Origin of the sequence: Neoroseomonas marina (assembly GCF_012927745.1) — a bacterium.
Lineage (GTDB): Bacteria > Pseudomonadota > Alphaproteobacteria > Acetobacterales > Acetobacteraceae > Neoroseomonas > Neoroseomonas marina.
The window spans coordinates 933,787-1,045,638 of sequence record NZ_JABBKX010000001.1 but is presented as its reverse complement, the minus strand read 5'-3'; the positions used below and the strand labels follow the sequence as shown (position 1 = coordinate 1,045,638).

The following is a 111,852-nucleotide window of genomic DNA, read 5'->3' as shown; positions in this document are numbered from 1 at the left end:
CATCGTCCGCGGCACCCGCAACCTTGAAGCGGCGCGGCGCATCGCCGACTGGGTCGCGACGCGCCAGGCGAACGAGCTCTACAGCCGCTTCTACGCCGTGGTTGCCTATCCGGGCGTCACCAATACGCCGGCCAACTATCCGGCGAATGCCGAGGCGCGGATGTTCCCGAACAACTTCACCTGGATGGCGGATAACCGGGAACGCATCCTCGCGGAGTGGTCGCGCCGCTACGAGTCCAAGGCGGCGCCACGCAACTGAACGGCTCGCGGCGCGGGCCATCCGGCCCGCGTCGCATCGGCGGCGAATGAGGGTCCGGCACCATGACAAGCCTGCGCTTCGAGACGGTGGATGCAGCCGCGCCCCGGCCCGCCGGCGCATCGACGGCCGGAGCCTCGGCGTCGCCGCGCGCCTATCTGGTGGTGCGTGGTCTGACGCGCCGCTTCGGCGCCTTCACCGCGCTGGACCGCATCGACCTCGAGGTCCGGCGCGGCGAGTTCGTCTGCTTCCTTGGTCCATCGGGCTGCGGCAAGACGACCCTGCTACGCGCCATCGCCGGTCTCGACCGGCAGGATGAGGGGCGGATCGAGATCGGTGGGCGCGACGTGTCCCATGCGCCCCCGGCCGACCGCGACTTCGGCATCGTCTTCCAGTCCTATGCGCTGTTCCCGAACCTCACCGTCGACGACAACGTCGCCTATGGCCTGGTGAACCGCCGCCGCCCACGCGCGGAGATCGCCGCAAGGGTCAAGGAACTGCTCGCGCTGGTCGGGTTGCCCGACCAAGGTGCCAAGTTCCCGGTGCAGTTGTCAGGCGGTCAGCAGCAACGGGTCGCGTTGGCGCGGGCGCTTGCGACATCGCCCGGGCTTCTGCTTCTGGACGAGCCGCTCTCGGCGCTGGATGCGCGTGTTCGCCTGCATCTGCGGGAAGAGATCCGGGCCCTGCAGAACCGGCTCGGCGTGACCACGATCATGGTGACGCACGACCAGGAGGAAGCGCTCGCCATGGCCGACCGCATCGTGGTGATGAACCACGGCGTGATCGAGCAGGTCGGGACGCCCGAGGAGATCTACCGCACGCCGGCCAGTGCCTTCGTCGCCGATTTCGTGGGCACCATGAGCTTCCTGGACGCGACGGTCGCGGCACCGGGCGAGATACGGGTCGGCGCCCGCAGCCTGCGTGTCGCAGACGGGCGTGCATTGGTACCCGGCTGCGCGGCACGGGTCGGCCTACGGCCCGAGGATGTGCGCGTTCGTGGCGTTCATCCGGATGACGAGAACGCGTTCGAGGCGACCATCGAGGATGTCGAGTTCCTTGGCGCCTTCTGCCGGGCCCGGCTCGTCGCGCGGGACGCTCCGGGATTGGCGCTGCTGGCGGATTTCTCCGCCAACCTGATGCGGGATGTCGGCGTCGAAGTCGGCAAGACGCTGCTGGTCGCCCTGCCGCCGGACGCCCTGCGCGTCTTCGTGCGGTCGTCGCCGATGGCCGACGAGGCGTCGGCGTCGTGAGTGCGGTCCTCCAATCGTCGGAGGACGTCCTTCCGACGGCCAGGCGGTTCATCACCGAACAGCGGGTCGTCGCCGCCCTGGTGGGGCTGCTCTGCCTGGCATTGCTGGTGGCGATCGCATTGCCGCTCTGGGCACTCCTGTCCAAGAGCTTCCTGAACGCGGATGGCGGGTTCGTGGGCCTCGCGAATTTCGCACGGTATTTCGCGACGCCGGCGCTGGTGCAATCGCTGATCAACAGCGTGATGGTGGCGTCGCTCGCGACCTGCATCGTGGTCCCGCTGGCCTTCACCTACGCCTATGCGCTGACGCGCAGTTGCATCCCGGCGAAAGGGCTGTTCTACGCGCTTGCCTTGCTGCCGATCTTCGCGCCGTCGCTCCTGCCGGCCCTCTCCTTCATCTACATCTTCGGCAACCAGGGATTCCTGAAGGACCTGCTGTTCGGCGCTACCATCTACGGGCCGATTGGCATCGTGATGGCGCAGGTCTTCTATTGCCTCCCGCATGCGACGATGATCCTGGTCGCCGCGCTCGCCCTGTCGGATGGCCGCCTTTACGAGGCGGCCGCGGCGCTCGGCACCACGCGCTGGCGGGTCTTCGTCACGGTCACCCTGCCGGGCGCGCGCTATGGTGTCGTCTCAGCCGCGGTCGTGGTCTTCACTCTCGTTGTGACCGATTTCGGCATTCCAAAGGTGATCGGCGGGCAGTTCGCCGTGCTCGCCACGGATGCCTACAAGCAGGTCGTCGGGCAGCAGAACTTCAGCATGGGGGCTGTCGTCGGCATGGTCCTGTTGGTGCCGGCCGTGCTCGCCTTCCTCGTCGAACAGATCCTGAAACGCCGGCAGGTTGCGCTCCTCTCCGCACGCGCTGTGCCCTACGCGCCGCGGCCGGAGCGCCGGCGCGATGCGGCGCTGCTGCTGTTCTGCATCCTCGTGGGTGGGCTCGTGGCGAGCATCCTCGGGGTCGCGGTCTGGGCCTCCTTCATCAAGTACTGGCCGTACAACCTCTCGCTCACGCTCTCGAACTACGACTTCGCCGAGTTCGAACCCGACGGGTGGCAGCCCTATTTCAACTCCCTGAAGATGGCCGGGCTGACGGCCCTGATCGGGACGCCGGTCATCTTCCTCGGCGCCTACCTGATCGAGAAGGCGCAGGCCGCGGCGCTCGGGCGGTTCTTCGCGCATTTCCTCGCAATGCTGCCGATGGCGGTGCCCGGGCTCGTGCTCGGCCTCGGCTACGTGTTCTTCTTCAACGCACCATGGAACCCGCTCGGCGCCCTGTACGGCACGATCGCCGTTCTGGCGCTGAACAGCCTGGCGCATTTCTACACCGTCGCGCACATCACGGCGGTCACGGCGCTGAAGCAGATCGATGGAGAATTCGAGTCGGTGTCGGCCTCGCTCAAGGTGCCGTTCTGGACGACGCTGCGGCGCGTGACCGTGCCGATCTGCATGCCCTCGCTGCTCGACATCGCCGTCTACCTCTTCGTCAATGCGATGACCACGGTCTCGGCGGTGATCTTCCTCTACGGACCAGGCACCAAGCTCGCCTCGATCGCCGTGGTGCACATGGACGAGGCTGGCGCGATCGCCGCGGCCGCCGCCATGGCGACCTGCATTGTGGTCACGGCGATCGCAGTGAAGCTGTTGCACCTGCTGCTCGACGCGGTCTTGCTGAGCAGGTTGCAGCGTTGGCGGGTCCGGACAGGCTGACGGTTCAGTCCTGGACGGGCGTAGGCCGTCGGGGCGGAGCATCGGGGTTGCCCTCCCGTTCGTCGCGGTAGAGGGCGGCGCGCGCCAGAAGCATCAGCGTCACAGGCGTCGTGACGACCATGAAGGCGGCAATCAGGATCTCGTGCAGTACGAAGCGCGTCTGAAGGATGCTGAAATACAGCATCGAGGCGACCAGGATGCTGCCGATGCCGAGCGTCGTCCCCAGCGTCGGGGCGTGCATCCGGTCGTAGAAGCTGCGCAGCGTCACCAGGCCGATCGAGCCAGCCAGCGCGAGGCCCGCGCCGATCAGGAGCAGGAATGCGACGGGAACGGCAGCCCAGAGAGGGACGTCGGCGGCATGGGTCATTCGATCACCTCGCCGCGCATGAGGAACTTCGACAGCGCCGCCGTGGCGACAAAGCCGAGAAGCGAGATGAGCAGCGCTGCCTCGAAGTAGTGCGTGGTTCCGGTGCGGATGCCGAAGACGAGCAGCAGCATCGCACCGTTCACATACAGCGTATCCAATGCGAGGACCCTGTCCTGCGCCCGCGGCCCACGGAGCACGCGCAACGCGGCGCAGCCCATCGCGGCGACCAGCAGGATCTGTGCCGCCAGAATGGCGGAGGAGAGGATCATCGCGCTCATTCGAAGATGTCCATCAGCCGGCGCTCCCAGCGGTCCTTCACGATCCGGACCCAGGCGTCTTCGTCGATCAGGTCGAGCACATGCAGCAACATGGTGCCGTCGCTCGAATCATAATCCACCCAGACCGTGCCCGGCGTGGCCGTCAGGATGCAGGTCAACGCGGCCAGACCGTGCGGGCTGCGCATGTCGAGCGGTATGCGAACGAAGCCCGATCGGCGCGCCTGCGCGCGCGAAGGACGCAGGATGATGCGGGCGACGGCGTTGTTCGAGCGAAAGACCTCGACCACCACATCCCGCAACAGGCCGGGCACGCTTGCCAGGCGCCGAAGGCGGGTTCTCGGGAACCGCACCAGCGCCAGAGCGCCGCAACCGGCACATGCGAGGGCCGTGCCGAGCAGGACCGCGGCGACGGAGGTGCTCTCGGTCAGCAGCAGCCACAACAGGATCAGTGTCAGGCCGATCGCGGGGTAGGGAAGCCATCGCTTCACGGGCCGGCACTCTCGCCTGGGGCCGCGATGACGCCCTGGAGGTAGCTGGCCGGGAGGTGGAGCCCCTCGGCCGCGGATTGCAGGTAGGCGCTCGCCGGGCCGGCACCGACGGTCAGGACAGCGCAGAGCAGCAGCAACATCGCGACAGGCACGATCTCGATAAGGCCGATGCGCGGCGCGCGGGCTGCCGGCGATGTCCAGAACACGTCGATCCCGCTGCGCAGCATCGCGACGACGGTCGCGAAGCCGGACAGGATGAGGGCCGCCATCAGAGCCCAGGTCGTCGGGGACACGGATGGCCCGCTGCTGGCGAGCAGGGTCGAGAGGATGGCGAACTTCGCGAGGAAGCCTGACAGCGGCGGCAGGCCGGCCAGCAGCACGGCGCAGGCCATGAAGGCGAAGCCGAGGACGGCGATGGTACCGGGGATGGCAACGCCGACGGTGTCCTGCTCGTCCATCTCCTCCTCGTCCTCACCGGCACCGAAGGCCTCGCGGCTGACCGCAAGCACGTCCGCGCCCACTTCCCTCCCGCGTTCGACAAGTTCGATCAGAAGGAAGAACGCCCCGATCGAGAGGACGGAACTCACGAGGTAGAGCAGGGCTCCGCCGGTGACCGTCACCTGACCGGCTCCGATGGCGGCCAGCAGCGTGCCGGAGGAAATCATCACGCTGGCGCCCGCGAGGCGTGGCAGGTTCTGCGTCGCCAGCATCGCGATCGATCCGAAGGCGATGGTCAGCAACCCGCCCACCAGGAGCCACGCCTCGCCGAACCCCGCGGACGGTCCGGCGGTGCCACCGAACAGCAGCAGCCACACACGCAGGACGGCGTAGATACCCACCTTGCTGAGGATCGACAGGATGGCCGCCGCCGGCGTCGTCGCAGCCGCGTAGGTCGGTGGAAGCCAGAAGCCGAGCGGCCACATCGCCGCCTTGACCAGGAAGGCGATGCCGAGCACGGCGAGGCCGGTCTCCAGCAATCCGCGATCCTCGGCCGCCACCTCACGCATCCGGTGGGCGAGTTCGGCCATGTTGAGCGTGCCTGCGACCCCATAGACAACGCTGACGCCGACGAGAAAGAGCAGCGAGGCGACCAGGTTGACGACGATGTAGTGCAGGCCGGCACGAACGCGCGCCACACCGGACCCATGCAACGCCATTCCGTAGGATGCGGCGAGCATCACCTCGAAGAAGACGAAGAGGTTGAACAGATCGCCGGTCAGGAAGGCGCCATTCAGTCCCATGAGCTGGAACTGGAACAGCGGCTGAAAATACACCCCGGCCCGTTGCCAGCGGCCGAGCGAGAAGAGAAAGGCCGCAAGCCCGAGGAGCGCCGCCAGCGCCAACATGACCGCCGACAGCCGATCGAGCACGAGCACGATGCCGAACAGCGTCGGCCAGTTGCCCAGGCGGTAGACATGCACCGTCGGGCTGTCGGCGAGCCCAAGCAGGATGGCCGCGAGGACCACGAGAAGAACGGTCGACATCAAGCCGATCGCTGCGGTCAGCCGGCGCCGGCGATCCCCCGCGAGGATGATCGCCGCGCCGGCCACCATGGGCACGACGATGGGCGCGACGACCAGATGCTCCATCCAACCGGTCACCGCTCGCGCTCCCGTCCGTCGACATGGTCGGTGCCCGTCAGGCCGCGTGCGGCGAGCAGCACGACCAGCAGAAGGGCGGTGGTGGCGAAGCCGATGACGATGGCGGTCAGGACGAGCGCCTGGGGCAGCGGATCCACGTAGAGACCGAGGGTGCCAGCCTCCCCCGGCGACAGGACGGCCGCCGCACCGCTGCGCAGCCCTCCGGTCGAGAAGATGAAGAGGTTGACCGCATAGGACAGCAGCGCCAGGCCGACGATGACCTGGAAGGTTCGCGGCCGCAGCAGCAGCCACACGCCCGACCCGGTGAGCACCCCGATGGCGAGGGAAACGACGATCTCCATCATGCCTCTCCGGCTCGGCTGCCGACGCGGCGCGGTGCGGCTCGGTGGCCGCGGACCGATTGGTGCGCGAGTGCGACGAGCATGAGCAGCGTTGCGCCGACGACCAAGGCGAAGACGCCGATGTCGAAGATCAGCGCGCTGGCCGTCGGCACCTTGCCGATCAGCGGCAGTTCCGCATAGGCGAAGTAGGTGGTCAGGAACGGGCGACCGAAGAACCAGGCGACGATACCGGTGCCGGAGGCGATCAGGAGCCCCGCGCCGAGCCAGATCTGGGGCCGCAGACGCAGATGGGCTTCGGTCCAGGCCGCGCCGCCGATGATGTACTGCAGCAGGATGGCGATCGCGACCACCATGCCGGCGGAGAAGCCGCCGCCCGGAAGATCGTGGCCGCGCAGCATCAGGAACACCGCGACGACCAGCATGACGGGGAACAGCAGTCGCGTGAGCGTGAAGGGAACCAACAGCCAGTCGGCCGTCGGTCGCACGGCGTCGTCATGCTGCGTGGCTCCATCCTGGTCGCGCTGCTGCTCCGGAATCTCGACGCTGTCCGCGGCGGGGCGGAAGCGACGGAGCAGGGCGTAGGTGGTCAGGGCCACGGCCGCCACCACGAAGATCTCGCCGAGTGTGTCGAAGCCGCGGAAATCCACCAGAATGACGTTGACCACATTGGTGCCGCCGCCTTCGGTGTATGCACGCTCGAGGAAGTGGCTCGCCAGGAGCTCCGGGGGAACCCGGGTCATCACGGCATAGGACAGGGCCGCGAGACCGCAACCGGCGCCGACGGCGATGGCGAGGTCACGGGCCCGGCGCGTGCGGGTCAGCACCTCCGGTCCCCTGTCGCCGGCAACCTGGAAGCGCTTGGGGAGCCACCGGAGCCCCAGCACCAGCAGGACCGTGGTCACCACCTCGACCGTCAACTGCGTCAGGGCCAGGTCCGGTGCCGAGAACCAGACGAAGGTGATGCAAACCACCAGACCCACGCCCCCAAGGAGCATCACCGCCGCCAGCCGGTGGAACTTCGCCTGCCATGCGGTCCCGAGCGCAAAGGCGGCGCCCACCATCCAGACCAGCGCCAGCACCGGATCGACCGGAGTGGAAGGCAGGTTGCCGGGGCCGAAGCCACGGAGCCAGACCGCCCCGGCGCCGGCGAGGAGACCGATCCCGACAATCAGCCGGAGTTGTGGCTGCAGGCGGCGCGTGCCCAACAGGGTCTCGAGCCGCCGCGCCAGGCGCCACGACAGGAAGACCATCACCTGCTCGAAGATGCGTTGCGCATCCAGTCGACGGATGAGGGGCGGCCCTTCGACGTCACCCCGCAGCCGCTGCTGCAACAATGCATAGAGCATGACGCCGCCGGCCAGGGCGATGAGGCTCATCACCAGGGGCAGGTTGAAGCCATGCCAGACGGCAAGGCTGTAGTAGGGAACGTCGTCCCCCAGGACCCCGTGCACCGCGATGGCCAGGTAGGGCCCGACGGTCGCCGCGGGGAGCAGCCCGACCACGATGCAGGTCAGGACCAGGATTTCGACCGGCAGGCGCATCCAGCTTGCGGGCTCGTGCGGCGTGCGCGGCAGGTCGGTTGCCACGGGGCCGAAGAACGCCCCGTGAATGAAGCGCAGCGAATAGGCGACGGAGAAGGCGCTCGCCAGCATCGCGGCAAGGGGCAGGATGTTCAGCAGCGGCGAGAGGGGGGCCTCCGCGGTCAGCGCTTCGGCGAAGAACATCTCCTTCGACAGGAAGCCGTTCAGCAGAGGCACGCCCGCCATCGCCGCCGCCGCCACCATCGCGAGCCTCGCGGTGAAGGGCATCGACTGGTTGAGGCCCGACAGGCGCCGGATGTCGCGCGTGCCCGTTTCATGGTCGATGATGCCGGCCGCCATGAACAGAGAGCACTTGAAGGCCGCGTGGTTGATGATGTGGAAGATGGCGGCGACCAGCGCGAGTTCGCTCTTCAGCCCGAGCAGCAGCGTGATGAGCCCGAGATGGCTGATTGTGGAGTAGGCCAGCAGCCCCTTCAGGTCATTCTGGAATATGGCGATGTAGGCGCCGAGCAGCAGCGTCGTCAGCCCTGCCAGGCCGACCGTCCATGCCCATGCGTCGGTGCCCGCCATGACCGGCCACAGCCGGGCGAGCAGGAAGACGCCGGCCTTCACCAGCGTCGCCGAATGCAGATAGGCCGAGACCGGCGTGGGCGCCGCCATCGCGTGCGGCAGCCAGAAGTGGAAGGGGAACTGTGCGCTTTTCGTCAGGGCGCCGAGCACGATCAGGATGAGCGCCGGCAGGTAGAGCGGATGCTCCCGGATGCGGTCGCCGGCCGACAGCACGGCGTCGAGGTCGTAGCTGCCGACGATGTGCCCGATCAGCAGCACGCCGCCGAACAGCGCCAGCCCGCCCGCACCGGTGACGGTCAGCGCCATGCGCGCGCCGTCGCGCGCGGCCGCCGTGTGATGCCAGTAGCCGATGAGCAGGAAGGAGAAGAGGCTCGTCAGTTCCCAGAAGAAGACCAGCTGCACCAGGTTGCCCGACACGACCACGCCCGTCATCGCGCCCATGAAGGCGAGCAGGAAGGCGAAGAAGCGCGGCACCGGGTCGTCCGAGGACATGTAGTAGCGTGCATAGAGGACCACGAGCGCGCCGATGCCGCTGATCAGCCCGGCGAATAGCCAGGCGAAGCCGTCGAGGCGCAGCGTCAGGTTCAGCCCCAGCGTCGGCATCCAGGCGAATTCCGCCCTCAGAACCCCCCCGCTCGACACCGTCGGATAGGCAGCCCAGACCAGCCCCAGGCATGCCAGGGCGACGGTCCCCGCGATGCCCGAGGCCGCATCGCGCGCGCGCGTCGGCAGAAGGCCCGCGGCGAGGGCGCCCAGGAAGGGCAGGCAGACAAGAGCAAGAAGCAGCAGGCTGTCAGGCATCACGCGTTCCGCGATACCGGGGGTGGGGCGACGCCGCTCGTCGTCCGTCTCAAGCGTCGTCCCCTTCGTCGGCCGTCGTGTCCGCCGCGCGGTTCAGCACCGAGGCCACCTCAGCCTCGGACGCCGCGGCCCGAAGCTGGCGCAGGGCATGCGGTTCGCGCAGGGCCCGGCATGTCTCGGAGAGCGCCGGAAGGAAGCCATCCGCCTCCGCTTCCGGCCAGAGGACGAGCACGACGAGATCGACCGGCTCATCGTCCCGGGCCTCATAGTCGACCGCCCGCCGAAGCCGCGCGAACAGGACGATCGGCTGGCCATTGCCGGGAAGCCTCGCATGCGGCAGCGCGACGCCCCGGCCGAGCGCGGTCGATCCCAGCGCCTCGCGATCCTGCAGTGCGGCCAGGATTTCCGATTCGGAACGGCCAAGGCGTTCCGCCGCCTCCGCGGCGAGGGCCTGCAGGAGGGTCCGCTTGCTGCTCGCCTGCAGGTCCAGGACGATGTTCGCGGTCGGGATCCGATCCGAGATGCTCATGCACTCCTCCGGGAGAGCCGCCTCCGCCGTTGGGTGCGGCATGTCCTCGCTCAGGTTCTGGCGGGCCGGCCACCAAAGGTGACGATGCCCTGCGGACTGCTGGCCCCGCGCCGCGGCTCAGGGGCGATGTCGATGCCAGGGCGACTAGCAACCGGATTAATCATTTGCAATCCTGGGGAACGGGGCCGCGCAGCGATATGAAGGGGCGCTTCGACCAGGCGACGTCGGCGTATGGCGCAATGCATGGTTTCGCTTCGTCACTGGCGCTTCCGTCTCCATCACGCGAAAAGAGAAGCCTGATGTGGCTCGCTCGCGGTTAGATCGCCCCGGAATGCCGGCTTTTCCAGGACCTCGACCCGAGCGGCGGCGGATGCCCGTGCCGTCCGGGACCATGCTGATGGCCTTCGCGCTGGTCGGGTGCGCCTTGCCGATCGAACCGGTCGAATCCGGTCTTCGCGCGCCCGAGCGCTTCGTGAGCGCCGCGCAGGCGCTCGGGCCTGCCGCGGCGCCCGATCCCGCCTGGTGGAATGGCTTCCGGACCCCTGACCTGGACCGGTTGATGGCTGGCGCGATGGGCGGAAACTTCGACCTTGCCGCCGCGGTGGCACGCCTGCAGCAGGCTGACGCCGCGCTGCGCATCGCCGGGGCGCAGTTGCTGCCGTTCGTCGATGTCAGCGGCTCCGTGGCGCGGACACGAGGGACATCCTCCACGCCAGGCACGCCGGCCAATGCGGGGCGGCAGTACGGCGGATCCCTCCGCGCCAGCTATCAGGTCGACTTCTGGGGCGGTCTGCGGGCCCAGGAACAGGCGGCACGCGACAGCGTTGTCGCCGCGGAGTTCGGCGTCGGCACCGTCACCCTCGCAACCCAGTCCGCCGTCGCCACGGCGCTGTTCGACCTGCTCGGCGCACAGGAACAGCTGGCAATCCAGCAGGATAACCTGCGCATCGCCGAACGGACGCTGACCATTCTGCGCCAGCGCCTCGTCGTCGGCACGGCGACCGGCCTTGACGTTGCGCAGCAGGAGACCGTCGTCGCCCAGCAGCGCGCCCAGGTGCCGCCGCTGCGCCAGGCGATCGAGGCCAATACCTTCGCATTGGCGGCGCTGGCAGGGTTGACGCCCGCCGAGGTCACGATCGCGGGACAGCGCCTCGCCTCCGTCCACGTGCCGGAGGTCGCGCCCGGCCTGCCGTCCGAAGTCCTCGCCCGCCGCCCGGACGTCAGGCTGGCCGAAGCGAATCTCGCGGCGGCGAGCGCGGACGTCACCGCCGCTCGCGCCGCTCTGTTTCCGACCATCGCCCTGACGGCCGAAGGCGGGCTGCAAAGCATCGCGCTCCAGACTCTGCTGCGCCCCGGCGCGACCATCTACGGCATCGCGGCCAGCCTGACGCAGACCCTGTTCGACGGTGGTGCCCTGCGCGCGCAGCTCGAACAGACCAGGGCCCGGCGCCTGGAGCTTCTCGCGAACTACCGCCAGGCCATCGTTGCCGCCTTGCAGGATACGGAGACCAGCCTGTCCGCGCTGCAGCGCAGCACGGAACTTGTGACCCTTCAGACAGCACGGGCGGAAGCGGCCCAACGCGCCTATGATGTGTCGGAAGCGCAGTTCCGTGCCGGAACCATCGACCTGCTCACCGTGCTGATCACCCAGACGACTCTCTTCAACGCCCGCCTGGCGCTGGTCCAGGCGCAGACGGCGCGGCTGCAGGCCGCTGCCGCGCTGTTCACCGCGCTGGGCGGCGGCTGGACGGCCGGCAGCGTGCGCCAGGCCCTGGCCGGGACGACGCCATGAACGACCTGCCCCGCCCGCCACGTCCGCAATCGCCCATGGCGGTGGAGACGGAGAGCCCGCCGCGACGTCGCCGGGTCTCGCCCTGGGTGTTCCTGCTGGCGCTGATGGCCGGCGGCGGCTGGTATGCGTGGCGCCAAGGCTGGCTCCCGTTCCTGCCGCAGCCGCAACCCGCGGCGAGCACAACGCCGCCGGCCGGCTTTGGCCCCAGCGGCGGACCCCGGGGGCGGATCGCCATCCCGGTCAGCGCTGCGGAGGCGCTGGTCGCCGACGTGCCGATCGTCCTCGACGCCTTGGGCACCGTACAGGCCTTCAACACCATCACGGTCGTGCCGCAGGTCACAGGGCGCATCACCGAAATTGCCTTCACCGAGGGCCAGGAGGTGCGGGCCGGGGACGTGCTGGTGCGCCTCGATCCCCGCGCCTTCCAGGCGACGCTCGACCAGGCGATCGCGACCAAGGCGCAGCGGGAGGCGCAGCTCGCGAATGCGCGGCTTGATCTGCAGCGCTACCAGCAGCTGATGCGGATCAGCGGCACCTCGCAACAGACGCTCGACACGCAACGCGCCGCGGTCGCGCAGCTCGAGGCGCAGGTGCAGTTCGATCAGGCGACGATCGACAATGCGCAGGTGCAGCTCGACTACACGGTCATCCGGTCGCCGATCGACGGCCGCGTCGGCCTGCGCCAGGTCGATAATGGCAACCTGGTGCAGAGCAGTTCCAGCGGCATTGTCACCATCACCCAGATCCGCCCGATCAGCGTGACCTTCACCCTGCCGCAGCAGGCATTGCCGCAGGTGATGCAGGCGATCGCGGCCGGCGCCGTGCCCGTGGAAGCCCGTTTGCCTGACCCCGCGATTCCGCGCCCCGAAGGGACCCCGGCGCCGGCCAATCCGGTCGGCACGCTGGTCACGGTCGACAACCAGGTGGATGCCGCGACCGGCACGATCCGGCTCAAGGCGACCTTCCCGAACGAGGACCAGCGGCTCTGGCCCGGCGCCTTCGTGAATATCCGCCTGCAGGTCGCGATGCTGCGCGACGTGACCGCGATCCCGCTGGTGGCCGTCCAGCGAGGCCCGGACGGCGCCTACGCCTTCGTCGTCACGGCGGAGAACACGGTGGAGCAGCGGCCGGTGACGGTCGGCATCATCTCGGGTGCCCAGGCGGTCGTGCAGCGCGGGTTGCGGCCGGGGGAACGCGTCGTGACCTCGGGCGCGCTTCGCCTGACGCCGGGGGCCGTGGTGCAGGTCGCCGAGCCGGTCCGCCCGCCGACCGGCGCGACGCAGCAGCGCCGCCGCCAGGCGCCGCAGGGTGGCCCACCCCAGGGGGCACCGCCCGGCCCGCCGCGGTGATGGCGCACGGATGAACATCTCCGGTCCCTTCATCGCGCGGCCCATCGCGACCTCGCTGCTCGCGGTGGCAATGCTGCTGGCCGGGCTCTACGGCTATCTGCGTTTGCCGGTTTCCTCTCTGCCGGAGGTCGACTTTCCGACGATCCAGGTCACGACGCAGTTGCCCGGTGCGTCGCCGGACACCGTCGCGGTGCTGGTCACGGCGTCGCTGGAACGGCAATTGGCGCAGATCTCCGGATTGAGCGAGGTCGTCTCCGTCAGTGGCCCGGGTGTCAGCCGCATCACGCTGCAGTTCAACCTCGGCCGCGACATCGACGACGCGGCGCAGGACGTCCAGGCAGCGATCAACGCCGCGCGGGGCACGCTGCCGTCCAATCTCCCGTACCCGCCGATCTATGCGAAGGTGAATCCGGCGGATCCGCCGATCCTGACGCTGGCGCTCACCTCCGAGACGCTGCCGGTTGCGCGGCTTTCGGATGCGGTGGACACGCTTCTGGCGCAGCGGCTGGCGCAAGTGGGCGGCGTCGGGCGCGTCGCAGTCCAGGGGAACATGCGCCCGGCGGTGCGGCTGCAGGTCGATCCGCGCCGTCTCGCGGCCTACAACATCGGCCTGGACGACGTCCGCACGGCGATCGCCGCCGCCAACGTCGCCGGACCGAAGGGTTCGGTCGACGGGCCCCAGCAGGCCTCCGCGGTGATGGCGAACGACCAGATCAGCACGCCGGCGGCCTTCGAGAACGTGATCATCGCCTGGCGCGGCGACGCGCCGGTCCGGCTGCGCGATGTCGGCGTGGCGGTGGAGGATCTCGAGAACACACTGACTGCCGCCTGGTACAATGGCCGCCCGGCGATCCTGGTCGATGTGCAGCGTCAGCCAGGGGCGAACATCGTCGCGACGGTGGCGGCGCTTCGGGCCCAGTTGCAATCGCTGGAGCGCGCCCTGCCGGCAGGCACGCAACTGTCGGTGGTCGCCGATCGGACCGAGATGATCCGCGCCTCGGTTGCCGAGGTGCAGCTGACGCTCGTCATTGCCGTCGTACTTGTGGTGCTGGTGATCTTCCTGTTCCTGCGCACGCTGCGGGCGACCATCGTGCCGGGCATCGCGCTGCCGCTGTCGATCCTCGGCACCTTCGGTGTGATGGCGCTGTGTGGCTTCACCATCGACAACCTGTCGCTGATGGCGTTGGTCATTGCGACCGGCTTCATCGTCGACGACGCCATCGTGATGATCGAGAACGTCGTCCGTCTGGTCGAGAAGGGCATGGCGCCGCTTGAAGCGGCCTTCGAGGGCGCGCGTCAGATCGGCTTCACCATCGTCTCCCTGACCGTCTCCCTGATCGCGGTGTTCATCCCGCTGCTGTTCATGGAAGGCGTGGTCGGGCGTCTGTTCCGCGAATTCGCCATCGTGCTGTCAGTGTCCGTGCTGGTGTCGATGGTGATATCCCTGACGCTGACGCCGATGATGTGCGGCTACCTGCTGCGGCCGGCCGAGGAGGAGCGCCCCGGTGCCATCAACCGTGCCATCAACCGTGCCTTCGAGGCCGGCTTCGATGCCATGCGCCGCGGCTACGGGCGGACGCTCGCCTGGGCACTGCGGCGGGAAGGTCTGATGCTCCTGCTGGCGCTCGCGACCCTCGGTGGCACCGTTTGGCTCTACGTCGTGATGCCCAAGGGCTTCCTGCCGCTGCAGGACACCGGAATCATCACCATCACGACCGAGGCGCCGCAGGATGTCTCCTTCCGCCGCATGAGCGCCTTGCAGCGCGAGGTCTCCGAGATCATCGCGCGCGACCCGGAGGTCATCTCGGTCGCCTCGGTTGCCGGCGCCGGCACGATCAATCCTGCGGCGAACACCGGGCGGCTGACGGTCGTGCTGCGGCCGCGGGCGCAACGGCGCGACGATACGCAGGCCGTGATCGACCGCCTGACGCCGCAGCTGGCGGCGGTGCCCGGCATCGTCGCCTATCCGCAACTGGTGCAGGACATCCAGATCGGCACCCGTCCATCGAGCACGCAGTATCAGTACACGCTGATGGACTCCTCGGCCGCCGAGCTGACGACCTGGGCGCCGCGGCTGCTCGATGCGCTGCGTGCCCTGCCGGAACTGCGCGACGTGGCGACCGACCGGCGCGAGGACGGGCTTCGCCTGTCCGTCGAGGTCGACCGAGCCCGCGCGGCGCGGCTGGGCGTGACCATGCAGGCGATCGACGACGCGCTCTACAACGCCTTCGGCCAGCGGCAGATCAGCACCATCTACGGACAGGCGAACCAGTACCGCGTGGTGCTGGAAGTCGATCCCGCGCTCGCCAGCGACCCGGCCATCATCGGCCAGATCCGGGTGACGGGCAGTACCAGCACGACGACGAACGGCACCACCTCGACCACCACGGCGCAGGTGCCGCTGGCCGAGTTGGCGGCGATCAGCCGGGTGTCGGGGCCGCTGACGGTCACCCGGCAGGACCAGTTTCCGGCGGTGACGCTCAGCTTCAACCTGGCGCCCGGCGTATCGCTGAGCGAGGCGGTGGCTGCCATTGCCCGGGCCGAGCGCGGCCTCGGCATGCCGGACACCATCGTCGGCAGCTATGGCGGCGACGCGGCGGAGTTCAATCGCTCCCTGGCCGGCCAGGGCTGGCTGATCCTCGCCGCGGTGGTGGTGATCTACATTGTTCTCGGCGTGCTCTACGAGAGCGTGATCCATCCGATCACCATCCTCTCGACGCTGCCCTCGGCCGGGATCGGTGCCCTGCTGGCGCTGCAGCTGTTCGGGCTCGACCTCAACGTCGTCGGGCTGATCGGCATCGTGCTGCTGATGGGCATCGTCAAGAAGAACGCGATCATGATGATCGACTTCGCCATCGAGGCGCAGCGCGAACACGACATGACCCCGCGTGAGGCGATCACCGAGGCCTGCCTGCTGCGTTTCCGGCCCATCATGATGACGACCATGGCGGCGATCCTCGGCGCCGTCCCGCTGGTTCTGGGGCACGGCGCGGGCAGCGAGCTGCGTCTGCCGCTCGGTATCTCCGTGATCGGCGGGTTGCTGCTGAGCCAAGTGATCACGCTCTACACCACGCCGGTGATCTACCTGGCGCTGGAGGAGCTGCGCGCGCGCATCGTCGCCTTGGTCCACCCCGCGCGGGCGCAGCCGGCGGAATAGGCGATGGCGATCTCCGCCCCCTTCATCGCGCGGCCGATCGGCACCTCGCTGCTGGCGATCGGGCTCGCCCTCGCGGGGATCGTCGCCTATTTCGATCTGCCGGTGGCGCCGCTGCCGAAGGTGGATTTCCCCACCATCGCCGTGACGGCGAGCCAGCCGGGGGCCGATCCGACCATCATGGCGTCATCCGTCGCCGCGCCGCTCGAACGGCGGCTCGGGGAGATTCCCGGCGTCACCGAGATCACCTCGACCTCGAGCCTCGGCACCACCAACGTCATCGTGCAGTTCGACCTGTCGCGCTCGATCGCCTCCGCCGCGCGGGACGTGCAGGCGGCGATCAACGCCGCCGGGCCTGACCTGCCATCGGGGCTGACGGCGCCGCCCTCCTTCCGGAAGCTGAACCCGGCCGATGCGCCGGTGCTGATCCTGGCGCTGACGTCGCACACCGTGGCACCTGGCGTGATCTACGACGCGGCGGACAGCATCCTCGCGCCGCGCATCGCGCAAGTGCCGGGCACGGCGCAGGTTAGCCTGGCCGGTGCCGAGCAGCCCGCGATCCGCGTCGCGGTCGACCCGGCAGCAGCCGCGTCGGCGGGCGTGTCGCTCGATCAGATCCGCAGCGCCATCACCGCCGCCAACGTGACCCAGGCGACCGGCCTGATCGACGGACCGGACCAAGCGGCGACGATCTCGGTCAACGACCGGCTGACCACGCCCGGCGAATTCGGCGCCGTCATCGTCCGCCGCGCCGGCGACGCCCTGGTGCGCCTGGACGGCATCGCGCGCGTCGAACAGGGCGCGCGCGACCGGCGGCAGGCGGGTCTCTACAACGGGCGCCCGGCGGTCATCGTCACCATCTACAAGCAGGCCGACGCCAACGTGCTGGAGGTGGTGGACGGCATCCGCGCCCTGCTGCCGGAGCTCCAGCGCTGGATGCCGGCCGGCATCGATGTCGCGATCATGCGCGACCGGTCGCAGACCATCCGTGCCAGCGTGAAGGAGGTCGAGCACACGCTGCTGATTTCCATCGCGCTGGTCGTGATGGTCGTCGCGGCCTTCCTGCGCAGCAAGTCGGCGATCTTCGCCGCCAGCATCGCGGTGCCGCTGTCGTTGCTCGGCACCATCGGCTGCATGTGGCTGGCCGGCTTCTCGCTCAACAACTTCACGCTCATGGCCTTGACCATTTCGGTTGGCTTCGTGGTCGACGACGCCATCGTCATGATCGAGAACATGGCGCGCTACACCGAACGCGGCCTGAAACCCATGCAGGCGGCGCTCGAGGGTGCGAAGCAGATCGGCTTCACCGTCGTCTCGATCAGCCTGTCGCTGGTGGCCGTGTTCATCCCCCTGCTGTTCATGGGCGGATTGGTCGGGCGGATGCTGCGGGAATTCGCTGCGACACTGTCGATCGCGGTGGCCATCTCGGCGCTGATATCCCTGACCGTCACGCCGATGGCGGCCGCCCATCTCGCGAGCCGCGAACCGCGCAAGCCGGGCCGCTTCGGCCGTGTCTTCGAGGCCGGGATGAGCCGCCTGATCGACGCGTACATCCGCAGCCTGACGGTCGCGCTGCGCTGGCGACGGACCATGCTGGCGCTGACGCTCGGGCTCGTCGGGCTGACGGTCTGGCTCTACACGGCGGTGCCCAAGGGGTTCTTCCCGGACCAGGACAGCGGGTTGATCTTCGGGGCGGCCCAGGCCCAGCCAGATACCTCCTTCCAGCAGATGACCGCCTACCAGCAGCGGGTGATGGAGGTGATCCGCGCCGACCCCGCCGTGGAAAACGTGTCGGCCGCCGTCGGCGGCGGGGGCTTCTTCGGTTCCTCTGCTTCGGTGCGGCTGCAGCTGACGCTGATACCGCAGGCCCGACGCCCCGGGATCACCGCCAATGACGTCATCAACCGCCTTCGCCGGCCGCTTGCCGCGGTGACGGGCGTGCAGGTCTTCATGCGTCCCGTCTCGGATATCGTCGTCGGCGGACGGCAGGGCAACGCGTCCTACCAGTATGTGCTGCTGACACCGGATCTCGACGACCTTTTCACCTGGAGTGAGCGCCTCGTGCAGCAACTCCGCACGGTGCCGCAGGTCGAGGACGTCTCGAGCGACCAGCAGCGCACGGGGCTTGTCTCGCGCCTCGTCATCGATCGGGATGCGGCGGCCAGGCTCGGCATCTCCGTCCAGGCGCTGGATGCGGCGCTGAACAACGCTTTCGCGCAACGACAGGTCTCGACCATCTACCGCCTGCGGAACCAGTACCGCGTGGTGATGGAGATCGATCCGCAACTGACGGAGCGGCCCGAGGATCTCGACCGGATCTTCCTCGCCGGCCGAGACGGGCCTGTCCCGCTCGGCGCCGTCGCGCGGCTCGAGCGGACGATCTCTCCGCGCCAGATCACCCATCAGGGGATGTTCCCGGCGGCCACCATCACCTTCAATCTAGCGCCCGGTGTTTCGCTGGGGGAGGCCGCCGCGGCGATCGAACGCGCGGCGCTCGACATCCAGATGCCGGCGACGATCCGCGGCGAGTTCGCCGGCAACGCCCGCGCCTTCCAGAACTTCCAGTCAGGCCTGCCGCTGCTGATCCTGGCCGCGGTGGTGGCGATCTACATCGTGCTCGGCGTGCTCTACGAAAGCCTGATCCATCCGCTGACGATCATCTCCACCCTGCCGACGGCCGGGATCGGGGCGCTGCTGGCGTTGCTCGCGACTGGGCTGTCCTTCACGCTCATCGCGCTGATCGGCGTGATCCTCCTGATGGGCATCGTGAAGAAGAACGCGATCATGATGGTGGACTTCGCCCTGGAGCATGAGCGCGAAGGCGGGCAGGGTGGCATGACCGCGATCCTCGAGGCCTGCCGGGAGCGCTTCCGGCCAATCCTGATGACGACCCTCGCCGCGTTGTTCGGCGCTGTGCCGCTGGCCTTCGCAACCGGCGCCGGCGCGGAGCTTCGTACGCCGCTCGGCATCACGATCATCGGCGGCATGATCGTGTCGCAGGTCATGACGCTGTACACGACGCCGGTCGTCTACCTGGCGCTGGAGCGCCTCGCGACGACACGGCGCCGGCCGCTGCGGCGCTTCTCGGGTCCGGCGGAAGGCGTCCCGCACGTCTAGGCGACTTGGGCGTAGCGCCGCTGCGCCGCCTTCCCCCGGGCGCGACCACCTTCCCGATGATGGCCTGCGCCGGCGCACCCGACGCCAGCCGGCTGGCGTCGTCGCCTCCCGCGCCCCGCCGGCTGCCCGATCCGACGGTGCCAGCCACCGGAGGACATCAGGGCGGACAGCCAAGCGAGCGGTGGTGGGCAGGCCTCCGGCGCGAGGGGGGGCGTGCCTGCCAGCGTCCCGCCCGCCAGATCCGCGGCGCGGAAGCTGCCGGCGGCTGGATCCTCGAGCCACAGCGACGCCTCGATGACCGCTGCCGTCGGGACGGCGGCCCGGGCGCGCTGGGCGGCAAGACGGCGCGGATCGCGCGGCCGGCCGAACGGACCGACCGCGGCGCCGAATGCTGGGGAGATGACGAAGGTGTTACCACTGCGCGCCACACGCGGCGGCGCAGCGCGACGAAGCGGAATCGCACATAAGGAGCAGGCCACATGTCGGCGTGGGACGGAAGGTGCTGCTCTGCGAGGCGGCGTGCCTACGTTTCCGACGGCACTTGCTCCGCGATGGCCGCGATCTTCAGTCCGGGATCCATCGCCCATCGCCGCATCAGGCCTCCGGCTCGGACAGCCGGCGCCGCGGCGTCAGTGCGCCTCTCGCGCGCTCCGTCACCGTCCGCTCGGCGAGGGAATCGCCCGCCGCGTCACGTTCGGCCCGTAGGGCCTGGAAGGCACCGAAGCGGCTGATCGCGACCTCGAGTGCCGGGCCGACGCGAGTGGGGCCAGGTTATCGACGACATCGGCCGCGAACGCCGCCGAGATCCGGTCGGCATCGCCGTGCCGCAGACGATCACGTCCGCCTCAGAATTCCCGCAGGAGGCGCGTCAGATCCGTGGTGTCGGACCGGCACGGCGGCCACATGGATGCCAGCGCCTTCCAGCCCCGACTTTGCCTGGTGGGCATGAGCGGCATCGGTATCGACGCGCAGGGTGCGCAGGTGGGCCACGCCGTTGTGCCGGAGATCACACCGTGCCGCCGCGTTCCTTATGCCCCCCGATGCCTTCAGTCCTGGCACCGAGGGAACTCCCTGGCTGAAACGCTTCAGCGTGGACGGCGCCCGCACGGGCAAGCGGCTTGCCTGCGCCCTTGCTGCCGGACAATTATCCGCCACCGACCCATCAACGCGCGGCGAATCCTGTCAGGATGGACCCGCAGATGCCGTGGATGTCAGCACAATGGCCTTTGATCAAACGCGGCGCATCCTCGCCATCACGACCGAACTGGGTCGGGACAAGGTCCTGCTGACCGAACTCGAAGGGCGCGATGAGATCTCGCAGCCCTTCCTCTTCAAGATCCGCATGGCGACCGAGGAGCCGGTGGCATCCGTGCAGGCACTGCTCGGCACCGAGGTGACCCTGGAATTCGGCATGCCGCCTGACGCGGATGCGCCGACGGTTGGCGTCGAGCGCCGCAAGTTCCGGGGCTACATCCGGCGGCTTTCGCGGGGATTCTTCAACGTCGGCGGCATGACCGAATGGCAGGCCGAGGTCGTGCCGAAGATCTGGTTCCTGTCGCGCTCCGCGAACGTCAAGATCTTCCAGAGCAAGACGACGCTCGACATCATCCAGGAAGTCGCCAACCAGTTCGGCATGTCGCCCCAGGTGAATGCCAATTCCCGCGGCATGACCAACCTGGACCTGTGCGTCCAGTACCGCGAGAACGCGCTCGACTTCCTGTCGCGGCTCATGGAGAAGGAGGGCCTCTTCTACTTCCATGAGCACACGGACGGCGCGACGAACCTGAAGGTCGTGGACCTGAATGCGTCCTGCCCTGCCTGGTCGCTGGACCCCGTGCCGCTGCATGGGCATCGCAGCCGTGGTAGCGTCTGGCGCTTCGACGAGGACTTCTCCGTGCAGACGGGGCAATGGGTGACCCGGGACTTCGACTACCTCGGCGTCGCAAGCCAGACCAACACCCAGCCGACCAAACTGTCCTCGGCCGGGATGTCCACGGAATACGAGGTCTACGACTACCCCGGCGCCTATGGCGAAAAGTGGAAGTCGCCGGATGACATCGGCCTCCTGACGACCGGGTCCGGGCTGACGACCGTCGCCATCGAACGCGAGGAGGCGAAGTACCACCGGCGGCGTGGCGCCAGCGACATCTCGCTCCTCGATCCCGGCCGGCGCCTCAAGCTCTCGGCCGAGGGGCTGACGGAACCCGAGGTGCTGATCACCTCGGTCCACCACCGCGCCGCGGACTACAGCCATTGGACCGACAAGATGTGGGGGGATCGCCAGCCGCAGGAGCCGTACTACGAGAACGAGTTCACCTGCATTCCCCAGACCGTCCAGTTCCGCCCGGAGGTCCGCGCGCCCCGGCCTTATGTGCACGGCCCGCAGACCGCGCTCGTCGTCGGATCGGGCGACATCGATACCGACAAGTACGCCCGCGTGAAGGTCCAGTTCCATTGGGATCGGGACGCGAGCGCGTCGGTGTGGGTGCGTGTCTCCCAGGGATGGGCTGGCGCGGGCTTCGGCCAGATCCACATCCCCCGCGTGGGGGAGGAGGTGGTGGTCGATTTCCTCGAGGGCGACCCGGACCGGCCGCTGATCACCGGGCGGCTCTACAACTCCAACAACATGCCGCCCTATACGCTGCCGGCGAACAAGACGCAGTACGGCATCAAGACCAACTCGGTCGGCGCAAGCGGGTCGAACGAACTGCGCTTCGAGGACAAGGGCGGCAGCGAGCAGATCTTTGTTCACGCCCAGAAGGATCTCGATTCCGTCGTCGAGAACAACGAGACGCGACACGTCAAGGTCAACCGCACGACGAACATCGATGTCAACGAGACGACCAAGATTGGTGGGAACAAGAAGACCGAGGTCACCGGCAGCTTCGACGAGAAGATCATGGGGACCGAGACGCGGCAGGTCATGGGCGCCGTCACCGAAAAGATGATGGCCGGCGAAACGCGCACCATCATGTCCCAGATGAGCGAGACGATCACCGGCACCGTCTCCCAGACGGTGACGGGGAGTTATACCCAGACTGTCACCGGACCGATGTCGATCACCTGTGCCGGTCCCGTCACCTTCACCGCCGCCGGCGGCTGGACCCTCGTGGCGCCGGCGGGCACGAAGACAGTCGACAGCTTCTTCGACAAGACCGGCGGCTTCACGGCGGATGCCTTCGGCGCGAAGCTTTCGATCGTGGCCAACAAGACCGATATGGTGGGCATCCTCGCGATGTCGGTGATCAACAACAAGGTGGACTTCGTGAAGTCGAAGGTGGACATGTCCGCCACGGTCTTCAAGAACAGCCCCACGGAGATCAAGACGGCAGGCAACGCCATCCGGCAGGCGGCCCTGAACTGTCACTTCATCGGCGTCTTCCTTGTCAATTGATGCCGGCACGGCCGAACCGGATGAGCGACAACGCCATCGTCATAGCGTTCTTCGGGGCGATCGCCCTGGCGACCGTCGCATTCGCCTATGGGGGCGGCATCATCCGCGATTTCCGGGATCGCCAGGTGCTGTCCGACGGCTTGCCGGCCGAGGCCCGCGTGCTCGGGCTCGAGCAGACGGGCAACTTCTTCAACAACATGCCGGAGATGCGAATCCGTCTCGACGTCACGCCGGGATCGGGGCTGTCCTTCACGGCGGAGGTCGTTCGCGTCGTGGGCACTGCCGATCTGCCCCGCTTCATGCCGGGGCAGTCGCTGTCCGTGCGCTACCAGCCGGGCCCGCCGCCGCGTGTGGCGCTCATGCCATGACGACCGCGCGGGACCTGCCCTGATGCGCGTCATGAAGCCCATGGCCCTGGGATTCCTCACGCGGCCTTTCGAGTTCATGCGCCAGTTCCGGCTCGGCGCGGCGGTGCTCAGTTTCGTGCCCCTCGGGACCGAGCGCGCGCTCTTCGCGGATCCGGCGATGTGGAAGATGGTGGCCGAGGAACTGCCACCCGATCAGCCGCTCGACATCGCGATGGCGAAGCGTCGTGCCGAGTTCCTTGTCGCAGGTCATGCCTTCGCCCCCGGCGGCACGCCCGTCCGCGCGCTGCGGGTATCGGCGCGCCTGGGGCAGCGGAGCAAGTCGCTGCTTGTCGTCGGCGATCGCTTCCGCGATGCCGACGGGTCTCGTGAGCCCGAGCCTTTCACCCGGATGCCGCTCGACTGGACCCGCGCGGCCGGCGGTCCCGGCGTGGCGGAGAATCCGCTCGGGCGTGGGCGCTCGCCCGTTGCCACGCCTGCAGGGCCGCGGATTCCCTTCGCCAATATCGAGGATCCATCCGTCGCGCCTGAGTATCGCCAGCAACGCCCGGCCGGCTTTGGTGCGATGGACATCGCCTGGCCGCAACGCGCACGTTTTGCCGGCACGCATGACGATCGCTGGTTGCGGGACGATTTCCCCGGCTTCGCGCGCGACATGGACTGGCGGATCTTCAACGCCGCCCCGGAGGACCAGCAGTTTCCGGCGTTCCTGTCTGGCGACGAGGAGTATGCGCTGGAGAACATGCATCCGGAGCAGCCGGTCCTGACAGGCCGCCTTCCGGGCATCCGTCCCCGCCTGCTGTTGCGGCGACGGGGTCGCGACGCGCTCGAGGACATCCCGCTCGCGCTGACCACCGTCTGGTTCTTCCCCCATCGGATGCGCCTCGTGCTCGTGCATCACGCTGAGACGCCCATCGAGGAGGAGGATGGCCGCGACATCGAGGTCGCGATGATCGGGGCCGAGACGAACGGCACGAGCCGCCCGGTGTCGCATTTCGAGGACGTGATGCGCCGGCGCCTCGATCCCAATACCGGCGCGGTTGCCGCGCTGCGCGATGCCGATCTGGTGCCGCAGGAACTCCTCGTTCCCGACCCGACCATGGAAGCCGAAATGGCACTCCATGCGACGGAAGGCCTGGCTTACGCGAACGGCCGTCGCCGCCTCGAGAAGGAAACGGCCGAGAGGCGGGCGATGGTCGCTTCCTATGGCCTCGATCCGGATGAGCATGGCCCCAAGCGTCTCGAGCCCGAGGAGCGGACCCCGACGCTGGACGAGTTGCCCGCCCACATCGACCGCATCCTGGCCGAAGGCGAACGCCAGAAGGCGGAGCATACGGCGTGGCGTGCCGAGCGCGACCGCGAGCTCGAGGATCTCCTGACCGGGCCCGAGATGACGTATGAGAAGCTCCAGGAGGAGCGGGCCCAGAAGCCCGCGGGACCGCCGACCTTCACCGCCGCGGGCAAGCGCATGGAGTTGGAGCTGCTCGCCGCGCAGATGCGTGCGGCGGGCGCAGACGACGCCGATGTGCAGAACATCCTGAACGATCGCGCGATGCAGTCGCTGTGGCAGGATGCCGAGCAGCAATTGCGCGACGCGTACCAGCAGACGGCGCAGGAGCAGGATCCGGCGCCACGCGTGGCCGCATTCCGGCAACAGGAGATCGCGGCCAACCTAGCCTCGCAGAGAGATTGGCCGCGGGGCAACTTCTGCGGCGTGGATCTTCGTGGTGTCGACCTGTCGGGCCGCGATCTGTCGGAGGCCTGGTTCGACGGTGCCGATCTGACGGGGGCCAACCTTACGGGCGCGCGGCTGGGCCGCGCGGTCCTCGCCCATGCCCGCCTCGCTCAGGCGCGGCTCGACGGCGCGGACCTCGCGGGGGCGAACCTGGGGCGCGCGGATCTCTCGGGCGCTTCGCTGCGGCGCGCGGTGCTCGGCGGCGCGATTCTCGATCATGCGAACCTGTCCGGCGCTTCGCTCCGCGGTGCGACCCTCGAAGGGGCGCGCCTGACCGAGACGATGCTGACGGACACCGACCTCGCCGGCGCCGTCCTGAATGATGTGCAGTTCATCAATACGAACTTGACCGGTCTCAGCGCCTCCGGTGCGGAGATCCAGCGAACGCTCTTCCTCGAAACACCGTTGGACGGTGCGAATTTCGCGTCGGCGCGTCTCGTGGAATCGGTGTTCCTGAAGTGCGAGGCGGCGAGCATGGATTGCACGGGCGCGGACATGCGCAAGGTCCGCTTCGTGGAAGGATGCCGTCTCGATGGGTGTCGTTTCGTGCGGACGAACCTGGCGGAGGCCAACCTCCGCGAGGTCGCGGCGCAGGGATGCGATTTCACGGATGCGATCCTCGACGACGCGGATCTGTCCGATGCGAAGCTCGCTGGCTCCAGACTCCTGCATGTCCGTGCGCGTCGCGCTCGGTTCGTTGTCACGGATCTTCGCGATGCGATCCTCGCCCGCAGCGACTTCATGCAGGCGCTGATGGCGCGGGCCGACCTGCGCGGTGCGGATCTCACGGAGGCGAGCTTCTACGAGGCGGACCTCGCTCGCGTCCGGACCGACGGCACGACGAAGCATCAAGGCATGTTCCAGGTGCGCATGCGGCTGCGCCCGCGGCGGATCACATGAACAAGGCGGAACTCGAGCGTCGGATCCACGAGGGCGAGACCCTTGTGCATGTCTCGCTCGCCGGCGGAGCCTACCGCGGGGCGAACCTCGGCGGTGCCGTCATGGAGGGCGTGGATTTCACCGGGGCCAACTTCACCGGTGCATCCTTCAATGAGGGCGTGTTCTTCGGATGCACCTTCGACGGCGCCATGTTCGAAGGGGCGGAGTTCCACAAGACGATCTTCGACGGATGTTCGCTGAAGGGTGTTCGGGCCCGTGGTGCGCGGATGGCGACCATTCAGACGAACAAGGCCGATCTGACTCAGGCGGACCTGGAGGGTGTGGACCTCAACCTCGGGATCCTGACCGAACCGAAGCTGGACGGCGCGAATCTCCGCTCGGCCAACCTGGAACGATGCCTGCTGCTCAAGGCCTCGATGATGGGGACGGACCTGCGCGGCGCGAATCTGGAATCCGCCGTCATGATGGAAACCGACCTGCGCCAGACGGCATTGGAAGGCGCCAGGTTTCTCCGGACCGTGATGAGCAAGTCGATCTTTGCCGGGCGGAGCTTCGCGCGGCAGGCCTTCCCGATGTGCCAGTTTGCCGAGGCCGATCTGACCGGATGCGACCTGCAGGGGGCGGACGTGTCGGGGGCGGGGTTCGGGGGGGCCGTCCTGGACCGGGCACGGCTCGACGGCGCCAACTTCACCCAGACGGTTTGCCAGGGCGCGCGCTTCGCAGGGGCCAGCGCGCGCGGCACCAACTTCTCGAACGCGATCATGATCGGGGCGGACCTCACCCGCGCGGATTTCACCGGCGCACGCTTGTATCAAGCCATCGGGACCGAGCTGAAGGCGCAGGAAGCCCGCCTGGTGAATAGCGATCTCACCTATGCGGACCTCAGTCACGCGATCCTGGACGGCGCAGACCTGTCCGGCGCGACGGTGTTCCGGACGAATTTCCACAGGGCTGCCGAGGAAGGGGCCCAGGTGCCGAGCCGCCGCGCAGCGCTTCGACCGGACGCGGACCGCGCCACGGCCGAGGACTGGCATGCTCGCTGGCCGGTCCAGCCGGAGGCGCCTCGGTGACGGCCGCCACAGACAGGACCACGTTCGGCAGGCGCCGGGCGCAGGAGATGGAGTACCGCGCGTGAACGCAATCCCTGAACATCCGACACGGCTCGGTTTCGGCGAGATCGCAGAGGTCGTGAGCCACGAAGGCGGATCGATGATGGTGCAGGCTGGCGCCCGGCGCATCATGGCGCGGCGGGCCGCCAGTTGCCTCCTGGAACCGGCGCCAGGCGACACGGTCCTGATCGGCGGTGACCTCGCGCGCTGCTATGTCCTTGCGGTTCTTGACCGCGCGGGTGAGGGCCCGGCACGCCTCAGCATCGAGGGCGATGTCGAGATCCGCGCCCGCGATGGCCAGCTTCGCCTTGCTGCCGGCAAGGGGGTCGACATCGCAGCTCGGGAGGAGATCGTCATCGAGGCGGATGCCGTCTCGGTCAAGGCAGGCAGTGGCCGCTTCCTGCTCGATGACCTCGTCCTCATCGGGCGCAGCGCCATGTCCCATATCGGCCGCGTCCGGACGATCGGCCGGACCGTCGAGACCGTCGTCGACCGGATCCTGACGCGGACGAAGCGCAGCCTTCGGATTTCCGAAGAGAGCGATCATGTGCGGGCGGGTCAGATTGACCTGCGGGCGAACGGCACCTTCCACGCGAATGGTGAAACCACAATCGTGACCGCGGCGACGCTCGTGAAGGTGGATGGCGGGCAGATCCACCTCGGCTAGTCGAGGCCAACGCGGCGGAGGACCGACGCATGTTCATGAATACGCAGATGATGGGCATGGACATGGGTTTTCCCGATGTCTGCCTCACGCCCGCCGCGCCGGCGCCGGTGCCCATTCCCTATCCGAACATCGCCATGGGCCCGACCGCGGTTCCGAGCCAGGTGAAGGTGCTGGTCATGGCGATGCCGGCGCATAACCTCGCGACCACGACGCCGCTGACCAATGGCGACAACGCCGGCCTCGCGACGGGCGTGGCGTCCGGCACCGTCATGGGGCCGTCTCGCCATCTCACGGCGTCCTTCAAGACGCTGATTGTCGGCGCGCCGGCGACGCGGCTGACGTCCAGCACGATCCAGAACAGCACGAACGTGCCCGGCGTGCGGATCGTGCCGAGCCAGCCCAAGGTGATTGTGCTCGCGCCGTAAGCGGCGCCGGTTCCGTTAGGACGTGCCGACGCGCCGCAGTTCCCGCAGCATGCGTCGCGCACGATCCGCGAAGGTGTGGAAGCGCAGCGCATACCCGTGCCGGCGGATCATCCCGTCGCGACCTTCCCGATCGAAGCGTTCGATCGCAACGGCGTAGGCGCGTCGCACGGACGCGATGTCGAAATCGCCGTAGCGGATGATCGGCAGGTGCGCTTGCATCTCCGCTGGGATCACGGCTTCGAGTTGTGACAGGCCAAAGGGCACCAGCGGAATCTGGCCTGCCGCCAGGGCATCGAAGATCCGGTTCGGGATGCAGAAGTCGGTGTTCACCACCACGGACACCTTGTGCCCGAGCCAGTCTCGGAAGCGCGCTTCGCGATCCAAGGCCTGGTACGAACCTTCCATGCCAGGCCGCCACTGGATGACGCGGCTGCCGGGGATCTCCTCGCCGAGCCGATCGATGAACTCGGTCCGGGCGCGGTAGCGGGGGTAGAAGCCGTAGCCGCCGTACAGCGCATCGGAGCGCGGCGCATCGACAGTGTCCTGGAACATCCGCGCCATCAGCGGCTCCGGCCACTGCCCGCAACACATCGGAATCACCGCGAGCACGTTCATGTTCGCGGCGCGCAGGTACTCGTGCTTGTACTGATGGCCGGGAAAGATGAAGTCGGCGACGGCGGCGAGTTCGAGGTTGCGGCGATACAGATGATGATGGTCGCGGAGCTGTATCGCGGACACGAAGTCCGGGTCCGCGGCCAGGCGCGCCAGCGCCGCCCTGTTGGCATCGCTTTGAAAGAAGGGGTGGTGGTTCGCGAGCAGGAGATCGCAGCGTGCCCTGCCGGCGACGACCTGCTCGAAGCCGACGACGGACACCTTCTCGACGCCGAGCTCACGGGCGATGTCCGGCGCCGGCAGCAGCCCACCGCAGATCGTGAGCTCACCGCGACCGATCAGCCGTGCCAGCCGGGCACGCGAAGCCTCGGCCCGGGCGAGGACGGAGCCGGCATGCGCCTCGTTGCCCACCCCCAGAAGGATATCCGCCAGGCGTGTCTGATTGGCCTCGACTTCAGCAAAGATGTCGGCGGAAGAGGGCGGCGGCGCGGTCATGCCGGACGGTCCCAAGATGGCGCCGCAAGGCCGGTGCGGCTCGCGGGGCGGGGCGTGATGGACATCGTTAGCGTGAGCCCGCCGGCGCCGAAGGCGCGACGAAGGAGGCAGGGTCCTCCGCAACGAAAACGGCCGTCGCGGCCCACATGCCGGTGAGCTGTTGCCGCTCCGCCGGGAGCCGATGATTCCGCCGCAACTCGTCGAAGAGGTTCAGCAGCAGGTAACCGTGCCGGCCGAAATGCGACAGAAGCCCGGACAGCGGGAGGTGCCGGTCGTTGTCCGGGCTCAGCCCGGCCCGGATCTGGACGACCCGGATGGCCCGCCGGGCCAGCATCTCCTCGAAGCCGGCCAGGACCTCGCGGTCGTCCTGGACCGTGTCGATGTTCAGGAAGTCGATCGTCTCGATGCCGCGCTCGCGACAGAAGGCGGTGCCGGTGGTCACCGGCACTTCGATCGCCTGAGCGATCGGCTCGCCCTTGCGGAGAAAGCGATTCATCGGATGGCCGGGCCGCGCCTGGATCAGGGCCGTGCCGGTCTGCCGGCCAAGGGCCATCGGCAGCAGCTCGGTCCGCTTCAGGCTGCCCGCCGTCTCGCGGAGCGTCTCGAAGGAACCCGGCACAGGCTCGAAGGCGAGGATGTCGGCGTCGCGGAAATGCATCCGCAACTGCTGCGTCGAAACGCCGGCATTGGCGCCGACGTCCAGGATCGTCCTCGGCTTCAGATCGCGCATCCGTCGCGAGATGACATCGAGCGATGGCATCGGTGCGACCTGTGGCTGCGCCGTGCCGCCGATCTCCGGTGGCGGCAGCGCGAAACGCTGCGTCGCCGGCTCCCGCGTCCCGACCGTCAGCCAGAACGACGCGCCGGGACAATTGGTGCCATTGGGATAGACGAAGGGAATGTCCTTGCCGCCCGGCGGCGCCCGGAACAGGGCCCGCACGCGGGGTCCCAGTTCCTCGTCCCGGCTGACGAAATAGGCCGGCATGGTGACCTCGAAGAGGTCATGCGTCGTCATGAGGAGCGGCGCCAGCATGTACTGCTCGGAGTACAGCCGCTTTCCCCAGCTCGGCGGATAGTCGTCCGGCAGGAAGATGTCGTGGATGTGCACCAGCACGCCGGGTTTGAGGCGCGGCAGGATCTCGAGGAAGAAGACCGTGACGTCGCTGTTGGTGAAGACCCGGTGCGAACCATCGTAGAAGAGGATGTCGCCCGCCTCGAGTTCGTCGAAGACGGACTGGTCGCAATCCTCGAGCGGCTTGCGGACGATATGCTTGCACAGCGCGTCGATCTCGGCGCGCGGGCGCGGGTCGATCGACATGATCTCGGTGTCGAGACCGCCCGCCACCTTCGCGTAGTTGGCGAATTTGGTGGAAAAGCCCGATCCGATCTCGAGATACCGGCGCGGCGCGCGCGCGAGCAAGAGGCCCACCAGGGCGGCGGCATCGAGGGCCGTGAACCAGACGTTCTTCCAGTAGGGGCGCGTCGGGTCTGTCGGATCCGCCTCGTGCGGCAGGGCGTGCAGGACGGTCCGTGCCGCCTCGATCTCGTGCAGAACCTTCGCGAAGACGGGCCGCTGGGCCGTCAGCCGCTCCGCCATCGCGCGGTGCGTCGGCAGGCCGTGGCCGTATCGGGACCGCGGGTTCACCGGATAATAGTCGACGACCGTCTCGCTCCACTTCATCGCGGGGCGTCTCTCCTCAAGGCCGGTATCGGGCGCATCCGCGCCGGCGACGGGTTAGCGGACATCGCGCAGCCACCGTTGCAGCAGGAAGCCGGCGTGGGAGCCGTCATCGCCCGGTCTTATGGGTCGCGGCGCGAGCAGCGCGTAGCTGCCGGCACGTTCGACCACCTCGAAATAGCCCGACAGCTCATCCGCGAAGTCGAAGCTCGGTCCCGTGGCGTTGCGCAATACGATGCGGCCTCCGCTCACCCCGAGCGAATGCCAATGCATGTACGCCAGGAGACAACAGGCCTTGCGGAACTGCCCGGCCGCGATGAGGAGGTCCGGCGCCTCGCCGACGAGCCGCCAGGTCGCCCACGGCGCTTCGGGATAGGCCCGCCACCGCGCCATTCCAGCCTGGCCGGTCGGCAGGCCCGTCGAGCTCAACGGCCCGACATCCGCATGCAGCATGGTCAGGCAGGACGGCGAGAGGCGGTCCTGCAACGACGCATCCTGGACCAGCGCCTCGCAGGCGCCCCGGTCCGCCTCGACCACGACGATCCGCCGTGGCTGCACCTCGGCGGCGAGGGGCAGGATCCAGGACGCACCGAAGAGGCTGAGGTTCCGCGCCGTGCTCATGGCGCGGCGGACGAGATCGATCTCCTCCGGCAGCGGAGAAGGAAAGCGCCTGGCAGGCTGCTCGCCGCCGCCGTCGGCAGGCGCCGGATCGGCTGCCGGCGCGACCAGGGTGATCGCCGGGGCAGGGCCAGGGCGATCACCGAAGGCGGCGAGGCGCACATCCCATTCCAGCGACATCCGCGCCAAGGTCCGTGCCCGGACGCCCGAGAATCCGTGCTTCTCGCGAGCAATCCGATAGGCGTCGGCCAGCGACTGGTCCGAGATGAGACGGCCGATCTCGCGCTGGCCGCCCTTGTCCGCATCAGGCGTGTTGATCGCGGATATGCAGTCGAAGATCGCGAAGCGGAAGTTGCGCTCGCTGTCCAGGACGCGGGCAAACCAATGATCGACGCCCCAGCAGGTCAGCGAGCCGTCGAAGACCTCGAAGAAGGCTTCGAGCCGGTCGGCCCGGAACAACGGCCAGGTTACCTCGATGTAGCTGACGATCCGGATGTCATGGGCGCCGTCCTCGCGCACCATGAACGGGTTCGAGATCTTGCCGGCAGGATCGTGCGACGGGCTCGCGACCCAGAATCCATGACGTTCGGCCAGGAGGAAGGACCTGTCGATGTCCGACGGGTCGATGCGCATGTCATCGTCCGCGAGCCAGACATGGTCGTAGCGGGAGAGATCGAGTTCGCCGCGCCGCCACAGATTCCAGGCATTCGGGTACTTGCCGCCCTTGATCCGCACGCAGCGGTCCGCGATCTGCCCGAGGTCCGCGAAGATCGCGTCGTCGTCGCCGTAGTAGGCGACGATCAGGTCGAACGAGCGCGGCCGCCGTGGATCGATCCAGCTCGCGACGATGTTGCGATCGCCCGCGCTCGTGAACAGGCACCGCCGCCTGCTGGCGTCCTGCCTGGTGACGGGCGTCATTGCGGCGTCGGGGCGTTCTGCATCGAGAGGGGCGTCGGGCGACGCCGGTGTCCTGCCGTTTGTGTCACGAACGCCCCGTATACGTCGATGGCCGGAATTATGCACCCTCGAGGGCCCGGACCGCGGCATCGCCGGGGTTCAAGGGCGGCGGCACGCCGCTGGTGCAGCCCTCGGTCGCCCTCCTGCGGCAACGCCGAGTCGCGGAATAGGGACATCGATTTCGCCTCCCGCGCCCTGCACGTCGCGATAGGCTCCGAGCGCATCCCTGGGACAGGACATGGCCATGCGCATCCCCGGAACGGCCCTTCTCGCCCTTGCCCTCGCCCTCGCCACCGCCGCCCAGGCGCAGACCCCACAGGGTCCGATGACGGCGGAGGGCCTCGACCGTGGGCTGTCGAACCTTGGCCTGATGGCCGGGCATGCCGTGCAGTGCCTGCCGGAGGGCGAGCAGCCGCGCGCCCAGCGCGCAGTCCTGCTGTTCAACGGCATGCTGGTCGCCGAACTCGGCTCCAACGCCGCGTTCCGCTTCGCCTCGGCCTTCGGCGCCGGGTCGTCCCATGCGGTCGACCGCAGCTTCTGCGAACGGAGCCTCGCGGACTGGCGGAAGCTCGTCCAGGATCACGGGCTCGACCGCTGAGACGGGAGATCGGATGATGCGCACGCTCCTCACGCTCGTCGCCATTGGCGGCATCATCCTACCGGCCGTCGCGGCGCCGCCGGAGACGAGCCAGTCGACGCGGCTGGCCCTGCGGGCCAACGCACCGGGCGCACAACTCGTCTGGTGGCATGCCGGCGGCACGACCGCCTGGGGCAATCACTGGCACGCGGGCGGTACGGGCTACGGCGCATACCACGGCGCCTATGCCTATCACGGCTATGGCGGCGCCTATCACTACGGCGACATGTACCGGCCGCCGGTCCCGGTGGCGACGCCATGGTATCACCCGGGTGGCGCCTTCGCCGCGGGCGCCGTCATGGGCGGCATGGCAGGCGCCGCGGCCGCATCCCGGCCGGCCACGACGACAGTCTACAATTACGGCCAGCCGCCGACGGTGGTGAACAACTACTACGGCAACTGATACGCCCGGCGGGCCGGGATCACTGCTCGCGCCCCGGCCACGCCCGCTGGATCATCCCGTAGAGGAAGGCGGTCGTCAGACCGAACAGGATCAGGCCGGTCAGGGATTCGAGCGCGCCGAGCATCTGCCAATGATCCTCGAGGTAGACCTGGGCGTGCCCATAGGCCGTCATGGCGCTGATCGAATAGAGCATGGCCAGGTGCGGGTTCGGCATGGCGCCGATCAGCATGAAGGCCGCGGCCCAGATCGTGGCTTCGACGACATGCAGCCCGGTCACCAGCGTCACGGTGAAGCACATCACCAGCGCGAAGTGATAGAGCGGAAAGCGGTGATAGCGCTCGCGGTCCCGGAAGGCCCGTGCGAAGGCCGCGCGGATCAGGCCGAGGCCGAGCACATGGACCACCACCGTCAGGGCGATCAGCGGTACGCCGACGAGCCACGACTGGCCCCAGAAACCGACATCCTGGATCTGCGTGCCCATCGCAGATCGCCGGTCCTCAGCGCCGCGGTCGCGCGCCGGGGCCGGTGACGACCGCCTGACCCGGCGGGTTGAGCCCGGCGGCGGCGGCCACGGCGCGGATCGCCGGATGGTCCCGGACCAGCTGCTCGCCGTACTGGACCAGCGCGTCGACATCCGCGTCGGGAATGGTCAGGCCGGTCGGGATGCTCTCGAGCCGCTGCCGCCAGGTCGGATCGTCGATGCCACCCAGCGAGACATGGACCACCTGCCCTTGGACGTCGTCGCAGGGGCGGCCATTGACGGTCCGGCCCGCCTCGCAGCGGATGCGGCGGAACTGCTGCACCAGGTTCGCGACCATGTCGGTCGTCACGGCCAGCGTCTCGAAGTTGTAGGAATCGATCTGCGTCCCGCTGACGGCGGAGAAGATCTGCCCGAGCCCGCTGACCATCCGCTGGCGGCCGAGGCTGCGGTCGGGCGCGGCTTCGCCGTCCACGCTCAGCACCAGGACGCGCCGCGTGCGCATGGCGGCGGCCCGGTAGAAGGCATCGTCCGGCGTGAGCGAGATGAAAACGTTGAGCAGCCCGCGCAGCGCGAGGTTGTCTGCGATGCCACCGTCCATGAGGTGGACGTACCGCGTCATCTCGGGGTTCTCGTAGACGTTGACGATGCGCGCGAGTTCGGCGCGACGGGCGGTGGAACTGGCCGGCTCGGCTGCGGAGGCGGGCGGCGTGCCTGGAGGCCGTCGGCCGCGGCATCGCGCGGCGTAGCTTTGCAGCGTGATGGGGCTGAACAGGACGGGGAAGCCGTTGCTTGCCGCGACCGCGCGCGCGATGGGGAAGCTGTTCAGGTCAGAGCACAGCGCCCCAAAGGGGCCGCCGAGGAACGGGAAGGACACCTCGTTGGTGATGTCCGTCGCGTTGACCGACACGACCGGCGGGCCCATGCGGCGAAGGTCGGCGAAGGTCGCGCCGCGGAACATGAGCCGGTCATAGACCTGCGCCATGAAGTCGTTGGTGCCCACCGTCGGGTTGGCCAGCCAGTCCCAGTTCCAGGGCAGGAGGTAGATGCCGTAGATGTAGGCGTTGATGTCGCGCTTGAGGAAATCCTCGGCGAAGGTCTCGAAATGCCGCTGCCGGTAGAGACCGTAATGGGCGGCAGGAAAGCTGCCGCCGGACACGCCGGCGATGTAGTCGATGTCGTCCAGCATCGTCCAACCGGCGCTTCCGGGCGGATTGACCGGCATGGCGCGCAGGCCGCGCAGCGCGCCGTGCCCGAAGGAGGACGAACGCTTCCCCCCGCCGGAAAAGGCCACGAAGACCAGCAAATCGCTCTGCGCCGCCGGCCAATCGGACGTGCCGGCGACAGTCGCCGCCTCGAAGTTGCCGATGCCGTAGTTGGACGCGAAGTCGGGCGCGCCCTCCGGCGTCATGGGCAGGGGGCGGTTCATCTGCACCTGCAGGCTGGTGCAGCCTGCGAGGAAGATGAGGCCTGCGAACAGGCAAGCGAGATGTCGCGACATCGTGGTCCGAGGGGCAGGGGGTGGGCGGGATGGCGGACCCCGGCGGGCGACCTGCCGCCGGCCGCGCGGAGTCAGGCAGGCGTCCTGGTCAGGGCTGCACGGCGACGGCCGCGCCGTCGGCGGGAACGGTCAGCACCACGGTGTCCGGCGTCGGCCGCAGCACCATCAGCACGAGGTTGTCGTTGCCGATCCTGAAGGCCGCGCCGAGGTCCGTGGCCGCGCCGCCCACCGCCCGATAGGTGCCCGCAAAGTCGCCGACGCGCTGCAGCCCGTAGACATTGCCGGTGACCTGGACGCGTGCCGGCGCAGGGCCCTGTGTGCCGAGCCCCGTGATGGTGAAGCGGACGTTCTGCCCATTGGTGTTGAGCACGCCGCGGGCGGTACCGCCGGTGCGCGGTATCGTCACGCGCACGGTGCCGTCGGCCGGTGTTCCTGGCGACAGCGCGTAAAGGCCCGGGCCCGGCACCGCGTCCGCGGGGGGTGGCGTCTCCGGGAGGTCCGAGGCGCATCCGGCCAGCGCCAGCAGTCCAAGCATGCTGCCGGCAAGGGTGCGGCGGGCGAAGTGTGGCATGAGGCAGTTCCTGATATCGGAGGCTGCGCGCCCCGGAAGGCGCGCCGTCGCGCGACACGGGGGCCGAATCCACGCTGGCGCCGGTCCACACCGGCTGCGACCGGCTTCAGCGCCCGTCGACACGTGACGTTTCATCGATGCAGCCCCGTCCGACCCAACCGAGATCGACATAGACCGGCCGCACACGGGGAAACCATCCATCCACCTCCATCGGGTGCGGAATAATCCTTGTCCGTTTTTGGCAGGGATGGCCATTAGGCATTCCGGGATCCTGTCAACCAGCCTCGGGGCAGCCCCCACGGTGCCCCCGCGGCAGCGCCTTGGTCTGGATAAGGTCACGATGGACCAGTTTGCGGCCATGCCGCTGGTGATGCAGTTCGACGATCCCGCGGTGGTCGCATCCGCCCTGCGGGACGCAGCGGTCGAGTATCTGTCCTTCGCCCCGGGCCAGTTCAGCGCGAAGCTTACCTCGGTCGCCTTCTCGGGGGTCCGGCTGCAGATCATGTCGGACGGACCGCATCTGAGCCGCGGCACGGTTGCTTCGGGCAACGCCGCGATGCTCTTCGCGCTTGGCCGACCGCAGACGAGCCCGATGGTGAACAGCCACGCGATGTCGGGGGCGGACCTGATGCTGCTCGGCCCGGGTGGCGCCGTCGAAAGCCGCGTCACGGCGCCCATCGAATGGGCCGCGGTTTCCTTCGACGCCGATGCCTTCGCTCGAACGATCGGAGAGGGTGACGCACCGGGGCTCGGTGAGTTCGCGCCGCGGCGGTTGAGCGCTTCCCTGCGCGCGGGCACCGAGGCAAGGGTCCGGGAGATCGGCGCCATCGCGGCGGCGGATCCCCAGAGGCTACTGGCCACGTCCGTGCAGTCTGCGATCGCCGACGAGTTCCAGCATTTCGCCCGGCAGGTCACGCAATCGGACCTGGCCGGCGGCGTCAGCCTTCGGGCCCTGCGTCGTCGGGTCCAACTGGTGCGCCTCGCCGACGAGTACATGGCGAGCCGGATCGACCAGTCCCTCTACTCCGAGGAAGTGCGAGCCGCGCTGGGCGTACCGATGCGTACGCTGCACGACGCCTTCATTGCGGTGCACGGCATGTCGATGCACCGCTATCTGCGCATCCGGCGGCTCAACCTGGCCCGCCGTTCGCTCCGTGCGGATGCCGGCGCCGGCCAGACCCAGGTGAAGGCAGCCGCATTGCGGTACGGCTTCTGGCATTTCGGTCGCTTCGCGCAGGAGTACCGAGCCCTGTTCGGGGAATTGCCGTCCGAGACGGCCCGGATGGACAGCGGCACCTGATCCGCGGCGCCCCGTCCGGGCGCCCGCCTCATGCCGCGGTCTGCGCCTCGGCCGCCGATACCCGCCGTTCGACGACGGTGCTGCGGCCTGCGACGAAGTCGATGATGCGTTCCTCGAGCAGCGGCGCACGCAGTGCCTCGGTCGCCGAGGGCGTCCTCCGGTAGAACTCGATGACCTGCTCTTCCTGTCCCGGATAGCGGTTCGCCTCGCGCCGGATCGCGTGCGCGACCTCCTCGGACGGCAGCTGCACGTCGTGCGCGCGACCGATCTCGGCGAGCAGCAGCCGCAGGCGGACACGCCGCTCCGCCAGGGCGCGGTAACGCGCGCGCAGCGCATCCTCGGGCGTCGTCGCCTCCGCGATGCCGACGCGCCCGCTGTGGCGTTCGGCCTGGAAGCGCTGCCAGACCTCGGCGAACTCCAGGTCGACCAGCCCCTGCGGCACGGCGAAATCGGCCTGCTGGGCCAGTGCGTCGAGCACGGCGCGCTTCAGCACCTGCCGCGACCGCCGGTCGTAATCGCGCTGCAGCCCCTGCCGGACCTGCTCGCGCAAGGCGCCGAGGTCGCCGGCCCCCACGGCGCCCGCAAGGTCGTCGTCCACCGCGCGCCGTTGGCGCACGCGCAGGGCCCGCGCCGTGACGACGAAGCGCGCGCGCCGCCCCGCGAGCTCCGCAGCGGCATGGTCGGCCGGGTAGACGACGTCCATCTCCCGCGTCTCGCCGGGCGCCATGCCGTCCAGCAAGCCCGAGAGGCCCGGCACGGGCCCGGCGCCGCCGATCTCGATCGCGACGTCGCGCAGCGTCCCGCCGTCGAAGGGTGGCACCTCCGGCTCCCTGTCGCCCGCGAAGAGTCGAGCCGGGCCGACGCGCAACACGAGGTTCACCGCCCCCTCGTTCGGCAGCGAGATCTCGAGCAGCGGCCGCACCACCGTCAGCGCGCGGTCGTCGGTCAGCGTGATCGTCGCGCGCATCTCGGCGGGACCGGGTTCGACCGGTACGCGCGATGATTTGAGGATCGCGTTCGCTGCGCGCTCGTTGAAGCCGAGGCGCACCGCCGCCCCCTCGGGCAACGCCCCCGAGGCGATCTCGGCCTGCAGGCAGAGGGTCAGAACCTGGCCCGGCGCCGCGGGCACGCCCGCCGCGGCGCCAGGGAAGACGCGGATGAAGCCGCCCTTCCGCGCGGTCCCGCGGACCAGCATGTCGAAGAAGGGCAAGGTTCCGTTGGTCCCGGCGATGACGATCGCGCGCTCGAGCCCCGGGGAGACATCGAGCCCCCATTTCGAGGGTGCCGCGCCCGGCTGTCCGGCAAGCGCGCCGAGCGCGGGGCCGTTCTGCAGCAGGTCCGCCGGCAGATGGCCGGTGACGTCGCAGACCAGGACCTCGCCGCGCGCGGCGGGCCGTGGCTCGACTTCCACCAGGTGGCCGTGCCGTTCCGCGACCTCGAGCAGCGCGCGCTCCACCGCCTCCGGCGTCGGCTCCACGACCAGCCGCTCGAGCCGGATCGCGCCGAAATCCGGCAGTGTCACCTCCGGCAGGACTTCGAGCTCCATGTGGAAGGCGAGATCGCCATCCTCGGCGAAGCGCCGGATCTCGATGCGCGGATCCTGGGCGGGCCGCAGGCCGTGATCGGCGACGACGCGGGCCGAGGCGGCCTTGACCTGCGCCTCGATCACCTCGGCCAGCACGGCCGCACCGTAGCGGTCCTTCACGGCGGCGATGGGGACGCGCCCGGGCCGGAAGCCCGGCATCGAGACGGTGCGCGCAATCTCGCCGAGGCGGGCGTCGCGCCGGCTGGTGATCTCCTCGGCGGGGATGACGACGTCGTAGGCGCGCCGCAGCCCGTCCCGCTCGGTTTCGGTGACGTCCATCGCCGCGCTCGGCTCCCGCGCCGCGCCCGTCACCCTGTCAGGCGACCTGCTGCGGCTGGCCGGCGGGTTCCTTTGCGTACCCGAAGTGGTCCATCGCCGCGGCGCAGCGCCGCTCGATATAGGCGATGGCCTCCGGCGTCAGGGACTCGCGGAAGCCGCCGGGATGGACGCGCCGGATATGCTTGGTCGGGTCTTCCTTCTCGGGGAAGACATCCTCCCGCGCCACGATGGCGGCGATGCGCTCCTCCGGCAGGTCGAGCTGCAGCTGCGCGGCGATGTCCTTCGCCCAGTCGAGCTTGCTGTAGATGACGTCCTCGTAGCGGTAGACCTTCCACTCGCCCGAGGCCTTGCCCCGCGTGATGTTCGCGTAGGCGATGAAGTTCGCGAAGACGCCGTCGACGCCGCCCTGCAGCACGTAGTCGGACGGACCCTTGGTCGCGGCCTCGTTGCGCATGCCCATCAGCGTCTCGCGCACCGGGCCGTCGGCGGGCACCGAATGGCTCTTGGCCATCGAATGGTAGAAGGAGATCGCGATGTCGCGCGGGTCGCGCACCAGCATCAGCTTGCGCGAGGCGCGGAAGCGCCGCAGCAGCATCATCTGCCACAGGCCGCGGAAGCCCGAATAGACGAAGCCGGGCCGACCGCAGAAATCGAGCAGCAGGTGGTCGCAATGGCCGAAGTTCAGACCTTGGCGGAACAGCTGCCCCTCGACGTCGAGGTAGGACTGGCCCGCCGCCGCGCAGAGTCCCTTCACGATGTTGTCGAACAGCACCGAGCCGCTCTTGTGGAGCGCGACGCAGTAGAAGGTCTCCGCCCGGGTCGGAGGCTCGAAGACGATCTCGTAGGGTCGCCCCGCGAAGGTCGTCAGCTGCAGGCGTTCGGTCATTCGGCAACAACCCCGTCCGTGCTGGCGTCGCCCCCACGCCGCGCATCATCAAGTCAAACAACCCGTCTATGGGTGGCCCCCGGCCTTGTCAACCAAAAGGCCGGGAATCCCGCCGGAAACCAGGGATTCGCGCGGCCCTCAACGCGGCCCTGCGGCATCCGGCCAGAAGCGGGCCCCGGCGCGCGCCAGGCCCCCGCCGACCCCGATGGCGGTCCCGTCCGCGCGCCAGCAGGCGGCCCCTTCCATCACTCCGTCGCCATGGAAGGCGATGGCGCACATGCCGCCGCCGATATGCGGCATGCGCTGCAACTGATGGCCGCGCGCGGCGAGGTCGGCGCGCACCGCCTCTGGCACGGCCGGCTCGATCTCGACGGCCTCGCCCTGGGTCCACAGGCGCGGCGCTTCGACGGCTTCCTGCAGGGTCATGCCGTGATCCACCAGGTTGAGCATCCCCTGCATCACCGAACCGAAGATGCGCAGCCCGCCCGGCATGCCGAGCGCATAGGCCGGCTTGCCGCCGCGCAGCACGATCATCGGCGCCATCGACGTCGTCACCCGCTTGCCCGGCACGATGGACAGCGCGTTGCCGGGCCGCGGGTCGAAGGTGGCGAGGTAGTTGTTCGGGATCATCCCCGTCCCGTGCACGAGGAACCGCGCCCCGAAGGTCGAGTTGATCGTCTGGGTGAAGCAGCAGATCCGCCCGTCGCCGTCCGCCACGGTCAGGTGCGTCGTGTTCGGGCTTTCGGGCGCGACACCCGGCCCCCAGGCCTGGGCGCGCGCCATGTCGATCAGCGCCCGGCGCTCATCGGCATAGGCGCGCGAGGTGAGGCGCTCGACCGGCACCTTCACGAAGGCGGGGTCGCCCGAGGCCGCGGCGCGGTCCGCGAAGGCGATCTTCAGGCATTCCGCCAGCAGGTGCAGCGTGTCCGCCGTGCCGAAACCGAGCGCCGTCAGGTCGTAGCCCGACAGGATGTTCAGCATCTGCAGCACATGCACGCCCGAGGAGGCGGGCGGCGGCGGCAGCACGACTTCGACGTCGCGATAGGCGCCGCGCAACGGCTGCCGCTCGACGGTGCGATAGGCGCGGATGTCGGCGGCGGTGACGATGCCGCCCGCCCGCGCGATGCCGTCCCCGATCGCATCGCCCAGCGCGCCGTCGAGTGCGGCCACACCCTCCCTCGCGATGATCCTCAGCGTCTCGGCATAATCCGATTGCACGATGCGGTGGCCGGCCTTCAGTTTCTCCCCGCCCGGCACGTACAGCGCGGCGATGGCCGGGTCCTTCAGCAGGTCCGGCGCGGCTTCCCCCGCGCATTCCGCGAGGTAGGGCGTCGCGCGGTAGCCGCGTTCGGCGTGGCGGATCGCCGGTGCCATGACGTCGGCGAGCGGGAAGGAGCCGAAGCGCTCCAGCATCTCGCACCAGGCCTTGAGGTTGCCCGGCACCGCGACCGACAGCCCGCCGACCGTATTGGCGCGCCCCACGGATTCGAGGTTGCGCGGATTGTCCGGCTGCGCGGGGGTGAACATGTCCGGCCGCGCGGCGGCGGCGCAGCAGGCCATCCCGTCGATGACCGTGTGCGTTCCGTCCGGCAGGCGCAGATGCGCCGTACCGCCGCCGAGCAGCCCGACCATCATCGGCTCGACGACGGTCAGCGCGAACAGGGCCGCGATCGCCGCGTCAACCGCGTTGCCGCCGGCGGCGAGCATCTCCGCCCCCGCCGCCGACGCCAGCGGGTGGTTCGTCACCACCATGCCCTTGGTGCCCGTCGCGGGGCGCTTCTCGCAGGTGAAGCGCGTGCCGGCGCGCGCGGTCCAGTCGCTGGTCATGTTCGGGCGTTTCCTCGTCAGCGGGGGGCGGATGGCACGCGCAGGACGCGCTGGGCCTGGCAGAGATCCTCGCGCGGGCGTTCCTCGACCCGCCCATCGGCGAAGCGGATGCGAAGGTCGGCGACGCAGTCGAACCGGGACGGCGGGGTCAGGTGCAGCGCGCTGCCGGCCGGCAGCTCGACGCGTCCCATGAGGGAGGGGCCATAGCGTTGCTCGCCCGTCGGCGAGAGCTCCACGCCCACCACCGGCGCCGGGCCCAGGTTCATCAGCATGAAGGGATGCGGCCGCCGCTCCTGCGCAAGTGCGGGCATCACCATCGCGACTACGGTCGCGACGACCCAGCCAAGGCCTTCCCACCCTCGAAACGCAACTCGCCGGCGGCGCACAGATCGACTCCGGGACGGTCCTCGGTCCTGCCGCCAATGTAGACGACGCGAAGGTTGAACAGGCAACCCTGTCCCTCCGGCGCGCGCACCAGCACCGCATTGCCCGACGTGATCTGGGCGTTGCCGAGCCAGTCCTCGCGCCCGATCCCGTCCTCGACGCGTGCGACAAACAGATTTGTGATCGTGCCGTCGGCCGCGTTCATCAGCCGTGCGGCCGGTCGTGGTGCGGGCGCGGCGGGCCGCGGGCTCGCCGCGGTGAAGGACCGCGGCGCGGAGGCCGGCTCCGCCGCTGGCGCCGGGGTCTCGACGGCTGCGGCCTGCGCGGGGGCCTGCGGGGCCGCCGGAGCGGCGGGCGACGCCGCGCCGAGCAGCGCGCGGATCCGCGGCTCGTACAACCAGGCGGCCGCACCCAGGACGAGCACGAGCGCGACGATGATGAGCCCGAGCGCGACGGTCGCGCCGCGGCCCGCGCCGGGCTGCGGCGCATGCGGCGACGGGTCGGCGGCTTTCACCGCCTTGGAGGCCATCGCCGGCGGCGGGGCTGCGGGTCGCGGGAGCGGGCGCTCCTGCGCGACCGGGCCTGCGGGTCGCTGCGCGCTGCTGGCCCGGGCCGCCGCCACCAGCGCCGCCGCCTGGCCCCGGGGGATCTCGATCGTGGCGTCCGCGGCGAGCGCGAGACGCACGCCGACCGCCAGCGCCTCGGCGTGCTGCTCCACCGGCGGCGGGTAGACGTTCAGCCAATGCGATCCGGCCAGGTGCAGGCGCAGCGCGCCGCCGGGCTGGCAGTCCTCGATGCGCACCGGCACCAGGGCGAGGGACTGCGAGACCGCGGTCACGACCTCGTTCCTGACATGGACGGAGGAGGCGGTGTTGCGGGAGAGGATCAGCACCATGGCGTGGGCGCGGCCGATTGCCGTCAGGATCGCCTCGCCCCAGTCGGCGCCCGCCGGCACGTCGCGCGGCGCCATCCAGCAGACGATGCCGCGCGTTTCCAGCGCCGCGCACACCGCATCTGCGGCGGCACGGTCGGCTGACGCGTAGCTCAGGAAAACGTCATGCGGCATGTGCGGCGTCCGGGGACGTCGTTTCTGGCACAGCATGGCATTTCGCGCCATGCGCCTGCATACATTGCCGCCCATGGGCCCCACCCGTAGACTCGATTCCCCACCCCGCGGCCGAGGCCAGATGTCCGACCCGCTCGCGGAGGTCCTGGCGCTGGAGGCCGAGGGCCTCCTGTTTTCCGCCCATGACCGGGCCATGGCTGCCCTGGCCGAACGGCCGGACGACGTGGCGCTGCGCTATCGCGCGACCCTCACCATCGCCCGCGCCGGGGCGACGGGAATGGCGCTCGACCTCTTCCACCGCCTGCATCTCGATGCCGAGGCCGACCCCGAAGTGGCCGCCCTCGGTGCCCGGCTCATCAAGGACCGCGCCTTCGAACGGCCCGCCGCCGAGCGCGGGCCGCTGCTCGCCGAGGCCGCCCGACGCTACCAGGACCTCTGGCAGCGGGGCGGGGCGGGGTGGCACGGCGTCAACGCCGCCGGCCTGCGGTTGATCGGCGGGGAACCCGGCCCGGCCGCCGACATCGCCGAGCAGGTGCTCGCGAGCCTGCGGGACAGCGGCGACTACTGGTCCGCCGCGACCCGGGCCGAGGCGCTGCTGGTCGCCGGACGGATCAGCGAGGCGCACCGGGCGCTCGAGGAAGCGCAGGAGCGCGCCGGCGGCGACCTCTCCGCCCTCGCCACCACTCGCCGGCAGATGCGGCGGGAAGCCGCCGCGCTCGGCCTGTCGCCGACCTTCGTCAATGTGCTGCGCGTCCCCTCGGTGCTGCACTACACGGGCCACATGCCCAAGCCCGGCCAGGATGATCCGGCGGTCGAGGGCGAACTGGCGGCGAGCCTCGATGCCGCGATCGCCGCCGAGCACATCGGGGCGGCCTTCGGGGGGCTGGCCGCCGGCCTCGACATCCTGGCGGTGGAGGCGCTGTTGCGGGCGGGCGTGACCCCGACCGCGGTGCTGCCCTGCGACCCCGACACCTACGAGGCCTCCTCGGTCGCGCCGGCCGGGGAGCGCTGGCTGCCCCGTTTCCGCGCCCTGCTGCCGAAAGTGCGGCTCGTTCAGCTCGATGAGCGTCCCTTCCCCGACGACGACCTGCATCTCGCCATGGCGGCGCGGCGGGCGATGGGCCTCGCGCGGCTGACGGCGCGGCACCGGGACGGGGAAGCGGTGCAGGTCGCAGCCTGGGATGCGCTGCCGGCGCGCGGCGCGGCCGGCACGGGCGCCGATGTGCGATCCTGGACGGCAGCGGGCGGGCGCTCGCTGCATCTCGGCTGGCCCTGGCGCCGCATCGGCGTGGGCAACGGCCCGCCCGAGACGCGCCGTCGGCCCATGGCGGTGCTGTTCGGGGACCTGCCGAGGTTCAGCGCTCTCGACGACCATGGCCTCGAGACCTTCTACGAGGGGCCGCTCGCGGCGATGGGCGCGGCGCTCGACCGCTATCCGGCGGCCTATCGCAACGCCTGGGGCGATGCCGTGCAGGTCGCCTTCGAGGATGTGCGCGACGCGGCCGGGTGCGCCTTCGACATGCGTGCCGCCCTGGCGGCGCAGGACCCGCCGATCCATCCGCGCTTCGCACTGGATTTCGGCCCGCTGCTGCCGGTGCACGACGCCGTGCAGCAGGCCGACAAGTTCTCGGGCCGCGCCATGACGCGCGCCGCCCGCATCGAGCCGGTCACGCCGCCCGGCCGTATCTTCGCGACCGAGGCCTTCGCCTGCGAGATCGCGCTGCTGCCGCGCAGCGCCGGCCTCGCCTGCGACTATGCGGGGCGCATCCCGACGGCCAAGGGCTTTGGGTCGCTGCCGCTCTACGCACTGCGCCGCGCGGGCGCCGAGGAGGAACTGGCATGAGCGATACGCGTCTGGCGGAGGATCTCGGCCGCATCGACCTGTTCCAGTCGCTGCCGGCGACGGCGCTGGCACGCCTGGCCGAGGGCGCCCGTCGGATCGCGCCGGCGGACGGAGCGCCCCTGTTCGGCCAGGGCGATCCGTCCGATGCGATCTATGCCGTCCTCGAGGGCCGCGGGCGCGTGCGCGTCGGGGCGCCGGACAATGCGGCCAAGCGCCTGATGGTCGAGGTCTTCCGCGCCGGAGACATCTTCGGGGAAATCGGGGTGCTGGACGGGGCGCCGCGCAGCGCCGACGCGGTGGTGATCGGCGAGGTGAAACTCGTCCGTATCCCGGCCGTCGCCTTCCTGGAGGCGGCGGAGAGCGAGCCCGCGCTCGGCCTCGCGCTCGCCCGGCTGCTGTCGTCGCGGCTCCGGCGGACCTTCGGGCTGCTGCAGGACGCGACCTTCGCGCCGCTGGAGGTCCGGCTGGCGCGCCAGGTGATGTACCTGCTCAAGGCGGACAGCGTGAAGACGGACAAGGGAACGCGGCTCGCGGCGCGGTTCCGGCAGGGGGACCTGGCTGACCTGCTGGGGGCGACGACGCGCAGCATCATCTCGATCCTGAACGCCTGGCGGGCGTCGAACCTCGTCTCCTACGACACTGAGAAGGCGTTCCTGTTCGTGCTCGACGAGGCACGGCTCGCGGCCGTGGCGGCCGGGCCGCGCGACGGCGCCTGATGCGCCGCGGCCCGGCCCGCATGGCGATCGCCACAGGCTGGCTGTGGTCGTGCGCCGCGGCGACCGTGCTGTGCCTCGCGTCGCCTGCCGGGGCGGAGGCGCCGGCCACGAAGCCGCAGGCCTTGGGCGGCATCCCGCAGGTCAGGCCGCAAGCGGGCGGACCCGTGGCGTCGGTACCGGCCGCGCTGGCCGACGTGCCGGGACCCGCCTGCACCATCCAGCAGATCCCGGTGTTCAACGCGGCGCTGGTCGAGGCTCGCACGCGGCTTGTCGCCGCGGTGCGTCTGGTCCGCGACGATCCGGGGCATCCCCATGTCCGGGAATGGTTCGGCGCGGCCTCGCCGCAACTGGTCCTTGGCAGGCTGCAGCGGACCTCGACGCGGCTGGCGAATACGGCCGGATTCGAGATCCACTGCAACGATCCCGCCCGCTGCGGCGCCAGGGTCGGCGCCTATGTGCAGGTGATGTCGCGGGTCCTCCGCGACGCGCAGGGGCGACCTGCCGTCAGCTACCGGGTCGATGAGGGCCAGGTCATCGGCGTCTGCCCGCCATTCTTCCGCGCGACCATGGACGGCACCGGCACGCGCTGGGGAATCCTGATCCATGAGGCATCGCATGTCGCTGCCGAGACCCGCGACCATGCCTATGGCCGCGACGACAGCCTCGCCCTGGCGCGACAGAACGGGATGCGGGCCGCGGAGAATGCGGACAACTACCGCTACTTCGTCGAGACCCTGCCGCGATTTTGATCGCCCCGGCGTGCGAACGCTCCCGCAGCGAATTGCTGGAAGGCCTGGCTGCGACCCGCCGACGCGCCGTGCAGTGGTTCATGGCGCGCGGGCGCGCGACGTGCTTGGTTGGATGCCGACCATGCGAATGACGCACATCTTCCCGCGAGGATCGCGGAGTCTTCCCGCCATCGGCCTGTTGATCCTGGCGGTGCCGGCCCTGGCGGACGTACCGACCGGGCAGCCTCCGCACGACGCCAATCCCCCGGCGGCTCAGGCCGACCTGCCGACGTCCAAGCCCCCCGCGCTCGAGCCGCCTCGCCAGGTTCTCCAGGTGGAGGCGCCGACCGAGAAGCCGCCACCCCTCGAGCGTGGCCTGGCCGACATTCCCGGCCCCGTCTGCACGCCGGAGCATCGCGCCGCGATCGACGAGGCGCTGGCCGCCGCGCGCCCACGGCTTGCCGCAGCCCTGCGCATGGTGCGCGAGCAGCCTGACCATGCGCATGTCCGCCGGTGGTTCGGCGATGCCTCGCCCAAGGTCATCCGCATGACGCTGGAGCTGACCGCCGCGCGGCTCGCCGACGTGTCGGCTCTCGATATCCGCTGCAACGATCCCGATGCCTGTCCCGGCGGACGCTTCGCCTATGCCCGGGAACGCGATCTCGTGCTTGGCGTCTGCCCGCCCTTCTTCCGCGCGCGGATGGATGGCACCGATTCCCGCTGGGGAATCCTGGTGCACGAAGGATCGCACATCGCGGCGAATACGCGCGACCACGCCTATCGCCCGAACGGGGCGATGCGGCTGGCCAAGGAGAATTCCGCCCGCGCCGCCGAGAATGCCGACAACTACGAGTATTTCGTCGAGACGCTGCCCGAGTAACGGCCGTCAGCGGGCCCGCAAGACGAACAGCGCCGCCACGGCGGCAAGGCCCAGCCCCGCCGTGAGCAGCAGCGACTGCGCGCCATAGGCATCCACCAGCAGCCCGAAGAAGTACGGTGCGAAGGCCTGCGAGGCGCGCGCCGGTGCCGTGATGAACCCCTGCCGTTGCCCGTACCCGACCGGGCCGAACAGGGCGAGCGGCAAGGTGCCGCGCGTGATCGTCAGCATCCCGTTGCCCGCGCCGTGGATCAGCACGAAGACCGCCGCCATCGGCGCTCCGCCGGCCAGCAGCACGGCCACCGCGATCGGATGGGCCGACGCGGCGATGCGCGCCGACACCAGGGGGCTGATTTTCCGCAGGAAGCCGAATTCGAGGATCCGCGCGCCCACCTGCGCGGGGCCGAGCAGCGTGCCGGCCGCCACCGCCGCCGCCGCCGTCGTCCCCGCCGCCTGGAGCAGCCCCGGCAGATGAGCCCCGAGCGCCGAGGCGCTGAAGCCCGCCGTCGCGAGCACGAAGGCGAGCAGAGCCATGTCCGCCATCCGCGGCGGCGGTCCGGCCGCCGCGGTGACGGTGGCGGCGCGTTCCGGCGGCGGGACGCGCGGGATCAGCAACCGGTTCAGCGGCAGGCCGAGCAGCACATGCAGCACGGCCCAGCCGTAGCAGGCCCCGCGCCAGCCCCATTCGGCATCCATCAGCGCGGTCAGCGGCCACCCCACCGTGCTCGCGAAGCCTGCGATCAGGGTGATGCCGGTGATGCTGTTGCGCGCGTCCTTGCCGTAGAGCCCGGCCAGTGTTGCGAAGGCCGCGTCGTACAGGCCCATCGCCATCGCGACGCCCAGCACGGCCCAGGCGAGGCCAAAGACGACCGGCCCCGGCGCGAAGCCCATCAATGCGAGCCCCGCGGCGAAGACCAGGTTCGAAACGGCGAGTACGTCCCGCCCGCCGCGCGTGTCGATCGCCCGGCCCGCGGCGGGGCCAAGCAACGCCGTCAGCAGCAGCGCGACGGAGAAGATGCCGAAGACCGTCGCGCGGCTGATGCCGAACTCGGTCGCGATCGGCGTCGCGAGGATGGCGGGGAGATAATAGGACGACCCCCAGGAGAGGGTCTGCGTCGTCCCCAGCACGGCGACGGTGAGCGCGCGGTTGGCGGTGGCGGTCATCGCGCCATCCTCCCGCCGCGGCGTGCCGCCGCCAAGCCGGACAAGCGCCCGATCAGTCCGTGATCGGGCGGCCCAGCGCGGCCTTGTAGCGTTCCGCCACGCGCGCCTTGACCTCGGGGTTGATGATGCGCGGCGGGAAACGGCCGGCGGCGAAGGAGGAGAAAGCCTCGGCCGCGATGCGCGTGATCATCGCGCGGCTTTCATGCGTCACGCCGGCGGTATGCTGGGTGCAGATCACCGCGGGGTGGGAGAGCAGCGGATGATCCTTCGGCGGCGGCTCCTGTTCCCACACGTCGAGGCCGGCGGCCGCGATGTGACCCTTCTGCAGGGCGGCGAGCAGCGCGCCCTCGTCATGGATCGACCCGCGCGCGGTCGTCACCAGCACCGAGCCCGGCTTCATCGCCGCGAAGGAATCCGCGGCCATCATCGCACGGCTCTCGGGCGTCAGCGGGCAGTGCAGGGAGACGATGTCGGACTGCGCGCAGAGCTCGCGCAGGCTGTCGATCTTCTCCGCCCCGCGGTCGGACACCGTCGCGGCGTCGACATAGGGATCGTAGGCGAGCACGCGGCAATGAAAGGCCGCGTTGAGGATCGCCGCAGTGCGCGTGCCGACATTGCCGATGCCGACCAGGCCGACCGTCTTGCCGTAGAGGTTGCGGCCCATGAATTCCTCGCGCTTGTGCGCGCGGCCTTCGCGCATCGCGGCGTGGCATTCGGGGAAGCGCTTCAGAAGCGCGAGCATCATGCCGACGGCGTGTTCCGCCACGGCTTCCGCATTGCCGCCGGCCTGGTTGACCAGCAGCACGCCGGCCCGCGTGCAGGCGCCGGGGTCGATGGTGTCGTAGCCCGCGCCCTGGGAGGCGGCCATCAGCAGGTTCGGCAGTCGCGCCAGCAGCGCGTCGTTCACATGGAAGGGCTTCGGCAACTCGTCGCGCGAGGCCTTCACATAGTAGCCCTGGCAGGTCTCGAGAATCTTGAGCGCCGCTTCCTCGCCGTCGTCGAGGGTCATCCGCACGACCTCGAGCGCGGGATCCTTCGCGGCCGTCTCGAGGAAGGTCGGGTGCGGCACCCGGATCAGATAGGCGAGACGGAAGCGATCACTGGCTGCGGACACCTGGCGTTTCCCCTTTGCGAACCGCGCCCTGGGTAGCGCGGCTCGCCGTGATGCGCCAGACGGAGGGTCAGCGGCGCAGGGACAGGATGTAGGCCACCACGTCGTCGATCTGTTCCCGCGACAGGCGGTAGTCCGGCATGTTCCCGTGCGGCGACTGCAGGAAGACGCGCAGCGACATCGAGGTGGTGGAGACCATGCCCGCGATCGCCGGGAAGGACGGCGCGGCATCGTTCGCCGAGCCAGGGCCTCCCGTCGCGATCTGGTGGCAATTGGCACACCAGGTCGTCGCCAGGCGCTGCCCGGCCCGCGCGTCCCCGGGCTCGGTCTGCGCCAGGGCCGGTGTCGTCGCCCCGAGACCGAGAAGCACCAGACCCGCCGCGATCCGCATCGGAACCTCCGTGACTGCGCATGAATGCTGCCGCGCCACGGCCCGCCGGTCCAGCGGTCAGGCCATGTAGGCGCCACCGTTGATGTGATAGACCTGCCCGGTCACCCAGGCCCCGGCATCCGAGGCGAGCCAGGTCATCAGCCCGGCGATCTCCTCCGGCCGGCCCATGCGGCCGAGGGGCAAGGCCTTGGCCATCTCGGCCAGTTCGGCTTCGGAATTGCCGTGGCGCGGCTGGGCCGTATCCGTCAGGCCCGGTGCGATGGCGTTCACCCGGATGCCGTGCGGCGCGAGCGCCAGCGCCATGGACCGCGTCAGCCCGATAACACCGTTCTTCGTCGCCGAGTAATGCACCCCGAACACCGCGCCGCGTACCGCGGAGGAGGAGAGGTTCAGGATCGTTCCGCGAATGCCCGCGGCGACCATGTGCCGTGCCGCCGCCTGGGCGCAGAAGGCGCTGCCCTTGAGATTCACGTCCAGCACGCGATCCCATTCCGCCTCGGTCATCTCGAGGAAGGGGACGCGCGGGAAGATCCCGGCGTTGTTCACCAGCACCTCGATGCGGCCGAGGCCCGCGACGGCGGCATCGACCAGAGCGGCGCAGGCGGCGGCGGTGCCGACATCGCCCTGCACCAGCACGGCGCGGCGGCCGAGGGCGGCGACCTCGGCGGCAAGTGCCTCGGCCGCGGCGCGGTCGTCGAGCCAGTTCACCGCGACGTCGTAGCCCGCCGCGGCGAAGCCCCGTGCGGCGGCCGCCCCGATACCCTGCTGCGCGCCCGTCACCAGCACGCCCTTGGTGGTCCCGCTCATCCCCGTCCTCCAGCCTGGTCGGGAGCATCGCGGGGCTTGCCGGGCGGCGCAACGGGTGGCACCCCTCAAGGAGAGGGAGAGAGAAGCGCCATGGATCTTGCCGGGCTGTTCTCGCTGGACGGGCGGCGCGCCTTCATCACCGGCGCGTCGGGCGTGCTGGGCGCGCATTTCGCGCGGGTGCTGCACGGCGCCGGGGCACAGGTGGCCCTCGCCGCGCGGCGCACGGATGCCGTCACGGCGCTGGCCGCGGAACTCGGGCCGCGCGCCGCCGCGGTGACGCTCGACGTGACCGATGCCGCGCATGTCGCTGCCGCTTTCGACGCCGCCGAAACGGCCTTGGGCGGGCCCTGCGACATCCTGGTGAACAATGCCGGGATCGCCGTGACGAAATCCTTCCTGCAGCAGGAGGCCGCGGACTGGGACGCCGTCATGGCCGTGAACCTGCGCGGTTGCTTCCTGGTGGGACAGGAGGCCGCGAAGCGCCTCGTTGCCGCCAAGCAGCCGGGGGCGATCGTCAACATCGCCTCGGTGCTCGGCGAACGCGTGATCCCGGGGGTGGCCGGCTACACCGCCGCCAAGGCCGGGCTGCTGCAGTTGACGCGGCAGATGGCGGTGGAACTGGCGCGCCACGGCATCCGCGTGAATGCGCTGGCGCCGGGCTATGTCGCGACCGACATCAACCGCGACTACTTCGCCTCCGAGCCCGGCCAGGCGATGATCCGCCGCGTGCCGCAGCGCCGGCTCGGCAACCCCGAGGACCTGACCGGTCCGCTCCTGCTTCTCGCCTCCGCCGCCGGCGCCCACATGACGGGCGCGACGCTGACGGTCGATGGCGGCCATTCGGTCAACCCGCTGTAGGACGACGCGCCATGGACTTCACCCTGCCGCCCGAGATCGAGGAGATCCGCCAGCGCATCCGCCGCTTCGTGGACGAACGGCTGATCCCGCTGGAATCCGATCGCGCCAACTATGACGAGCACGAGAACATCGCCCCGCATGTGCTGACCGACATGCGGCGGGAGGCGAAGGCCGCGGGCCTCTGGGCGCTGCAGATGCCCAGGTGCCTCGGCGGCATGGAACTGCCGCGCATCGGCATGGCCGCCTGCTACGAGGAGATGAACCGCTCCATCTTCGGGCCCGTGGTGTTCAATTCCGCCGCGCCCGACGACGGCAACATGATGATCCTCGATAGGGTGCTGCCCGAGGCGATGAAGGAGCGCTGGCTGAAGCCCGTCGTCGACGGCGCGGTGCAGTCGGCCTTCGCGATGACCGAGCCCGATGGCTGCGGCTCCGACCCCAACCTGACCTATACGAAGGCCGAGCGCGTCGGCAACGACCGCTGGCGCATCACGGGACGCAAGCACTTCATCACCGGGGCCGGCAACGCCAAGGTCTTCATCCTGATCGCCCGTACCTCGGACGACGAGCGCAAAGGTCTCTCCGCCTTCCTGTTCGACGCCGAATCCCCCGGCTGGCGCATCGTGCGCCGCATCCCGATCATGGGCCCGGAGGAGCATGGCGGGCATTGCGAGCTCGAATTCGACGGGCTCGAGATCCCGGACGAACAGCGGCTGCTCGGCGTTGGCGACGGGCTGAAGCTGACGCAGATGCGCCTCGGCGTCGCGCGGCTGACGCATTGCATGCGCTGGACGGGGCTGGCGCGGCGGTCGCTCGAGATCGCGATGGAGCGCATCAAGGTGCGGGATTCCTTCGGCGTGAAGCTGATCGACCGCGAAAGCGTCCAGGGCCTGGTCGGCCAGGCGGCGATGGAGATCGAGATCGGCCGCATGCTGACCATGCGTGCCGCCTGGGCGCTCGATCAGGGGTCCTTCGCGCGCAAGGAGGTGTCGATGGCCAAGATCGTGGTCGCCGACGCGCTGCAGAAGTCGGTGGACACGGCGCTGCAGCTGCTCGGCGCGCGGGGCTATTCGAAGGACACCGTCATCGAATGGATCTACCGCTACGCCCGCCAGGCGCGGCTGGTGGACGGGGCTTCGGAAGTGCACCGCATGGTGTTGGCGAACCTGCTGCGCGCCGAGGGCGACGGCTTCTTCCGCTGGGGCCAGGCCGGGCATGGATGAGGCGCGCCGCGCCCGCCTGACCGCCTGGCTGCGCGCTGCCTCGGGCGATCCCGCGCTGGTCATCGAGAAGATGGCGCTGCTCTCCGGCGGCGCCATCCAGCAGAACTGGGCGGTGGACGTCTCCGACGGCCGCGCCTGGGTGCTGCGCACGGACAATGCGGCGACGCTCGCGGTCAGCCATGGTCGCGCACAGGAATTCGCGCTGCTCCGCGCGGCCTTCGCCGCCGGCGTGACGGTGCCCGAGCCGCTCTTCCTCTGCGAGGACGCCGCCGTGACGGGCGCGCCCTTCTTCGTCATGCGCCGCGTCGCCGGCACCGCCGCCGCGCATCGCGTGGTCAGGAGCGAGACGCTGGGCGGCGGGCGCGAGGCCTGCGTGCGCGCGCTGGGGCGGGAACTCGCGCGCATCCACACCATCCGGCCGCCGCGGTCGGACCTCGCTTTCCTGGGCGAGCCGCCCGTCGACGCCTGCCGTGCCTTCGTCGCGGACCAGCGGGCGGCGCTCGATCGCCAGCGCACGCCGCGGCCGGTGCTGGAATGGGGGCTGCGGCACCTTGAGCGCACCGCGCCGCCGCCGGTGCCCGTCACGCTCTGCCACAACGATTTCCGCACCGGGAACATCATGCTGGACGAGCAGGGCGTGACGGCCGTGCTCGACTGGGAGTTCTCGCTGTGGGGCGATCCGCATGCGGATCTCGGTTGGCTCTGCGCGAAGTGCTGGCGCTTCGGCAGCGATGCGCAGGAGGCCGGCGGCATCGGCCCGCGGGCGGCGCTCTACGAGGGCTACGGCGACGTGGACGATGCCCGGGTGCGCTGGTGGGAACTCGGCGCGCATATCCGCTGGGCGTCGATCGCCGTCGACCAGGCGGAGCGCCATATCTCCGGCGTCGAGCGCAACCTCGAACTCGCGCTCACCGGCCACATGGTCCCGGGCCTCGAATGGGAGATCCTGCGCATGGTGGAGGTCCGCGATGCTGCGTGAGGAACCCGGCGCGGCCGACCTGCTCGCCACGGCGCGGGAGGTGCTGCTGAACGAGCTGCTGCCCGCATTGCCGCCGGACAAGGCCTTCGCCGCCCGCATGGTGGCGAACGCCATGGCCATCGCCGCCCGCGATGCCGGGCTGGACGCCTGGGAGCCGGGGGCGCTGGCGCGCATCGCCGCGCTGGCGAGCGACGCGCGGGGCTTTGCCGCCGCGATCCGCGCCGGCCGCTTCGATCCCGGCACGCCGGATCACAGTGCGGCGGCCGCACTGCTCGACGACCTGACCCGCGCGCGCTGCGTCGTCAGCGCCCCGCGTGCGCTCGGCAAGGGATGAACGCCATGGAAGACGACCTGCCGAAATCGGCCGCGAACCACGTCCCGCTCTCGCCGGTCTCCTTCCTCGCCCGCGCGGCGCGCATCTGGCCGGGGCGCACGGCGATCGTCCATGGCGCGCGGCGCGTCACCTACGCGCAGTACCTGGATCGCTGCCGGCGCCTCGCCTCCGCGCTGCGCGCGGCCGGGGTGGGTCAGGGCGATGTCGTCGCCGCGCTGCTGCCGAACATCCCGGAGATGCTCGAGGCACACATGGCCGTGCCGATGGCGCACGCGGTGCTGTGCCCCATCAACACGCGGCTCGATGCGCCGACGGTGCGCTTCATCCTTGGCCATTCGGGTGCGAAGGTGCTGCTGCTGGACCGCGAATTCGCGGCGCTTGTCACTGTCGCGCTGGACGGCGCCGCGGATGCGCCGCGCATCGTGGTCGTGGACGACCCGGAAGGCCCGGGCGGCGCGGAGATCGACGCCACGCCCTACGAGGACTTCCTCGCCACCGGCGATCCGTCCTTTCCCGTGGAACCGCCGGCCGATGAATGGCAGGCGATCTCGCTCTCCTACACGTCCGGCACCACGGGCGACCCGAAGGGTGTCGTGGTGCACCACCGTGGCGCCTACCTGAATGCCTGCGGCAATGCGCTGGCCTTCGGGCTGTCGCCGCGCAGCGTCTATCTCTGGACGCTGCCGATGTTCCACTGCAACGGCTGGACCTACACCTGGGCCGTCACGCTGCAGGGCGGCACTCATGTCTGCCTGCGCCGCATCGATCCCGCGCGCATCTATGCGCTGATCGCCGAGCATGGCGTCACGCATCTCTGCGCCGCGCCCGTCGTGCTGACCATGCTCATCCATGCGCCCGAGGAGCAGAAGCGCGCCTTCCCCCATCGCGTCGGCATCGCGACCGGGGGTGCGGCGCCGCCCTCGCCGGTGATCGCGGCGATGGAACGCCTCGGCTTCGACGTCACGCATCTGTACGGCCTGACGGAATGCTACGGCCCGTCGCTGCTCTGCGCCTGGCAGCCGGAACTCGCCAATCTCGACCTGCCCGCGAAGGCCGCATTCATGGCCCGGCAAGGCGTGCCGCTGCCGACGCTCGAGGACGCGACCGTGCTCGACCAGGAGACCGGCGCCCGCGTGCCGGCGGATGGCGCGACGCTCGGCGAGATCGCCTTGCGCGGCAACACGGTGATGAAGGGCTACCTGCGCAATCCCAAGGCCAATGCGGCGGCCTTCGTCGATGGCTGGTTCCGCACCGGGGACCTCGGCGTCCTGCACCCCGACGGCTACATCGAGGTGAAGGACCGCGCGAAGGACATCGTCATCTCGGGCGGCGAGAACATCAGCAGCCTCGAGGTCGAAGAAGCGCTCTACAAGCACCCCGATGTGATGGAAGCCGCCGTCGTCGCGCATCCGGACCCGAAATGGGGCGAGGTGCCGCACGCGTTCGTCACGCTGAAGCCGGGTGCGAAGGCGACCGAAGCCGACATCGTCGCGCATTGCCGCGCGAACATGGCTCATTTCAAGGCGCCGCGGCACGTCACCTTCGGGTCACTGCCCAAGACCGCGACGGGCAAGATCCAGAAGTTCGAGCTGCGCCGGACGCTGCGCCAGGACTGATCTAGGGCACCCGCGTCGTCGCGGAGGCAACCGCCATGCGCCGCCGTAGCGCCGCCTGCATGTCCTCCATGGTCTCCTGCAGGCAGTCCACCGGCACGCGGCCGGCGGCGCGCTGGCAGGCCTCGCGGTCGCTGAGGTAGCGGACGACCGACGCCTCGATCTCCGCGCGCACGGCGGGATCGAGGGCGAAGCGCGCGCGCGCCGTCTGCACGTCCTGCACCACGGCCGCATCCAGCGCCCGCATGCCGGGCACGGCGCAGATGCGCTGCTGCGCCCAGCCGGCGGGTGCCGCGCAATCCGTCGCTCGCAAGGCGGCCGGCGGCGGCACCGGGGCGGCGGCGGGCTTCGCCGATGGCAGGGCGGAGGCGGACGCCGAAGCGCCGCCCCCCTGCGCCAAGGCATCGAGGTCCCGCGCGCGCGCCTGCATGCTGCGTCGCAGGCAGGACACCGCCTCGCGTTCCACCGGCCCCTGGCAGGCGCGCCGCTGGGTCAGCCAGGCGCGCTGGTCCGCCTGCAGCCTGGCGCGTTCCTCCTCCGACGCCCGCCCGGTCACGGTGCGCCATGCTGCCGCGATCTGGCGGTCCAGCGCGGCGAGGTCCCCGGAGGCGCAGATGCTGCGCTCGTCCCAGGCGCGGGCGCGGCTGCAGTCGAAGGACGGCCCGGTCTGCGCGAAGGCCGGCAGCGGCAGGGCGAGAAGTGCGGTGATGAGCAGGCGGCGGATCATGGCGCGCAGGGCAGCACAGCCCGCCCGGGGGCGTCCAGAACCAAGGTCACGCGCCGGATGACCTTTTCGCGCGCCGCGACCTGCGCCACCTTCCGCGCGAGGAAACGTGGCGGAGGACACATGGCCGGGGCTCTCGACGGCGTGCGCGTGGTGGACCTGACGCGGGTGGTGGCGGGTCCGCTCTGCGCGCAAATGCTCGGCGATCTCGGCGCCGATGTCGCGAAGGTCGAACGGCGGGGCGACGGTGACGATCTGCGCGCGCTGGGGCCCCCCTTCATCAAGGGCAGCGACGACAGCGCGTATTTCGTCACGCTCAACCGCAACAAGCGGTCCGTCTCGGTGGATTTCGCCAAGCCCGAGGGAGCGGCGATCCTCAAGCGTATGGTCGCCAACGCCGATGTGCTGATCGAGAATTTCCGCCCCGGCACCCTCGCGCGCTACGGCCTCGGCTGGGAGGAACTGCGCGCGGTCAATCCGCGGCTGATCTATTGCTCGGTCACCGGCTTCGGGCAGACGGGACCCTATGCCGGGCGATCGGGCTACGACTTCGTCGCCCAGGCCATGGCGGGGCTGATGGAGGTGACGGGCGAGGCCGATGGCGCGCCGGGCGGCGGGCCGCAGCGCGTCGGCGTGCCGGTCGCGGACATGTTCACGGGCTTCGCCGCGGCGGTCTCGATCCTCGCCGCGCTCCGCCACCGCGACGCGACGGGGGAGGGGCAGTATGTCGAGGTCTCCCTGTTCGAAACGATGATGTCGCTGATCCAGGCGCCGAACTCCTCCTGGCTGAACACCGGGCGCCTGGTGCCGCGCAGCGGCAACGACAGCCCGGTCGCCGTGCCCTATGGCGTCTTCGAGGGATCGGACGGCCGCTTCGTCATCGGTGTGCTGAACGACCGGGAATTCGTCCGGCTCGCAGCCGCGCTCGGCCATCCGGAATGGTCGGACGATCCGCGCTTCAAGCGTGCGCGCGACCGCGTCGAACACCGCGCCGCGCTCCTCGATCGCATGCGCACGCTGCTGAAGACGCGCCCGCGCGCCGAATGGCTCGCGAAGCTGGAAGAAGCGAAGATCACCTCCGGCCCGATCAACACCGCCGCCGATGTCGAGGCCGATCCGCACATCCAGGCGCGCGGGATGATCATCGACGTGCCGCACCACGCGGCGGGCAAGGTGCGCGTGCCGGCCTCCCCGCTGCGGCTGTCCGCGACGCCCGTGACCTATCGACACGGTATCCCCGCGCCGGGCGGGGATACCGAGGAGGTGCTCGCCGACTTCGCCGGCATGGATGCGGCGGAGATCGCCGCCGCGAAAGCCGCCGGCGTCGTCTGAACCCGAGGCGGGTCAGCGCACGAGGGGGCAGCCGCCTTCCGCGAGCGGTCGGTAGGCCTCGTTGCCCGGAATGGTCTGCGCGACCTCCAGCAGGTCCCATTCGCCGCGCGCCTGGGACGGCTGCTTGGCGCGCATCAGGTACATGTCGCGGATGACGCGGCCATCGGCGCGGATGGTGCCGTTGGTCGTCATGAAGTCGTTGATCGGCGTCTCGCGCATCTTCGCCATCACGGGTTCGGATGCATCCGTCCCGGCCGCCTGCACCGCCTTCAGGTAATGCGTCACCGCGCCCCACATGCTCGCCTGGAACATCGTCGGCGGGCGGCCATGGATGCGCTGGAAGCGCTGCGCGAAGGCGCGGGTCTGGTCGTTCTGGTCCCAGTAATAGGCCTCGGTGAAGACCATGCCCTGCGCGGTGTCGAGCCCGATCGCCTTGATGTTCGTCAGCAGGCAGAGCAGCGCCGCCGGCTGGATGCCGCGACGGTTCAGCCCGAACTCGCCCATCTGCTTCACGATGTTGATGAAGTCCGTCCCGGCCGCCGCGATGCCGACGACGTTCGCCCCCGACCCGGCTGCGCGCACCAGGTGCGAGGAATAGTCCGTCTCCCCCAGCGGCGCGCGCGAGCTGCCGACCACCTGGCCGCCGAGCTGGCGGATCACAGCGACCGCATTGGCTTCCAGGGAATGGCCGAAGGCGTAGTCGGAGGTGATGAAGTACCAGCGCCGTCCGCCGCCCTGCATCACCGCGCCCACGGTGCCGCGCGACAGCGCGTAGTTGTCGTAGGTCCAGTGCACGCCATAGGGCGAGCAATCCTTCCCCGTCAGGTCGGTCGTGCCGGCCGCGACGACGACGTCGATCTTCTGCTTCTCGCGCGCCAGGTTCTGCACCGCGAGCGCGACCGCCGAATTGCCCAGGCCGAAGATGGCATCGACCTTTTCCTGGTCGTACCAGCGGCGCGCGATGGACAGGCCGACATCGGGCCGGTTCTGCAGGTCGCCATAGACCAGCTCGATCGGCATGCCGTTCACGCGGCCGCCGAAATCCTCGACCGCCATGCGCGCGGAGACGACGTCGCCCATGCCCTGCTGGTCGGCGAAGACGCCTGACATGTCGTCCAGCACGCCGATCTTCACGACGCCGTCCGAGATCCCGGACTGGGCGCGCCCGACAGACGGACGGATGGCGGCAAGCGGCAGGGCGGCCGCGCCGCCCAGGAGGTGCCGGCGGTTCATTCTCGTTTCACTCCCAACCTTGGTCGTTGTTGGCGCGCATGATGCCATGCGCGCGGCGCGAGGCTAGGGGGTCGGGTCGGTTGCGAAGCCCGCGGCGCGGAACCGCGCGCGCCCAGCCGGGCCGGTCAGCTCCTGCAGGAAGGCCAGCGCGACCTCGCGCTCCGCCGCGCGCGACGTCACCGCGCCGAGATAGGGCGTCACGAGCTGCGCGCTGTCCGGCAGCGGGCCGAGGAAGGCGACGCCCGGCACCTCGACGATCTCGCTGACCTGGGAGATCGCGAGTGCCGCGCGGCCATCGGCGACCGACTGCACCGCCGCACCCCCGCCCGGGAAGACCAGCGTGCGCGGCCGCATCTGATCGGCGATGCCCAGCCGTTCGATCAGCCGCGCGGCATGCGTGCCGGCCGTCGCGCCGGTCGAAGGATCGGAATGCGCGATCATCGGCGCGGCGAGGATCGCCGCGCGCAGTGCCGCGTCGGTCGAGATGTCCGGGCGCGGCGCGCCGTCGCGCACCGCGGCGCCGATCAGCATCCGGCCCAGTTCCCGCAGGGTGGCGCCGTCCAGCAGGCCGTCCGCCGTCAGCCGCGCCACCTGCTCGGCGCTGTTCAGCATCAGGTCGGCTGCCTCGCCCTCGCGCAGGCGGCGCGCGGCGAGGCCCGCATTGGCGGTGGCGACGACCACCGCCCGACCGGTCCGCGCCGTGAACCCCTGGGCCAGGTCGCGTGCCGAGGCCGAGACGGCGCCCGTCGCCAAGACCCTGAGCGGCGCCACCTCCTGCGCGCGGAGCGCCCCCGGCGCGGCGAGCGCGGCGAAGAACACGCGGCGATGCATGGCTTCCCTCCCTTTCGCGCATCTTGCCGGGCCAGGCGGGCTGGAGGAACCTTCGCCGCCTCGATCCGGGAGTACCACCATGGCCCATGCCCTCGGCGCGCCGTCCGCGCCCGCCATCCTGCGCAACACCGAGCTCGACGCCGATGCGGTGCGCCAGGCGCGGGTGGATCTCGCGGCCTGCTTCCGGATGGCCGCGCGGCTCGGCATGCATGAGGGGATCTGCAACCACTTCTCCTTCGTGGTGCCGGGGCGCGACGACCTGTTCCTGGTGAACCCCTACGGCTGGGCCTTCAGCGAGATCACGGCCTCCCGCCTGCTGGTCTGCGACTTCGCCGGCAACGTGGTGGCCGGCGAGGGCGTGCCCGAGGCCACCGCCTTCTTCATCCATGCCCGCGTGCACAAGAACCTGCTGCGCGCCAAGGCCGCCTTCCACACGCATATGCCGAACGCGACGGCGCTCGCCATGCTGGAAGGCCCGCCGCTGGCCTGGGCCGGGCAGACCGCGCTGAAGTTCTACGGCCGCACCGTGGTGGACGAGGAATATGGCGGCCTTGCCCTGGACGAGACGGAAGGCGACCGGATCGCCGCCAGCATCGGCGATGCCGACATCGTCTTCATGAAGAACCACGGCGTGATGGTGGTTGGGCCGACCGTGGCCGAGGCCTGGGACGACCTCTACTACCTCGAGCGCGCGGCCGAGGTGCAGCGCATGGCGATGACCATGGGCCGGCCGCTCAAGGTCGTGCCGCCGGAGATGGCGCGGCGCACCTACGAACAGATGCGCGAGGGCGACCGCGAGAGCGCGCGTCTGCATCTCGAGAGCGTGAAGCGCATCCTGGCGCGCGAAGAACCGGACTTCATGCATTGACCCAGCCCCCGGCACGCCGGCCGGATGCGACCGGCCTCGTGCTGCTGCTGGGAACCACGATCGGCTGGGGCCTGAACTGGCCGGCCATGAAGGTGCTGCTGGCGGACCTGCCGGTGCTCTCGACGCGCGCGACCTCGGGCGCGCTCGGCTTCCTCGTGCTGGCCGCCGTGGCGGTGTGGCGGCGGGAGAGCCTCGCCGTCCCGTTGCGGCTTTGGCCGCGGCTGCTGCTCGTCTCGGCGCTGAACGTGACCGCCTGGATGGGGCTCGCTTCCTTCTCGCTGCTCTGGCTGGCGGCGGCCGAGGCGACCATCGTCTGCTACACCATGCCGGTCTGGGCCTCCCTGATGGCCTGGGCGGTGCTGGGGGAGAAGCCCGGGCCGGCACGGCTTCTCGGCATGTCCTTGGCATTGTCGGGCCTGGTGCTGCTGGTGCTCGGGCGGGGACTCGACGTCGGCCTCGCGAAGCTGCCGGGCGTCGCCTTCGGGCTCGGTTCGGCGATCCTGTTCTCGCTCGGCACGGTGGTGACGAAGCGCTGGCCGCTGGGCTTGCCGCCGGTCAGTTCGGCGGTGTGGCAGGTGGGGCTCGGAATCGCGCCGCTCGCGCTCGCGGCGCTGCTCGTCGACCCGCCGGCGTTGGGCGAACTGTCGGCGGGCGGCTGGGCGCTGATTGCCTATGGCGGGGTCTTCGCCCTCGGCCTCTGCTATCTGTCCTGGTTCGCCGCGTTGGGGCGGCTGCCGGCCTCGGTCGCCTCCCTCGGCACGCTGCTGACGCCGATGGTGGGCGTGGCGAGCGCGGCGATCTTCCTCGGCGAGCCCTTCGGCTGGCGGGAGGCGACGGCGCTCGCCCTGACGCTGTCCGGCGTCGCCTTCGCGGTGCGCGGCTAGAGCAGATCCCGATCAGGTGGAATCGCCTGATCGGGTGAAGATGCTCGCGAAAACAAGTACCTGGAGGCGTTGCCGTGAGCCATGGCGCACGGAGCCGGCTCCAGGTTCAGCCGACCGGGATGTTGTCCAGCAGCCGAACGGTGCCGAGCCGCGCGGCGGCGACCAGCCGCATCGGTCCGTCCGCGCGTCGCGCGGTCAGCGGCTTCAGCGTCTCGGCCTCGACCAGCGCGAGGTAGTCCGGCTCGAAGCCTGCCGCGCGCAGCCGCGCGAGCCCGTCATCGAGTGCCGCCGCCACCGCCGCGCCGCCCGCGATGGCCGTCGCCGCCGCGGTCATGACGCGCAGCAGCACCGGTGCCGTCGCCCGCTCCTCTGCCGAGAGGAACCGGTTGCGCGAGGACATGGCGAGCCCATCCGCCTCCCGCACGGTCGCCACCGGCAGGATGCGGATCGGGATATCGAGGTCCGCGACCATGCGCGTGACGACCTGCAACTGCTGCCAGTCCTTCTCGCCGAAGGCGGCGATCTCGGCCTGGGATTGCTGGAACAGCTTGCAGCAGACCGTCGCGACGCCGCGGAAATGGCCTGGGCGGGCGTCGCCCTCCCAGCCGGCGCTCGGCCCGCCGACCTCGATCACCGTGGCGCTGCCCGGCGGGTACATCGCCTCGACCGGCGGCATCCAGACCAGGTCGCAGCCCGCGGCCTTCAGCTTCGCCAGATCCCCCGCCTCGTCGCGCGGGTAGCGCGACAGATCCTCATTGGCGTTGAACTGCAGCGGATTGACGAAAATCGACGCCGACACCGCATCGGCCCCCGCGGCACGCGCGGCGGCAACCAGCGCGAGGTGCCCGTCATGCAGGGCCCCCATGGTCGGCACGATGGCAAGGCGCTGGCCATCCGCGCGCAAGGCAGCGGTGGCGGCGCGGAGCGAGGGCAGGTCCCGGCAGATCTGCATGGCGGCACCCTAGCGGGCATGCATGGACGGGCAAGCCGCGTCTCGGCATGGTCCGCCATGCCATGACCGCAACGCAAGACCGACCGCTGATCCGCCTGCTGCCCGGCCGCGACCGCCGCGTGAAGGGTGGCCACCCCTGGGCCTTCTCCAACGAGATCGCGATGACCCCGGCCACGAAGGCCCTGCCGCCCGGCAGCGTCGTGCGCCTGGAAGGCGATGACGGGGTGAAGCACGGCGCCTGGCACTTCAACCCGCATTCGCTGATCGCGGCCCGGCGGCTCGACCCCGATCCCGCCGCGCCCTGCGACGGCGCCTGGTACCGCGCGCGGCTGGCCGAGGCACTGGCGCTGCGCGACCGCCTGTTCGACCGGCCGCAATACCGGCTGATCCACGCCGAGGCGGACGGCCTGCCCGGCCTGGTGGTGGACCGCTACGGGGACGTCGTTGCGTTGCAGGCGAACACCGCCGGCATGGACGCCGCGACGCCGATGATCGTCGAGGCGCTGACGGCGCTGATCGCCCCGCGCGGCATCGTCGCCCGCAACGACGCCGGGGTGCGCGCGCTCGAGGGGTTGCAGGAGGAGGTGCGCCTTCTTGCCGGCGATGCCGCCGGCGCGACGGTGGAGGAGAACGGGCTGCGTTTCCCCGTCGACCTGCTGGGCGGCCAGAAGACCGGCTGGTTCTTCGACCAGCGCGAGCACCGCGCGCGCGTCGCCAGGCTGGCCACGGGTGCGGCGGTGCTCGACGCCTTCTGCCACACCGGCGGCTTCGGCATCGGCTGTGCCGTGGCGGGGGCGACGCGGGTCACGCTGCTCGACCGTAGCGAGCATGCGTTGGCGACGGCGAAGGAGGCCGCGGCAATGAACGGCGTCGCCGATCGCGTGACGACGCAGCGCGGCGAGGCGATGGAGACGCTCGAGCGCATGCTCGGTGCCGGGCAGCGCTTCGGCGTGGTGATTACCGATCCGCCGGCCTTCGCCAAGACGCGCAAGGACCAGCCGGCGGCGCTGCGGGCCTATGGCAAGCTCGCGCGCATCGCGGCGGGGCTGGTCGAGCGCGGTGGCTTCCTCTTCATCGCCTCCTGCTCGCACCACGTCGCGCCGGGCGAATTCGCCGATGCGGTCGCCTGGGGCGTGCATCGCGCGCGGCGGGAGGCGCGGATCCTGCACATGGGTGGCGCCGGGCCCGACCATCCGCTGCATCCGATGCTGCCGGAAAGCCAGTACCTCAAGGGCATGCTGCTGCACCTGCCGTGAATGCCGACCGCGCCCTGCCGAATGTCCGCGTGCTGACGGCGGCGCCGCTGCCGGTCGGGCCGCGGCTCGCGCGGGGCTGGCGGATCACCGCCTATGAGGCGGCGGGCGCGGTGGCGCGGCTCGGGCGAGGGTCGCGCGCGGTGGATGCGCTGCTGGCGGCGCCGCGGGTGCGCCAGGGGGCCTTCGTCGGGGCCTGGAATCCGCTCAGCCGGATGATGCCGCGCCGCTGGAATGACCGGATGCTGGACCGGCTGCGCGTGTTGGCGCGGCGCGCGGGGCTGCGGTTTCTCGACGGCCGCGGTCGGGCGACGCGCCCTGCGTGGGCGGAGGAACACCTGCTGATCTTCGGCGACCTGCGCCCCGTCATCGTGCTGGCGCGCCGCTTCCGCCAGCACGCCGTCCTGCGCGTGCGCCTGCGCGCGCCGAGCCGCCTGCTGGTGCTGCGATGAGGGGCGCCATCCCCTTCCTCTGCGCCGTCTTCGCCGTGCGCGCGGCGCTCGGCGCGCTGTTCCAGGCGCCCGGCGCCGCCGGACCGGTGCTGGTGCCGGAGTTCGGACTCGACTGGACGGCCTTCGGCACGCTGGTCGGGCTGTTCTGGTTCCCCGGGCTGGTGCTGGTCTATCCGCTTGGCCTCGCGGCGCGGCGGCTGGGGGACCGGACGGGATCGCTGCTCGGGCTCGGCTTCCTGACGCTCGGCGCCGTGGTCTGCGCTGCGGCGGTCGACAGCGCGGTGCCGCTCTACGCCGGGCGGCTGCTGATGGGCGTCGGCACCGTGCTCGTCATCCTGCTGATGACGAAGATGATGCAGGACCGCTTCCAGGGCGCGGACCTCTTCCTCGCCATGTCGGTCTACGTCCTCGGCTGGCCGATCGGCATCGCCGCGGCCCAGGCGGTCTTGCCGCCGCTGGCGCTGAACCTCGGCTGGCAACTGCCCTTCCTGGTGGCGGCGGTGGCCGGCGCGCTGGCCTTCGTGGCCCTTGCCGCGGCTTCACGCCAGGTCGAGCGACCGCCGGCGCCGCCGCCCGGTCAGGCGCGGCTGACGGGACGGGAGGTGCGGCTGATGTGCCTCGCCGGCGCGTCCTGGGCCTGCGTGAACGGGACCTACATGGTGCTCGTCACCTTCGCGCCACCGCTGCTGGTCGAGCGCGGATTGTCGGTTGCCAGCGCCGGCTTCGCGACGTCGCTGATGTCCTGGGTGAACATCCTCGCGGTGCCGGCGGGTGCCGTGATCGCGCGACGCGCGGCGCTGGTGCTGCCGATGGTGGTGGGCTGCATCACCGCCGCCGCCGTCCTCGCCGCGTTGCTGCCGTTCGCCGATGTCGGGCTTGCCGCGCTGCTTCTCGCGGCGCATGGGCTGCTTTACGCGCTGCCGATCACGATCTTCTCGGCCCTGCCGGCGTTGGCCGTGCCGCCGGAACGGCGGGCGCAGGGCCTCGGCGTGTACTTCATCTTCTTCTACGCCGGATGTACGGGATTCCCGCCGGTCGCGGGGTGGCTTGCCGACCGCGCGGGAACGGTCGCACCGGTGATTTTCGCCGCCGGCCTGCTGATGGCGGCGCTGGCCTTCTTCCTCGCCTTCCGGCGGCTGGTGGCGCGCTAATTGATGCCGACCGCGCCGCCCATCGCCTCCCCGATCGGCGCGTTCACCACCAGGTCCGCGAGGTCGTCGAGCGGCGTCGGATCGTTGTTGACGATGGCCAGCCGCGCACCGTTGCGCTTCGCCTGCTCCGGGAAGCCGGCTGCCGGATAGACGACCAGCGACGACCCCAGCACGATGAAGAGGTCCGCCGCGCGCGTCTCGGCTGCCGCGCGCCGCATCGCCTCCTCCGGCATCGACTGGCCGAAGGAGATCGTGGCCGTCTTCACCAGCCCGCCGCAGGCGGTGCAGTCGGGCACATCGCCCAGCGCCTCGAAGGTCGCGCGCAGGGCGCCGATCTCGTAGCGCGTCCCGCACTCCAGGCAATGCGCATAGGTCGAGTTGCCGTGGAGTTCGATCACCTGTTCCTCCGGAATGCCGGAGGCCTGATGCAGCCCGTCGATGTTCTGGGTGATGACGCTGCTCGCCTTGCCCTGGCGTACCAGCAGCGCGACGGCGCGATGCCCGCGATTGGGCTGGGCGGCGCGCATGGTCGCATCGCCCTCGAAGCGGCGCCGCCAGGCCTCGCGCCGCGCGGCGGGGGAGGCGACGAAGTCCTGGAACATGATCGGCTTCACCTTGGTCCAGGTGCCGTTCGGGCCGCGGAAATCGGGGATGCCGGATTCCGTGCTGATGCCCGCGCCGGTGAAGATCACGACGCGGCGCGCGTCCTCGATCATCTGGCGGAGGGTGGCGACGGACATGGGGCGGACTCTGGCGAGGCCGGGAGCGCTTGTCGAGGAAAGGGCGGGGGGAGAAGAGAACTTCTCCCCCCGAACCCCCCTCAACCTTCTTTGGAACCAAAAGGCAAAGAAGGGAGGGGGCTCGGGGGAGGTTCTCCTCCCCCGACCTTCACCCCATCCGCGCCAGGATGAACAACCGCCGGAACGGCAGCAGCACCGCCCCATCCGCCTGCGGCGGATAGGCCGCGCGCATCGCTGCGCGGTAGGCCTCGAGGAACCCCTCCCGCATGTCGCCCTCGAGCGCATCGAGGAAGGGCCGCAGGCTGGTCCCCATCGCCCATTGCACGACGGGATCCTCGCCCCGCAGCACATGGACGTATTCGGTCACCCACAGGTCCAGCGCCGCGACGCGCGGCCGCAGCAGGTCGTAGTAGTCGCCGGGTGCCAGGATCGGCGGCGCGCTGCCCACGCGGGCCAGCGCCGCAGCCCACGGTCCTTCGCGCGCGACGCGCTCCTGCTCGGCGCGCAGGGGGGCTGCGTGCATCGACGGCATCTGGACCGCGAGCACGCCGCCCGGCGCGAGGCAGGACAGCAGGCGCGGGAACAGCGCGTCGTGCCCGCCCAGCCATTGCAGTGCCGCGTTGCTGAACAGCACGTCCACGGGCTCGGCGGGGGACCAGGTCGCGATGTCGGCCTGCGCGGTCGCGAACCCGGTCGCGGCAGCCTTGGCGAGCATCGCCGCGCTGCCGTCCACGCCGGTCACAGCCGCGCCCGGAAAGCGCGCGGCGAGCAAGGGCAGTGCGTTCCCCGCCCCGCAGCCGAGGTCGACGACGCGCCGCGGACCCGCATGCGGGATACGCCCGATCAGGTCGATCGCCGGACGCAGCCGCTCATCCTCGAAGCGCAGATACTGCGTGGCGTCCCAGCTCCCCATCACAGGAACCTCGCGCGGATATCGACGCTGCTTTCCCGACCCAACTTGTCGAAATGCTCGTCGAGCCATCCTTCCGCCGCCTCGCGCCCATAGCGGCGCAGCGTGCAGAGGAAGTCCCAGTCGCCGTTGAACTTCGTGCTCAGCTTGAACTTCCGCATCCGGTCCTCATCCTCGATGAGGTGGATGAAGAGGCGCCGGTAGCGGGGCTGTTCCAGACGCCCGGTGTCGAGCAGCCGTTGCACGAAGTCGATGGCGCGCATCTCCGCCATCAGCGACCCGTTGAAGGTGATCTCGTTGAGCCGGTTCACGATGTCGGAGGCCGTGGTCGGCGCTTCCTCGCGCACCGTGGGGTTGAGCTGCACCAGCACGATGTCGGGCGGCCCGCCCTGGTCGTAGAGCGGCCACAGCGCCGGATTGCCGAGGTAGCCGCCGTCCCAGTAGGGCTCGCCGTCGATCTCCACCGCCTTGAAGACCTGCGGCAGGCAGGCGGAGGCGAGCAGCGCGTCCACCGTCAGCTCGCGCCGCGTGAAGACGCGTGGCTTGCCCGTACGCACGGAGGTCGCGGAGACGAAGAGCTTCGGCGCCTTCGCTTCCATGCGCAGGCGGTCGAAGTCGATGCTGTCCACCAGTGCGTCGCGCAGCGGGTTGTAGTTATAGGGGAAGGGATTGATCTGGTACGGCGACAGCACGCGGGAGAGCGTGTCGAAGGTCCGGTAGGCGAAGGACCAGGTCAGGTCGTGCCCCCAGACGAGCTTCTCCATCGGCGTCGCCTGCAGCGGGCTGATCGCGAGCTTGCCGGCGATCGACCGCCAGAAGCGATCGAGTGCCGCGATCGCCGCCTCCGGCCCGCCTTCCAGCAGCCCTTCCACCAGCATCGCGCCGTTGATCGCGCCCGCCGAGGTGCCCGAGAGGCCGTCGAATTCCAGCCGTTCGTCCTCGAGCAGCCGTTCGAGAACGCCCCAGGTGAAGGCGCCGTGCGTCCCCCCGCCCTGCAGTGCCAGCGAGATGCGGCGCTTCGCCGGCGGCTTCGCCACCGCCGGCGCGGCGGGTTGTCCGTTCGCTTGGCTCACGCCGCCAGCCAGCCGCCGTCGACGGACAGCGCGGCGCCGTTCACGCCGCCCGAACCGGGCCCGCACAGCCACAGCGCCATGCTCGCCACCTCGTCCACCTCGATCCAGCGCTTGGAGGGCTGCTTCTCGAGTAGGTAGTCGCGCAGCGCGACCTCCTCGCTGACGCCGTGCTTCTCCGCCAGCGGCTTGACCTGCGCCTCGGCGAGCGGGGTGCGCACGAAGCCGGGGCAGATGGCGTTGCAGGTGATGGGCGTCTGCGCGACCTCGAGCGCCACGACCTTGGTCATGCCGACCACGCCGTGCTTCGCGGCGACATAGGCCACCTTGTAGGGGCTCGCGACCAGGCCGTGGGCCGAGGCGATGTTGACGACGCGTCCCCAGTTGCGCTTCCGCATGCCCGGCAGCGCCGCCTTGATGGCGTGGAAGTTGGACGAGAGATTGATCGCGATGATCGCGTCCCACTTCGCGTCCGGGAACTCCTCGACCGGGCTGACGAACTGGATGCCCGCGTTGTTCACGAGGATGTCGCAGGCGCCGAGCGTCTTCTCGCAATCCGCGACCATGGCCCGGACCTCGTCGGGCTTCGACATGTCGGCGGCCGAATAGGGCGCGTCGCCGCCGCCCATGGCGGCCCCGACCTCGGCGCGCGCGGCGGCGATCTCCTCGGGCTTGCCGAAGCCGTTGAGCATCACCTTCGCGCCCGCCCGGGCCATCTGCATGGCGATGCCATGCCCGATGCCCGAGGTGGAGCCAGTGATCAGGGCCGTGCGGCCCGCAAGCGTCTGTTCCATGTCGGCAAGGTCCTGTTTCCGGGACGGCATCAAGGCTCAGGGGCGCCGTTTGAGCAAGCCAACGATGCGTTTCGTGACAGGGGAGAGGAGGCGCGGCGTATAGAACTCGCCCGCCGCGCGCTTCGCGGCCTCCTGCGCCGTCGGATAGGGCAGCACGGCGCCGGCGAGGGCCGAGAGCGGCAGCCGCTGCCCGATCATCAGTGCGAAGACACCGGCCATGTCCCCCGCGCCGGGCCCGACGACCGAGGCGCCGAGCAGCCGCCCCTTCGCGTCGGCGATCAGCTTCACCAGGCCCTCGGCACGGCCTTCGGCGACCAGGCGGTCGTTCTCGGCGAGGGGCCAGCGCAGGGTCGAAAGGCCGCTGCGTCCGGCAGCGCGCAGCTCGGCCTCGGTGGGGCCGACCTGGGCGATCTCCGGGTCGGTGTAGGTGACGCGGGGCAAGGCATCGTAGGAGACCTTGGCCGGCAGGCCGAACAGCATCGCCCTGGCGATCACCCCGGCGTGTTGGGAGCAGAGGTGGGTGAAGGCCCGCGGCCCGAGGCCCTCGGGTGCCGCGATGTCCCCCGCCGCCCAGACCCGGCGGTTGGTGACCGACCGCAGGCCCCGATCCGTCGCGATCCCGGCGGGCGAATGGGCGATGCCGCCTTCCTCGAGCCCCAGCCCGCCGAGCCGCGGCACACGCCCCACCGCCACCAGCAGGTGGCTGCCCGCGATGCACGTCCCATCCGCCAGGCGGAGTGCGATGCCGGGCCCGTCGCGGTCGGCCGCGGCAACCTCGGCAGCTTCGACAATCGCGACGCCGTCCGCCTCCAGGGCCTCCCGCAGCGGGGCGACGCATTCCGGGTCCTCCCGCGCCCCGATCGCCGCGCGCTCGACGACGGTGACGCGGCAGCCGAGCCGGGCATGGGCCTGTGCCATCTCGAGCCCGATCGGCCCGCCGCCGAGGATCACCAGGTGCTCGGGCCGCTCCGGCAGGTGGAACAGGCTCTCGTTGGTCAGGTAGGGGATGTCGGCGAGGCCCGGGATGGGCGGCGCCGCCGCGGCCGAGCCCGCCGCGATGACGGCCCGGCGGAAGGTGAAGCGGCGCCCGGCGGCCTCGATGGTGCGCGGACCGACGAAGCGGGCGTGGGCGCGCACGACCGTGACGCCCATGGCGGTGAAGCGTTCCTCGGAATCATTCGGCGCGATGGCGGCGATGGCGCCGGTCACGTGGGCGCGGACGCCGGCCCAGTCGATGTCCGGTTCCGGCAGCCGCACGCCGAAGCGTCCGGCCCGGCGGGCGGCGGCGGCGGCGAGCGCGGCGGCCAGCAGCGCCTTGGAGGGCACGCAGCCAGTGTTGAGGCAGTCGCCCCCCATCCGCCCGCGCTCGAACAGCGCGACCTTCAGTCCGAGCCCGGCCGAGATGGCCGCCACCGACAGCCCTGCCGCGCCGGCGCCGATCACCGCCACGTCGAAGTCAGGCATCGCGCTTCCTTTTCCGCCACCAGGCGCCGAGCAGGGACAGCGCCGCCAGCCCCAGCAGCGGCAGCAGGATGCCGGGCGTGAGGATGACCGACAGGTCCGGCCGTCCGCCCGCGTCCAGCACGTCCCCGAGCCCGGCCCCGATGCCCGAGAAGACTGCCGTGGCGGGGATGATGCCGATGGCCGTCGCCGCCGCGAAGGGGGCGAAGGGCATCCCGACCAGGGCGGGGGCGAGGTTCACCAGCCAGAAGGGCACCAGCGGGATCAGGCGCAGCGTCAGCAAATAGAAGAAGCCGTCCTGCTCCAGCCCCGGTCGCAGGATCCCGACCAGGCCCGCCGCCCGGCGGGAGACCATCGGCCCCAACACGCCGCGCGCCGCCAGGAACAGGATGCAGGCACCGCCCGTGGCGCCGGCCACCGTCAGCGCCGTGCCGACCCACGGGCCGAAGAGGAAGCCGCCGGCGAGCGTCAGCACCACCGCCCCGGGCAGGGACAGCGCCACGGCCGTGACGTAGACCGCGACATAGGCCAGGGCCGACCCGACCGGGCGCTCGGCCACCCAGCGCAGCAGCGCCGTCCGGTGCCGGGCCAGCGCGTCGAAGGACAGCAGGTCCGCCAGCCCGGTCGCCCAGACGGCGGCCAGGAGGGCCAGCAGGACCGCCAGCGGCCAGGCGCGACGGAGGAGGGAGCGACTTTTGTCCATGGAATGAAGGCGGATTCGACCTTTCCGGGGCCAGCGTTACATGGTTTCGGCCCCCGCGCGGTTGACGCCCGGCAATCCCCCTCCCTATACGTCCCCCCCTCGCCGGGGCGCCCCTTTTCATCGGGCCGCCGCCGGCCCGTTTTGCTGGCGGCAGGCTGCGATCGCCGGCCCCGAGGTTCTAGGAGACTTGTCGTGAAGCGTACCTACCAGCCCTCGAAGCTTGTCCGGAAGCGCCGGCATGGATTCCGGTCCCGCATGGAGACGGTCGGCGGCCGCAAGGTCCTCGCCAACCGCCGCGCGAAGGGCCGCAAGCGCCTCTCGGCCTGACCGCTTCCGCCGAGCGGAGGGTCGCATGTCGGGCCACGCCGAACAGGCCGAGCCCCGTCCGGGTGCGCCCGCCGGCCGGCTGAAGAAGCGTCGGGAGTTCCTGCGCGCCGCCTCCCGCGGCAAGCGCGCCGCGCGGCCGGGCCTCGTGCTGCAGGCCGTGGCAGGCGAGCCGGGCCAGGTGCGCGTCGGCTTCACCGTGACCAAGAAGGTCGGCAACGCCGTGGTGCGCAACCGCGCGCGCCGCCGGCTGAAGGAAGCGGTTCGGCTCAGCCTGCCGACCGAACAGGTGGCGGGCTGGGATCTGGTGCTCATTGGGCGCGACGGCACCGGCCAACGCCCCTTCGCGAAACTCATCGAGGACCTGCGCGGCGCACTGAAGCAGGCCGGGGTCGTCCGATGAGCGCGCCCGCCGTCATGCTGAAGGGCTGCGTCCACGCCTACCGCTACACGCTGCGTGGCGTGATCGGCGCCAATTGCCGCTTCCATCCCTCCTGCAGCGACTACGCGCTCGAAGCGCTCTCGACGCACGGCGCCTCCCGCGGCGCCCTGATGAGCGCCAAGCGCATCCTGCGCTGCAACCCCTGGCATCCGGGTGGCTACGACCCGGTGCCCCCACCGACACCGCCGAAGGGCTGAGACGTCTCCCGATGGACCAGAAGCGCCTGTTCGCCGCGATCGCGCTCTCGATCGGCATCCTGCTGATCTTCGACGTGTGGAATCGCACGAACACCCCGCCGACGCCGCCGCGCCCGCAGCAGCAGCAGGCCCAGACGACCACGCCCGCGGTGCCCGCGCCTTCGGCCGGCACGCCCACCCCTGCCACCGGCGCGCCCGGCGAACAGGCGGCTGCAGCCGCCGCCCCGCGGCCCGCGGCCGCGCGCGTCGCCATCGAGAACCCGCGCGTCGCCGGCAGCATCAACCTGCGCGGCGCGCGCATCGACGACCTGGTTCTGACCACCTACCGCGAGACGCTGGCGCCGAATTCCCCGCAGGTGCGCCTGCTGGACCGCCGCGATTCCGCGAGCCCCTATTTCGCCCAGTGGGGCTGGACCGCGGCCGACGGCCGCACCCGCGTGCCGGACAACGAGACGGACTGGACCGCGACCGGCGGCCCGCTCGCCCCCGGCCGCCCGGTAACGTTGACCTGGGACAACGGCCAGGGCCAGGTCTTCGAGATCGTCTTCTCCCTCGACGACCAGTACATGGTCACGGCCGAGCAGCGCGTGCGCAACAGCGGCAGCGAGCCGGTCTCGGTCCTGCCCTGGGCGCGGGTGCGCCGCGAGCACACGCCGCAGACCGCCGGCTTCTACATCCTGCATGAGGGCTTCACCGGCGTGATCGGCGGCCGCCTGCACGAGGTGACCTACAAGGACGCCCAGACCGAGGCCGCGCGGCGTTCGGGCGTCGCCTTCGAGCAGGAGACGACCGGCGGCTGGGCCGGCTTCACCGACAAGTACTGGCTCGCCGCCATCATGCCGGCCGGTCCCGACCAGACGCTGCGCGCGTCCTACCGCCACGCGAACGAAGGCGGCGGTGCGGCGGGTGACCGCTGGCAGGTCGACATGGCGACGCCGGCGCCCGTGACGGTCGCCCCGGGCGCGTCGACGCAGATGGGGACGCGCCTGTTCGCCGGCGCGAAGGAGGTCCACCTCCTCGACAGCTACATGGCCCGGCTGAACATCACCGACTTCGATAAGGCGATCGACTTCGGCTGGTTCTACTTCCTGGTGAAGCCGTTCTTCCTGGCGCTGGACTGGATCTTCCGCCTCACCGGCAATTTCGGCGTCGCCATCCTGATCTTCACCGTGCTCATCAAGGCGGCGTTCTTCCCGCTGGCCAACAAGGCCTACCACTCGATGGCGCGGATGAAGGCGCTCGCGCCCAAGATGACCGAGATCAAGGAGCGCTATAAGGAGGACCCGCAGAAGGCGCAGTCCGAGATGATGGCGCTGTACCGGACGGAGAAGGTGAATCCCGCCTCCGGCTGCCTGCCCATCCTGATCCAGATCCCGGTCTTCTTCGCGCTCTACAAGGCGCTGTTCGTCACCATCGAGATGCGGCACCAGCCCTTCTTCGGCTGGATCCACGACCTCTCGGCGCCCGATCCGACGAACCTGTTCAACCTGTTCGGCCTGCTGCCCTTCCAGCCGGAACAGTGGAGCCACTTCCTGCACATGCCCGCCTGGGCCGTGATCATGGGCATCACCATGTTCGTGCAGCAGAAGCTGAACCCGCCGCCGCCGGATCCGATCCAGGCCAAGATCTTCCAGTGGATGCCGATCATCTTCACCTTCATGCTGGCATCCTTCCCGGCCGGGCTGATCATCTACTGGGCCTGGAACAACACGCTGTCGGTCGCACAGCAGTACTACATCATGCGCCACGACCGGGCGGCGGCGAAGGCCGCGAAGTCCGGGACGCCGGGCAAGGCGAAGTAAGACACGGACGGGGGAGGGAACTCCCCCGCGCCCCCGCCTTTTCCTGTCTGTCACCAAGGGGCGCAAACGCGACGGTTCGGCCCATCAAGCGAAAGACGAGCGATGACCGGGCTTTCTGAAGCGAGAGACGAGGCGGAGCGCGAGGCGCTCATCGAGGCGGGGCGGCTGCTGTTCGCCAGGCCCTGCACCTTCTTCTACGCGGCGCAGAAGTCGGACCAGTTGCCGGAACCGGGGCTGCCCGAGGTCGCCTTCTGCGGGCGGTCCAATGTCGGCAAGTCGTCGCTGGTCAATGCGCTGACGGGACAGAAGGCGCTGGCGCGCGTGTCGCAGATGCCGGGGCGCACGCGGCAGCTCAACTTCTTCAACCTGGCCGAGCGCCTGGTGATCGTGGACCTGCCGGGCTACGGCTATGCCAAGGCGTCGAAGGACATGCAGCGCGACTGGCAGGGCGTGATGTTCGACTACCTGCGCGGCCGGCCGAACCTGATGCGCGTCATGCTGCTGCTCGATGCGCGGATCGAGACGAAGTCATCCGACCGCGCGGCGATGGAACTGATGAACGTCGCCGCCGTCGCCTTCCAGATCGTGCTGACCAAGGCGGATGATGTGGGGCCGGTGAAGCTCGCGGCGCGCATCAAGGAAGCGGAGGCACTGGCGCGCAGCCATACTGCGGCACATCCGCTGGTGCTGGTGACGAGCAGCGAGAGCGGGCAGGGCATTCCGGAATTGCGGGCGGAGATTGCGTCGCTGGCGGCGTGATCCGCCGAGGCGCTACAGGCAGGGGTTCATGCTGGGCCGCCGTGGCGTGGCCAGCAGCCGGTCTACCTCCGCGCGCATCGAGTCAGCCCCGGACATGCGCGAATGACGGTACATATTCAACATGTCCCTGGCGCGCCGATCGCTGCCTCTGCAGCGCTGCGGCACTATTTCATCAGTGCCGGACATGCGCAGGCCCTCGCGCCTCGCTGCGTCCAGAACCTCGCGGGTGGTTGGCATGTTGGCGATGATGAAGTCATCCATGCGGCGCACCGTCTCGTCGAGTGCCGTCTGGAATGCGGTCTCTTCCGGGAAGCAGACGGCGCCGATCCGCTGGATCGAGATGTAGATGCTCCACACGCAAAGCACGCCACCTTGCGGATCATTCTCGAATGAAGGGCGCCACGAGTCGCGATTGAGGAGGGCCTGCGCGCCCGCCGGTTGCGTCATCACCGATGCGACGCAGCAAACGGCAAGGAACAATCGAAGCATCCGCGAGCTCCTGATCGGCAAAGCGCCAGATCATCCCGTCTTCGCCGCACTCAATTCAAGGGTTCCAAGGGCCTTAAGGCCTTTGGCGGGGTGAGGTTTGGAGAGGGGCAGGGCCCCTCTCCATTCACGGCCGCTGCAAATTCTCCCGCAGCGTCGCCCCCGCATACTCCCTCCGGAACAGCCCTCGCCGCTGCAGTTCCGGCACCACCAGCCGGCAGAATTCCTCGAACATCCGGGGATGCACGGTCGGCGTGATGATGAAGCCGTCGCAGGCGCCGGAGGTGAAGTAGTCCTCCAGCGTGTCCGCCACCGTCTGCGGCGTGCCGACCAGCAGCCCGCGCGGCTTCTGCGTCGCCTCGGTGAAGGTCAGGCGTTCCTGTTGCATCACCTGCATCACGCGGTCGATCGATCCGCTGATGCCCTGGTTGCCCATCGCGGCGGCGAAGCTCGTCACGTCCTGGTGTTTGGACAGGTCCGCACCCATCAGGGAGGAGTTCAGCATCTGCTGCGCCTCGGGATCGATGAGCGATTGCAGGTATTCGTACCTCTCCTGCGCGATGCTCTCGGTCTCGCCGATCACGGTCATGAAGCTCGGCAGGATCCTGCAATCCTCGGGCGCGCGGCCGTGCTTCGCCATGCGCGCCTTCACATCGGTGGTGAAGGCCAGGGTATCGGCCTTGCTGTGGGGCGTGCAGAAGATCAGTTCGGCCCAGCGCGCGGCGAAGTCGCGGCCGCGATCGGACGATCCCGCCTGCATGAACACCGGGCGGACCTGCGGGGAACGCGGCATGGCGAGCGGCCCGCGCGTCTTCACCCATTTGCCTTCGAAATTCGTGTAGCGGACCTTGGACGGGTCGATGAAGACGCCGCCCTGCTTGTCCAGCACGAAGGCGTCCTCGTCCCAGGATTCCCACAGCGCGTTGCAGGCCGCCAGCACCTCATCGGCGCGATCGTAGCGTTCGTTCTTGCCGGGGATGCCGTCCATCCCGAAGTTCTTCGCCTCGAGGTTGGTCGCCGAGGTGACGATGTTCCACGCCATCCGCCCGGCCGTCAGCAGGTCGAGCGAGGCGAGGGTCCGCGCGATCCAGTAGGGATGCAGGAAGGTCGTCGAGAGCGTCGCGCCGAGGCCGAGATGCTTCGTCACCCGCGCCATGACCGGCAGCACCACCAGCGGATCGAGATACGAGGTCTGCCCGCCGAGCCGCAGATAGGCATCGAAATTGCCGCCATGGATGTCCGGCAGCCCGAAGGTGTCGGCATAGAAGCAGGCATCGAAGCACGCTTCTTCCAGGACGCGCGCGATATGCTCGTAGCGTTCCGGCCGCAGGATGTCGTCGAGCGGCGCTTCGGGGTGGCGCCAGGCGCCGGGGTGGTTCGCGGTGGGGCCGGTCTTGAGGTAGGCGACCAGGTGCATCCGGCGCTGGGTCACGGATGGATGCCTCGTGGCGATGCGGCGGCGGTAGGGGCCATAGGACCTCCGGGTGCGTGGCGGCCGTGGCGGTTATTCTGGCGCTTGGCCGGGACTATGCGGGCCGGGTCACCGGGCGGCAAGGCGCGGAACCGTCATGGGGCCGGGCGATTTTCAGCCGGCCCGATCTGCTCTAAGGGGTTCGGCCCACGGCCATCCCCGGCCCCGCCAGAACCACGAGCTGCGTATGACCGAAACGTCCGACATGCCCGACGCCATGCAGATCCTCGCCGGCGCGCTGCCCTTCCTGAAGCGCTACGACGACGCGACGGTGGTGGTGAAGTACGGCGGCCACGCGATGGGCGAGGAGGAGACCGCGCTCCGCTTCGGCCGCGACATCGCGCTGCTCGAGCAGGTGGGCGTGAACCCGGTCGTGGTCCATGGCGGCGGGCCGCAGATCAACGCCATGCTCAAGCGCCTGAACGTGAAGTCGACCTTCGTGCAGGGCCTGCGCGTGACGGACGCCGAGATGCTCGACGTGGTCGAGATGGTCCTCGCCGGCCCGGTCAACAAGCAGGTGGCCGAGGCGATCACGCGGGCCGGCGTCATGGCGGTCGGCATCTCGGGCAAGGATGGCGGGCTGATCCGCGCGCGGAAGCTGCAGCGCACCTACCGCGATCCCGACAGCAACATCGAGAAGGTGCTCGACCTCGGCTTCGTGGGCGAGCCGGAACACGTCGATCCCAAGGTGCTGCAGCTGCTGATCGGGGCTGACATCGTCCCGGTGGTCGCGCCGGTCGGCGTGGGCGCGGACGGGCAGACCTACAACATCAACGCCGACACCTCGGCCGGCGCCATCGCCGGCGCGCTCGCGGCCGAACGGCTGCTGATGCTGACCGACGTGCCCGGCGTGCTCGACCCCGAGAAGCGCCTGATCCCCGAGATGACGGTCGCCGAGGTGAAGGCGGGCATCGAGGCGGGCTGGATCTCCGGCGGCATGATCCCGAAGGTCGAGACCTGCATCTACGCCATCGAGCGCGGCGTGAAGGGTGCGGTCATCCTCGACGGCCGCGTGCCGCATGCGGTGCTGCGGGAGCTCTTCACCGATGGCGGCGCGGGCACGCTGATCCGCGCCTGAACGACCTCACCGCGCCGCGGCGCGGGCGAGGGCGTCGATCCGCCACTTCAATTCCCCGTCCCCCACCAGGGCCGGGGCGACGGCGGTGACGCCCGGCATGCCGGGGGCGAGCAGCCCGGTCACCGCCTCGGCCGCCGCGGCGTCGATGCGCCCCTGGCGGCACATCCCGGCGATGGATTTCGCGCAGCGCGTCGCCACGGCCCGGTCGATGGCCTGGCGCGGCAGCCGCGCGCGTTCGGCGAGCGCGGCCGCGATGAAGGCGCTCTCCCCGCGTTCCGCCGCGCGCTGCAGGATCCGGTCGTCGAGCGCACCGGCGCGCTGCAGCGTCCCGGCCCGCGCAGCGGCGTCGGCCGCGTTCTCGCCGGGCCGCGCCTCGCCAGCCAGGCGCCGGGCGACACAGGCGCGCAGATGCGCCTGCACCTCGGGCGGCAGGTCGGTGCGGGCGGCGAGCGGCGCGAGCAGTTCCTCCGCGACGAAGCCGGCCAGCGCCATGGCGGCGCGCGGCGGCAGGGCGGGGCGGCGGACCAGCGGTTCCTGCCAGGCGGTGCGCTCGGCCGCCTGGACCACCAGCGCGTCGATCGTGCTCTCCCGGATCGCCGCGGTGCCGTTGCCGAGCAGCGCGCCGATCGCGATCTCGTCCCCCGTGTGCACCAGTGCCTCGGCGACCGCCTCGCTGATCGCCGGCCGGCGGGCGATGGCGGTCAGCGTGGCTGCGACGGGCGGTGCGGCGACGAGGCCGAGCAGATCCTCCTCGGTCAGCAGGGGCGACAGGCGCAGCACCGGGCCGGCCACCGCCGCGCGCGGGTCGTGGGCGAGGGCGAGCACCAGGTCGCGCGGCGCGGCCGGGAGATCCTTCACCGCCTCGGCGATGGTCGCGGCGATCTCCTCGACCGCATCGGCTGCGAGGCGCCCGAGCGCCGTCCAGGCCATGTGGGCGAGCCGGTCGGTCTGCGGCGGGGGCAGGCCCGGCGCGATGGCTGCGAGCCGGGTCGCGAGCGCACCGCGGACCGTGACTTCGGCGTCGGCCGCGAGCACGGCGAAGCTCTGCGCCGGCGTGGCGGGATTGGCGGCGACCGCGGCGCGCACGCCGGCATCGGCGTCGCCCATCAGGTAGTACAGCGCCTCGGGCGGTGCAGCGGCGTCGGCGGCGAGGCTCCGCCGGGCCTCCGCCGCGCCCTCGCCCAGGATGCGGGTGACCTCGCTCTGGCTGGTCATGCCGCGGGTTCCGCCAGGCGCCAGCCGCCGCGGCCTTCCCGTTTGGCGGCGTAGAGCGCGGCATCGGCGCGGGCCAGCAGGCGCGAGAGGCCTTCGCCGGCCCCTGGCTCCCAGGCCGCGATGCCGATGCTGAAGCGCGGCGCCCAGAGACTGTCGAACGCCCTGGCGGCCCCAAGCAGCGCCGCGGCGCGCGCGGTCGCCTCGGCGCGGTCGGCGCCTTCCAGCCAGATCACGAACTCGTCCCCGCCGAGCCGCGCGACGATGTCTCCCGTCCGCGCCGCTTCCCGCAGCAGCCGCGCGGTCGCGCGCAGCGCGGCGTCCCCGGCCTCGTGGCCATGGGCGTCGTTCAGTGGCTTTAGGTTGTCGAGGTCGAGGAAGGCGAGCGCCCCGGCGTGCCCCGGATCCTGCGCCAGACGCGCCTGGAGCGCGGTCATGAAAGCGCGGCGGTTGGCGAGGCCTGTCAGCGGATCGGTCGTCGCCTGGCGCTCGAGTTCCTCCTGCAGCCGCTGGAAGCCCAGCACGGCGCCCAGCGTCGCCGCCATCGAACGCAGCACCGCGAGGTCCTCGGCGTCCCAGGTGCGCCCCTGGCCGAAGCGCCAGGCCGCCAGGATGGAGCGCGCCGGGTGCCGGCCCTGATGATGGAACAGCGCGGCCGGGAGCCCGGCGCCGAGCAGGCCCGTCCAGTCCGCCTCCCGTCCGAAGGCGCGATCGGCCTCGGCGAGCAGCCCGGGCGGGACCTCGCCGACCGAGGCGGCGATCTCCGGCGCAGGCTCGCCCGGGACGATCAGCGCGGTGCCGCCGCAGCCCAGGGCGTCGCGCAGCCCGGCCAGGCCGCGTGTGACGGCCTCGGCGGCGGTGCCGGCGTGGCGGATCGTCTCGACCAGGGCGTCCAGCAGCGCGGCGCGGCGCAGGCCGGCCGCGGCGGTGGCGGCGGCGGTCTCCTGCTCGGTCACGTCATGGGCGGCGCCGCGCAGCCCCGCGAAGCCGCCCCGCGCATCGCCCAGCGGTGCGAGCGAGAGCGACAGGCAGCGCGGCTGCCGCGCCGCATCGGCCACCCAGGCGCGGTGATGCCGGACCGCCTGGCGCAGCGCGAAGGGGTTCGGCGCGACACCGAGGAGGAGGCTGTCCGCCCGCCGCCCCAGCAAGGTCGCCGCGCGATGGCCGAGAACCGTATCGGGCCAGAGGAAGGTGAAGCGGCCCTCGTTGTCCGTCTCGAAGACCAGGTCGGCGGCAAGGGAGGCGAGGTCCTGCCACCGCTGACGGGATTCGAGCAGCGCACCATGCAACGCACCGGCCGCCGCCGCGCTGGGCGGTACCGTCACCGTCCGGTCCCCTGGGCGGATCGCCGTGTCCATGCCGCGATGGAAGCGCCGCAGCAGTGAATCGCCGGTTAGCGGAGGTCACGAAGCCGCGTTGACAGCCGGAGCAGGGGGCCGCAAGGAACGCGACCATCCCAAGGAACGCCCGAGGACGCCCATGGACGCCACCGCCCTTCAGGCCCGCATCGAAACGCTCTGGCAGTCGCGCGACCGCGTGAACCCCGGCACCGGCGGTTCCGACCGCGCGGCGATCGAGGACGCGCTCGAGATGCTGGACTCCGGCAAGGCGCGTGTCGCCCAGCCCGACGGCAAGGGCGCCTGGCATGTGAATCAGTGGCTGAAGCAGGCGGTGCTGCTGTCCTTCCGCCTGACCGATTCCGCACCGATGGATACCGCCGCCGGCGCCTACGACAAGGTGCCCCTGAAGTTCGCCGACTGGGGCGAGAACCGCTTCCGCGAGGCCGGCTTCCGCGCCGTGCCCGGCGCCGTGGTGCGCCGGTCCGCCTACATCGCGCGCAACGTCGTGCTGATGCCCTCCTTCGTGAACCTCGGCGCCTATGTCGACGAGGGCACCATGGTCGACACCTGGGCCACCGTCGGGTCCTGCGCGCAGATCGGCAAGAACGTGCACATCTCGGGCGGCGTCGGCATCGGCGGCGTGCTCGAGCCCCTGCAGGCCAACCCGGTCGTGATCGAGGACGACTGCTTCATCGGCGCCCGGTCCGAGGTCGCCGAGGGCGTGATCGTCGAGAAGGGCGCCGTGCTGTCGATGGGCGTCTTCATCGGCGCCTCGACCAAGATCATCGACCGCGCGACGGGCGAGGTCTTCATGGGCCGCGTGCCGTCCTACTCGGTGGTGGTGCCGGGCTCGCTGCCGGGCAAGCCGCTGCCGGACGGCTCGCCGGGCCCCTCGCTCTATTGCGCGGTGATCGTGAAGCGGGTGGACGCGCAGACCCGCGCCAAGACCGCGATCAACGAGCTGCTGCGCGACTGATCCGCGCCGTGAGCACCGATCCGGTCCCGATCGCCCAGGCGCTGATCCGCTGCCCTTCCGTCACGCCCGCCGACGAAGGTGCGCTGGACGTGGTGCAGCGGCTGCTCGAACCGCTCGGCTTCGACTGCACGCGCCTGGTCTTCGGGCCGGAGGACTATCGGGTCGACAACCTCTTTGCCCGGCGGGGCGGGGAGGGGCCGCATGTCTGCTATTGCGGCCACACCGACGTGGTCCCCCCGGGCAACCTCGCCGCCTGGACCGATGATCCCTTCGCCGGCGTGGTGCGGGACGGCGTGCTGTATGGCCGCGGCGCCTGCGACATGAAGGGCGGCATCGCGGCCTTCGTCGCGGGGCTGGCCGATTATCTCGCGGTCCATCCGGGCCATCGAGGCTCGATCTCGCTGCTCATCACGGGGGACGAGGAGGCGCGTTCCGTCGACGGCACCGCGCGGGTCCTCGAATGGATGGCCGCCAACGGCCACATCCCCGACATGGCCCTGGTGGGGGAGCCGACCAGCCGCAGCACGCTCGGCGACACGATCAAGATCGGTCGGCGCGGCAGCCTCAACGCCCACATCACCGTCACCGGCGTCCAAGGCCACAGCGCCTATCCGGCCAAGGCGGACAATCCGATCCACCGGCTGGTCGCGGCCCTCGGCCCGCTGCTCGCCGCGCCGCTGGACAACGGGTCTGACTTCTTCCCGCCGACCACGCTGCAGGTCACCGGCTTCGACGTCGGCAACACCGCGACGAACGTCATCCCGGCCGTCGCCAAGGCGATGCTGAACATCCGCTTCAACAACCACCACACCAGCGCGGCGCTCACCGAACGCCTGCACGCCGCGCTGCGCGCCGCGGGCTGCAGCTACGACCTCGTCGCCGAATGCTCGGGCGAGAGCTTCCTCACCCGCCCCGGCCCCTTCGTCGACGCCCTGTCGCGCGCCATCGAACGCAGCACGGGCGTCGTCCCTGCGCTCGACACCGGCGGCGGGACCTCGGATGCGCGCTTCATCGCGCGCTACTGCCCGGTCGCCGAGTTCGGCGCCGTCGGCGCGACGCTGCACCAGGTGAACGAGAGTGCCCCCGTCGACGAGCTGCGCCGTCTTGCTGGCACGTATCGCGAGGTCCTGGCGGAGCTGCTCGGCTGACCGCCGCCGGGCCCCCGCCGGCCGGCCCCGTCACGCGGGGCATTGCCGGGGCGCTGCTCCTGGCACGCGGCCGCGCGGCCGGCATCGGCGCCTTCGCGCCGACGCTCGACGATGCGCGCGCCTCGTTTCTCGCCGCGCTGTTCAGCCTGCCGATCTTCCTGCTGCTCCGCATGGGCTTTCCGGCGCCGGGGGTGGCGACGATCGATCCGGCGCGCGGCCTCGCCGCCGATCTCATCGCCTATGTCTGTTCCTGGGCGGGATTCGCCCTGGCCTCCCTGCCGATGACCGAGGCGCTGGGCCGCCGTGCCCTGTGGCCGCGCATGATCGCGGCGTGGAACTGGGTGAACTTCGTCCAGTATCTCGTGCTTGCCGTGCTGACCCTGCCGGCGATGCTGGACGCGCCGAGCGCCGTGTCCGACACGCTGGGCCTGGTCGGGCTTGGCTACGCCATCTGGATGCAGTGGTTCGCCGCCCGCGCGGCACTCGAGATCAGCGGCGTGCGCGCGGCCGCTTTCGTCGCCATCGACCTCGGATTGTCGGTGTTCCTCTCCGGGCTCACGGCCCGCATCGCGCTCGGCTGATCAGCGCCAATCGATCGCATCCGCGTAGCGAACGCCGGTCAGGACCAGGCCTTCGGCGGGGGCCGTCTGACCGGCGCGGGTGCGGTCGCGGCCCTCGAGGATCGAGCGCGGCCAGGAGGCCGGCCGCTTGCCGAGGCCCACCTCGGCCAGCGTGCCGACCATGTTGCGCACCTGATGGTGCAGGAAGGACCGCGCCTCGGCGGTGATCACCACCTCCTCGCCCAGACGCGCGACATCCAGCCGGTCGAGCGTGCGCAACGCCGACTTCGCCTGGCACGCCGCGGCCCGGAAGGCCGAGAAATCGTGCTTCCCCAGCAGTCCCTGCGCCGCCTCGTGCATCGCGCCCGCATCGAGCCGCTTCTGCACATGCCACACGCGCCCGAGGTCGAGCGCCGGCCGCGCCCGGCGGTTCAGGATGCGGTAGCGGTAGGCCCGGCCAGTGGCGGAGAAGCGCGCGGACCAGTCCTCCGGCATCACGGCGGCACCGAGCACCGCGACGGGGTGGGGGCGGGTGTGGAAGTTCAGGGCCTCCCGCACGCGCTCGGGCGGCAGGTCGCCGGTCAGCGTGACCTGCGCGACCTGGCCTTCCGCATGCACGCCGGCATCGGTGCGCCCGGCGGCGGTCAGGACGGCTTCCTCCCCGCCATTGAGCCGCGCGGCGGCGTCCTCGAGCACCTGCTGGACGGACAGGCCCGTGTCCTGGCGCTGCCAGCCGACGAAGGGCGCGCCGTCATACTCGATGAGGAGCGCGTAGGAGGGCATCAGCCCAGCACCGTCCCGCGCGGCAGGGCGAAGCCGCGCAGGAAGGCCTCGGCGTCCATCGCGGCGCGGCCGGGGCGCTGCAGGCGGGTCAGGCGCAGGGCGCCGGTGCCGCAGCCGATCAGCGCCGCATCATCGAGTGCCGCGCCCGGCGCGCCGTCGCCCGCCGCGACCTGCGCGGCGAGAACGCGGATCTGCTCGCCGCCCAGGGTGAAGAAGGTCCCGGGCCACGGGTTCAGGGCGCGGACGCGCCGTTCCAGCGCCGCCGCGTCCTGGGACCAGTCGAGCCGGCCGTCCTCCTTGGTCAGCTTCGGGGCGTAGGTGACGCCGTCCTCGGGCTGCGGGACCGGCGCCGGGTCCTCGGCGAGCGCTTGCAGGATCAGTCGGGCGCCGATCTCCGCGAGCCGGTCGTGCAGGGCCTGGACGGTCGTGTCCGGGCCGATCGGCACGGCGTCCTTCAGCAGCATGGGGCCGGTGTCGAGGCCTTCTTCCATGCGCATGATGGTGATGCCGCTTTCGGCGTCCCCGGCTAGGATCGCGGCATGGATGGGCGCCGCCCCGCGCCAGCGCGGCAGCAGGGAGGCATGGATGTTGAGGCAACCCCGCCGCGGCGCGTCCAGCATCGCCTTGGGCAGGATCAGCCCATAGGCGGCGACCACCGCCGCATCGAGGTTGAGCGCCGCGAAGGCTTCGTGTTCCACGGCGTCGCGCTTCAGCCGCGCTGGCGTGCGCACCGGCAGGCCGAGGTCCAGCGCCGCGCGATGGACCGGGCAGGGCGTCTCCTTCTGCCCCCGCCCCGCCGGACGCGGCGGCTGGCAATAGACCGCGGCAATCTCGTGCCCCGCGTCGTGCAGCGCGCGCAGCGCCGGCACCGCGAAATCCGGGCTGCCCATGAAGGCGATGCGCATGGCGGCACTCCGGTGTTGGTTTCCAAAGGCCTCTGGGCCTTTGGCGCGTGGGGTCCGGGGAGGGCGGCGCCCGCCCCGCTCAATCCCGCGCCTTCGCCTTCAGCTCCTTGGCGAGCTTCCTCAGCAGCATGTTCCGCTTCAGCGCGCTCAGGTAGTCGACGAAGAGCACCCCATCGAGGTGGTCGATCTCGTGCTGCAGGCAGGCGGAAAGCAGCCCTTCGCCCTCGATCTCCTTCTTCGCGCCGTCGAGGTCCAGATAGCGCACCTTGACCCGGGCCGGCCGCGTCACGTCGGCATACTGGCCGGGGAGGGAGAGGCAGCCTTCCTCGCGCGTCGCGATCTCGCTGCTCTCGGCGACGATCTCGGGATTCACCAGCACCAGGGGCTGACGGCTCTCATCCTTCTGGAGGTCGATCACCACCAGGCGGAGCATCTCCCCGATCTGCGGCGCGGCGAGGCCGATGCCAGGCGCGGCGTACATGGTGGCGAGCATCCGCGGGGCGAGCGCGCGCACCCGGTCCGCATCGGCCGTGCCGACAGGCTTCGCCTTCGCGCGCAGGCGGGGATCCGGAACGAAGAGGATCGGGAGGGTTTCGGGCTCGGTCATGGCGTCGGGGGCGCGTGTAGACCCCCCGGCACCCCCTTGCAACCGCGGCCCGGGCCGCCAAAATCCTGTGGCGGATCGGGTGCTTCGGGCCCGGTCCGCCGCTTCGCTCTCGGATGAGGAGGCCCTGCTGTTGTCCCGTCAGTCGCTTTTCGGCTCGCCCCTGTTCCTCGGCTTCGACCACCTCGAGCAGATGCTCGACCGGGTGGGCAAGAATGCCGACGGCTATCCGCCCTACAACATCGAGCAGATCAGCGAGAACCGCCTGCGGATCACGCTAGCCGTCGCCGGCTTCGCGATGGACGACCTGCAGATCACGCAGGAGGACAACCAGCTCGTCATCCGCGGCCGGCAGAAGGATGATTCCGAGGGCCGGATCTTCCTCCATCGCGGCATCGCCGCGCGGCAGTTCCAGCGCGCCTTCGTCCTCGCCGAGGGGATGGAGGTGGAGGGCGCATGGCTCGACAACGGGCTGCTGCACCTCGAGCTGAAGCGCCCGCAGCCGGAAAGCCGGGTCAAGACGATCCGCATCGGCGCCAGGGGCAATGGCAGCCCCACGCCGCTGGTGGCGGGGCCTGGCGAGCGGGAGTGAAGCCTTTCAGTGCAACCGGGCCCATTCGGGCCGGAATATCCGCGCGGGCCTTCGGGACGTGCCGGAAGGAGACCAGGTCATGAACGACAACGACATCGACCGTGACGAGATCGAGCGCGAGGACGCCGAACGCGACGAAGACGCGCTGCCGCCCGAGGCGCTGCGCTCCCTCTCCCCCCTCGCCTGGGCGCGCTACGGCGTCAGCAGCATCGCCTATGTCCGCCCCGTGGTGGTGAACGGCCAGCAGGCCGTGTCCATCCACGCCGCGGACGGGACGCCGATCGGCGCCGCGCCGACGCTCGCACTCGCCAACGCGGCGATCCTGCAGCACGGCATGGGGGCCGCTTCGGTCCACTGAAGCCGCGACCGATCAGGCCTGCCCCATCTCCGAGGGCAGGCCGAGATCGGCGAAGCGGATGCCGCGGTCCTGCGCCGCGGCATGGGCGTGCGCGGCGCAGAGAACGTTCTGGTCGACGAACCACGCACCTCGTCCTGGCAGCGCGGCCGCGTCCCGCAGCCGTGCGTCCATCACGTGCGCGAGGAGCCCCGCGAAGCGGCGAGCGCCGTCCGTCGGCGCCAGCGCGAAGGGCCAGGCCGTGACCGCCGTCCAGGGCAACGGCAACGGATAGACGTTGACGGGATAGCCGAGCCCCGCCTTGCGTCCGATGCGCACGCGCGCACTGAGGCTGATCCCGACATCCGCATCCCCCATCCGCCGCGCCAGGAAGCGCGCCGGGTCCTGGTGCCAGCGGCCGTCGATGTCGGTGACGACGATCGGCCCGCGGAAGCGGTCGAGCCAGTCCGGCAGGCGCAGGAAGCGCGCGCTGGCGAAGTAGAAGGGCGCGTCGATCGTCACCCTCTCGCTCGACAGGCTGAGCGTCAGGCCGCGCGCCGCCGTCGCGATCCCGGCGATGTCCGGTCCGCAGGCCGCCGGATCGCCCACCAGGTGAACATGCAGCGGTGAGCCCGGCGCGACCTCGGCAAGGCGCCGCGCGAAGCGGGCCGCGTGGTGGCGCAGATAGAGATCGTTCGCGACGACGATTGCGACAGGACGGGATGGGTCGTGCGGTCCCGTCAGCATCTCGAAGGTGCCGCCCCCGGCACCCAGCAGCGGCGCCTCGCCGCGCGCGGCGAGGATCGCGGGGATGCGCCGCATGTCGAGATAGGTCGGGGCCCCCGGCCCTGCGGGCTCCATCCGCGCGGAGGCCGCGAAGGCCTCGGCGGCGAGGTCGTGGTCCCCGATCGCGAAGGCGAACTTGCCGCGCTGCCAGGACCGCTGCGGTTCCTCCAGCCACGCCGCGCCGGCGATCATCTCGCGCGACGTCTCGTCGCGATACGCCGCGTCCTCCCAGTACCGCGCGCCGTCCGGCAGGACGGCGCTGAGGCCGACCAGCAGCGCGCGGCGGTGTTCCGGCGCCAGGTCGGGTCGCGCGCAGGTGGCCCGCATCGCGGCGACGAGCGTCTGCCGCGCCGCCTCGGCCTCCGGCAGCGGGCAATGGCGGAACAGGCGTCCGGCGGCGAGCGCCTTCAGCAGCCGGATCTCGTCCCGCGCCGGCAGGGACGGCGCCAGGGCCAGTGCGTCCGCCATGCGGGCTGCGATGTCGCGTTCGCTCGCCGGCAGGCCCGCTGCGAAGGGCAGGACAGGCGCGGCCATCGCGCAGGCGACGGCGCGATGCAGGCGGAATGCCGCCCAATGGTGGTCGCCGCCCTTCGCGGACTCCTGCGGCACGGCAAAGGCGCGGCGGAAGGCGGCCTCGTCGGGCCCGTGATCCAGCGCGGCGGCGAGCAGGCGGAGCCAGCGATCCAGCACGGGCGCGCCGCCTGCTTCGGCGGTGGCGAGCGCCTCGGCCGCCGCCGTCGGCCCGTGCCGGGCCTCGATGACGCGGGCGAGTGCGACATGCGGGGCGCGTTCGCGCGGCAGCGCCCCGGCCAGTGCGCCGAGGGCAGCCTCCGCCCGGCCTCGCAAGGCCCTGGTGCTGGCCGCGTCCAGCCGGCCTTCCACGTTCAGCCAACGATCGGCGAAGACCGCGATCTCGCCGAGCGCCCAGCGCCGGCGGGGCGATGCCACACGCGCGAGCGCGCACAGCGCCTCGATTGCCGCCGCGGCATCCCGCCGCCGGCGCGCGAGCAGGACCTCGGCTTCCAGGATATGGGCGCGCGACCAGTCAGCGGCCTCCGCGGCCAGCCGCGCGGCAAGCGCCTCCGCCTCCGGATCGGGGCGGTCGCGCCGCCAATCCGGGGCCTCGTCCGCCGCGCGCAGCAGCGCGAGCAGCGGCGGAACATCGTCGGGGGGCGGCGTCGAGGGGTCCGGGGCGGGCGTGCCGCCCCGGACCCGGGCCATGAGGCGCCGCCAGGCCTCACTCGGCTGTCGGATCGATCCACCCCACATGGCCGTCGCCGCGCCGGTAGACCACGTTCAGCGCACGCGTCGACTTGTTGCGGAACATCAGGACCGGCACATGCGCAAGGTCCATGCGCATCACCGCCTCGCCGACCGTCAGCAGGTCGATGGCGGCCGGGTGCTCGGCGATGATGGCGCCGTGGTCGGCGCCATTGGGGACGGGCGCGTCTTCCTCCTCGGCCGTCGCCTCGATGACGCGTTCGCGGCCCAGGGGCTGGTCCCGCTCGGGCGCGGCGGAACGCGCATGCTCATTCATCCGGCGGCGGTAGCGGCGCAGGCGCTTCGCGAGGTGCTCGGCCGCTTCCTCGAAGGCGCGGTGCGCGTCGGGGCCTTCGCCCTCGGCCCGCATGGTGAGCCCACGGCCCGCCTTGAGATTGATGTCGCAGGCGAAATGCGCGCGCGACCGGTGGAAGGTCACGTTGGCTTCCAGCGCGTGGTCGAAATACTTGCGCGTGATGGCGTCGAGACCGTCGCGCACATGCGTCTTCAGCGCGTCTCCGGTTTCGACCTGCTTGCCTGCAACGGTGACATGCATGGGGCTTTGCCCTCCTTCCTCAGTGAAGGGGAGGGGCCGCCCCGTGGCGACCGTTTCGCCGGGTCCGCATCCTCCGCGCGGGCCCGCCCAGGCTGGGTCGGATCAGGCCGGGACGGCCTTCTCCCGTTTGCGCTGCACCGATGACGGTATCCGCAGCGCGTCCCGGTATTTGGCCACGGTCCGGCGGGCGATGTCCACGCCTTCCGCGCGCAGCCGGTCGACGATCGCGTCATCCGACAGGATGTCGGCGGGAGTCTCGGCCTCGACCATGGCCTTGATGCGGTGGCGGACGGCCTCCGCGCTGACGGCCTCGCCGCCTGCAGTGCCGGAGATCGCGGTGGTGAAGAAGTACTTCAGTTCGAAGGTGCCGCGCGGCGTCGCGATCGCCTTGTTCGAGGTGACGCGGGAGACGGTGCTTTCATGCATCCCCACCTCCTCGGCTACGTCGCGCAGGATCAGCGGCTTGAGATGCGCGACACCGTGGCGGAAGAAGCCGTCCTGCCGGCGAACGATCTCGGCCGAGACCTTGAGGATCGTGCTCGCCCGCTGCTCGAGCGACTTCACGAGCCAGGAGGCGGTCTGGAAGCGCTCCGCCACCCAGGCCTTCTCCTCGCGCGACTTGGCACCCACCGTGGCACGGGCGTGGAAGCCGCGGTTGACCAGGACGCGGGGCAGGGTCTCGGGATTCAGCTCCACGATCCAGCCTTCCTTCGGTGCGCGCCGCATCAGCACGTCGGGCACCAGGGTCGGTGCTGGCGGCGCATCGAAACTCGCACCTGGCTTGGGGTCGAGCCGCCTGAGCTCGGCCACCATCTCGGCCATGTCCTCGGCATCCACGCCGCAGACCCGCTGCAGCCCGCGCAGGTCGCGCCGCGCGAGCAGTTCGAGGTTGTCGAGCAGCGCGGCCATCGCCGGGTCGAACCGGTTCCGGTCCTGCAACTGCACCATCAGGCATTCGCGCAGGTCGGCGCAGAACATCCCGACCGGGTCGAAGCGCTGCATGCGCCGCCGGACCGCGGTGACGACCGATTCCTCGCAGCCGAGCGCGGCGGCGATCGCCGCATCGGGCACCGGCAGCCGGCCGGCAGGGTCGACCAGCGCCAGCAGGTTCGCCGCGATCATGCGGTCCCGCGGCGAGGCGAAAGTCAGGCGCACCTGCTCGCCGAGATGCTCGCGCAGGTTCTTCTCCGGCGCGGCCATCGCCTCGATGCCGGAGAGGTCGTCCTCGAAATCCGACCGGCCGCCGCTGCCCATGGGCGGCGTGCCGGCGTCGTAGACATTGTCCCATTCGGTATCGAGCGGCGCGGCGTTCTCCGCCGGCAGCGCGTCGGACCGTGCCGCCTCTGCGGCGTCGGGCGCCTCGGGGGCGATGGGCAGCGGGTCGGTGGTGCGGCCGGCGTCGGGGCCGGGATCCACGCGTTCGTCGCGTTCGAGCAGCGGATTGCGCTCGAGCTCCTCCTCGACGAAGGCCGTGACCTCGAGGTTCGAGGATTGCAGCAGCTTGATCGCCTGCCGCAGCTGCGGCGTCATCACCAGCTGCTGCGAATGGCGAAGGTCGAGCCGCGGCGCGAGGGACATCAGTCGTGTCCGTGCCGCCGAGCCGGCAGCGGCCCTGCCAACCCTATGTGCACGGCGGCGAGGTCGGCGGGCGCGCGCAAACTAGAGACTGAACCTTTCGCCGAGGTAGACCCGGCGCACGCCCTCATGCGCAACGATGTCGCGCGGGCTGCCCTCCATCAGCACCTGGCCATCGTGCAGGATGTAGGCGCGGTCGATGATCTCGAGCGTCTCGCGGACGTTGTGGTCGGTGATCAGCACGCCGATCCCGCGGTCCTTGAGGTGCTTCACCAGGTCGCGGATCTCGCCCACCGCGATGGGGTCGATGCCCGCGAGCGGTTCGTCGAGCAGGACGTAGGCGGGATGCGTCGCCAGCGCGCGGGCGATCTCGCAACGGCGCCGCTCGCCGCCCGACAGCGCCAGCGCGGGCGCGCGGCGCAGGTGGGAGATGCCGAACTCCGCCAGCAGCTCGTCGAGCATCTGCTCGCGCCGGTCGCGGATCGGCTCCACCACCTCGAGCGCGGCGCGGATGTTGTCCTCGACGTTCAAGCCACGGAAGATCGAGGCTTCCTGCGGCAGGTAGCCGAGGCCGAGCCGCGCGCGCCGGTACATCGGCAGCGTCGTGACGTCGTGCCCGTCCATGAGGACCTGGCCTTCGTCCGGCGTGACGAGTCCGGTGATCATGTAGAAGGTTGTCGTCTTGCCGGCGCCGTTGGGGCCGAGCAGGCCGACCGCTTCGCCCCGGCGCACCGAGATCGAGACGTTCCGCACCACCGGGCGCTTCTTGTACCGCTTGCCGAGGCCCTTCGCGACGAGCCAGCCGGACCCTTCGACCACGCGCAGCGCCTCGCTCATCGCGGCGTCTCCTGGCCTTGGGGGGCGGGTTGGATCACCGGCTGCTGACCTTGCTGTTGCTGCTGTTGCGGCTGTTGGCCCTGCTGCGGCACGACGAGGCCCTGCACCCGCGCGCCAGGGGCGGCGATCAGGCGGGAAACGCCGGTCTGCATGTTCACGATAGCTTCCTGACCGGTCAGCGTGTTGTCCCCCCGCACGATGCGCACATTGCCCAGCAGCCGCGCGAGCCCGGTCTGCGGGCTGTAGACGCCGCGGTCGCCGCGCACGACCTCTTCGGCGGTCCGGATCTCGACATTGCCGTAGGCCTCGACGCGCTCGAGGTTGGATCCCTGTCCGGGCGACTGGGTCCCGGAGGCCGCGGCCGGCTGCGGGCGCGGCGCGGCGGCCTGCTGCGTGCCGGGCGCGGCCCCTTCGGCGAAATAGGCGACGAGGGTGTCGGCGCGCACGCGCCTTCCGTCATTCGTCACCACCACGGCATTGCCGCGGGCGACGGCCATGCGGCGCTGCGACCAGTATTCGATGCTGTCGCGCGCGGTCAGCGTGTTGTCGGGGTTGGTGAGGCGCAGGTTCTGCCCCGTCAGCACCATCACCGACTGGTCCATGTCGTAGACGGCGCGGTCGCCCTCCGCGCGATCGGTCGCGGTGAAGATGACGACGTTGCCCTCCGCCTCGAGCCGCCAGATCTCGCCGCCGCCCGCCGGTCCTTCCGTGGGGGACCGCGACGCCTGCGGTTGCGCCTGCGCGCCGCCCCGCGGGCGATAGCGGGCGATGAGGCGATCGGATTCCACCGTCACGCCGCCGCGGACGGCGCGGGCCTCGCCGCGCGCGATCACCACCTGGTCGTTCTGGCGCCATTCGATGCCGTCGACGGCGGTGACCTCGACCGGGCCGCCCTGGCTGAGATCGATGTTCTGCGCGAGGGCCGTGCCGGTCAGCAGCGCCAGGCCGAGGCCGATGATGGGTGCCTTCACTGGCCGCCCTCCAGAATGGCGCGGGCGCGCCCCGTGAAGACCACGACCTGGCCACGGTCCGTCAGCCGGAAGCCTTCGCTGGTCAGGGTGCCGAAGGGCCCCTGCGCGGCGACCGGCCTGTCGCCCGAGGCCGAGCCCTCGTGAAGCTGGATCTCCGCCGCCTCCGTCACGAGCAGGTTGCCGCCGTCCTGCCACAGCGTGACGTCACCCGAGAGGTCCAGCAGGTTGCGCGCCTTGTCGAAGCGCCCCTCGCGGCTTTCGAGCAGCACCCAGCTTCCGTCGGTGAGCAGGATGTCGGCGCGGGGGCGGTTGAGATCGACGATATCCGGCGCATCGGTCTGCGCGGCGACCTCGGCGGTCACGGTGTAGGGACGGTTCTGCTCGTCGATGCCCTGGTAGCGCGGATCGATGACGCGCACGGCGTCCGGCGCGGTGCCGGCGACCCGGCGGAAGGACACGCGGGCGCGGTCCTCCATCCGGTCCAGTTCCGGCCACACCGCGATGCCGACCAGCAGGGCCACGCCCAGCAGCGGGAACAGGATCTTGGCGAGCCTGACGGCGATGCGGCGCCGTGCGATCTGCCCGGCCGAAGGCGCCCAGCGCTCGCGGGACGGCGGCAGGATGCGGCGCGACAGCCCGGGCGCCCCGCCGGCCCGCAGCGGGCGGGCCTGGGGCTCGCGGGGTTCTTCGCGCCGTGTCACGCGACACCGGCCCGCAGCAGGTCGTGGACGTGCAGGATTCCGACCGGCCGCCGCGCCTCGTCCACCACGAAGAGCGCGGTGATGGCGCGCGCGTTCATCTCGCGCAGGGCTTCGACTGCGAGGGTGTCCGGCGTCACGGTGCGCGGCGTGCGCATCATCACCTGCTCGGCCGTGCGGGTCAGCAGCGCGCTGCCACCCCCGGCTTCGAGGCAGCGGCGCAGGTCGCCGTCGGTGATGATGCCGAGCAGCGCCCCGTCGGCACCCTGGACGCCGAGGCAGCCGAAGCGCCGGGCGGTCATCGCCACGATCGCCTTGTCCATCGGCGTGCCGGGCGGGGCGAGGGGCAGTTCCTCGCCCACATGCATCAGGTCCTTCACGCGGGACAGCCGCGCGCCGAGCTTCCCGCCCGGGTGGAAGACGCGGAAATCGGCCGCCGTGAAGCCACGCCGCGTGAGCAGCGCCACCGCGATCGCGTCCCCGAGCGCGAGTTGCATCGTCGTCGAGGTGGTGGGCGCGAGGCCCATCGGGCAGGCCTCCGGCGCCTCGGGCAACACCAGCGCGACATCGGCGGTCCGGGCGAGGGTGCTGCCGGCACGGCCGGTGATGCCCACCAGCGGCAGGCCGAAGCGCTTGGCGTGGCCGACCAGGTCGGCGAGTTCCGGCGTCTCGCCCGAGTTCGACAGCGCGAGCACCGCATCGCCCGCGACGATCATGCCGAGGTCGCCATGGGAGGCTTCGGCCGGGTGGACGAACAGGGCCGGCGTGCCGGTGGAGGCGAGCGTCGCGGCGATCTTGCGCGCCACATGCCCCGACTTGCCCATGCCGGAGACGACGACGCGGCCGCTGGCGCCCGCGAGCAAGGTGCAGGCCTGGGCGAAGCGGTCGTCGAGCGACTCGCCAAGAGCGGCCAGCGCTTCCGATTCCAGGGTGAGGACTCGGCGGGCGGCCACGAGGTCGGGATGCAGGGACGGGGCGTTCACGTCGCCTGTATGGTGCCCGGACTCGGGCGGGTCAACCAAAGCCGCCGGCAGCGAACAAGAATCGTGCCAGAACAGGGGTCCGGTACCTCATCGCGGCGGCGGCGCGGCGCCGGGTGCGACCCAGACCCCGGCTGGCGGTCCCCAGGGCTGGGCCGGCTGAATCGTCGGATCGGGCGGGCAGGGCGGGCGCAGGGCGCTGCAGTCCCAGGCGAAACGGTCGGGCCGGCCGGTGAGCTGGCCTCCGCGCTCGAACCGGCAGGCGCAGAGGGTGCCGCCCATGCAGGCGACCTGGCCCTCCCGCGCCGGGCTGCACACGGGGGGCGGCTGCGCCGCGGCGGGCAGGGCGAGGGCGAGGCTCAGGAGGAGGCTGGCGCGCATGCCGCGCATGCTGACCGGCAAAGATTGCGGGTCCGTGCATGCCGCCCGCTCTTGCGATCCGTCGCCGGCCGGACCTTGTATGCGCGCGATGCTGAAGTCCCTTGCCGCACTGCTGATGCTGCTGCCCGCCGCCGCCCTGGGGGCGGAAAGCGCGCCGGTGCGTTCGGACCGCGCCGTGGCGGTGCTGATGGCCGACCAGGCGGCGGTGTCGCCCGGCGGGGAGGTCTCGATCGGCCTCCGGCTGCGCCTCGCCCCCGGCTGGCATACCTATTGGCGCAACGCAGGCGATGCGGGTGCCCCGCCGGAAGTCACGCTGACCCTGCCGGAGGGCGCCACGGTCGGCCCGATCGCCTGGCCGGCGCCGGAGCGCATCGAATACGGCCCGCTGGTCAATTTCGGCTACCACGATGAGGTGCTGCTGCCGATGCGGGTGCGCCTGCCGGCCTCGCTGCCGGTGGGCGGCAGCCTGCCGGTCGAGGCGCGCGCCACATGGCTGGTCTGCGAACAGGTCTGCATCCCCGAGGAAGGTGCCTTCCGGCTCGACATCCCGGTCGCGGCCGAGGCGCAGCCGGATCCCGCGACCGCACCGCTCTTCGCCGCGGCGGCCGAGGCCGTGCCGCGGCCCTCCCCGTGGCAGGCGCAGCTGGCGCTGGGGTCCGGCGGCGGCTCGCTGGTCCTCGAAGGCCCGGGCCTGTCGCGCGAGACGGTGCGCAGCGCTGTCTTCCTGCCGGCGCGGGAGGGGGTGCTCGACAACGTCGCGCCCCAGAGGATGGCGCTGGCGCCAGGCCGGCTCGACCTGGCGCTGACGCCCGTCGGGGGCGCGTCGGTCCCGGACTCGCTCGACGGCGTGCTGCTGGTGACCGATGGCGGCGGCCGACGCGTCGCCTATGAGGTCGCCGCGCCGGTCATGCCCTTCGTGGCCACCGCCATGCCGCTGTGGCAGGCGGCGCTGTTCGCCCTGCTGGGCGGGCTGATCCTGAACCTGATGCCCTGTGTCTTCCCCGTCCTCGCCATGAAGGCCATGGCACTGGCGCGGATGTCGGGGGAGGCGCGCGGCAAGGTCCGTGCCCATGCGCTGTCCTATGTGGCCGGCGTGCTTGTCGCCTTCGCCGCCCTGGGCGGGCTGATGCTGGGGCTCCGCGCGGGCGGGGCGGCGGCAGGCTGGGGCTTCCAGTTCACCGCGCCGGGCTTCGTCGCCGCCATGGCGTGGCTGATGCTCGGGGTCGGGCTGAACCTCGCCGGCGTGTTCGAGGCCGGCCGGACGGTGGGCGCCGGCGCCGGGATCGCCGCGCGGGGCGGCCATCTGGGCTCCTTTGCGACGGGTGGGCTGGCGGTGCTCGTGGCCACGCCCTGCACGGCGCCCTTCATGGCGGCCGCGCTCGGCGCGGCGCTCGCGATGGACGCGCCGTCGGCCATGGCGGTCTTCCTGGCCCTCGGGCTGGGGCTCGCGGCGCCGTACGGAGTCCTCGCGGTCTTCCCTGGTCTTGCCCGGCGGCTGCCGCGGCCAGGGCCCTGGATGGAGCGGCTGCGGCAGTTCCTCGCTTTCCCGATGTTCGCCGCGGCGATCTGGCTGGTCTGGGTCCTGGCGCAGCAGGGCGGGCCGGACGCGGTGCTGGCGGTGCTCGCCGGCGGGCTGCTGATCGCCTTCGGCGCCTGGGCGCTGGGCCAGGCGCAGCGGGCGGGCGGGTCGCGCCTCGCCCTCGCCGCCGCCGCCCTGGGCGTCATCGGCGCCCTGGCCTTGCTGCCGCGCATCGCCGCCACCCCGGCCGAGGCCGCCGCGCCCGGCCCAGGCGCCGAGGCCTGGAGCGCCGAGCGGGTCGCGGCGCTGCAGGCCGAGGGCCGCATGGTCTTCGTCAACGCCACCGCGGCCTGGTGCATCACCTGCCAGGTGAATGAGCGCGTCGCCCTGCGGGCCGAGGCGGTCCGCGCCGCCTTCGCCGCGCGCGGCATCGCCTATCTCAAGGCCGACTGGACGGCCGGCGATCCGGCGATCACGGCCCTGCTGCGCGCCCACGGGCGGGACGGGGTGCCGCTCTATCTCGTTTATCCGGCGGGCGGCGGCGCGCCGGACGTGCTGCCGCAGCTCCTCACCGAGGGCATCGTTCTCCGCGCCGTGGGCGGCTGAGGCGTGGATCCCGTCGCGAGGATCCTTGTCCAGGCGGCGCAATGGATGCGCCGTCCTCCATCCCGCACGCACCTGCTGATCATGGTCGTCGCCATCGGCGCCGCCCTGGCATTGGTGGCCGTGGAGCGGGTCGTCGGCTGGCCGGACTGGGCGCGGGCCGACCGCGCGTCGATCGCGCCCATGCCACGATAGCGGCGCTGATCCTGTCAGCATGCCTTGACGGCCCCCCGTCAATCCTTGGTAGGAGTGAGTGTCCGGCACCAAGACCGGCATCGGCGACCGACCCCCCGGGGGCGGGCGCCTGAGGATGGCTAGGCAGATCCTGCAGCACGCCGGCATTCCCTCCGGCGGGTGAACGAGGCCCCTCGGGGCCGCCGCGCGTCGAGGTGAGCCATGCCGAGTGCCGAGACTTCCCCGGACCCCAATTCTTCCGCCGCCTTTCTGCGTCTGGCCGGCCGGCGCGCCTGGACGTCGCGCCTCGCGGAGCTCGGACGTCGCGCCCAGTCGGGGCCGTTGTCGGGCCGCGCCGCGCAACAGCGCCATGCCGTCGAGTTCGTGCTGGCCCGGGTGGCCGAAGGCCGCGGCTCGGAGCGCCTCGGCCCCGCGGAGCGGCAGGTGCTTGCCTTCGCGCAGGATGCGGTGCGCCTCGCCCGGACCCTTCCGGAAGAACCGCGCGCCCGGCTGCGCGCCCTGATCCTCGAGGGCCTGACCGGCGAGCAGACGCTGATTCCGCTGTGCCACCTGCTCCGCACCGCGGCGCGCTACCGCGAGCGCGGCTTCAGCGTCGACTTCGCGGGCCTCGCCGAGGGCGCGCCGTTCGACCTGCGCATCTCCCGCGGCGGCGCCGTGGCCGAGGTCGTCTGCGAGACCGTCTCGGCCGAGGAAGGCCGTCCGGTCCATCGCGGCGACTGGTGTGCCCTGGTCGATCGGGTCCATCCGGGCCTGCAGACCTGGCTCGCTGCCCATCCCGGCCGCTACCTGCTCAAGATGACGCTGCCCGAGGGCCTGTCCGGGCCGGCCAAGGCGGCCGAGCTGCAGTCCCGGATCATGGCGTTGCTGGCGGATCGCCGCCGCCAGGATTCCAGCGCCGACGCCGTGCTGAAGCTCGATCCCCTCGTGCTCGCCGGCGCCCAGGCCGGGCCGGCGCTGCCCCAGCGCCTGCGCGAGCAGTTCGGCCCCGAGGCGCATCTCGCCGTCACGGCGGACAGCGCGGGCGGCTCGGTCTTCGTCATGGCGGCGCGGGCCGGGCGCGAGAACGCGGTGGCGGGCGCGGTGGTGACCCGGATGCGCCTGGCCGCCGAGTCGCGCCTGACCGGCAGTGCCCCGGGCATCCTTTCCGTCTTCGTGGACGACCTCGAGAAGGTGGAATGGCGTTCGTTGCGGGAGACGCTCGAACTCGAGGGCGCGGCCCGGCGCTTCCTGACCGAGGCGTCGGCACGCCCCGTGGTGGCGGCGGTCTGTGCGTCCCGCATGGAGATGTTCGGCTTCGTGCCGCCTGACGCGGCGCCGGAGGGGGAACTGCGCTTCCGCAATCCCTCCCATCCGGCGGCCAAGTCGCCGGCGCTGGCGCCGGCCGTCACGTCCTCCCCCTGACGGCCGGCTTGCCGCCGGCCTGCCGGCAGGCGAGGCTGGTCGCGGGAGGGCTCAGGACAATGGGCATGCGCGCCCGGGAGCGGGCCGGCGAGGACCTCGTGGTCGAACTGGCGGAGACCTTCCGCCTGATGAGCGACCCGACGCGCCTGAAGATCATCCTCGCCTGCCTCGACGCGCCTGCCGCGGTGGGGGAGATGGCGGAGGGCCTGGGCATCTCCGCCTCGCTGGCGTCCCATCACCTGCGACTGCTGCGCGCGGCCCGCCTGCTGCAGGCGGAGCGGCGCGGCCGCCAGGTCTTCTACGTCGTCGGCGACGAGCACATCCGGTCGATGCTCACCGACATGGTCGATCACGTCAGCGAAGAGGATTCGGCCGAGGCCGAGACCTGACTCCCCGGCATGGCCGATCGTTTCGCGGCCACAGCCATTGGCAGGAAGCGGGGCGTGCTCACTTGTGCGGTGCGGGGTGGGCCGACTATGGTCCGCGCGCGTCGTGCGCCCTTGGTGTGCGGCGTGCGCGTGGCCGCGCCGGTGGCACCGGCCTGGCCCGCGACGCAGGATGGTTCAAGTCGGCGTGGCCAGCACGCCCGGGGAATGGTGATGCGGTTGAGCGACGGTAAGCGCATCTGGGCCGTGATCGGCGGAATCGCCGCGGTGGTCCTGGCGATGGCGGCGGCGCCGGCGATGGCGCAGGGCATGGTGGGTGCGCCGCATGCCTGGGGCATGGGCCTGCAGGAAGCGGGCGGCCCGATCAAGGAAGCGATCCACCACTTCAACAATCTGGTGTTCGGCATCATCGTCGTCATCACGATCTTCGTGCTGGCGCTGCTGGTCTGGTGCGTGTGGCGCTATCGCGCCTCGGCGAACCCGAACCCGTCGACGACGAGCCACAACACGCTGCTCGAGGTCGCCTGGACCGTCGTTCCCGTGCTGATCCTGGTGGTGATCGCGATCCCGTCCTTCCGCCTGATCTACTACGAGGACCGGACGCCGAACGCGGACCTGACGATCTCGGTGCAGGGCCGCCAGTGGTACTGGAACTACACCTACCCCGATAACGGCAACTTCAACTTCGACAGCTATCCGCTGGCCGAGGATCAGCTCCCGCCGGAGCGTCGCCACCTGTTCCGCCTCGCGGTCGACAACGAGCTGGTGATCCCCGTGGGCGCCAATATCCGCGTGATCACGACCGGCCGCGACGTGATCCATTCCTTCTTCGTCCCGGCGCTCGGCGTGCAGCGCTACTCGATCCCGGGCCGTGCGCTCGAGACGTGGATGCGTGCGGACCGCGAGGGCGTCTTCTACGGCCAGTGCAACCAGATCTGTGGAACCAACCACTGGTTCATGCCGATCGCGGTGCGCGCGGTGAGCCGCGAGGACTTCGACAAGTGGGTCGCCGAGGCGCGCACGCGCTTCGCCAGCGCGGACGGCACCGAGGCGCCGGCGATCGCCGCCGCCCCGGCCCCTGCCCAGACCGAGACCCTGCAGATCGCGGAGGCGCGCCGCTAAGGCGCGACCCGGAGGAAGAACGATGGCGACCGCAACCGACGCGCATCACGACGACCACCACGACCACACGCCCGGCTTCGTGGCGCGGTGGCTCTTCTCGACCAACCACAAGGACATCGGGACGCTCTACATCATCTTCGCGCTCTTCGCGGGGGTGATCGGCGTCGGGCTGTCGGTGCTGATGCGCATGGAGCTGCAGCAGCCCGGTCTGCAGTTCTTCGCGAACGGCCAGATGTGGAACACCTTCGTGTCGGCCCACGGCCTGATCATGGTGTTCTTCGTCGTCATGCCGGCGCTGATCGGCGGGTTCGGCAACTGGTTCGTGCCGATCATGATCGGCGCGCCGGACATGGCCTTCCCGCGCATGAACAACATCTCGTTCTGGCTGCTGGTGCCGGCCTTCCTGCTGCTCGGCGCCTCGCTGTTCGTGGGCGAGGGCCCGGGCGCCGGCTGGACGATCTATCCGCCGCTGTCGGACAGCACCTACCACCCCTCGATGTCGATGGACCTGGCGCTGTTCTCGCTGCACCTCGCGGGCGCGTCCTCGCTGCTTGGCGCGGCGAACTTCATCACCACCATCCTGAACATGCGCGCACCGGGCATGACCCTGCACAAGATGCCGCTGTTCGTGTGGTCGATGCTGGTCACCGCCTTCCTGCTGCTGCTGGCGGTTCCGGTGCTCGCCGGCGCGATCACCATGCTGATCACCGACCGCAACTTCGGCACGGCCTTCTTCCGCCCCGAGGGCGGCGGCGACCCGGTGCTGTTCCAGCATCTGTTCTGGTTCTTCGGCCACCCCGAAGTCTACATCATGATCCTGCCGGGCTTCGGCATCATCAGCCACGTGGTGTCGACCTTCAGCCGCAAGCCGGTGTTCGGCTACCTCGGCATGGCCTACGCCATGGTCGCGATCGGCTTCGTCGGCTTCATCGTGTGGGCGCACCACATGTTCCAGTCGGGCATCGACGTGGACACGCGCGCCTACTTCATGGCCGCGACGATGGTCATCGCCGTGCCGACGGGCATCAAGATCTTCTCCTGGATCGCCACGATGTGGGGCGGGTCGATCGACCTGCGGACGCCGATGCTCTTCGCGATCGGCTTCATCTTTCTGTTCACCGTGGGCGGCGTGACCGGCGTGGTGCTGGCTAATGCCCCGCTGACGCAGATCCTGCACAACACCTACTACGTGGTGGCGCACTTCCACTACGTGCTCAGCCTCGGCGCCGTCTTCGCGATCTATTCCGGCTTCTACTACTGGATCGGCAAGATGAGCGGGAAGCAGTACCCCGAGTTCTGGGGCAAGGTGCACTTCTGGATGACCTTCATCGGCGTGAACCTGACCTTCTTCCCGATGCACTTCTCGGGCAACCAGGGCATGCCGCGCCGCTACCCGGACTATCCGGAGGCGCTGTGGGGCTGGAACATGCTGGCCTCGATCGGGGCCTACATCTCGGCCGCCTCGCTGCTGCTCTTCATCTACGTGGTGTGGCTGACCTTCCGTTCCGGCGAGAAGGCCGCGGCCAACCCGTGGGGCGAGGGTGCGACGACGCTCGAGTGGCAGGTCTCCTCGCCCCCGCCCTTCCACACCTTCGACGAACTGCCCCGCGTCCGGTAATGGACGCGGCCTGAACGGAGCGGCCATGAGCGAGACCGCCATGGAACCGGGACAGGGGGGCGCTGCCCCCCTTCCTGCTTCCTACGACATGTCGGAAGTCAGCGACTGGGTCGCGCTGCTGAAGCCGCGCGTGATGTCGCTCGTGGTCTTCTCGGGCCTGGTCGGGCTGCTGGTGGCGCCGGGCGCGCTGTCCATGCACCCGGTCATGGCGGTGAGCGCCATCCTGTGCATCGCCGTGGCCTCGGGTGCGGCCGGTGCCATCAACATGTGGTACGATCGCGACATCGATGCGGTCATGCGCCGCACGGCGAAGCGTCCCATTCCGGACGGCCGCATCGCCCCCGGGGCGGCGCTCAGCTTCGGCGTGCTGCTCGCGGTCGGATCCGTCACCGTCATGTGGATGGTGACGAACACCGTGGCGGCCGTCGTGCTGGCGGGGTCCATCGCCTTCTACGTCTTCGTCTACACCATGTGGCTCAAGCGCCGGACGCCGCAGAACATCGTCATCGGCGGCGCCGCGGGCGCCTTCCCGCCGGTGATCGGCTGGGCCGCGGTGACCGGCGACGTGACGCTGGTGCCGCTGCTCCTCTTCGCCATCATCTTCGTCTGGACGCCGCCGCATTTCTGGTCGCTGTCGCTCTGGGCGCATGACGACTACGCCCGTGCCGGCGTGCCGATGCTGCCGGTCACCGCGGGCGCCAGGGAAACCCGCCGCCAGATCCTGATCTACACGGTGCTGCTCGCCCCCCTGAGCCTCGCCCCGTGGCTGGTCGGCTTTTCGAGCATCGCCTATGCCGCGGTGGCGGCCGTTCTCGGCGTGATGTTCCTTCGCCATGCCGTGGCCGTGCTGCGGGACCCGCAGGATGGGTCCGGGCGCAGCCTGACCCGCGACGCCCCCGCGCGGGCCTGCTTCCGCTTCTCGCTGTCGTACCTGTTCATCCTGTTCGCGGCCCTGGCCGTCGACCGGCTGGTGTTCGGCGCATGACGCCCGAGGAACGCGCCCTGTTCGAGAAGCGGCGGCGGGGGCGCAACATCGCCATCATGCTCGCCCTGCTGGCGCTGACGGTCATCTTCTACTTCGTCGGCATGTCCCGGATCCTGCGCGGCTGACGCTTGCGCCGGCCGCTCCGAAGGACCATTGAAGGCGCGATGGATCGCGACGACCTCTCCCGCAAGAACCGCCGCACCGCCCTCATGGCCTTCGGGACCGTGGGCGGCATGGTCGGGCTCTCCTTCGCAGCGGTGCCGCTCTACAACCTGTTCTGCCGGGTGACGGGCTACAACGGTACCGTCCAACGCGGACAGGAGGCCCCTGGGGCGACCGACCGGACCATCACCGTCCGCTTCGCGGCGACGACCCATCCGAACCTGCCCTGGCGCTTTCAGCCCGAGCAACCCGCGATGACGGTGCGCCTCGGCGAGGAAGGACTCGCCTTCTACACGGCGGCCAACCGGGCCGCGACGCCGGTGACCGGCATCTCGGTCTACAACGTGACGCCCGAGAAGGTCGGCCGCTACTTCCACAAGGTCGCCTGCTTCTGCTTCGACGAGCAGACGCTCGAGCCCAACCAGCGCGTCGACATGCCGGTATCCTTCTGGGTCGATCCGAAGATCGCCGAGGATCCGAACACCCGCGACATCACCACCATCACGCTGCACTACACCTTCTTCCGCACCATCGAGGATGCGCAACGCGCCGGTGCGGTGGCCAGCGCCGGGCCGCATGTCGGCCGGGCCGGTTCGCGCACGAACTGACCCTGCGGCCAACCGGCCGCGCCCTGCACAAAACCTGCCCGTCATGACGCTGCCGGGCTTGATCCTCCCGGCCTTTTCGGGATTGATGCGGCGCGATGCGCACCGGTGGCCCCGGCCGTTGGCGCGCGACCCGGAGTCCAGGATACCCGATGGCCAGCACCCCTTCCGCCGACGCGGCGCACGGCAACGGCGCACCCCATTACAAGCACCCCTACCACCTGGTGGATCCGTCGCCGTGGCCGTTGGTCGGGTCCTTCAGCGGCGGCGCGCTCGTCCTCGGCATCGTGCTGTGGGCCCATAACGGCATCCACTGGGTGTTCGGGCTCGGCGTGCTCGGCGTGCTGTCGACGATGTTCTTCTGGTGGCGCGACGTGGTGCGGGAATCACGCACCCCGGGCCTCCATACGCCAGTCGTTCAGCTCGGCCTGCGCTACGGCATGACGCTGTTCATCGCCTCCGAGGTGATGTTCTTCGTCGCGTTCTTCTGGGCCTGGTTCCACTTCGCGCTGTATCCCGAGCACGTGTCGGGTTCCGCGGTGCCGCATGTGTGGCCGCCGCACGGCGTCATGACCTTCGACCCGTGGGGCCTGCCCTTCCTCAACACCATGATCCTGCTGCTGTCGGGCACCACGGTGACCTGGGCGCACGCCGCGATCCTGAAGAACGACCGCAAGGCGTCGATCCAGGCGCTGACGATCACCGTGGCGCTGGGCCTGATGTTCACGTCGCTGCAGGCCTGGGAATACTCGATGGCGCCCTTCGCCTTCTCGGGCGGCGTCTATCCCTCGGTGTTCTTCCTCGCCACCGGCTTCCACGGCTTCCACGTGATGGTCGGCACGACCTTCCTGCTGGTCTGCCTGTTCCGCGCCATCAAGGGCCACTTCACGCCGGAGCGGCATTTCGGCTTCGAGGCGGCGGCCTGGTACTGGCACTTCGTCGACGTGGTGTGGCTGTTCCTCTTCGTCTGCATCTACTGGCTCGGCGCCGGCGAGATCGCGCACCACTGACCGCCCCGGGCGGGGACGCTGGCGGCCGCAGGCCGGCCCTTCGGCGCACAATGTTTCCCGGCCGGGCCTGTGGGTCCGGCCGGTGTCGTTTTCGGGCTCCTGCTGGAGGCTTCCGGTGGCTGAAGGATCTTCCCTGGTGACGGCCGCGCTGCTCGGACGCTGCCCGCGCTGCGGCAAGGGCAAGCTGTTCCGCGGCCTGCTCGACATCCGCGAGACCTGCGACCATTGCGGCCTCGACCTGCGGGGCCACGATGCGGGGGACGGGCCGGCGGTTGCCGGCATCTTCGTCATCGGCGCCGTGACGGTGATCGCGGCGATCTGGGTCGACGTGAAGTTCGAACCGCCGCTCTGGGTCCATGCGGTGCTGTGGCCGGCGCTGGTGCTGCCGTTCTCGCTGCTGACCATGCGCGTCGCGAAGGCCGCGCTGGTCGCGCTGCAGTGGCGCCACCGCGGCCAGGACCGCTGAGGCCGCATGTCCTTCTCCCGCGCCGCGCGGCGTCTCGCGGTCCCGGCGGCAACGACGCTGGTGCTGCTGGCCGTGCTGGTCGGCCTCGGCACCTGGCAGGCGCATCGGCTGGCCTGGAAGACCGACCTGCTCGCGCGCATCGACGCGGCCGAGGCCGGCCCGCCCGTCCCGCTCACCGACCGGCCGGAACCTTTCGCCAAGGTCCAGGCCACCGGCCGCTTCGACAATGCGCGGGAGGCCCTGGTCGGCCTCGAGGTCCGCGGCACGACCCTCGGTGCGCGCCTCCTCGTACCGCTGCAGCGCGAGGGCGCGCCCGCGCTGCTGGTGGACCGGGGCTGGGTGCCGCTCGAGCGCGACCGTCCCGTGGACCATCCCGAAGGCGAGGTCGCCGTCGCCGGCTGGGTGCGGCCCGGCGAGACCGCCGGGTTCTTCGCGCCTGCCGACGATCCCGTGGCGCGGCGCTTCTACACCTACGACCCGCAGACGATCGGCGCGGCGCTGGATCTCGGCCGCGTGGCGCCCTTCACCCTGGTCGCGATCGACGACCGGCCCGGCCTGCCCGAGGCGGACCGCGCCCTGCCGCGGCCCACCAACAACCATCTCGGCTATGCCATCACCTGGTACGGCACCGCGCTGGCCCTGGTCGGGGTCTTCCTCGTCTGGGCGCGGCGGCGGCTGAAGGAGTGACGCGCCCATGCAGAATGCTGCCTATCTCCGCCTGAAGGCCCGCTTCGCGCGCATCGCCGCGCTCGGCGAGGCGGCGTCCATGCTGCACTGGGATGCGAGCGCGATGATGCCGCCGGGCGGCGGCGAATCGCGCGGGGAACAACTCGCCGCGCTCGCCGGCCTCGCGCATGAACTGCTGACCGCACCGGTGGTCGAGGAGGACCTCGAGATCGCGCATCCCGAAGGCGCGTGGGAGGAAGCGAACTTCGCGCTGATGGAGCGCGCCCATGCGCGCGCCACCGCCTTGCCGACCGAACTCGTGGAAGCGGCCGCGCGCGCCAATTCCGCCTGCGAGAAGCTGTGGCGCGAGGCCAAGGCACGCGCCGACTTCGCCCATGTCCGCCCCGCCCTGGCCGAGGTCGTGCGCCTGCAGCGCGAGACGGCGCGGGCGCTGGGCGCCGCGCTGTCCATGGATCCCTACGACGCGCTGATGGACGGCTACCAGCGCGGCGTGACGGCCGCCGATGTCGAACCGGTCTTCGCCGCCTACGAGGCCTTCCTCAAGGACGCGCTGCCGCGCGCCGAGGCGATCCAGGCCGCGAAGCCCGCGCCGCTGCCGCTGAACGGGCCCTTCCCGGTCGAAATCCAGCGGCGGCTTTGCCGCGACCTCTCGGCGCGGATCGGGCTCGACTACGACCATGCGCGGCTCGACGAATCGCTGCACCCGTTCTGCGGCGGCACGCCGCAGGATGTGCGCCTGACGACCTTCTACGACGAGCACGACGTCGCGAAGGCGCTGCTCGGCGTGCTGCACGAGACGGGGCACGCGCTCTACGAACGTGGCCTGCCGGCGGCCTATGCCCGCCAGCCGGTCGGCGAGGCGGCCGGCATGGCCGCGCACGAATCCCAGTCCCTGATCGTCGAGATGCAGGCCTGCCGGTCCGATGCCTTCCTCGCCTTCCTGGGCCGCGAGCTGCACGCGGCCTTCGGCGGCGAGCCTGCGTCCGTCGAGGCGGCGAACCTCGCCCGCCATTGGCGCCGGGTGGAGCGCGGCTTCATCCGCGTCGACGCTGACGAGATCACCTACCCCGCCCACGTCATCCTGCGCTTCCGCCTCGAACGCGCGCTGATCGGCGGGACGCTGGAGGTCGCCGACCTGCCCTCCGCCTGGAACGAGGGGATGCAGGCCATGCTCGGCATCACCCCGCCGGACGACGCCAAGGGTTGCCTCCAGGACATCCACTGGCACGATGGCGCCTTCGGCTACTTCCCCTCCTACACCCTCGGCGCCATGGCCGCGGCGCAGCTGATGAAGGCGGCACGGGCGGCGGAACCGGGGCTGGATGCCGCGCTGGCACGGGGGGACATGGCGCCGCTGCTGGGCTGGCTGCGAACGAACGTCCACGCGAAGGGGTCGTTCCTGGGGTTCCAGGACCTGCTGCGGGCGGCAACCGGCAAGCCGCTCGATCCGCAGGATTTCATCGACCACCTGACGGCGCGGTACCTGACGGCCTGATGCGAGGAGAGGGGGGCCTTGCCCCCCTCGACCCCCCATCAAAGGCCGAAGGGCCTTTGGAAACCGTTACCTGGCGTCGCGCCTCGGAAGGTGATGGGGTGCAGGGGGCCTTTCGGCCCCTGCCGGGAGAGCGCAAGAGGGCGGCGCCCTCTCGCCCCCACCGCGCCAAGCCGGTAAAGACCCCGCCATGCGTTACATCTCCACCCGCGGCCAGGCCGCCCCGCGCGATTTCGAAGCCGTCCTGCTGGCGGGCCTCGCCGAGGATGGCGGGCTGTTCGTGCCGGAGACCTGGCCGACGCTGACGCCGGCCGAATGGCGCGCCCTCCGCGGCCTGCCCTATGCGGACCTCGCCGCGCGCATCCTCTCCCTGTTCGGCGCCGGTGGCCTGCCGCTCGAGGCGATGTGCCGCGACGCCTATGCCGGCTTCGGCCACGCCGCCGTGGTGCCGCTGGTCCAGCTCGACCACCGGACCTTCGCGCTCGAGCTCTTCCACGGGCCGACGCTCGCCTTCAAGGACATGGCGCTGCAGCTGCTCGGGCGCATGTTCGACCACGTGCTGGAAAAGCGCGGCGAGCGCGTGACCATCGTCGGCGCGACCTCCGGCGACACCGGCTCGGCCGCCATCGAGGCCTGCCGCGACCGCAGCGCCGTCGACATCGTCATCCTGCACCCCGAGAACCGCACCTCCGAGGTGCAGCGCCGCCAGATGACCACGGTGCTGGCGCCGAACGTGAAGAACATCGCGGTCCAGGGCGACTTCGACGCCTGCCAGGACCTGGTGAAGGCGATGTTCAACGACGCGCCCTTCCGCGCCGAGATGAAGCTCTCGGCCGTGAACTCCATCAACTGGGCGCGCATCGCCGCGCAGATCCCCTACTACGTCGCGGCCGCGCTCGCGCTCGGTGCGCCGGATCGGGAGGTCGCGGTCAGCGTGCCCACCGGCAATTTCGGCAACGTGCTGGCGGCCTGGGCGGCCCGGCGGATGGGCCTGCCGATCAGCCACTTCGTCATCGGCTCCAACCGCAACGACATCCTCGCGCGCTTCCTGGCGTCCAACGACATGAGCGCGAAGCCGGTCGAGCCCTCGCTCTCGCCCTCGATGGACATCCAGGTCTCGTCCAACTTCGAGCGGCTGCTGTTCGAACTGCTCGGCCGCGACGCCGCGGCGACCGCGGAGGCGATGACGCGCTTCCGCGCCGAAGGCCGCATGCCGGTGCCCGACGCCGCCTGGAAGCAGGCGACCGCGCTGTTCCGCGGCTTCACGCTCGACGATGCCGGCACGCTTGCCGAGATCCGCCACCTCTGGACGTCCTCGGGCTACCTGGCCGACCCGCACACCGCCGTCGGCACGGCGGCGGCGCGCGCGCTGGCCCCAGCCGACCCGGCCGTGCCGGCCATCGTCGCGGCCACCGCCCATCCCGCGAAGTTCCCCGATGCGGTGGAGCGCGCCACCGGCTTCCGCCCGCCGCTGCCCGCGCGGCTCGCCGATCTGTACGAGCGCGAGGAGCGGTTCAGCGTCCTGGCGGACGATCTCGGCGTCATCGAGGCCGCGGTCCGGGCCCATGCCCGCCGCAACGCAGCCTGACGAGGCCGCGTCGGGCGGTGATCTCGTCAGCGGCCCGCCGCGGGGAGGCGGTGCCCGCCCAGCCGGCGCGCCCCCCTGCGAAACCCGCCCCGACGGGCTACATAGGGGGACTGCACCAGTCCCCACGAGGAGCATCGCCTTGACCGCCAGCGACGCGATCCGCGTCACCCGCCTGCCCAACGGCCTGACCGTCGTCTCCGAGACCATGCCGCGCGTCGAGACCGTCTCGGTCGGCGCCTATGTCGCCGCCGGCACGCGGCACGAGACGGCCGACGTCAACGGCGTGTCCCACTTCCTCGAGCACATGGCCTTCAAGGGCACCGCGCGCCGCGACGCCGCGGCGATCTCGCGCGAGATCGAGAATGTCGGCGGGCACCTCAACGCCTACACCGCCCGCGAGCAGACCGCCTTCTACGCCAAGGTGCTGAAGGAGGACACGGCGCTCGCCGTCGACATCATCGGCGACATCCTGACGCACTCCACCTTCGTGCCCGAGGAGATCGAGCGCGAGCGCGGCGTGATCCTGCAGGAGATCGGCCAGGCGAACGACACGCCGGACGACATCGTCTTCGACCACTTCCAGGAAACCGCCTATCCGGCGCAGCCCATGGGCCGCCCCGTCCTCGGCACCGAGGACACGATCAAGGCGATGAGCCGCGAGGCGCTGACCGGCTACATGCGCACGCACTACGGCCCGGGCGCGATGGTCGTCGCGGCGGCGGGCGCGTTGGAGCACGACGCGCTGCTCGACCTCGTGCGCACGCATTTCGCCGACCTGCCGCAGACCGCCTCCGCGACCCCGGAGGCCGCGCTCTATGCGGGCGGCGAGTTCCGCGAGACGCGCGACCTCGACCAGGTGCACATCGTGCTCGGCTTCCCTTCGGTGAAGCATGGCGATCCGCTGCACTACCCGACGCAGCTGCTCTCGACGCTGCTCGGCGGCGGCATGTCGTCGCGCCTGTTCCAGGAGATCCGCGAGAAGCGCGGCCTGGTCTATTCGATCTACTCCTTCGCCTCCCCGTTCCGGGATCACGGACTGTTCCAGATCTACGCCGGCACCGGCGAGAAGGAGGCCGGGGAGCTGATGCCCGTGACGATCGAGGCGCTGCGCGCGGTCCAGCGCGACGTCACCGAGGAGGAGCTCGCCCGCGCCAAGGCTCAGCTGCGCGCCTCGCTGCTGATGTCGCTCGAGAGCACGGGCAGCCGCTGCGAGCAGCTCGCGCGCCAGCTCCAGGTCTTCGGCCGCGTCATCCCGGTCGAGGAGACCAAGGCGAAGATCGCCGCCGTCACCGTCGAACAGGTGCAGGAAGCCGCGGCGCGCATGTTCCGCGCGCGGCCGACGCTCGCGGCCATGGGCCCGGCGGAGCATGTGCCGGGCGTCGACGCGATCATGGAGCGGCTCGCCGCCTGAAGCCTGCACCCCCCAACCGTCCTTGTCCGTTGGGGGACCGGCGCCAGAAGTCAGAAAAGGTTGAGGGGGTGCGGGGGAGACGTTCCCTTCTCCCCCGCCAAGGAGCCGAGATGGATCGCCTCTCCACCCTGTCCGACCTGATCGCCGCCGCGAAGCGCGCCGGCGCCGACGCGGCGGACGCCGTCCTCGTCGCCTCGACCGCGCTCTCGGTGAAGCGCCGCCTCGGTGCCATCGAGCAATTGGAACGCGCCGAGGGCTTCGACATCGGCCTGCGCGTCTTCGTCGGCAAGCGTCAGGCGATCGTCTCCTCCAACGATCCGGACCCGCGCAGCTTCGCCGCGCTCGCGGAGCGCACCGTCGCCATGGCGCGCGTGGTGCCCGAGGATCCCTTCGCGGGCCTGGCGGATCTTGTGCCGATCCCGCCGGTCGACCTCGACCTCGAGGATCCAGTCGAGCCCAGCGCGGAATCGCTGCTGCAGCGCGCGGCGGCGGCCGAGGAAGCCGCGCTCGCCGTGAAGGGCGTCACCAACAGCGAAGGCGCGGATGCGAGCTGGGGACGCTTCGAGATCGCCCTCGTCGCCTCGACGGGTTTGGCCGGCGGCTATGTCCGCAGCGCGCACACCATCTCGGCGACCGCGCTCGCGGGCAGCGGGACGGGCATGGAGCGCGACTACGACTGGGGCAGCACGGTCTACCTCTCGGACCTCGAGGACCCGGCCGCGATCGGCCGCCGGGCGGGGGAACAGGCGGTGCGCCGGCTGAATCCGACCCGGCCCAAGACGGCGCGCCTGCCGGTGGTCTACGACCCGCGCGTGTCGGGCAGCCTGCTCGGCCATCTGTCGGGGGCGATCAACGGTGCCGCGGTGGCGCGCGGGACGTCCTTCCTGAAGGACCGGATGGGGCAGCAGGTACTCGCCGCCGGGCTGACCGTGCGGGATGACCCGTTTCGCCGGCGCGGCCTGCGGTCCCGTCCCTTCGATGGGGAAGGCATGCCCGGCGCGGTCCGCGACATCGTCGCCGACGGCGTGCTGACGACCTGGTTCATGGATTGGCGCAGCGCACGGCAGCTCGGCCTCGCCTCGACCGGCCATGCGGTGCGCGGGACGGCGGGGCCGCCCGGCCCGGCGCCGTCGAACCTGTGGCTCCTGCCCGGGACGGCCAGCCCGGCCGAACTCATGGCCGATATCCGCGAAGGCCTTTACGTCACCGAGATGATGGGCTCGAGCATCAACGGCCTGACCGGCGACTACAGCCGCGGCGCAGCGGGCTTCATGATCCGCGACGGGCAACTGGCCGAACCGGTCAGCGAGGTGACCGTCGCGGGCAACCTCAAGGATATGTTCCTCAACATGATTCCGGCCAACGACCTGCGGTTTCGCACGGGCATGGACTGCCCGACCGTGCGGATCGAGGGTCTGACCATGGCTGGGTCGTGAGCGTTACCTTGCGTTGCAACACGATGGCAGGGTAGGGCTGTAACCATGGAAGGCCCCACGCCCGAGACCGACCGGCCGATGCCGGAAATTCCTGTGGCGGACCTCGTCGCCGCGGTCCGGGCGCTCCGTCGCGCCTCCGTGCTCGTGGTCGGCGACGCGATGCTCGACCGCTACGTCTACGGCACCGTCAAGCGCATCAGCCCCGAGGCACCCGTTCCGGTCCTGGCGGTGGAGCGCGAGGTCGCGATGCCGGGCGGCGCGGGCAACGTCGTGCGGAACCTCACCGCCCTCGGCGCCGCCGTCGCCTTCGTGTCGGTGGTCGGCGACGACCAGGCGGGGAGCGACCTCACAGGCCTGATCGGCGGCCAGCCGGGTGTCGAACCCTGGCTGCTGGTCCAGGGCGGCCGCCACACCACGACGAAGACCCGTTTCATCGCCAATGGCCAGCACATGCTCCGCGCGGACCAGGAGGTGGTGCAGGGCATCCATCCCCGCCTCGCCGATCGCATGGTCAAGATCGCCGGCGATGCAGTGGCCGCGACGACCGTCCTGGTGCTGTCCGACTACGGCAAGGGCGTCCTCGACGGGACGACGGCCAAGCGGCTGATCGACGCTGCGCACGCGGCGGGCCGGCCGGTGGTGGTCGACCCCAAGGGCCGGGACTATTCGCGCTACGCCGGGGCGGACCTGATCACCCCGAACCGTGCCGAGCTCGCCGAGGCCACGGGCCTGCCGGTGGACACCGAGGAAGCGATCCTCGACGCCATGCGCACGCTGCAGCAGGCCCACGACTTCCGCGCCGTGCTGGTCACGCGCAGCGAGGACGGGATGACGCTGCTCGAGGACGGGCGCATCCACCACTTCCCCGCCGAGGCCGAGGAGGTGCACGACGTCTCTGGCGCCGGGGACACGGTGGTGTCGACCCTGTCGGCGGGCATGGCCGCTGGTCTGAAGCTGCCGGTCGCGGCGCGGCTCGCGAACATCGCCGCCGGCATCGTGGTCGGCAAGGTCGGCACGGCCGTGGCGCGCGAGGAAGAACTGCTCGAGGCGCTGACGCCCGAGCGCGGGGCGCTGCGCAAGGTGATGAACCGG

Annotated in this window: 106 protein-coding genes and 1 pseudogene (2 of these 107 cut by a window edge); 60 read left to right on the top strand and 47 right to left on the bottom strand. The window is 70.7% G+C overall.

What is annotated here, in order from left to right; translation table 11 throughout:
* From GWK16_RS05145 to GWK16_RS05135, 3 genes are all read left to right on the top strand, one after another.
* Positions 1–259, top strand: the 3' portion of a protein-coding gene (locus GWK16_RS05145; protein ID WP_170052820.1) for a putative 2-aminoethylphosphonate ABC transporter substrate-binding protein. 770 nt of this gene lie to the left of the window's left edge; only the last 259 of its 1,029 coding nucleotides appear in the window; the start codon falls outside the window, past its left edge; it ends in the stop codon at positions 257–259.
* A gap of 62 nt (positions 260–321) precedes the next feature.
* Complete coding sequence (locus GWK16_RS05140) at positions 322–1,506, top strand: putative 2-aminoethylphosphonate ABC transporter ATP-binding protein (RefSeq protein ID WP_170052819.1); 1,185 nt, start codon at positions 322–324, stop codon at positions 1,504–1,506.
* Complete coding sequence (locus tag GWK16_RS05135) at positions 1,503–3,215, top strand: putative 2-aminoethylphosphonate ABC transporter permease subunit (protein ID WP_170052818.1); 1,713 nt, start codon at positions 1,503–1,505, stop codon at positions 3,213–3,215. The genes GWK16_RS05140 and GWK16_RS05135 overlap by 4 nt, the downstream gene beginning before the upstream one ends.
* Positions 3,216–3,219: 4 nt before the next feature.
* Here the strand turns inward: GWK16_RS05135 and mnhG are convergent, their stop codons facing one another.
* Genes mnhG through GWK16_RS05100 form a run of 7 tightly spaced genes read right to left on the bottom strand, consistent with a single transcriptional unit; the run spans position 3,220 to position 9,731 of the window.
* Positions 3,220–3,582, bottom strand: coding sequence for a monovalent cation/H(+) antiporter subunit G (mnhG, locus tag GWK16_RS05130; protein WP_170052817.1), 363 nt, complete (start codon positions 3,580–3,582; stop codon positions 3,220–3,222).
* Positions 3,579–3,860 (bottom strand): K+/H+ antiporter subunit F, encoded by a 282-nt coding sequence (locus GWK16_RS05125; RefSeq protein WP_170052816.1) that lies wholly within the window; start codon positions 3,858–3,860, stop codon positions 3,579–3,581. The genes mnhG and GWK16_RS05125 overlap by 4 nt, the downstream gene beginning before the upstream one ends.
* A complete protein-coding gene (locus GWK16_RS05120; RefSeq protein WP_170052815.1) occupies positions 3,857–4,348 on the bottom strand; it encodes a Na+/H+ antiporter subunit E in 492 nt (163 codons plus the stop codon). Before GWK16_RS05120 ends, GWK16_RS05125 begins: the two co-directional genes overlap by 4 nt.
* Positions 4,345–5,949, bottom strand: coding sequence for a monovalent cation/H+ antiporter subunit D (locus GWK16_RS05115; RefSeq protein ID WP_338144408.1), 1,605 nt, complete (start codon positions 5,947–5,949; stop codon positions 4,345–4,347). The genes GWK16_RS05120 and GWK16_RS05115 overlap by 4 nt, the downstream gene beginning before the upstream one ends.
* Positions 5,946–6,293: a Na+/H+ antiporter subunit C gene (locus GWK16_RS05110; protein WP_456306748.1), complete on the bottom strand. Its 348-nt coding sequence runs from the start codon at positions 6,291–6,293 to the stop codon at positions 5,946–5,948. The genes GWK16_RS05115 and GWK16_RS05110 overlap by 4 nt, the downstream gene beginning before the upstream one ends.
* Entirely contained in the window at positions 6,290–9,202 is a 2,913-nt protein-coding gene (locus GWK16_RS05105) for a monovalent cation/H+ antiporter subunit A (RefSeq protein ID WP_170052814.1), read from the bottom strand. Before GWK16_RS05105 ends, GWK16_RS05110 begins: the two co-directional genes overlap by 4 nt.
* 49 nt (positions 9,203–9,251) lie before the next feature.
* The gene (locus GWK16_RS05100) at positions 9,252–9,731 is read right to left on the bottom strand and encodes a PTS sugar transporter subunit IIA (RefSeq protein ID WP_170052813.1); all 480 of its coding nucleotides are present in this window, start codon (positions 9,729–9,731) and stop codon (positions 9,252–9,254) included.
* Between the two features lie 397 nt (positions 9,732–10,128).
* Here GWK16_RS05100 and GWK16_RS05095 point away from each other — a divergent pair, with 397 nt between their 5' ends.
* The 11 genes and pseudogenes from GWK16_RS05095 to GWK16_RS05050 all read left to right on the top strand — a co-directional run bounded on the left by GWK16_RS05095 (position 10,129) and on the right by GWK16_RS05050 (position 27,738).
* On the top strand, positions 10,129–11,523 hold the full coding sequence (locus GWK16_RS05095) for an efflux transporter outer membrane subunit (RefSeq protein ID WP_248291096.1): 1,395 nt from the start codon (positions 10,129–10,131) through the stop codon (positions 11,521–11,523).
* Positions 11,520–12,872 carry an efflux RND transporter periplasmic adaptor subunit gene (locus tag GWK16_RS05090; RefSeq protein ID WP_248291095.1) on the top strand — a complete coding sequence of 451 codons (1,353 nt, stop codon included), beginning with the start codon at positions 11,520–11,522 and terminating at the stop codon, positions 12,870–12,872. Before GWK16_RS05095 ends, GWK16_RS05090 begins: the two co-directional genes overlap by 4 nt.
* 10 nt (positions 12,873–12,882) lie before the next feature.
* On the top strand, positions 12,883–16,029 hold the full coding sequence (locus tag GWK16_RS05085; protein ID WP_170052812.1) for an efflux RND transporter permease subunit: 3,147 nt from the start codon (positions 12,883–12,885) through the stop codon (positions 16,027–16,029).
* A gap of 3 nt (positions 16,030–16,032) precedes the next feature.
* Positions 16,033–19,143 (top strand): efflux RND transporter permease subunit, encoded by a 3,111-nt coding sequence (locus tag GWK16_RS05080; RefSeq protein ID WP_170052811.1) that lies wholly within the window; start codon positions 16,033–16,035, stop codon positions 19,141–19,143.
* Positions 19,144–20,362: 1,219 nt separating this feature from the next.
* On the top strand, positions 20,363–22,537 hold the full coding sequence (locus tag GWK16_RS05075) for a type VI secretion system Vgr family protein (RefSeq protein ID WP_170052810.1): 2,175 nt from the start codon (positions 20,363–20,365) through the stop codon (positions 22,535–22,537).
* 20 nt (positions 22,538–22,557) lie between these two features.
* On the top strand, positions 22,558–22,905 hold the full coding sequence (locus GWK16_RS05070) for a hypothetical protein (RefSeq protein ID WP_170052809.1): 348 nt from the start codon (positions 22,558–22,560) through the stop codon (positions 22,903–22,905).
* 22 nt (positions 22,906–22,927) lie between these two features.
* Positions 22,928–23,743 (top strand): annotated as a pseudogene (locus GWK16_RS25840) (DUF2169 family type VI secretion system accessory protein); the annotation flags it as partial.
* A 108-nt stretch (positions 23,744–23,851) separates the two neighbouring features.
* Positions 23,852–25,537: a pentapeptide repeat-containing protein gene (locus GWK16_RS25150; RefSeq protein ID WP_248291093.1), complete on the top strand. Its 1,686-nt coding sequence runs from the start codon at positions 23,852–23,854 to the stop codon at positions 25,535–25,537.
* Positions 25,534–26,607 (top strand): pentapeptide repeat-containing protein, encoded by a 1,074-nt coding sequence (locus GWK16_RS05060; RefSeq protein ID WP_170052807.1) that lies wholly within the window; start codon positions 25,534–25,536, stop codon positions 26,605–26,607. The genes GWK16_RS25150 and GWK16_RS05060 overlap by 4 nt, the downstream gene beginning before the upstream one ends.
* Positions 26,608–26,725: 118 nt before the next feature.
* Entirely contained in the window at positions 26,726–27,313 is a 588-nt protein-coding gene (locus GWK16_RS05055; RefSeq protein ID WP_170052806.1) for a DUF3540 domain-containing protein, read from the top strand.
* Positions 27,314–27,342: 29 nt separating this feature from the next.
* Positions 27,343–27,738 (top strand): DUF4150 domain-containing protein, encoded by a 396-nt coding sequence (locus GWK16_RS05050; protein WP_170052805.1) that lies wholly within the window; start codon positions 27,343–27,345, stop codon positions 27,736–27,738.
* 15 nt (positions 27,739–27,753) lie between these two features.
* Here GWK16_RS05050 and GWK16_RS05045 read toward each other — a convergent pair whose 3' ends face one another.
* The 3 genes from GWK16_RS05045 to GWK16_RS05035 form a co-directional block, all read right to left on the bottom strand.
* Positions 27,754–28,845: a CgeB family protein gene (locus GWK16_RS05045; protein ID WP_170052804.1), complete on the bottom strand. Its 1,092-nt coding sequence runs from the start codon at positions 28,843–28,845 to the stop codon at positions 27,754–27,756.
* A gap of 67 nt (positions 28,846–28,912) precedes the next feature.
* Positions 28,913–30,526, bottom strand: coding sequence for a class I SAM-dependent methyltransferase (locus GWK16_RS05040; protein WP_170052803.1), 1,614 nt, complete (start codon positions 30,524–30,526; stop codon positions 28,913–28,915).
* Positions 30,527–30,580: 54 nt separating this feature from the next.
* Positions 30,581–32,059 (bottom strand): hypothetical protein, encoded by a 1,479-nt coding sequence (locus GWK16_RS05035; RefSeq protein ID WP_170052802.1) that lies wholly within the window; start codon positions 32,057–32,059, stop codon positions 30,581–30,583.
* A 283-nt stretch (positions 32,060–32,342) separates the two neighbouring features.
* On the opposite strand from GWK16_RS05035, the gene GWK16_RS05030 reads away from it, so the two are divergent.
* Positions 32,343–32,696, top strand: a complete 354-nt coding sequence (locus tag GWK16_RS05030; protein ID WP_170052801.1) for a hypothetical protein — start codon at positions 32,343–32,345, stop codon at positions 32,694–32,696.
* A 13-nt stretch (positions 32,697–32,709) separates the two neighbouring features.
* The gene (locus tag GWK16_RS05025) at positions 32,710–33,138 is read left to right on the top strand and encodes a hypothetical protein (RefSeq protein WP_170052800.1); all 429 of its coding nucleotides are present in this window, start codon (positions 32,710–32,712) and stop codon (positions 33,136–33,138) included.
* Positions 33,139–33,157: 19 nt separating this feature from the next.
* Here the strand turns inward: GWK16_RS05025 and GWK16_RS05020 are convergent, their stop codons facing one another.
* The 3 genes from GWK16_RS05020 to GWK16_RS05010 all read right to left on the bottom strand — a co-directional run bounded on the left by GWK16_RS05020 (position 33,158) and on the right by GWK16_RS05010 (position 35,688).
* Positions 33,158–33,619: a hypothetical protein gene (locus GWK16_RS05020; RefSeq protein WP_170052799.1), complete on the bottom strand. Its 462-nt coding sequence runs from the start codon at positions 33,617–33,619 to the stop codon at positions 33,158–33,160.
* Positions 33,620–33,635: 16 nt separating this feature from the next.
* Positions 33,636–35,117, bottom strand: a complete 1,482-nt coding sequence (locus tag GWK16_RS05015; RefSeq protein ID WP_170052798.1) for a patatin-like phospholipase family protein — start codon at positions 35,115–35,117, stop codon at positions 33,636–33,638.
* A gap of 88 nt (positions 35,118–35,205) precedes the next feature.
* Positions 35,206–35,688, bottom strand: a complete 483-nt coding sequence (locus GWK16_RS05010; protein WP_170052797.1) for a hypothetical protein — start codon at positions 35,686–35,688, stop codon at positions 35,206–35,208.
* Positions 35,689–36,028: 340 nt separating this feature from the next.
* On the opposite strand from GWK16_RS05010, the gene GWK16_RS25505 reads away from it, so the two are divergent.
* Complete coding sequence (locus GWK16_RS25505) at positions 36,029–36,988, top strand: helix-turn-helix domain-containing protein (protein ID WP_170052796.1); 960 nt, start codon at positions 36,029–36,031, stop codon at positions 36,986–36,988.
* 28 nt (positions 36,989–37,016) lie between these two features.
* Here the strand turns inward: GWK16_RS25505 and GWK16_RS05000 are convergent, their stop codons facing one another.
* From GWK16_RS05000 to GWK16_RS04980, 5 genes are all read right to left on the bottom strand, one after another.
* Complete coding sequence (locus GWK16_RS05000) at positions 37,017–38,852, bottom strand: trigger factor (protein ID WP_170052795.1); 1,836 nt, start codon at positions 38,850–38,852, stop codon at positions 37,017–37,019.
* A gap of 37 nt (positions 38,853–38,889) precedes the next feature.
* Positions 38,890–39,738 (bottom strand): sulfotransferase domain-containing protein, encoded by an 849-nt coding sequence (locus tag GWK16_RS04995; protein ID WP_170052794.1) that lies wholly within the window; start codon positions 39,736–39,738, stop codon positions 38,890–38,892.
* Positions 39,739–39,876: 138 nt separating this feature from the next.
* Entirely contained in the window at positions 39,877–41,565 is a 1,689-nt protein-coding gene (gene ggt, locus GWK16_RS04990) for a gamma-glutamyltransferase (RefSeq protein ID WP_170052793.1), read from the bottom strand.
* A 17-nt stretch (positions 41,566–41,582) separates the two neighbouring features.
* A complete protein-coding gene (locus GWK16_RS04985; RefSeq protein WP_170052792.1) occupies positions 41,583–41,876 on the bottom strand; it encodes a hypothetical protein in 294 nt (97 codons plus the stop codon).
* A gap of 11 nt (positions 41,877–41,887) precedes the next feature.
* Positions 41,888–43,015, bottom strand: coding sequence for a toll/interleukin-1 receptor domain-containing protein (locus GWK16_RS04980; protein WP_170052791.1), 1,128 nt, complete (start codon positions 43,013–43,015; stop codon positions 41,888–41,890).
* 121 nt (positions 43,016–43,136) lie between these two features.
* Here GWK16_RS04980 and GWK16_RS04975 point away from each other — a divergent pair, with 121 nt between their 5' ends.
* The 4 genes from GWK16_RS04975 to GWK16_RS04960 all read left to right on the top strand — a co-directional run bounded on the left by GWK16_RS04975 (position 43,137) and on the right by GWK16_RS04960 (position 47,182).
* Positions 43,137–44,858, top strand: coding sequence for a tetratricopeptide repeat-containing protein (locus GWK16_RS04975; protein ID WP_170052790.1), 1,722 nt, complete (start codon positions 43,137–43,139; stop codon positions 44,856–44,858).
* Positions 44,855–45,574 carry a Crp/Fnr family transcriptional regulator gene (locus tag GWK16_RS04970; RefSeq protein WP_170052789.1) on the top strand — a complete coding sequence of 240 codons (720 nt, stop codon included), beginning with the start codon at positions 44,855–44,857 and terminating at the stop codon, positions 45,572–45,574. The genes GWK16_RS04975 and GWK16_RS04970 overlap by 4 nt, the downstream gene beginning before the upstream one ends.
* A 20-nt stretch (positions 45,575–45,594) precedes the next feature.
* Positions 45,595–46,323, top strand: a complete 729-nt coding sequence (locus GWK16_RS04965; protein ID WP_170052788.1) for a M35 family metallopeptidase — start codon at positions 45,595–45,597, stop codon at positions 46,321–46,323.
* Between the two features lie 121 nt (positions 46,324–46,444).
* Entirely contained in the window at positions 46,445–47,182 is a 738-nt protein-coding gene (locus GWK16_RS04960; RefSeq protein WP_170052787.1) for a M35 family metallopeptidase, read from the top strand.
* 6 nt (positions 47,183–47,188) lie between these two features.
* On the opposite strand, the gene GWK16_RS04955 is transcribed toward GWK16_RS04960, so the two are convergent.
* The 4 genes from GWK16_RS04955 to GWK16_RS04940 form a co-directional block, all read right to left on the bottom strand.
* Positions 47,189–48,343, bottom strand: coding sequence for an MFS transporter (locus tag GWK16_RS04955; RefSeq protein WP_170052786.1), 1,155 nt, complete (start codon positions 48,341–48,343; stop codon positions 47,189–47,191).
* A 52-nt stretch (positions 48,344–48,395) separates the two neighbouring features.
* Complete coding sequence (locus tag GWK16_RS04950) at positions 48,396–49,457, bottom strand: NAD(P)-dependent oxidoreductase (protein ID WP_170052785.1); 1,062 nt, start codon at positions 49,455–49,457, stop codon at positions 48,396–48,398.
* A gap of 67 nt (positions 49,458–49,524) precedes the next feature.
* Positions 49,525–49,845: a c-type cytochrome gene (locus GWK16_RS04945; RefSeq protein WP_170052784.1), complete on the bottom strand. Its 321-nt coding sequence runs from the start codon at positions 49,843–49,845 to the stop codon at positions 49,525–49,527.
* Between the two features lie 57 nt (positions 49,846–49,902).
* Entirely contained in the window at positions 49,903–50,652 is a 750-nt protein-coding gene (locus tag GWK16_RS04940) for an SDR family NAD(P)-dependent oxidoreductase (RefSeq protein WP_170052783.1), read from the bottom strand.
* 90 nt (positions 50,653–50,742) lie between these two features.
* On the opposite strand from GWK16_RS04940, the gene GWK16_RS04935 reads away from it, so the two are divergent.
* The 5 genes from GWK16_RS04935 to GWK16_RS04915 are packed head-to-tail and all read left to right on the top strand — an operon-like array spanning position 50,743 to position 55,662.
* The gene (locus GWK16_RS04935; protein WP_170052782.1) at positions 50,743–51,510 is read left to right on the top strand and encodes an SDR family NAD(P)-dependent oxidoreductase; all 768 of its coding nucleotides are present in this window, start codon (positions 50,743–50,745) and stop codon (positions 51,508–51,510) included.
* 11 nt (positions 51,511–51,521) lie between these two features.
* Positions 51,522–52,733: an acyl-CoA dehydrogenase family protein gene (locus GWK16_RS04930; RefSeq protein WP_170052781.1), complete on the top strand. Its 1,212-nt coding sequence runs from the start codon at positions 51,522–51,524 to the stop codon at positions 52,731–52,733.
* Positions 52,726–53,712 (top strand): phosphotransferase family protein, encoded by a 987-nt coding sequence (locus GWK16_RS04925; RefSeq protein WP_170052780.1) that lies wholly within the window; start codon positions 52,726–52,728, stop codon positions 53,710–53,712. The genes GWK16_RS04930 and GWK16_RS04925 overlap by 8 nt, the downstream gene beginning before the upstream one ends.
* The gene (locus GWK16_RS04920) at positions 53,702–54,046 is read left to right on the top strand and encodes a DUF6285 domain-containing protein (RefSeq protein WP_211187055.1); all 345 of its coding nucleotides are present in this window, start codon (positions 53,702–53,704) and stop codon (positions 54,044–54,046) included. Before GWK16_RS04925 ends, GWK16_RS04920 begins: the two co-directional genes overlap by 11 nt.
* 5 nt (positions 54,047–54,051) lie before the next feature.
* The gene (locus GWK16_RS04915; protein ID WP_170052779.1) at positions 54,052–55,662 is read left to right on the top strand and encodes a long-chain-fatty-acid--CoA ligase; all 1,611 of its coding nucleotides are present in this window, start codon (positions 54,052–54,054) and stop codon (positions 55,660–55,662) included.
* Position 55,663: 1 nt separating this feature from the next.
* On the opposite strand, the gene GWK16_RS04910 is transcribed toward GWK16_RS04915, so the two are convergent.
* Positions 55,664–56,386, bottom strand: a complete 723-nt coding sequence (locus GWK16_RS04910) for a lysozyme inhibitor LprI family protein (RefSeq protein WP_170052778.1) — start codon at positions 56,384–56,386, stop codon at positions 55,664–55,666.
* A gap of 120 nt (positions 56,387–56,506) precedes the next feature.
* On the opposite strand from GWK16_RS04910, the gene GWK16_RS04905 reads away from it, so the two are divergent.
* Entirely contained in the window at positions 56,507–57,715 is a 1,209-nt protein-coding gene (locus GWK16_RS04905; RefSeq protein WP_168042990.1) for a CaiB/BaiF CoA transferase family protein, read from the top strand.
* A gap of 12 nt (positions 57,716–57,727) precedes the next feature.
* Here the strand turns inward: GWK16_RS04905 and GWK16_RS04900 are convergent, their stop codons facing one another.
* Positions 57,728–58,948 (bottom strand): ABC transporter substrate-binding protein, encoded by a 1,221-nt coding sequence (locus GWK16_RS04900; RefSeq protein ID WP_170052777.1) that lies wholly within the window; start codon positions 58,946–58,948, stop codon positions 57,728–57,730.
* A gap of 63 nt (positions 58,949–59,011) precedes the next feature.
* Entirely contained in the window at positions 59,012–59,779 is a 768-nt protein-coding gene (locus tag GWK16_RS04895) for a substrate-binding domain-containing protein (RefSeq protein WP_170052776.1), read from the bottom strand.
* 79 nt (positions 59,780–59,858) lie between these two features.
* On the opposite strand from GWK16_RS04895, the gene GWK16_RS04890 reads away from it, so the two are divergent.
* A complete protein-coding gene (locus tag GWK16_RS04890) occupies positions 59,859–60,647 on the top strand; it encodes an aldolase (protein ID WP_170052775.1) in 789 nt (262 codons plus the stop codon).
* Positions 60,644–61,531 (top strand): DMT family transporter, encoded by an 888-nt coding sequence (locus tag GWK16_RS04885; RefSeq protein ID WP_248291092.1) that lies wholly within the window; start codon positions 60,644–60,646, stop codon positions 61,529–61,531. Before GWK16_RS04890 ends, GWK16_RS04885 begins: the two co-directional genes overlap by 4 nt.
* A gap of 106 nt (positions 61,532–61,637) precedes the next feature.
* Here the strand turns inward: GWK16_RS04885 and panC are convergent, their stop codons facing one another.
* Positions 61,638–62,483 carry a pantoate--beta-alanine ligase gene (gene panC, locus GWK16_RS04880; RefSeq protein ID WP_170052774.1) on the bottom strand — a complete coding sequence of 282 codons (846 nt, stop codon included), beginning with the start codon at positions 62,481–62,483 and terminating at the stop codon, positions 61,638–61,640.
* 62 nt (positions 62,484–62,545) lie between these two features.
* Here panC and GWK16_RS04875 point away from each other — a divergent pair, with 62 nt between their 5' ends.
* Genes GWK16_RS04875 through GWK16_RS04865 form a run of 3 tightly spaced genes read left to right on the top strand, consistent with a single transcriptional unit; the run spans position 62,546 to position 65,339 of the window.
* Positions 62,546–63,739, top strand: a complete 1,194-nt coding sequence (locus GWK16_RS04875) for a class I SAM-dependent rRNA methyltransferase (RefSeq protein ID WP_248291091.1) — start codon at positions 62,546–62,548, stop codon at positions 63,737–63,739.
* Positions 63,736–64,188 (top strand): DUF3293 domain-containing protein, encoded by a 453-nt coding sequence (locus GWK16_RS25140; RefSeq protein WP_170052772.1) that lies wholly within the window; start codon positions 63,736–63,738, stop codon positions 64,186–64,188. The genes GWK16_RS04875 and GWK16_RS25140 overlap by 4 nt, the downstream gene beginning before the upstream one ends.
* Positions 64,185–65,339, top strand: a complete 1,155-nt coding sequence (locus GWK16_RS04865; RefSeq protein ID WP_170052771.1) for an MFS transporter — start codon at positions 64,185–64,187, stop codon at positions 65,337–65,339. Before GWK16_RS25140 ends, GWK16_RS04865 begins: the two co-directional genes overlap by 4 nt.
* Here GWK16_RS04865 and GWK16_RS04860 read toward each other — a convergent pair.
* The 6 genes from GWK16_RS04860 to GWK16_RS04835 form a co-directional block, all read right to left on the bottom strand.
* On the bottom strand, positions 65,336–66,079 hold the full coding sequence (locus GWK16_RS04860; protein ID WP_211187053.1) for an SIR2 family NAD-dependent protein deacylase: 744 nt from the start codon (positions 66,077–66,079) through the stop codon (positions 65,336–65,338). The two genes, GWK16_RS04865 and GWK16_RS04860, sit on opposite strands and share 4 nt — an antisense overlap.
* A 148-nt stretch (positions 66,080–66,227) precedes the next feature.
* On the bottom strand, positions 66,228–66,992 hold the full coding sequence (locus GWK16_RS04855; protein ID WP_170052770.1) for a methyltransferase domain-containing protein: 765 nt from the start codon (positions 66,990–66,992) through the stop codon (positions 66,228–66,230).
* Positions 66,992–68,062, bottom strand: a complete 1,071-nt coding sequence (locus tag GWK16_RS04850; RefSeq protein WP_338144407.1) for a patatin-like phospholipase family protein — start codon at positions 68,060–68,062, stop codon at positions 66,992–66,994. The genes GWK16_RS04855 and GWK16_RS04850 overlap by 1 nt, the downstream gene beginning before the upstream one ends.
* Positions 68,059–68,853 carry a 3-hydroxybutyrate dehydrogenase gene (locus GWK16_RS04845; protein ID WP_170052769.1) on the bottom strand — a complete coding sequence of 265 codons (795 nt, stop codon included), beginning with the start codon at positions 68,851–68,853 and terminating at the stop codon, positions 68,059–68,061. Before GWK16_RS04845 ends, GWK16_RS04850 begins: the two co-directional genes overlap by 4 nt.
* Positions 68,854–68,889: 36 nt before the next feature.
* On the bottom strand, positions 68,890–70,317 hold the full coding sequence (locus GWK16_RS04840; protein WP_170052768.1) for a dihydrolipoyl dehydrogenase family protein: 1,428 nt from the start codon (positions 70,315–70,317) through the stop codon (positions 68,890–68,892).
* Entirely contained in the window at positions 70,310–71,017 is a 708-nt protein-coding gene (locus tag GWK16_RS04835) for a TVP38/TMEM64 family protein (RefSeq protein WP_170052767.1), read from the bottom strand. Before GWK16_RS04835 ends, GWK16_RS04840 begins: the two co-directional genes overlap by 8 nt.
* Before the next feature lie 192 nt (positions 71,018–71,209).
* Here GWK16_RS04835 and rpmH point away from each other — a divergent pair, with 192 nt between their 5' ends.
* The 5 genes from rpmH to yihA all read left to right on the top strand — a co-directional run bounded on the left by rpmH (position 71,210) and on the right by yihA (position 74,541).
* On the top strand, positions 71,210–71,344 hold the full coding sequence (rpmH, locus tag GWK16_RS04830) for a 50S ribosomal protein L34 (RefSeq protein WP_076454639.1): 135 nt from the start codon (positions 71,210–71,212) through the stop codon (positions 71,342–71,344).
* A gap of 25 nt (positions 71,345–71,369) precedes the next feature.
* A complete protein-coding gene (rnpA, locus tag GWK16_RS04825; RefSeq protein ID WP_170052766.1) occupies positions 71,370–71,744 on the top strand; it encodes a ribonuclease P protein component in 375 nt (124 codons plus the stop codon).
* The gene (gene yidD, locus GWK16_RS04820; protein WP_170052765.1) at positions 71,741–71,980 is read left to right on the top strand and encodes a membrane protein insertion efficiency factor YidD; all 240 of its coding nucleotides are present in this window, start codon (positions 71,741–71,743) and stop codon (positions 71,978–71,980) included. The genes rnpA and yidD overlap by 4 nt, the downstream gene beginning before the upstream one ends.
* Positions 71,981–71,991: 11 nt before the next feature.
* Complete coding sequence (yidC, locus tag GWK16_RS04815) at positions 71,992–73,782, top strand: membrane protein insertase YidC (RefSeq protein WP_170052764.1); 1,791 nt, start codon at positions 71,992–71,994, stop codon at positions 73,780–73,782.
* 102 nt (positions 73,783–73,884) lie between these two features.
* Complete coding sequence (yihA, locus tag GWK16_RS04810) at positions 73,885–74,541, top strand: ribosome biogenesis GTP-binding protein YihA/YsxC (protein ID WP_170052763.1); 657 nt, start codon at positions 73,885–73,887, stop codon at positions 74,539–74,541.
* 12 nt (positions 74,542–74,553) lie between these two features.
* On the opposite strand, the gene GWK16_RS04805 is transcribed toward yihA, so the two are convergent.
* The gene (locus GWK16_RS04805) at positions 74,554–75,030 is read right to left on the bottom strand and encodes a hypothetical protein (RefSeq protein ID WP_170052762.1); all 477 of its coding nucleotides are present in this window, start codon (positions 75,028–75,030) and stop codon (positions 74,554–74,556) included.
* Between the two features lie 124 nt (positions 75,031–75,154).
* On the bottom strand, positions 75,155–76,459 hold the full coding sequence (locus GWK16_RS04800) for an LLM class flavin-dependent oxidoreductase (RefSeq protein ID WP_338144405.1): 1,305 nt from the start codon (positions 76,457–76,459) through the stop codon (positions 75,155–75,157).
* A 226-nt stretch (positions 76,460–76,685) separates the two neighbouring features.
* Between GWK16_RS04800 and argB the strand changes: the two genes are divergently transcribed.
* A complete protein-coding gene (gene argB, locus GWK16_RS04795) occupies positions 76,686–77,576 on the top strand; it encodes an acetylglutamate kinase (RefSeq protein ID WP_168043006.1) in 891 nt (296 codons plus the stop codon).
* A 6-nt stretch (positions 77,577–77,582) separates the two neighbouring features.
* On the opposite strand, the gene GWK16_RS04790 is transcribed toward argB, so the two are convergent.
* Together GWK16_RS04790 and GWK16_RS25685 are read right to left on the bottom strand one after the other, a co-directional pair.
* Complete coding sequence (locus GWK16_RS04790; RefSeq protein WP_170052761.1) at positions 77,583–78,791, bottom strand: DUF2336 domain-containing protein; 1,209 nt, start codon at positions 78,789–78,791, stop codon at positions 77,583–77,585.
* Positions 78,788–80,113, bottom strand: a complete 1,326-nt coding sequence (locus GWK16_RS25685; RefSeq protein WP_170052760.1) for a diguanylate cyclase domain-containing protein — start codon at positions 80,111–80,113, stop codon at positions 78,788–78,790. Before GWK16_RS25685 ends, GWK16_RS04790 begins: the two co-directional genes overlap by 4 nt.
* Before the next feature lie 154 nt (positions 80,114–80,267).
* On the opposite strand from GWK16_RS25685, the gene dapD reads away from it, so the two are divergent.
* The 3 genes from dapD (at position 80,268) to GWK16_RS04770 (ending at position 82,833) form a co-directional block, all read left to right on the top strand.
* Positions 80,268–81,104 carry a 2,3,4,5-tetrahydropyridine-2,6-dicarboxylate N-succinyltransferase gene (gene dapD / locus GWK16_RS04780; protein ID WP_170052759.1) on the top strand — a complete coding sequence of 279 codons (837 nt, stop codon included), beginning with the start codon at positions 80,268–80,270 and terminating at the stop codon, positions 81,102–81,104.
* A gap of 8 nt (positions 81,105–81,112) precedes the next feature.
* The gene (gene dapE, locus GWK16_RS04775) at positions 81,113–82,252 is read left to right on the top strand and encodes a succinyl-diaminopimelate desuccinylase (protein ID WP_338144404.1); all 1,140 of its coding nucleotides are present in this window, start codon (positions 81,113–81,115) and stop codon (positions 82,250–82,252) included.
* 191 nt (positions 82,253–82,443) lie between these two features.
* Positions 82,444–82,833, top strand: coding sequence for a hypothetical protein (locus GWK16_RS04770; protein WP_170052758.1), 390 nt, complete (start codon positions 82,444–82,446; stop codon positions 82,831–82,833).
* Here the strand turns inward: GWK16_RS04770 and truA are convergent, their stop codons facing one another.
* From truA to def, 3 genes are all read right to left on the bottom strand, one after another.
* Positions 82,834–83,595 (bottom strand): tRNA pseudouridine(38-40) synthase TruA, encoded by a 762-nt coding sequence (gene truA / locus GWK16_RS04765; RefSeq protein WP_170052757.1) that lies wholly within the window; start codon positions 83,593–83,595, stop codon positions 82,834–82,836.
* Positions 83,595–84,500: a methionyl-tRNA formyltransferase gene (fmt, locus tag GWK16_RS04760; protein ID WP_170052756.1), complete on the bottom strand. Its 906-nt coding sequence runs from the start codon at positions 84,498–84,500 to the stop codon at positions 83,595–83,597. The genes truA and fmt overlap by 1 nt, the downstream gene beginning before the upstream one ends.
* A 79-nt stretch (positions 84,501–84,579) precedes the next feature.
* Complete coding sequence (def, locus tag GWK16_RS04755) at positions 84,580–85,107, bottom strand: peptide deformylase (RefSeq protein WP_170052755.1); 528 nt, start codon at positions 85,105–85,107, stop codon at positions 84,580–84,582.
* 130 nt (positions 85,108–85,237) lie between these two features.
* On the opposite strand from def, the gene GWK16_RS04750 reads away from it, so the two are divergent.
* Together GWK16_RS04750 and GWK16_RS04745 are read left to right on the top strand one after the other, a co-directional pair.
* Positions 85,238–85,696, top strand: coding sequence for an Hsp20 family protein (locus GWK16_RS04750; protein ID WP_248291090.1), 459 nt, complete (start codon positions 85,238–85,240; stop codon positions 85,694–85,696).
* A 79-nt stretch (positions 85,697–85,775) separates the two neighbouring features.
* A complete protein-coding gene (locus tag GWK16_RS04745) occupies positions 85,776–86,054 on the top strand; it encodes a DUF1150 domain-containing protein (protein WP_248291089.1) in 279 nt (92 codons plus the stop codon).
* Positions 86,055–86,066: 12 nt separating this feature from the next.
* Here the strand turns inward: GWK16_RS04745 and GWK16_RS04740 are convergent, their stop codons facing one another.
* The 8 genes from GWK16_RS04740 to GWK16_RS04705 all read right to left on the bottom strand — a co-directional run bounded on the left by GWK16_RS04740 (position 86,067) and on the right by GWK16_RS04705 (position 94,074).
* The gene (locus tag GWK16_RS04740) at positions 86,067–88,037 is read right to left on the bottom strand and encodes a hypothetical protein (protein WP_170052753.1); all 1,971 of its coding nucleotides are present in this window, start codon (positions 88,035–88,037) and stop codon (positions 86,067–86,069) included.
* Between the two features lie 16 nt (positions 88,038–88,053).
* A complete protein-coding gene (gene hpf, locus GWK16_RS04735; protein ID WP_170052752.1) occupies positions 88,054–88,632 on the bottom strand; it encodes a ribosome hibernation-promoting factor, HPF/YfiA family in 579 nt (192 codons plus the stop codon).
* Positions 88,633–88,734: 102 nt separating this feature from the next.
* A complete protein-coding gene (gene rpoN, locus GWK16_RS04730) occupies positions 88,735–90,210 on the bottom strand; it encodes an RNA polymerase factor sigma-54 (protein WP_170052751.1) in 1,476 nt (491 codons plus the stop codon).
* A gap of 81 nt (positions 90,211–90,291) precedes the next feature.
* Positions 90,292–91,044 carry an LPS export ABC transporter ATP-binding protein gene (gene lptB / locus GWK16_RS04725; protein WP_170052750.1) on the bottom strand — a complete coding sequence of 251 codons (753 nt, stop codon included), beginning with the start codon at positions 91,042–91,044 and terminating at the stop codon, positions 90,292–90,294.
* Entirely contained in the window at positions 91,041–92,015 is a 975-nt protein-coding gene (locus tag GWK16_RS04720; protein ID WP_170052749.1) for an LptA/OstA family protein, read from the bottom strand. Before GWK16_RS04720 ends, lptB begins: the two co-directional genes overlap by 4 nt.
* Complete coding sequence (gene lptC, locus GWK16_RS04715; RefSeq protein ID WP_338144403.1) at positions 92,012–92,716, bottom strand: LPS export ABC transporter periplasmic protein LptC; 705 nt, start codon at positions 92,714–92,716, stop codon at positions 92,012–92,014. Before lptC ends, GWK16_RS04720 begins: the two co-directional genes overlap by 4 nt.
* Positions 92,713–93,696, bottom strand: a complete 984-nt coding sequence (locus tag GWK16_RS04710; protein ID WP_170052748.1) for a KpsF/GutQ family sugar-phosphate isomerase — start codon at positions 93,694–93,696, stop codon at positions 92,713–92,715. The genes lptC and GWK16_RS04710 overlap by 4 nt, the downstream gene beginning before the upstream one ends.
* Before the next feature lie 87 nt (positions 93,697–93,783).
* Positions 93,784–94,074 carry a hypothetical protein gene (locus GWK16_RS04705; RefSeq protein WP_170052747.1) on the bottom strand — a complete coding sequence of 97 codons (291 nt, stop codon included), beginning with the start codon at positions 94,072–94,074 and terminating at the stop codon, positions 93,784–93,786.
* An 88-nt stretch (positions 94,075–94,162) separates the two neighbouring features.
* Here GWK16_RS04705 and GWK16_RS04700 point away from each other — a divergent pair, with 88 nt between their 5' ends.
* From GWK16_RS04700 to rfaE1, 17 genes are all read left to right on the top strand, one after another.
* The gene (locus GWK16_RS04700; RefSeq protein WP_170052746.1) at positions 94,163–96,199 is read left to right on the top strand and encodes a protein-disulfide reductase DsbD family protein; all 2,037 of its coding nucleotides are present in this window, start codon (positions 94,163–94,165) and stop codon (positions 96,197–96,199) included.
* A gap of 45 nt (positions 96,200–96,244) precedes the next feature.
* Positions 96,245–96,391, top strand: a complete 147-nt coding sequence (locus tag GWK16_RS04695; RefSeq protein WP_170052745.1) for a hypothetical protein — start codon at positions 96,245–96,247, stop codon at positions 96,389–96,391.
* Between the two features lie 201 nt (positions 96,392–96,592).
* The gene (locus GWK16_RS04690; RefSeq protein WP_170052744.1) at positions 96,593–97,792 is read left to right on the top strand and encodes a hypothetical protein; all 1,200 of its coding nucleotides are present in this window, start codon (positions 96,593–96,595) and stop codon (positions 97,790–97,792) included.
* A 65-nt stretch (positions 97,793–97,857) separates the two neighbouring features.
* Complete coding sequence (locus GWK16_RS04685) at positions 97,858–98,181, top strand: ArsR/SmtB family transcription factor (protein WP_170052743.1); 324 nt, start codon at positions 97,858–97,860, stop codon at positions 98,179–98,181.
* A 210-nt stretch (positions 98,182–98,391) separates the two neighbouring features.
* The gene (gene coxB / locus GWK16_RS04680; protein WP_170052742.1) at positions 98,392–99,300 is read left to right on the top strand and encodes a cytochrome c oxidase subunit II; all 909 of its coding nucleotides are present in this window, start codon (positions 98,392–98,394) and stop codon (positions 99,298–99,300) included.
* Positions 99,301–99,322: 22 nt separating this feature from the next.
* The gene (gene ctaD, locus GWK16_RS04675; protein WP_170052741.1) at positions 99,323–100,918 is read left to right on the top strand and encodes a cytochrome c oxidase subunit I; all 1,596 of its coding nucleotides are present in this window, start codon (positions 99,323–99,325) and stop codon (positions 100,916–100,918) included.
* 25 nt (positions 100,919–100,943) lie between these two features.
* On the top strand, positions 100,944–101,903 hold the full coding sequence (locus GWK16_RS04670; RefSeq protein ID WP_170052740.1) for a heme o synthase: 960 nt from the start codon (positions 100,944–100,946) through the stop codon (positions 101,901–101,903).
* Positions 101,900–102,028: a hypothetical protein gene (locus GWK16_RS25500; protein ID WP_277613540.1), complete on the top strand. Its 129-nt coding sequence runs from the start codon at positions 101,900–101,902 to the stop codon at positions 102,026–102,028. Before GWK16_RS04670 ends, GWK16_RS25500 begins: the two co-directional genes overlap by 4 nt.
* Before the next feature lie 39 nt (positions 102,029–102,067).
* On the top strand, positions 102,068–102,673 hold the full coding sequence (locus GWK16_RS04665; protein WP_170052739.1) for a cytochrome c oxidase assembly protein: 606 nt from the start codon (positions 102,068–102,070) through the stop codon (positions 102,671–102,673).
* A gap of 149 nt (positions 102,674–102,822) precedes the next feature.
* On the top strand, positions 102,823–103,680 hold the full coding sequence (locus GWK16_RS04660; protein ID WP_170052738.1) for a cytochrome c oxidase subunit 3: 858 nt from the start codon (positions 102,823–102,825) through the stop codon (positions 103,678–103,680).
* A 115-nt stretch (positions 103,681–103,795) separates the two neighbouring features.
* Positions 103,796–104,146, top strand: a complete 351-nt coding sequence (locus GWK16_RS04655) for a DUF983 domain-containing protein (protein ID WP_168043030.1) — start codon at positions 103,796–103,798, stop codon at positions 104,144–104,146.
* A 6-nt stretch (positions 104,147–104,152) separates the two neighbouring features.
* Complete coding sequence (locus tag GWK16_RS04650) at positions 104,153–104,833, top strand: SURF1 family protein (RefSeq protein ID WP_170052737.1); 681 nt, start codon at positions 104,153–104,155, stop codon at positions 104,831–104,833.
* 7 nt (positions 104,834–104,840) lie between these two features.
* On the top strand, positions 104,841–106,328 hold the full coding sequence (locus GWK16_RS04645; RefSeq protein WP_170052736.1) for a carboxypeptidase M32: 1,488 nt from the start codon (positions 104,841–104,843) through the stop codon (positions 106,326–106,328).
* Positions 106,329–106,515: 187 nt separating this feature from the next.
* The gene (gene thrC / locus GWK16_RS04640; RefSeq protein WP_170052735.1) at positions 106,516–107,913 is read left to right on the top strand and encodes a threonine synthase; all 1,398 of its coding nucleotides are present in this window, start codon (positions 106,516–106,518) and stop codon (positions 107,911–107,913) included.
* 139 nt (positions 107,914–108,052) lie between these two features.
* On the top strand, positions 108,053–109,324 hold the full coding sequence (locus GWK16_RS04635; protein WP_277613539.1) for a M16 family metallopeptidase: 1,272 nt from the start codon (positions 108,053–108,055) through the stop codon (positions 109,322–109,324).
* A 110-nt stretch (positions 109,325–109,434) separates the two neighbouring features.
* A complete protein-coding gene (locus GWK16_RS04630; RefSeq protein WP_170052734.1) occupies positions 109,435–110,760 on the top strand; it encodes a TldD/PmbA family protein in 1,326 nt (441 codons plus the stop codon).
* Between the two features lie 78 nt (positions 110,761–110,838).
* Positions 110,839–111,852, top strand: the 5' portion of a protein-coding gene (rfaE1, locus tag GWK16_RS04625; protein ID WP_170052898.1) for a D-glycero-beta-D-manno-heptose-7-phosphate kinase. Its footprint extends 447 nt past the window's final position; 1,014 of the gene's 1,461 nt are visible here — the first part of the coding sequence; it begins with the start codon at positions 110,839–110,841; the stop codon falls past the right edge of the window.

What these genes read in the sequence shown, in the direction of transcription:
- GWK16_RS04695 (WP_170052745.1), top strand. Translation starts at nt 96,245, where the DNA reads ATGCGCCGTCCTCCATCCCGCACGCACCTGCTGATCATGGTCGTCGCC.
- GWK16_RS04965 (WP_170052788.1), top strand. Translation starts at nt 45,595, where the DNA reads ATGGCGATCGCCACAGGCTGGCTGTGGTCGTGCGCCGCGGCGACCGTG.
- def (WP_170052755.1), bottom strand. Translation starts at nt 85,107, where the DNA reads ATGACCGAGCCCGAAACCCTCCCGATCCTCTTCGTTCCGGATCCCCGC.
- GWK16_RS05075 (WP_170052810.1), top strand. Translation starts at nt 20,363, where the DNA reads ATGGCCTTTGATCAAACGCGGCGCATCCTCGCCATCACGACCGAACTG.
- argB (WP_168043006.1), top strand. Translation starts at nt 76,686, where the DNA reads ATGACCGAAACGTCCGACATGCCCGACGCCATGCAGATCCTCGCCGGC.
- GWK16_RS04910 (WP_170052778.1), bottom strand. Translation starts at nt 56,386, where the DNA reads ATGATCCGCCGCCTGCTCATCACCGCACTTCTCGCCCTGCCGCTGCCG.
- GWK16_RS04645 (WP_170052736.1), top strand. Translation starts at nt 104,841, where the DNA reads ATGCAGAATGCTGCCTATCTCCGCCTGAAGGCCCGCTTCGCGCGCATC.
- mnhG (WP_170052817.1), bottom strand. Translation starts at nt 3,582, where the DNA reads ATGACCCATGCCGCCGACGTCCCTCTCTGGGCTGCCGTTCCCGTCGCA.
- GWK16_RS05085 (WP_170052812.1), top strand. Translation starts at nt 12,883, where the DNA reads ATGAACATCTCCGGTCCCTTCATCGCGCGGCCCATCGCGACCTCGCTG.
- GWK16_RS04925 (WP_170052780.1), top strand. Translation starts at nt 52,726, where the DNA reads ATGGATGAGGCGCGCCGCGCCCGCCTGACCGCCTGGCTGCGCGCTGCC.
- GWK16_RS05060 (WP_170052807.1), top strand. Translation starts at nt 25,534, where the DNA reads ATGAACAAGGCGGAACTCGAGCGTCGGATCCACGAGGGCGAGACCCTT.
- GWK16_RS04805 (WP_170052762.1), bottom strand. Translation starts at nt 75,030, where the DNA reads ATGCTTCGATTGTTCCTTGCCGTTTGCTGCGTCGCATCGGTGATGACG.
- yihA (WP_170052763.1), top strand. Translation starts at nt 73,885, where the DNA reads ATGACCGGGCTTTCTGAAGCGAGAGACGAGGCGGAGCGCGAGGCGCTC.
- GWK16_RS05105 (WP_170052814.1), bottom strand. Translation starts at nt 9,202, where the DNA reads ATGCCTGACAGCCTGCTGCTTCTTGCTCTTGTCTGCCTGCCCTTCCTG.
- coxB (WP_170052742.1), top strand. Translation starts at nt 98,392, where the DNA reads ATGCGGTTGAGCGACGGTAAGCGCATCTGGGCCGTGATCGGCGGAATC.
- GWK16_RS05020 (WP_170052799.1), bottom strand. Translation starts at nt 33,619, where the DNA reads ATGGGCACGCAGATCCAGGATGTCGGTTTCTGGGGCCAGTCGTGGCTC.
- GWK16_RS04975 (WP_170052790.1), top strand. Translation starts at nt 43,137, where the DNA reads ATGTCCGACCCGCTCGCGGAGGTCCTGGCGCTGGAGGCCGAGGGCCTC.
- GWK16_RS04915 (WP_170052779.1), top strand. Translation starts at nt 54,052, where the DNA reads ATGGAAGACGACCTGCCGAAATCGGCCGCGAACCACGTCCCGCTCTCG.
- GWK16_RS05095 (WP_248291096.1), top strand. Translation starts at nt 10,129, where the DNA reads ATGGCCTTCGCGCTGGTCGGGTGCGCCTTGCCGATCGAACCGGTCGAA.
- GWK16_RS05015 (WP_170052798.1), bottom strand. Translation starts at nt 35,117, where the DNA reads ATGTCGCGACATCTCGCTTGCCTGTTCGCAGGCCTCATCTTCCTCGCA.
- GWK16_RS04895 (WP_170052776.1), bottom strand. Translation starts at nt 59,779, where the DNA reads ATGCATCGCCGCGTGTTCTTCGCCGCGCTCGCCGCGCCGGGGGCGCTC.
- GWK16_RS04670 (WP_170052740.1), top strand. Translation starts at nt 100,944, where the DNA reads ATGAGCGAGACCGCCATGGAACCGGGACAGGGGGGCGCTGCCCCCCTT.
- GWK16_RS04970 (WP_170052789.1), top strand. Translation starts at nt 44,855, where the DNA reads ATGAGCGATACGCGTCTGGCGGAGGATCTCGGCCGCATCGACCTGTTC.
- GWK16_RS05125 (WP_170052816.1), bottom strand. Translation starts at nt 3,860, where the DNA reads ATGAGCGCGATGATCCTCTCCTCCGCCATTCTGGCGGCACAGATCCTG.
- GWK16_RS04840 (WP_170052768.1), bottom strand. Translation starts at nt 70,317, where the DNA reads ATGCCTGACTTCGACGTGGCGGTGATCGGCGCCGGCGCGGCAGGGCTG.
- yidD (WP_170052765.1), top strand. Translation starts at nt 71,741, where the DNA reads ATGAGCGCGCCCGCCGTCATGCTGAAGGGCTGCGTCCACGCCTACCGC.
- GWK16_RS04855 (WP_170052770.1), bottom strand. Translation starts at nt 66,992, where the DNA reads ATGGGGAGCTGGGACGCCACGCAGTATCTGCGCTTCGAGGATGAGCGG.
- GWK16_RS04660 (WP_170052738.1), top strand. Translation starts at nt 102,823, where the DNA reads ATGGCCAGCACCCCTTCCGCCGACGCGGCGCACGGCAACGGCGCACCC.
- truA (WP_170052757.1), bottom strand. Translation starts at nt 83,595, where the DNA reads ATGCCCTCCTACGCGCTCCTCATCGAGTATGACGGCGCGCCCTTCGTC.
- GWK16_RS05140 (WP_170052819.1), top strand. Translation starts at nt 322, where the DNA reads ATGACAAGCCTGCGCTTCGAGACGGTGGATGCAGCCGCGCCCCGGCCC.
- GWK16_RS05090 (WP_248291095.1), top strand. Translation starts at nt 11,520, where the DNA reads ATGAACGACCTGCCCCGCCCGCCACGTCCGCAATCGCCCATGGCGGTG.
- GWK16_RS04985 (WP_170052792.1), bottom strand. Translation starts at nt 41,876, where the DNA reads ATGCCCGCACTTGCGCAGGAGCGGCGGCCGCATCCCTTCATGCTGATG.
- GWK16_RS05030 (WP_170052801.1), top strand. Translation starts at nt 32,343, where the DNA reads ATGCGCATCCCCGGAACGGCCCTTCTCGCCCTTGCCCTCGCCCTCGCC.
- GWK16_RS25500 (WP_277613540.1), top strand. Translation starts at nt 101,900, where the DNA reads ATGACGCCCGAGGAACGCGCCCTGTTCGAGAAGCGGCGGCGGGGGCGC.
- GWK16_RS04630 (WP_170052734.1), top strand. Translation starts at nt 109,435, where the DNA reads ATGGATCGCCTCTCCACCCTGTCCGACCTGATCGCCGCCGCGAAGCGC.
- GWK16_RS05100 (WP_170052813.1), bottom strand. Translation starts at nt 9,731, where the DNA reads ATGAGCATCTCGGATCGGATCCCGACCGCGAACATCGTCCTGGACCTG.
- GWK16_RS04835 (WP_170052767.1), bottom strand. Translation starts at nt 71,017, where the DNA reads ATGGACAAAAGTCGCTCCCTCCTCCGTCGCGCCTGGCCGCTGGCGGTC.
- GWK16_RS04865 (WP_170052771.1), top strand. Translation starts at nt 64,185, where the DNA reads ATGAGGGGCGCCATCCCCTTCCTCTGCGCCGTCTTCGCCGTGCGCGCG.
- GWK16_RS05035 (WP_170052802.1), bottom strand. Translation starts at nt 32,059, where the DNA reads ATGACGCCCGTCACCAGGCAGGACGCCAGCAGGCGGCGGTGCCTGTTC.
- GWK16_RS04960 (WP_170052787.1), top strand. Translation starts at nt 46,445, where the DNA reads ATGCGAATGACGCACATCTTCCCGCGAGGATCGCGGAGTCTTCCCGCC.
- yidC (WP_170052764.1), top strand. Translation starts at nt 71,992, where the DNA reads ATGGACCAGAAGCGCCTGTTCGCCGCGATCGCGCTCTCGATCGGCATC.
- dapD (WP_170052759.1), top strand. Translation starts at nt 80,268, where the DNA reads ATGGACGCCACCGCCCTTCAGGCCCGCATCGAAACGCTCTGGCAGTCG.
- GWK16_RS05070 (WP_170052809.1), top strand. Translation starts at nt 22,558, where the DNA reads ATGAGCGACAACGCCATCGTCATAGCGTTCTTCGGGGCGATCGCCCTG.
- GWK16_RS05080 (WP_170052811.1), top strand. Translation starts at nt 16,033, where the DNA reads ATGGCGATCTCCGCCCCCTTCATCGCGCGGCCGATCGGCACCTCGCTG.
- GWK16_RS04845 (WP_170052769.1), bottom strand. Translation starts at nt 68,853, where the DNA reads ATGGAACAGACGCTTGCGGGCCGCACGGCCCTGATCACTGGCTCCACC.
- hpf (WP_170052752.1), bottom strand. Translation starts at nt 88,632, where the DNA reads ATGCATGTCACCGTTGCAGGCAAGCAGGTCGAAACCGGAGACGCGCTG.
- GWK16_RS04740 (WP_170052753.1), bottom strand. Translation starts at nt 88,037, where the DNA reads ATGGCCCGGGTCCGGGGCGGCACGCCCGCCCCGGACCCCTCGACGCCG.
- fmt (WP_170052756.1), bottom strand. Translation starts at nt 84,500, where the DNA reads ATGCGCATCGCCTTCATGGGCAGCCCGGATTTCGCGGTGCCGGCGCTG.
- GWK16_RS05050 (WP_170052805.1), top strand. Translation starts at nt 27,343, where the DNA reads ATGTTCATGAATACGCAGATGATGGGCATGGACATGGGTTTTCCCGAT.
- GWK16_RS04900 (WP_170052777.1), bottom strand. Translation starts at nt 58,948, where the DNA reads ATGAACCGCCGGCACCTCCTGGGCGGCGCGGCCGCCCTGCCGCTTGCC.
- GWK16_RS04690 (WP_170052744.1), top strand. Translation starts at nt 96,593, where the DNA reads ATGCCGAGTGCCGAGACTTCCCCGGACCCCAATTCTTCCGCCGCCTTT.
- GWK16_RS04945 (WP_170052784.1), bottom strand. Translation starts at nt 49,845, where the DNA reads ATGCGGATCGCGGCGGGTCTGGTGCTTCTCGGTCTCGGGGCGACGACA.
- GWK16_RS04905 (WP_168042990.1), top strand. Translation starts at nt 56,507, where the DNA reads ATGGCCGGGGCTCTCGACGGCGTGCGCGTGGTGGACCTGACGCGGGTG.
- GWK16_RS04650 (WP_170052737.1), top strand. Translation starts at nt 104,153, where the DNA reads ATGTCCTTCTCCCGCGCCGCGCGGCGTCTCGCGGTCCCGGCGGCAACG.
- GWK16_RS04700 (WP_170052746.1), top strand. Translation starts at nt 94,163, where the DNA reads ATGCTGAAGTCCCTTGCCGCACTGCTGATGCTGCTGCCCGCCGCCGCC.
- rnpA (WP_170052766.1), top strand. Translation starts at nt 71,370, where the DNA reads ATGTCGGGCCACGCCGAACAGGCCGAGCCCCGTCCGGGTGCGCCCGCC.
- GWK16_RS04920 (WP_211187055.1), top strand. Translation starts at nt 53,702, where the DNA reads ATGCTGCGTGAGGAACCCGGCGCGGCCGACCTGCTCGCCACGGCGCGG.
- GWK16_RS05000 (WP_170052795.1), bottom strand. Translation starts at nt 38,852, where the DNA reads ATGGACGTCACCGAAACCGAGCGGGACGGGCTGCGGCGCGCCTACGAC.
- thrC (WP_170052735.1), top strand. Translation starts at nt 106,516, where the DNA reads ATGCGTTACATCTCCACCCGCGGCCAGGCCGCCCCGCGCGATTTCGAA.
- GWK16_RS04955 (WP_170052786.1), bottom strand. Translation starts at nt 48,343, where the DNA reads ATGACCGCCACCGCCAACCGCGCGCTCACCGTCGCCGTGCTGGGGACG.
- GWK16_RS04935 (WP_170052782.1), top strand. Translation starts at nt 50,743, where the DNA reads ATGGATCTTGCCGGGCTGTTCTCGCTGGACGGGCGGCGCGCCTTCATC.
- GWK16_RS04995 (WP_170052794.1), bottom strand. Translation starts at nt 39,738, where the DNA reads ATGACCGAACGCCTGCAGCTGACGACCTTCGCGGGGCGACCCTACGAG.
- GWK16_RS04790 (WP_170052761.1), bottom strand. Translation starts at nt 78,791, where the DNA reads ATGACCAGCCAGAGCGAGGTCACCCGCATCCTGGGCGAGGGCGCGGCG.
- GWK16_RS25150 (WP_248291093.1), top strand. Translation starts at nt 23,852, where the DNA reads ATGATCGGGGCCGAGACGAACGGCACGAGCCGCCCGGTGTCGCATTTC.
- GWK16_RS04860 (WP_211187053.1), bottom strand. Translation starts at nt 66,079, where the DNA reads ATGTCCGTCGCCACCCTCCGCCAGATGATCGAGGACGCGCGCCGCGTC.
- GWK16_RS04890 (WP_170052775.1), top strand. Translation starts at nt 59,859, where the DNA reads ATGGCCCATGCCCTCGGCGCGCCGTCCGCGCCCGCCATCCTGCGCAAC.
- GWK16_RS04705 (WP_170052747.1), bottom strand. Translation starts at nt 94,074, where the DNA reads ATGCGCGCCAGCCTCCTCCTGAGCCTCGCCCTCGCCCTGCCCGCCGCG.
- GWK16_RS05010 (WP_170052797.1), bottom strand. Translation starts at nt 35,688, where the DNA reads ATGCCACACTTCGCCCGCCGCACCCTTGCCGGCAGCATGCTTGGACTG.
- ggt (WP_170052793.1), bottom strand. Translation starts at nt 41,565, where the DNA reads ATGACCAGCGACTGGACCGCGCGCGCCGGCACGCGCTTCACCTGCGAG.
- GWK16_RS04665 (WP_170052739.1), top strand. Translation starts at nt 102,068, where the DNA reads ATGGATCGCGACGACCTCTCCCGCAAGAACCGCCGCACCGCCCTCATG.
- rpoN (WP_170052751.1), bottom strand. Translation starts at nt 90,210, where the DNA reads ATGTCCCTCGCGCCGCGGCTCGACCTTCGCCATTCGCAGCAGCTGGTG.
- GWK16_RS05025 (WP_170052800.1), top strand. Translation starts at nt 32,710, where the DNA reads ATGATGCGCACGCTCCTCACGCTCGTCGCCATTGGCGGCATCATCCTA.
- GWK16_RS04980 (WP_170052791.1), bottom strand. Translation starts at nt 43,015, where the DNA reads ATGCCGCATGACGTTTTCCTGAGCTACGCGTCAGCCGACCGTGCCGCC.
- GWK16_RS04875 (WP_248291091.1), top strand. Translation starts at nt 62,546, where the DNA reads ATGACCGCAACGCAAGACCGACCGCTGATCCGCCTGCTGCCCGGCCGC.
- GWK16_RS05040 (WP_170052803.1), bottom strand. Translation starts at nt 30,526, where the DNA reads ATGAAGTGGAGCGAGACGGTCGTCGACTATTATCCGGTGAACCCGCGG.
- GWK16_RS05045 (WP_170052804.1), bottom strand. Translation starts at nt 28,845, where the DNA reads ATGACCGCGCCGCCGCCCTCTTCCGCCGACATCTTTGCTGAAGTCGAG.
- GWK16_RS04745 (WP_248291089.1), top strand. Translation starts at nt 85,776, where the DNA reads ATGAACGACAACGACATCGACCGTGACGAGATCGAGCGCGAGGACGCC.
- GWK16_RS04940 (WP_170052783.1), bottom strand. Translation starts at nt 50,652, where the DNA reads ATGAGCGGGACCACCAAGGGCGTGCTGGTGACGGGCGCGCAGCAGGGT.
- GWK16_RS04685 (WP_170052743.1), top strand. Translation starts at nt 97,858, where the DNA reads ATGCGCGCCCGGGAGCGGGCCGGCGAGGACCTCGTGGTCGAACTGGCG.
- lptB (WP_170052750.1), bottom strand. Translation starts at nt 91,044, where the DNA reads ATGAGCGAGGCGCTGCGCGTGGTCGAAGGGTCCGGCTGGCTCGTCGCG.
- panC (WP_170052774.1), bottom strand. Translation starts at nt 62,483, where the DNA reads ATGCAGATCTGCCGGGACCTGCCCTCGCTCCGCGCCGCCACCGCTGCC.
- ctaD (WP_170052741.1), top strand. Translation starts at nt 99,323, where the DNA reads ATGGCGACCGCAACCGACGCGCATCACGACGACCACCACGACCACACG.
- GWK16_RS05110 (WP_456306748.1), bottom strand. Translation starts at nt 6,293, where the DNA reads ATGATGGAGATCGTCGTTTCCCTCGCCATCGGGGTGCTCACCGGGTCG.
- GWK16_RS25505 (WP_170052796.1), top strand. Translation starts at nt 36,029, where the DNA reads ATGGACCAGTTTGCGGCCATGCCGCTGGTGATGCAGTTCGACGATCCC.
- GWK16_RS04930 (WP_170052781.1), top strand. Translation starts at nt 51,522, where the DNA reads ATGGACTTCACCCTGCCGCCCGAGATCGAGGAGATCCGCCAGCGCATC.